Genomic DNA, 111,892 nt, shown 5'->3' with positions numbered 1-111,892 from the left:
TCATCATAAAAAAAGAACCGATGACCTTCAGGGTGTTCTTTGCCAAGTACCTGGATAAACAGTTTGGGTTCTTCGCATGCCTTATGTTGGCTCAGTTCCTGACTCATACGGTGCTCTCTGCCGTGTCGCTAACCGGATTATGATTTTCAGCTGGGAATAACGCTTGTTGTGCTATATCACTGTTCAAGAAACGTTGTCGTATTTCCATATCGTCCAACGACTCACCTGGGCTTCTATACTGTTTAAATGCTCTCGTTAATCGAATATACCGTTCAAGAGCTTGCTCTTGATGCTTGGTCAGTTTTAGCACATGGCCGGTGGTAGGCATTCTCTCATCCGTTTGATCACCTGCTTCCAGTGCTTGCCACAGAGGGGATGCCGTGTGTTTAACTCCCATCTCGTCGCCTTGCCATATCCACTGGTCTATTGGCCCAAACCACTGCCTACTAACCCCTTCAGGATAACTAAATATCGCAGCAGCAATATCGGGGTGGTAAAACCGCAACATCCCTTTTCGGTTGCCGTAAAATGTTACTTCCAGACAGCTTCGCAAGTGGGCTAATACTTCGTTTCTCGGGGCGTGACTAGCGATAACGACCCCAGGCGCAATTCCCCTTCTTGGATCGGCAGAAAATGTTTCTAGAATGCCTCTAGTAACTTGGTTCAAAGGCATCATGATAGGGCTACGCTTCAAAAAATCTTTATAACGGGTCTGAAGAAACAACCAATCAAAATCAACATTGGGCAATTGCCGATATAGCGACGATAACGTGTTGCCGCTTTCTTCCAGCACCAGCCAATACTGCAGCCCATTATTCTGATTTAGCAGTTGCGATAACGTGCTTGCTTGAATGACTTTCATCACGCGACATTGTTCCTGCAGGGGCAGTCAGCTAACGGGCAGCTTCCATCACGCTGCAATTGGCAAAGCTCAACCAAAGGAATGTCATCAGCCATTGCTTGCTCAAGCCGTTTACCAAAAACAGGCCCCATGGTGACATCCTCACTTACCTCCGCCACCGCATGCCCTGGCAGGAGGGGGCTTTCCACCGCTTGGCCGCTGCCGCTACCGGGGCTGCCGCCCGCGTTGACGCGCACTTTGGGGCCGACCATGGTGACGCCGCCACCGTCCAGTTTGAGAAAACTGCCGCCAGCGTTCAGGCTGAGTTCGTCACCGGCTTCCAGCACTACTTTGTGGCCTGCTTTGATGTGCAGTTCTCGGCCGCTTTCGCTGAGCCAGGCTTGGCCCGCGCTGATATGCAGCGTGCCCTGTACCGTTAGGTGCTGCTGGCCTTCGGTGTGCTGGAAGCGGTTGCCGTGCACCGTGTGGTGGTCGTCGTTATCGATCTCGCTGATGCGGTCATTATTGACCTTCAAGAAGCTGTCGTTACGGATCTCTTCAATGCGGTCGTTGAGGGTTAACAGCTCCAGGTCTTTCTGGGCATGGAGCCAAATCTGCTCTTCGCCCGCTTCATCCTCAAAGCGCAGCTCGTTAAAGCCTTCAGCCTTGTGGCTTTGGGTGCGCAGCACCGTGCGGGTTTTGTGTTCCGGCAGCGGGTAGGGCGCGGTGTTCACGGCGTGGTAGGTACGCCCGGTGATCAGTGGCTGATCCGGGTCGCCTTCTAAAAAAGAAATAATCACTTCATGGCCGATACGCGGGATGGCGATACTGCCGTAGCCACCGCCTGCCCAGCCTTGGGCGACCCGTACCCAGCAGCTCGCTGTCTCATTAGGTTCGGCGTAGCGGTCCCAGGGGAACTGTACTTTGACCCGGCCGTGTTCGTCGCAGTGAATCTCTTCGCCTTCGGGGCCGACCACGAAGGCGACCTGAGGGCCATCGACGCGGGGTTTGGGATTCGGCGTTGCTCGCCAGGGGGCATCACCGGGGATGAGGGTGACCTGGTTGTAATAAAGAGTCATACCATTTGCATCACCTTGAGTGATGCCATCTTCTTCCAGCGCCTGGGGTTGCTCGCCGTGGTGGGCCACTTCAATGGCTTGCCAGTCGCGGTTGAGGCTGTCGGTGTCGTGGTCGGTCAGGGTGAAGCGAAGGCCAGGGGCGAGTTCGGGCAGGTCACTTTCGGCGTTGGCGGTGAGCGCTTCACGACGTAGCTGTTCCAGACGAATGCGCGTAAAGGGCTTGCCGGAGGCGTCCTGCTTATAGCGGCCGGGGTAGTCGTAGTGTTCGTAGTCAGCATTCTGACCATGCGCTTCTACATCGCGGCCTAGATGTTCATGCAGCTGCGCATACGCTGGATTTTTAAAGCTGTAATCCTTCAGCGTGGCGGAAGCGGCGGCGACTCTAGCGGTGTGGCTGAGTTTGCGTACATGGCGCATGGGGGCGGTGCCTCCCGCCCGGCTGTGATAGGAGCGTTCGCCAACGCTTACGAGCACTTGGGGGTCGTCGGCGAAGATCAGCCGGTGGGCGCCGCCGTCACGCGCTTCAAATTCATGGAAGTAGAACAAGCCTTCTTCGGCGGCCAGGCGCTCGATAAAGGCGAGGTCGGTTTCGCGATACTGAACGCAATACTCCCGCTGCTCCGGCTCGCGGGTGACCGCAAAGGACACGTCGGTAATGCCGCGTTCATCGCAGAGGGTATTAATGATGGTGAGCGGGTCGGCTTTTTGGAAAATACGCGAGTTCTGGCGCAGCGAGAGCCGCCATAGCGCGGGGCGCAGCACCAGGGAGTAGAAGGTGCGGCGGTGTCCTCGGTCACCCCGGCCAAATTCGCTAACGATACCGTGTACTCGACGCAGCGGTTCGCCGTCCTGCCAGATGGTCAGGGTGGCTTCGCGATCCAGCAGTTCAGCAGCATCAAGACTGCCGTCCCGGCTCGCCAGGTTCAGCACCAGCTCAAAGGGCTGGGAGAGCGCCTCGCGGTGGGTAAAATCGATCACCGCTACGTCATCAACGCCGGGCAAGGCTAAGGTGAATCGCAAACCGCTGCTGAGTGCCATGCCCCCTCCTGGGATAATAGCTAAACGTAACCAAGATAAATGAGAAACGATCAGGATAACGACCTAGACCCAGACAACAACCCCCGTTGGGCAGCTAACGGCAATGTCTTACAAATGGTGTAGTCAATGTCTTACAAATTAGCGGTATTATGATTAAAAAATGAGCAGTGCCGCACTCCTTCACGCTGACTAGAGTGCTATCCTGCCTGCCTTCATAGATAGCGAGCAAAGGAGAAGGGCGTGTCGGGCGTGGTCTACTGGCTGGATATGGCGGGTGTCATCGTGTTTGCGCTCTCGGGGGTGATTTTGGCGTGCCGGTCGCGCATGGATCCGATAGGCATGCTGGTGCTGGCAGCGGTGACCGGCATTGGTGGGGGCACGCTGCGCGATTTAGTGCTCGGTGTAAGACCGGTGTTTTGGGTCACCGAGCCAACCTATCTGTGGGTAATTTTAGCCACGGTGGGTGTCTCGCTGATGGGCTTTCACTATATCCACCGCCTTTCGCGCGGTTTTTTACCGATCGCCGATGCGTTTGGGCTGGCACTTTTCACGGTTATTGGCGCTCATAAAGCGCTGCTGCTGGGTACCTCTGGCATGGTGGCAGTGTTGATGGGCATGATGACCGGCGTAGCAGGCGGCATGATCCGCGATGTGTTGGCCCAACGAGTGCCCATGGTATTGCGCGAAGAGGTCTATGCGACGGCAGCGATGGCTGGGGGAATTGTTTATGTGGCACTGCATGCGCTGGAGGCGCCGCTAACCATGGCGATTGCCGCCTCACTAAGCGTTACCCTGGGGCTGCGTTTGGCGGCGATCTATTGGCATTTGGCGTTGCCGTTATTTGCTTGGGTCACGGTGCCGCCGAAAACCCATGATGAGGCGGCGGCACCGCTCTCTACGCCGCAAAAGGCTAAAGAACGCGTCAGGATGATTCGTCGTGAGCGCAAAAAACGCTAGGCAACGGTTATTTGTATTACTTGCCATTGGCCTCCCGCCAGCGATCAAACCAGCGGCGCGGTTGAATAACTTTTAACGTTGGTTCGCTGTCCTCAAGTTCTACTCCCAATCCAAGTACGCCAAGGCGCGCGTAAAGCGCGCCATCCGCGCTGCGCTCTGCCAGAGTGACATCGGAAAGTAGCAGCAGCGGGCCACCGGTGAGCGTCAAGTCGCTAAGGCTGATCTGCTCGCCGCTGATCTCTAGCAGCGCCGTGCCCTCAATGTCGTGAACATTCAGCAGTCGCCCGAGCCAGTCGCTATCCCGTGCGCGGGCGAGAAATAGCCGGGCGAGCAATCCGGTATCACGCATCTCAAGGTGGAGCTGGCTGGCGAGACGAATAGGGTCTTCCCACGCTAACTGCGCATCCAGCATGGAAAGCGTTACCCACCAACCGGCATCGGCAGAGCCGTTTTCACTTTGTCGGCTAACATTCTCCAGGCGTAGGAATGAGTCATCGGCAATAAAGCGACGCGTTTCCAGGTCGCCGTCGGTGAGATTTAAGGCGAGATGCACGTCGCCGCGAAGCTGCTGATCCAGCAGTGCTAACTCTGCGCCAAAGGCGCGCAGGGTAATTTCACCCTGGGCGTTTAAGCCTTCCAGCAGCCACTCGCTTTCCAGGCTGGCTTGCCCATCCAGCAACGTAATACCTGCACCTTCGGGCAGGTAGCGGTTGTAACGGGTGAAGTCGGGCACCTCGGTAATCGGTAGCGCAATACGCGTGGTGAAGTACTCTGGCTGGGCAGATTCAAGCACATCGCTAAAGCGCTCGGTTTGCGTGGTGAGGGCAAAATGACGACCTTGTAGGTGGGGGCTGTCATCGTCTTGGCGCCTGAGGGTAAAGCGGGGGATGCCAAGCGAGAGCTGGGCCTGCTCGGTGCTGTCCAGTTGGGCGGTGAGTTCTCCACGCCCGGTGGCGAGATAGTCTAAAAACATGACCTCTAGCTGGTCAGCGTTGACCCGCAGCCGAGTAGGCGCCTGCAAGCGGTTATTGCGAAAGGCGCCTTGAGCAAAGAGCTGGCCTTCTCCCGCGATGGCCAAGCCGTGAGCGTCAGGCAAAAACGCATTTAAAAAGCCCAGCCGTTGCACGCTTCCTTCTAGTGAAAATTGCCCGCTTGGTACGTTATCTCGGCGTTGAAAACGACCATCATTTAACACTAATACGCTTGCTAAGCGCTCACTAGGTTGGTCGACATCGGCCACTTGCCAGCTCAACCGGGTGCCGCTGATATCCAGCGTTGAGCCATCCATTGCCGCCTGCTGAACAGGCAGGAAAAGCTGCATATCACTGGTTAACGTGCCGTCTTGTTCACCGTGTTGCCAACGAGTGGTAAGCCCGTTTCCGGCTAAATGCACCTCTCCGCTGAGCTGTTCTGATGCCATGGAGAGCTGGCCATGGCTAGTGGCTTCCCCGCTGAGCAACTGCAGTGGCGCTGGGTCAGGTAAAATGGCGCCTAAATAGGGTTGTAAAACGTCAATATTAGGCAGGCGTGCGGATTGCCAGCTTAACGTCGCGGATGCCTCTTCGCGGGCTTTTTCAGGATCCACTGGGCTCAATGCCACGACGTTGATAGCGGCATCGTCAAGCAGCAGGCGCTCTTGGTGGTGCAGCGTGGCGTCGGTAAAGTTAAACGTTGCTTCAATGTCCTCCTGCGGTGTCAGTTGGGCATTAAGCGAGCCGCCTCCCTGGGCGGTGAATCCCCGTATATCCGCTTTCAACTCGGGTGCTTGAATGCTCAACTGGGCATCAAAAGGGCGCGATTCGCGAATGTTGGCAGAGGCCTCAATTTGGCCATGGCCTGAAACGCGGATGTCTCCTGGTTCAGTGCTCGCTGCTTCTGCATCGGGCGAAAGATACCGGTTCAGCATATCCAGGCGGGTGATGTCACCTTGCAAGGCTAGGGTCGCCGCCGTGGGAAGGTCGAGTTGATCCAGGCGCTGATTGGGAACTTGGGTAGCAAGGCGTAGTTCGGCGTGCTGTGCGTAAGGGTGTGTGTCTGCTAGTTCAACATCGGTCAGTTGCGTTGAAAAATGCAGTTGATCGTTCTCAACCGTCAAGCGAACCTGGCCTTCACCCTTAGCCGTGTGGCGAGGCGGTGGGTTATCCGCCACTAGCCAGCGCGGCGCGTCACTAGGCCTGCGCAGACGATGCTCATCAACCGTTAAGCTCATCGATGGGGCGTCCAGCATCAGTTCGCTGCCAGGTTGTAACTTGCCAGCGGTTAGCTCCAGCTCACCCGTTAGAGTCCCGCCCCCCGCTAGGGTTAGCCAGGGCAGGGCATCTAGGTAGGGCATAAAGACATCCCAGGCATCTGCCTGGGCATCCAACTGTAGCTGTGCGGATAGCGCGGCAACTAAGTCAGGATTCAACTCGCCGCTGGTGGCGTTGACAGGGGTTATCGTTTTGAGCGTCGCCTCTGCGTTAAGATTGATAGCGCGGACTAAGTGCACTTGATCACTCAGGCGAACTAAACGACCATTACTAATAGCGAGGGAAACGTTAGGGATCGCTAAGGTGTCGCGACTCAGCGTGGTCTCCGTTACGTGTAGTTGGCCGTCCGCTTCAAGTGCGATGTCACCCACGGTCAAACGGCGAATCCCTTTGGCATCGAGTGCGTCGATATGCAGTTCACCGCGCAACAGGGCCAGTAGCGAGAGCGAAAGAGTGGCGCGTTCGGCCTCTATCGAGATGGGCAGTATTTCATCTTCACGGGCTAAGTAGAGCCCCTCGACTTCCCAGCGGCCAGGGTGCCGGCTGACGCCTTGCTCCCAGTGGATGTCGATGCCCTCAAATTGTGAAATACGCGCTGGCAGCCACTGGCTATTAAGCAGCCAATAACTGCCCACCACCCAGATAAGGATGAGAAACAGTAGGCTAATCAATACCCTCCGCAATAGGCGAGGCAGGCGATTTTTACGAGCGTTCGCGTCTGGCATAATGGTTTCCCTAGCAGATAACTCCTGTTTGGGCGTGTTTTATGGCATTATGCGCGGCGTTGGGCAGTGACGGGTTTTCGATTTCAACGCTAGGCAGGCAACAAACGCCATGTTCAAGGATTTTTACGCGCAGCGCGGGGAGTATGTAGTGATCTCCGCAGAGCAGGCCAGTCGCTTTGCAAAAGGCGTGGCTGGTGACTACAACCCTATTCATAACCCGGATGCACGCCGTTTTTGTGTGCCCGGTGATCTGCTGTTTGTGCTGATACTCACAAAGTTTGGGTTGTCGCGGCAAATGGAATTTCGCTTCACCAACATGGTAGGGGCTGACACGCCACTGAAGTTTAGCGAAGCAGACGATGGTGTCCTTCATGTCTGCGATGAGAGCGGCAAATGTTACCTACAGGTTGTGCGTAGCGGTGACATTACCCACGATCCCGCTGTGGTGGAAGCGTTTGCGCGTTGCTATGTCGCGTTTTCAGGCAAAAATTTTCCCCACTACCTCAAGCCGCTGATGGAAGAGCACGGGGTTATGTTTAACCCTAAACGCCCATTGGTGATCTACGATAGCATGGGCTTTTCACTGGAGCGCTTGGATGGCCTTTCGCCTGGTTTGACGCTGAACCACTCTTCGCTAGAGGTTCACGGTAAACGCGCCGATGCGTTGCTGGAGTTCTCAATTGAGTCCGCTGGTGAAGCCGTAGGGATGGGGTCTAAAAAGCTGGTAGTCAGCGGCCTTTGTGACTACGACGCCGATGAAATGGCCGCTATTGTAGAAGAGTTTTATCGCCTCAAGGCCGCCTACGAGTCGGCCTAGTCTTTAGTAGGCATCACATCGACTTCGACTTCCAGGCGATGCTCGCCGCCTCCGTTCATAACGCCTTTGAGCGGAGCGACATCGGCGTAATCTCGCCCCCAGGCCAACACCGGGTGTTGCTCGCCTGCCACGGTGCCGTTGGTGGGGTCGAGGGCCAGCCAGCCCCATTCGGGAATCCAGGTAGCCAGCCACGCATGGGAAGCATCTGCGCCTATTAGTCGTGGCTGACCTGGTGGCGGTTGGGTTTCTAAATAGCCGCTGACATAGCGTGAGGCGAGACCTACCGAGCGTAATGCACCAATCGCCAAGTGAGCAAAATCCTGGCATACGCCGCGTCGGCTGGCGAGTACCTCGCTTAGCGGTGTCGCTAGCGTGGTGAAGCTGGGGTCGTACTCAAACGTTTTGTAGATTAGCTCATTAAGTGCCAAAGCAGCCTCAACTATCGGCCTGCCTGGGGTAAAGCAGCTGTGGGCAAAGTTGGCTAGCTCGTCGTTACGGCGGATAAACGGTGAGTCGAGGCGGTAAAGTTGAATGTCAAAGTTGTTGTTCTGGCTAAGCTGCTGAGCAACCTGTTCCCACGTAGTTGAGGCGGTTGGTAGCGCCGCTAAGGGTTGCGTGCTTAGCGGCGTTACTGCCGTGACATCCAGCGTTTGATGGACGTCCTCCATAGCGAAATAGAGCACTCGATTGCCGAATACATCGCGGCGCTCCATCTGTACCTGCGGCGCGGGGCTGATTTGCAGTTCTGACGCGCCACACTGCTGGTGCGGCGTTTTGCGCGGTAGCACCCGCGCTTCGCTATGGCACAGTGTTACTGGCGCGCTGTAGTGATAGCGGGTGGTATGGCGCAGTGTGTAGTTCATGCATTGGGCCCCATGCTGATTAACTGGCGTGGCCTCTCTACATGGCTGAAATGACTCTGGCTAATGGCTTCAGAAAGCGCGCTTAAAGGTTCAATGAGCGCATCCAGCAGTTGCGCTAAGGCGTCTTGTGCCTCTGAGGTGTCGGCCAAGTGGCTTAAGCGATCAATGTCGGCCAGGTGAAGCACCGCATTGGCCTGAATTAACAGCCGTCGCTCCGCGTTGCGGTAGGGCGATGAGCTGCCCGGCAGGCGATCCATCTGACGCTCAATGCGCCTAAGCATATAGCCCACCGAGCGAGGATTGGTTTCATCGAACAGCAGTAGATCGAGAATCGCCGCAGGGTGAAGCTCGCTGCGGTAGCGGCGGCGGTAGGCGGTAAAGTTATCGGTGGTGGCGAGCACGACTTCCCATAGCGCCAGCCCCGGCGAGTGCGGTGCATTGAGGGTAAGCTTGAGCAGCGAGAGCAGGCCCAGCACGCGATCCAGGAAGCGACCAATATCCATAAACCGCCAGCCGTAGTGATGCGGCATGGTTTCGTTACACAGTCCGAAGAAGGCGGCAAGCTGTGCAGATAGCCCTTCGCAAGCGCGCCGCGCCGCGCTGGCCCCTAAGCTAGGGTTGAAGGTGGCCATGCGCTGGCGCAATTGGTGCACTACCCGCCAGGAGTCATCGCCTAAATGGTCGCGTACGCTGCGTGCGTTGCGCATTAACTGTGCAAAAAGTGGCTGCAATGCCTGAGGGTCTACGTCATCAAACTGGGCCAGCAGCGCGGCGCGCTTTAGGTCAAAGCCAATCAGCGGTGCCTTTAGTCGCTGTTCGTCCTCTTCGTTTAACGTGGTGATATCCAGTGCTAGCAGGAGTTCATCAAGCAGTTGATCGGCGATCTCATCCTGGTCGTACTCCATTAACCTCATCAGCGCTTCACGCAGCAGTCGCGCGCGGATGTCTAAGCGCTCACCATAGCGGCCTAACCAGAATAGGCTTTCGGCTACTCGGCTGGGTAGGTCGGTGCCGTCACGGGTAGCCACCACCGGGCCGCGGGCCTGTCGGAGCTGGCTGACATGGGGCTGGGGAGAGGCCGCCGTAACCCACACATCCTTAACGATGGTGCTGCTTAAGGACGGCGAGCCAGGCTCGCCGACCCAGGCTAACCCCCCGGGCATTACTTGGTACTCGCCAGCCGAGCTGCTTTTGGCAGTGGCATTGGGTGTGCGTGTTACAAAACAGCGCAAGTTGAGCGTGGTGGGCTCCAGGCGCTGTAAGTGGCTATCAAAAATTGGTGCAGTGGCGGGTCGAGTCGAGGCATCGGCGTTGGGCAGCAGCAGGGTTTCACCCAGCAGATGCTCGCACAGCATCGGTAAGTAGTCCGCTAACACCGGGGCTTCCAAAATGCCCACTCCTAAAGCGTTCGATAGTGCCACGCCGCCTGCGCGCATGGCCTGCAGTAACCCGGGTACGCCCAACTGCGAATCGCCGCGCAGCTCCAGCGGGTCGCAATAAGCGTCGTCGCAGTGTCGCAGTATTACATCGACTGGCTGCAAACCGCCCAGGGTGCGTAGCCACACCTGGGTATCACGAACGACCAAATCCTGGCCTTCTACCAGCGCAATATTAAGGTAGTTGGCTAGATAGGCGTGCTCAAAATAGCGTGGGCTCCCCGGCCCCGGCGTTAATAAGATAAGCGTAGGGTTATCGCGGTGCTGATAGGCCATGGCGATCAGCGTGCGGTGGTGTAGGTCAAGAAACCCCGCTAACCGCTTTAATGGTGCATTGCGATACATATCCGGGAGCGCGCGGGCCATCAGTATGCGGTTTTCAAGCGCAAGCCCAGTACCTGATGGCGCCTGTAGGCGGTCTGCCATCACTCGCCACTGGCCCTGCGCATCCTGAATCACATCCACTCCATGGAAAATAATCGGGGCGCGATCATTGGGCAGCGACTGGTGGCAGGGCAGTAATAAAAGCGCTGAAGCTAGCAGTTCCTGGGTGGGAAGTAGCCCCGCCTCAAAGAGCGTTTTGGGCCCATAGATATCGTCGTAGAGGGCGCTCAGCAGACGACTGCGTTGGATGAGCCCAGCTTCTAATGTATGCCACTGTGTTTCTTCAATCACCCAGGGTAGCGGGTCGAGCCGCCACGATCGTCCCTGGGTTTCATCATGCATATTGAAAATTACGCCGTTTTCAGCCAATAGGCGCTGAATCTCGTCATGCTGCTGGTGACGCCCCGTCGAACCTAGCGCCTCCAATGAGCTGAGTAAACTCTGCCAACCGGGGCGTAACTGCCCCTGACCATCGAGCATGGCGTCAAACGTGCCGGGCTGTCCCTTGCCTAGCTGATGTAAGTAGTCCTCAACGAGCCCGTTAGCGACGGGCGCGAGAAGTGAGGGAGAGACAGGGGCCGTCATTATCCTTGTAATCCTGATGGGTAAGGGGCGGATTATCCTGTACCGGGCGTTAAGAGAAAAGCCTTAGCTTTGTTAAAAAACTTTAACTAGGCGTCCAACGCAGGTCGAGGGTTTGCGGCAGTTCCAGGCTAGGCGTTTCCAGCTTGGGAACCTGATGGCCATGGCGATGGCCACTGTCACTAAAACGCCCCAGCCTTCGCGCTTCGGCTTCAAACGCATTGACCGGGAAGGTGTCAAAATTACGCCCTGTGGGGTGCACCACGTAGTAGGTACAGCCCGCTACTGAGCGCTGGTTCCAGGTGTCGATGACATCAAACACCAGCGGCGCGTGAATGGGAATTTGCGGATGCAGCGCCGAGGGTGGCTGCCAGGCGCGGTAACGCACCCCGGCCACCGCTTCGCCGTTTCTGCCGGTTGCTGAAAGGGGTATCCGGCGACCGTTGCAGGTGACCACGTAACGATCACCGCTCATGCCGCTGACTTTGACTTCCAGGCGCTCCACAGAGGAATCTACATAGCGGGCAGTGCCGCCAGCCGAGGCCTCTTCACCCAGTACATGCCAGGGTTCGATGGCTTGGCGCAGCTCGATATCCAGCATGGGGGTATGTAAGCGCCCGTGCAGCGGGAAGCGGAACTCCAGGAAGGGGGCGAACCACTCCAGATCAAAATCGAAGCCGTGGCGGCGCAAGTCACCCAGCACATCGTCAAGGTCGCTCCACAGGTAGTGGGGCAGCATCCAGCGATCCTGAAGCGCGCTGCCCCAACGCACCGGCTTGGCTCGGTAGGGCGTTTTCCAGCAGCGCGCGACTAATGCGCGGATCAGCAGCATCTGCATCAGCCCCATGCGGGCGTGGGGCGGCATCTCAAAGCCACGCAGTTCCAGTAAGCCAAGGCGTCCGCTGTCGCTATCCGGCGAATAGAGCTTGTCGATACAGAACTCGGCGCGGTGAGTATTGCCGGTTAAGTCGGTGAGCAGGTGGCGCAATAAGCGATCGACCAGCCAAGGCTGTACCACTTCGCCTTCGGGCATTTGCTGCAGGGCGATCTCCAACTCATAGAGCGCTTCATGGCGCGCTTCATCCACTCGCGGCGCCTGGCTGGTGGGGCCAATAAACAGACCTGAAAACAGATAAGAGAGACTCGGGTGGTGCTGCCAATAGGTCACTAAACTGGCCAGTAGATCCGGGCGACGCAAAAACGGTGAGTCGTCAGGTGTCAACCCGCCCAGGGTGACGTGGTTACCACCGCCAGTGCCGGTATGGCGCCCATCCAGCATAAATTTCTCTGTGCCCAGGCGGGTTTTTCGCGCTTCTTCATACAGCCGTTCTGTTTGTGCCACCAGGGTTTGCCAACTGGCCGCGGGCATAATGTTCACTTCGATCACGCCGGGGTCAGGGGTGATCATAAAGTTTTCCAGGCGCGGGTCTCTCGGTGGCGAGTAACCCTCTATCATGACCGGGCAAGCGAGCTCCTTGGCGCACTCCTCAACGGTGCTAATCAGGTCAAGGTAGTGCTCTAAACTGGTCAGTGGCGGCAGGAAAATATGCAGGCGGCCATCCCGTGGCTCCACACATAGGCTGGTATGAATGACGCTACTTTCCCGGTCGATGTTTGCCCGGGGCTGCTGTTGAACGGATTCGCCCTCGGGATGCGATGGGCTAGGGTGGCTTGAGCGACCCAAGCGTTCGGCATCGCTGATATGCAGTTGTTCGGCGTTGCGGCGGGCAACCTCACCGTGAATATCGCCCAATTCAGGCCGGGGCGCGAACAGTGATTCAGGCTGGGGCTGCTCCTCTGGGTCAGCCCAGGGCAGTGCCGAAAGCGGCAAGCGTAGCCCCATGGGTGAATCGCCGGGTACCAGAAATAAGTGGTCGCGTTTGAGTGGCCAGCGGCCGCTCTCCCAGCGGTGGGCTTGGCTGATCGAGTGGCGCAGTGGCAGGGCGTAGCCCACCACTTCGTCCAGGCCTTGCTCTAACAAACGGGCTAAGCGATGGCGTTCAGCGTCATCTTTGAGATTGGCTTCCCGTGGGTCAACATTGACTGGCAGCGACTGCTCTTTCCAAAGGTAGTAGTAGGCATCCTCAAACGCCGGAATCCAATAGCGTTCGGCAAGGCCCAGGCGTTCGCTAAGGGCCTTGGTGAAGCGTTGCACCATCGCATTATCAACGTCTACCTTGGGGGCGCCTTCCATACAGGCCAGCCACTGGGGATCTCGCCATAGCGGCACGCCATCTTTACGCCAGTAGCAGGCCAGCGCCCAGCGGGGCAGCGGTTCGCCGGGGTACCACTTACCCTGCTGTTGCTGAATGGCGCTGCCGGGCGCATAGGCGGCTTGCAGCCGGGATAGTAGTGCCTCGGCGCGTTCGCGCTTGTGCTCGCCTAACGCTTCGGTATTCCACTGCGGGCTCTCCATATCATCGACGGATACGAAGGTGGGTTCGCCTCCCATGGTGAGTCGTACATCCTGCTGCAAGAGTTCAGCGTCCACTTGGTCGCCCAGTGTGCAGATACGCTGCCACTGTTCATCGCTATAGGGCTTGGTGACACGTGGATCTTCATGGATGCGCTCGACTTCCATGGTGACATCAAAAGTGACTTCACACTTATCCGAAAACCCGGTGATGGCGGCGGCGCTACCGGTCGTTGGAGTGGCAGCGAGGGGAATGTGTCCTTCACCGGCAAACAGACCCGAGGTGGGGTCGAGACCCACCCAGCCTGCCCCTGGCAGGAAGACTTCGGTCCAGGCGTGCAGGTCGGTGAAGTCCACCTCGCTGCCGCTAGGGCCATCCAGCGCTTTAACATCGGGCTTGAGCTGAATGAGGTAGCCGGACACAAAGCGTGCGGCAAGGCCCAGATGGCGGAAAATCTGCACCAGCAACCAAGCGCTGTCGCGGCAGGAGCCGCTGGCGAGTGTCAGCGTCTCTTCGCAGCTCTGAACACCAGGCTCCAAGCGTACTAGGTAACCTATGTCATCCTGAAGTCGCTGATTAAGCGCCACTAAGAAATCGACGGTGGTCGTCGGTTCGCGTGGCACGGCTTTGAGCCACTCCATCAGCCGCGGCCCTGACTCGGTGATTTCAAGATAGGGGCTTAGTTCCTGGCGCAGCGCGTCCGGGTAAGCAAAAGGAATTGTTTGCGCAATATCGTCCAAGAAGAAATCGAACGGGTTGATCACCGTCATCGGCGCGATTAGCTCGACGGCAATGGTTAACTCTTTGCGGGGTTCAGGGAACACCACGCGGGCATTGAAGTTGCCAAACGGATCCTGTTGCCAGTTTAAAAAGTGGTCGTCGCCGGAGAGTTTGAGCGAGTACGCTTCGATATGAGTGCGGCAGTGGGGCGCCGGGCGCAGCCGAATAACATGGGGCGAAAGACGCACCGGACGGTCAAAGTGGTAAGTCGTACGATGATACAAGGCAACGCGAATGGTCATGGGCCACCCTCTAAAGAACCGTTATCAACCGGTTGGCTGGGCTAAGGAATAACCGAACGTTTCGCAAGTATCGTTCCACTTTTACTTTTTTGCAGCCGCTATCTTAACTAAGGCGTTTAACTAAAGTGGAAATCACGTTATGCACCAACTTGATGCCACTCTCCTGCACCAATATAGAGCATTAAAGCGTTTTAAGTTTCTTATGCTCCCTGTCAAGTAGCGCTTAAGTAAGCGAACGTTGAAATATCGCAAAAGATGGTACGCATTTTGCTCTCAATTGTTTGATTGTTTTGCGCGCGGCAAGCCTACACTTAGCAATGAGGAAGTTGCCGCTTCCACCCCAGTGCTAGGAGAGCGCCCATGAGCCAAGTGAATTGGAATAACTATGCGTGTCGTGATTACTACGATGAGCTGATGGCCGCACCCGGACAGCCACGCGAGTCAGCGGGTGAATTGTGCAACATGTTGGCAAGGTTTAGCGCCGATGAGCTAGCAGAGCGGAAAACCGCAGCAGAGATCGCTATTCGCACCATGGGGATTACCTTCACGGTCTATTCTGAAGGCGCGATGATTGATCGCGCCTGGCCCTTTGATATTGTGCCGCGGATTATTCCCGCCAGTGAGTGGCGTAAAACCGAGGCGGGCCTTAAACAGCGCGTGCAGGCGCTAAATCTCTTTATTGATGATCTTTACCATGATCAAAAAGTCATTAAGGACAAAGTGCTACCCGCCGAGGTGTTGGCACAGTCGGTTAATTTCCGCCCCCAGTGCGTCGGCATTAATCCCCCACACGGCGTATGGGCCCATGTGTGTGGCTCCGACCTCGTACGCGATGGCGACGGCACGCTCTACGTGCTGGAGGATAACTTACGCATTCCTTCCGGCGTCTCCTACATGCTGGAAAACCGCAACGTCACCAAGCGGGTGCTGCCGGAGCTCTTTGCCTCAGGCAAAATTTTGCCTGTTGATGATTATGTCGCTCAGCTATACGACATGCTGGCGGCGATGTCGCCAAGGCCCGGGGATGACCCCCAGGTAGTGGTACTAACCCCTGGGATCTACAACTCTGCCTACTTTGAACACGCCTATCTTGCCCAACAGATGGGCGTCGAGCTGGTGCAGGGGAGTGATCTACTCGTTGATGACGATGATGTGGTGTACATGCGCACCGTGGAAGGGCTACGCCGGGTCGATGTTATTTACCGCCGGGTAGACGATGAGTTTCTCGACCCGGAAGCGTTTAATCCTGAATCCATGCTGGGGGTGGCCGGCCTAATGCGCGCCTGGCGGGCGGGGAAAGTGGCGCTCGCCAATGCGCCGGGGGCTGGTGTGGCGGATGATAAGGTGGTTTACGCCTTTGTTCCCGCGTTGATTCGCTACTACCTCGATCAAGAGCCGCTGATCCCCAACGTGCCCAGCTACCTGTGTATGTTCGAGGACGACCGCCGCTACGTACTCGACCACCTGGATGAACTGGTGGTGAAACCGGCCAATGAGTCAGGGGGCTACGGCATGCTGATTGGCCCACGTTCAACCAAAGAGACCCGCGAAGAGTTTGCCCGCTTGATTACGGCGAATCCGCGCAACTATATGGCGCAGCCCACCCTGGCGCTGTCGACCACGCCGACGTTGGCAAATGGCTTGGCGCAGCCGCGCCATGTGGATTTACGCCCTTTCATCCTCTCGGGTCCTGAAATTCATGTCACCACCGGGGGCTTAACACGGGTGGCATTGATTGAAGGGTCGCTAGTGGTGAACTCTTCACAAGGTGGCGGCAGTAAAGATACCTGGATTGTAGAAACCGACGATAAGGCGGCAGCGGCCGCGGTGAAAGGAGCCTAACGTCATGCTGTCACGCGTTGCAGAGAACCTCTACTGGATGGCGCGCTATATCGAACGAGCGGAAGATACCGCGCGCTTATTGAGCGTCAATAGCCACCTTATGCTCGACTTGCCGGGACGCCTTCCGTTAGGTTGGGCTCCCCTTATCGAAATGACCGGCAGTCTGGAAGCCTTTACCGCACGCCATACAGATTTTGATGAGCGCAACGTGGTGCACTTTTTGTGCGCCGATACCGACAATGATATTTCGATTATTTCCGCGCTTGCCAGTGCCCGTGAGAACCTGAGAACCACTCGGGATGTGGTGCCCCGGGAGATTTGGGAAGAGGTTAATCAGCTCTATCTGAGCGTCGCCGATCATGCCGAAAACGGTGTTAGTCCACGCCGTCGCGATAGCTTTCTTAAAAGCGTTATTCGTGGCTGCCAGACGCTGACGGGGCTGATTGAAGGCACGTTAAGCCATGGCCCTGCCCGCACTTTTATTGAGCTGGGGCGCCAGTTAGAGCGGGCCGATATGACCACCCGTATTGTGGATGTTCGCTCTGCCAGCCTGCTACCGCAAAACCCTGAAGAATTGCTGCCGTTTGAGAACCTGCAGTGGATGAGCGTGCTCAAGTCGCTCACTGCTTACCAAATGTACCGCCAGCAGGTGCGCTTGCGCGTGCGCGGCCCCGATGTGTTGCGCTTTTTGCTGCAGGACCCTAACCTGCCGCGCTCGATTGCCTGCAGCCTCGAAACCCTGGGCCATGAGCTGTCCCTACTGCCACGCCAGGATCGTCCGGCGGCAACCGTTTCGCTGGTGCGCGCCGATGTGGTGGATGCCGATATCCAAGCGCTGGCCCATTCACCCAGCAAGCTGCACTTGTTTATCGACGAGTTGCAGATCGGCTTTGCCGCCATCCACGATACGCTGAGCGCCACCTACTTTGTGAATGACGATAGCGTGCCCCGCGTTACCCAAACCCAAACCCAGAGTCAGAGCCAGAGTCAAAGCCACGCGGGGGACAACGATAACGACTAGTCGGTGAGTGAGTCGCGCTCTAGCGGGCTGGCGGCCTGCACGATTTGATGCAGGTACGCCAGCTTCTCGCGCACCGCCGGGGCAAGCACTCCTGGGGCCAAATCGAGCAGGCCCATGTCCCGGTTGAGCTCATTCACTGCCATTCCCACCTGATGAAAGGCAATCAGCATGCTCTCCAGGCTACCGTCGTACTCAACGTGGGTAATGCCCATGTGCAGCGCTGTATCCAGTACGGCGACCATATCCAAGTAGTAGGCAAATGTTTCAGCAAAGTCTTCCCATGGGTGCATGGTGGCATAAGCGGAGATGAAGCGATTTGGCCAGTCGCTGGGCGCCCCTTGCTGGTAGTAGCGCTCTAACGCTTCGGCATAAGTTGGCCGGTGGTGGTTGCCAAATACCGCACGGCAATTCTCTTCATCGCGATCCTTAACCAATACATCCCAGTAGTAGTGGCCGATTTCGTGGCGGAAGTGGCCAATCAGCGTGCGGTGGGATTCATTCATATCGACCCGCAGGCGCTCGCGTTCAACGTCGTCGGCTTCTTTCACGTTGATGGTGATATGCCCTGATGCATGGCCGGTATACACCCTCTCTTGCTTGGCAGTGGAGCGCCATAATCCCTGGTCGGGCAGGGCATCGGCCATAAATGAGAAGCTTAAAGGCACACTAATGTCATCGTCTTTGGTGCCGTGGGGAAGTTTAAGTAAATCCAGAGTATGAAAAAGGCGCCTTTTCGCCGCCTCTAGTGCCGCCCAGCGCTCGCGATGGCCGGCAATATTGAGGTCGGGTATGACTTCGTTGTAGCGGCAGCAGTCGCAGAGTGTGTCCGCTTTGCCGTGCTCCATCACCACTAGACGATTGCACACATTTTCAACGGCGTAGTTGCGGCACTTCATTAGCGGCGTATCGCAGCCTGGGTGGGTACAGCGATAGCCGCCGTTATCCAAGGGCTCAATGGCCACGATATTGCTACAAGCAGGGCACCAGCCTACTTCTGACTGACAGGCAAGGCAGTGGGTGTTTTCGTAGAACAGCGGATTGCCACAGCGGCAGCTAAAGGTCTGCATAGATAATTCCCTGTGTGTAAACACGCTCGTTCGCCATGGGTGATCCGCAGGCTGCGGCACACCAATCATAGGTTGCCTAGCCGAAGCATAGCCAGCGCGGTGGCACAATGGAAAGGCTAATTGACGTCTGGGCGTAGATTTTGTTTACTCATGTGATACTTGGTTGACGTTAACGTCAACTTGCTGCTATACCCTGTGTACTTGCCTTACCGCGATGCACTTTAAAAACAGCTTTTTTCATCACTCGCACCCATAACAACCACAATCATAGATAGGAGCAGCGCTATGTCCGTTCGCGAAATCCCCATGTATATCGACGGTCAGCCCGTGCAGTCGCAAAGCCAGGAGTGGCGCGACGTCGTTAACCCGGCGACGCAAGAAGTGGTGGCTCGCGTACCATTCTGTACCGCTGAAGAAGTAGAGCGCGCCATCAGTAGCGCTAAAGAGGCGTTTAAGGAGTGGCGCAAAGTGCCGCTGGGTAAGCGCATGCGTATTATGCTCAAGCTGCAGGCGCTGATTCGCGACAATACCGCTGAACTGGCGGCACTGATTACTGAAGAGCACGGTAAAACCCTGCCCGATGCGGAAGGCGAAGTGGGTCGTGGTCTGGAAGTGGTAGAGCACGCCTGTTCAATTACCTCTCTGCAGTTGGGTGAATTAGCCGAAAATGCCGCCAACGAGGTAGACGTTTACACCATGCATCAACCGCTGGGGGTGGGGGCTGGGATTACCGCTTTTAACTTCCCGATTATGTTGCCCTGCTTTATGTTCCCGCTGGCGATTGCCACCGGTAATACCTTTGTTCTTAAGCCCTCCGAACAAGATCCCAGCTCTACCATGCGTTTAGTGGAGCTCGCCCACGAAGCGGGTGTCCCTGCGGGAGTGCTCAACGTAGTGCACGGCGGACCGGACGTGGCCAATCAAATCGCTGATCATCAGGATATTAAAGCGCTCTCGTTCATCGGCTCTACCCACGTGGGTTCTCTGCTGTATAACCGTGCAGCAGCAGCGGGCAAGCGCATGCAGGCGATGATGGGCGCCAAGAATCACTGTGTGGTCATGCCCGATGCTAACCGTAGCCAGGCGATCAACAACCTGCTGGGCTCAGCCTTTGGCGCTGCGGGCCAACGCTGCATGGCCAACTCGGTGGTGGTGCTCGTAGGAGACGCACGTGAGTGGTTGAGCGATATTGTCGATGCAGCCCGAGCAATGAAAGTAGGCCCAGGTACTCAGCTTGATGCGGACTTGGGTCCTTTGGTGTCACCAGCAGCCCGTGATCGTGTACTGCGTTTAATCGATGCGGGGGAGAAAGAGGGCGCCAAACTGATGGTCGATGGACGCAACGTTCAGGTAGAGGGTTACCCCAACGGTAACTTCGTGGGGCCTACCCTGTTTGCCGATGTAACCGCCGATATGACCATTTACCGGGAAGAGATTTTTGGCCCCGTGCTGTGTGTGGTTAGTGTTGAAACCCTGGATGAGGCGATTGCCTTTATCAATGCCAACCCCAACGGCAACGGTACCTCCATCTTTACCAACTCTGGTTGGGTGGCGCGCCGGTTTGAAACCGATATCGACGTTGGCCAAATTGGCATTAACGTGCCGATTCCGGTGCCCGTTGCTTACTTCAGTTTCACTGGTTCAAGGGCTTCAAAGCTGGGAGATTTGGGGCCTAATGGTAAGCAGGCGATTGCGTTCTGGACACAAACAAAAACGGTGACAGCTCGTTGGTTTGAGCCCGAGAATGTTTCCAGTGGCATCAATAGCACGATTTCGCTGGGCTAAAGAACGTTTCCTGCATTACTGAAAATTGGCCCTGCAGAAAGAAAAAGCAGGGTCAATTGACGGGAGTGTCCTGGCTGTTGTTGCTTAAAAATTATCGAATAAAGGTAGGCTTTCTTCGAGCAGTTGCTCGATGGGGCCGAGCTGGCTTTCATGCAGAACCAGTAGGCAGGGTTCGTTCATGAAGTGCTCGGCGGCTGGCACTAGTAGCGCGAATTCACCCTCTTCAAGGTGAAACTCATGTATTTCGCGCATACCCAGCGGCGTCATACATTGTGTGCAGCGGTAGGTGTCATCTTCGCCATAAATCAATCGGTGGTACATTTTAAACAGCGTATACAGGGCCAAGCCGCCCTCGAATGCTGGCCAGCGCGCTGGGGTATCGCGAATGTCGTTGCTGAGGTTCTGCCCCTCGGCTTCGGCACCGGCAATCGCATCGGCTAGTGGGGCGGCAAGAATGGCGCTTTTGTCGGCTGGGAGAGGAGTGTTGTGCTTGGAAGCGTGTTCAAAATCTTGTACCGCGCGCTTAAAGTCAGGCACTCCACCGAGGTTGCAGTCGACATGTTGTAGGTCTTCGGGCTCACATCCGCCGTTTTCCCAGCCATGAATGACCCGGAGTGTCATTTGACCCCGTTTCATGGGACGGGCAAGCAACATATGCAGCATGATACGAATATGTAGCTGACGCTCATCGGTATCATTTTCAAACGCTTGGTAAGGGTCAGAAAACAGCTCGTTTAAACGACCGGGGGTATGTTCCTTGGCTTCGTTATGGCTCATGACAGTGTCCCTTTGAACGAACTGTTTATTAAGAGTAGCGCGAGGCTTTTGTTACAGATCGAAATTACAGTATGGCGAGCAGAGTGGCTGATTAAAAGCGACTTAATTTAGCTTTTTGTTACCTGTCAGCTAAACCATTTTTACCAGATGGCTAAACTTAACAATAAAGAGGTGAGCATGTCTGCATCATTAAGTCGTTTTAATGTGCCTGAAACATTGGATGATCTGCCGGAAGATATTCGCAGTGCCATTGTGGCCGTTCAGGAGAAAGCGGGTTTTGTACCCAATGTTTTTTTGATGCTGGCCCACCGCCCCGCCGAGTTTCGGGCTTTCTTTGCCTATCACGATGCGTTGATGGAGCGCGAGTCGGATACCCTCACCAAAGCCGAAAAAGAGATGATTGTAGTGGCTACCAGCGCACGTAATCGCTGCCTATATTGTGTGGTTGCCCACGGGGCACTGGTGCGTATTTACAGTAAAGACCCGCTACTTGCTGACCAGGTGGCGATCAACCATCGCGTGGCGCCGATTAGCGAGCGCCACCGGGTGATGCTCGATTTTGCTATGCACTGTGCTATCGATGTCGGAGAAATGACCGACGAGTGGCTTTCCCGCTTGCTGGAAGTAGGCTTTAGTCAAGAGGATTGCTGGGATATAGGTGCCATCGCGGCATTTTTTGGCCTGTCGAATCGGTTAGTCACGCTGGCGGGCACACCGCCCAATGAAGAGTTTTACCTGATGGGACGTGTGCCTCGCTAAGATGCTGCCACCACGCCTTAAGCTTTACTAAGCTGTGATTATGATTGAGAATAGTTCTCGAAATAGCTTTTGAAATGGTTCTTGAGTGCTAAGAAAAGCACTTAAAACCACACCTACATTCACTGTCGCCAGGGGAGCCCTGCTTTAACGGGCTGAGATGCGTTCTGCGCAGACCCTGGAACCTGATCCGGTTAGTACCGGCGGAGGAAGTGCGACATGCTTTACCTGACGTCATCCGTGCTTGGCGCGGCGCTGTGCTGCTTTGCTTATTTAGGTCTGCGTGCTCGCTGGGTGGATGGCCCACTTGATGATTACGTTACCGCCCGCAACTCGCAAACGGCGTCTACCCTGGGGCTCTCCTTTCTTGCCTCTGGGATGGGCGCTTGGATTCTCTTTGCGCCCCCTGAAATTGGTGCCTTTGTGGGCCCGCTCGCCCTGGCAGGCTATGCATTAGGCTCTGCGTTGCCGTTTATCGTCTTAGGGCTGTATGGGCCGAAAATTCGTCGTGCGCTGCCCGAAGGGCGCAGCATCGCCGAGTTCGCTGAAGTGTGCTATGGCCCTGGAGTAAGGCATTGGGTGACGCTGGTATCAATCGCCTATATGGCTTGCTTTTTAGCCGCCGAGCTAACCGCCATTGGAGCAATCACCGCGTTACTTTCCGATGTGCCACCCACACTGGTGATTATTGGCGTAGCGCTTACCACGCTAATCTATACTGCGGCGGGTGGCCTGCGTGCCAGCCTTGCCACTGACCGATGGCAGGCGTGGCTGTTGCTGGTACTGCTGTGTGTGGTGGGCAGCATGGCTTTATGGCGGCTTCCCACTATTCCCAATGAGACTGCTCTTCCGTCTATACCCATCACCAGTGCGCTCAGTGTAGCGTTAACGCTGGTGATCGCGGTAACCGCTGCGAACCTTTTCCACCAAGGCTATTGGCAGCGCGTGTGGGCCGCTCAAGACGATCAAAGCCTGGGGCGCGGGGCCTGGTTAGGCGGGGCGATGACAGTCGTTGTCGTCATGGTGATTGGCGGTCTGGGCGTGTTGGCCGCGATGAGTGGCGTGGCTCTAGGTGACCCACCAATGCCGTTTTTTGCCTTACTTAGCGATGCACCCATTTGGCTAACGTTACCCGCCTTAGTGCTGGCGGTCACTTTGGTGGCCTCTAGCGTTGATACGCTGCAAAACGGCATTGCCTCGCTGGTGGTAGCGCGTAGCGGGCAGCGGGGCGTTTCCCTGGGTGCTGCCCGCTGGGTGACGATAGTGGTGATGGTTCCGGTGGTATTGATTGCTTTGCAGGGATTGTCGGTATTGCGGCTGTTTTTGATTGCCGACCTGCTGTGTGCTGCCATTGTGGTGCCTGTACTGCTCGGGCTTTGGCAACGAATGACGCCGGTCGCGGCGATTGCCGGGGGTGTCGCAGGTTTGCTGGGTGCCATTCTGCCTGGGTGGCTAAGCCAGGGAAGTCTGATAGATGGTGTGGTGGCTGCCAGTTTTCCGGGCAGTATCCCCACGCTGGGACCATTCGTTGGGGCCTTAATCGCTTCAACGCTAACCAGCGTCCTGCTCGCGGTTTTAGCTAAAAAAGTGAGTAGTAAGCAATAAAGGCCTAGTCGCGATATGCTGGCAGCACTATAGCTATCTCATGGGCAATACAATAATGAGCCACCCCATATCACCTGACGAAGAGATGCGACTAGCAGCTCTCCGTCAGATTGAGCTGCTAGACACCCCTGAAGAGCCTGCCTTTGACCGGGTCACCAGATTGGTGACCCGGCTGCTCAATGTGCCTATCTCAACGGTGACATTGATAGATGCGAACCGACAGTGGTTTAAGTCCCGAGTAGGCGTAGAGTTTCGTGAGACGCACCGCGACATAGCTTTCTGTGCCTACACAGTGGCTACCTCTGAGCCATTGATTGTTGAAGATGCCTGTCAAGATTCTCGCTTTGCCTGCAATCCTCTGGTGACTGGTCCCAGCGGCATCCGTTTTTATGTGGGTATTCCACTACGGTCTTTGCAAGGCTTGGTGCTAGGTTCACTCTGCGCTATTGACACGAAGCCGCGGGCCATTAGCAAGGATGAGCTAGCGGCCTTGCAAGATTTGGCAGCAATAGTCACGGATGAAATTCACCTGCGAGAGCGGCTGGTACTCGAGAAGAAAAATGCCCACGCCTCTCTGCAAGCGCTCAATGAGTTATACCGAAGCATGGAGAGCCAAATCGAGCGGCGTACTAACGAGCTCAAATTAGTTATTGAGTCTGCCTATGACGCTTATATCAGCATTGATGCCTACAACGTTATTTTGGATTGGAATCAAGCGGCTGAAATGATGTTTGGCTGGCCACGAAAAGCGGCTCTGGCTAAGCCAATCACACAGCTGATTTTCCCCGCTGGGTTGCCTGATGCTAAAGACCAGACGGCTCTTGAGTTTATGGCGCGCCGTTATGATGGCACTGAACTGGCCGTTGAGGTGCGCGTCAAAAAATTGATGATTGATCGGCGTGAGCGGCGAAGTCTCTTTATTCACGATATTACCGAGCGACAGCAGCTAGAACGTCTGCGTGATCAGCAGGCCCGTGAAGATGTATTAACCAAACTGCCTAACCGACGAGCCTTGGATGAGCGCTTGCCTGACGCAATGGCTCGTACTCGACGCACTCGGCAACCCTTAGCCATTTTGTTTATGGACCTAGATGGTTTTAAGATGATTAACGACGCCCATGGGCACGCCGTGGGCGATGAGTTGCTGCGTGTGATCGCTGACAGATTGGGCAAAACAATACGCGAAACCGATTATATAGCACGCTGGGCCGGGGACGAGTTCGTCTTATTCTTAGAAGGGAGTGAGCCCACGGCAATCGAGTCGCTGGCCAATAAATTAGTTAAGGTCGTTCAAGAGCCGCTGGCCGCTGGCAATGCAGCGTTGCAAGTGAGTGTCAGTATCGGCGTTGCAGTTTATTTACCCGCGAGCGGCGAGACAGCCAATGAGCTGCTTAAGCGCGCTGATGTAGCTATGTATGAAGCCAAACGCTCTGGAAAAGCCCAAGTCAGTGTTTCCCAACCTGCAGATAGGGCTTATTAAGACCGGAAATATTCAAGGACGACCATGATTCGAACTATTCTGACCACTCCTGAAGGCGAAACTCACGAGGGGGATGAACGCCTGTTAGCAGCGTGGCAATCTTCGCCTGGTAGCCATATCTGGATCGATATGCAGGGGGAGTCCCAGCAAAGCGAGCGGGCAATTTTAGAGACGTTTGAGTTTCACCCGATGGCGATTCAAGATGCCCATAAAGAGCGCCATCCGCCTAAAATTGAAGAGTTTGACAACCATACGCTGATTATTTATCGCGGCATCTCCTCCTTCGATGCTGAACTGAACTATCTACCTCAGCAGGTCTGTTTTTTTGTGGGTGAACGTTTCTTGGTCACGCTGCACCCCGGCCAAGCGCTCTCTATAGAACGGCTATTCAACGAGCAGGGTAAAGCGCTACTGGCCCACTCGCCGGAACACGTCGCGCTGCGTGTAATGTATATTTCGGCGGGCTTTTATATCGATAGCCTGCTCGAATTTGAAACGGCGTTAAGCGATCTGGAAGATGAGTTATTAGAGAACGGTAATGATACGCTAATGCGTAAGATCATTACTTACCGTTCTCGGCTGGTTAAAATGCGCCGCATCTTTAGCTATCACAAGGGTATTACCCAAGAACTGACGGCTTATGACTACGAGCATCTGCCGCGGGAGGAGAGTGAAACGCTGCACGCTATTAATGATGTCGCGGACCGCTTTGAACGTCTCTATACCTTGACCCAGATGTACTACGATATTTGCGGCGACTTAATCGATGGCTATATCTCTATTTCATCGCATCAGCTCAATATCACCATGCGTGTTCTTACCGTCATTACCGCCATCTTTGTACCATTAACGTTTATCGCCGGTATTTACGGCATGAACTTCGAAAATATGCCCGAGCTGCGGTATGAATATGGCTACTTCTTCGTATGGGGTGCCATGCTGGGCATTGGTGGGGTGTTGATTTGGCTGTTTAAGCGCAAGCACTGGTTTTAAGAGCTGGTTTTAAGAATTGGTTTTAAGAACTGGTATTAAGGGCTGGTTTTCGCTGCGACAGGGAATGACCCGCCAGAAACGAAAAGTTGACGCATGCGTAGGTGCTTGACGGCTTAGTGTGGCATCCTCTCCAGCGACCAAGACTATAAGGCATAAAGCCGTCGACTAGCGTTTTTACCGGGAGTTGTTTCATGACGATTATGATTATCGGGCTGCTGATTTTTTTAGGCAGCCACTCTGTACGTATCTTTGCTGAAAACTGGCGTCAGCGTCAGATTGCGAAACACGGCGAAACCACTTGGAAAGTCGCCTATTCAGCGGTATCCATCGTTGGCTTGGCTATAGCTATTTACGGTTTTGGCCAGATGCGTCTCGACCCCATCTATATCTGGTACCCGCCAATGGGAATGCGTCATGCGGTGGCGCTGCTGATGGTGCCCGCCTTTATTATGCTAGTGGCGGCCTACATTCCCCATAACGCGATTAAAGCCAAGCTTGGGCATCCAATGATGCTGGCGGTTAAAATCTGGGCGTTTGCTCACCTGCTGGCCAATGGTCGCTTGGGCGATATTATCTTTTTTGCTGCCTTTCTTATCTGGGCTATCCTGGCATTTAAAACTGCCAAAAAGCGCGACCGCCTTACACCGCCTGCGCCTGTCAGAACATCTAAAATGGCCACCATTGCTACCGTTCTTGTCGGCTTGATAGCGTATGTGGTGTTTGCTTTTTACTTACACACAGTGCTGATTGGCGTCCCTGTTTTTAGCTAATCGGGCGTTAGCCCAACATAGGAGTCACTCCATGGCCGAGACGACACCCACGGTGCCCATCACAATGGCTGCCATGCTTTTGACCGGACATGGTGGTATCGAGAAGCTGGAATATCATCAGGATGTCGCCACGCCGCGGCCAAAGGCGGGCGAAGTGCTGGTGCAGGTGACCGCAACGGCGAAGAACAACACTGACCGAAAAGCCCGGGAAGGGCTTTATCCCACCAAGGATAAGGGCGATGTTACCTCCTTTGCCATGGGCGGTACGCCAACCTTAACCTTCCCGCGTATTCAAGGTGCCGACGTAGCTGGCCGCATAGTGGCGGTCGGGGAGAGCGTTGACGCCGAGCGCATTGGTCAGCGAGGGCTGCTTGATTTTAATATTTACGCCGATGGGCGCCGCGATATCAATTTAACGCCCGATTATTACGGCCACGGGGCCGATGGCGGCTTTGCAGAGTATATCGCCGTGCCTGCGGATCAGTTTTATCACGTGCCTAACCCTGAACTGCATGATGCAGAACTGGCCTCAATGGGCATGTGCTCTTATCAGACCGCTTACCACATGATGACCGCAGCCAAGGTGAGTGCTGGCGAACGTGTACTGGTTAGTGGAGCCAGCGGCGGGGTAGGAACCGCGCTAATTCAGCTCTGCCGTATTGTGGGTGCTATTCCATATGCAGTCAGCCAGTTGGACAAAGCCGAGGCGCTCAAAGCCCTAGGTGCGGAAGCGGTGATTGATCGTGGCGACCTGCCGACGTTTGTTGACCGGGTGCTGGAAACCACTGGCGGCAAACCGATTGATGCGGTGATGGATTTGGTGGGTGGCGAGATGACCAACCTGTTTATCGACACCATGATTGTCGATATGCAGGGACGTAACAGTTACCCGCGCCTCTCCATTGCCGGTGCCAGTGGTGGCAATCTTAGCGAAATGATGTGGACCCGCGTATATCTTTATCAAGTACAGATATTTGGCGTTTCCCACGGCACCCGTGAAGAGGCTGAGCAGTTGGTGGCCTGGATCCGCAGCGGTGAACTGAAGCCGGTGCTGCATGCAGCGTTTAAGCTCTCCGAGCTACATGATGCCGAGCGCTACTTTGTCAATCGGGGCAGCAACTACCTGGGCAAAATTGTGCTTGTTCCCGATGCTCAATGGGCATCTCATGGTGCGCCGTTCGCGCTTGAAAACTCCTCTTCTACCACCGAGGAGCGCCGCTAGTGCATAACCTCCACACGATCCAGCTTATGGATACCCATGCCGGTGGTGATGTCAGCCGTATTGTTACAGGAGGTATTGACCTACTGCCGGGCGCCACCGTGCGCGAGCAGATGGAGTACCTACGTGACGATGCCGATGGTTTGCGCCGCCTGCTGCTGGAAGAGCCCTACGGCATTCCGGAAATGTCGGTGGATTTATTAGTGCCTCCCAGCCACCCTGAAGCGGTAGCGGGCTATATCATTATGGAAGTGATGGGGTACCCCATTTACTCCGGCTCCAACACGCTGTGTACCGCTACGGCGGTGTTGGAGAGCGGCATTGTGCCCAAGCAGGAGGGTATACAGCGCTTTAAGCTGGAAGCGCCCGCAGGCTTAGTGCAAATCGAAGCGAAGGTGCACAACGGCGTAGTGGAGTCGATTACTTGTGGCGGCCTGCCCAGCTATATCGATACCTATCGCGATACAATTCAAGTGCCTGGGATTGGCCAAGTCACCTACTCAATCGCCTATAGCGGTGGATTTTACGCCTTGGTCGATGCCACAGAGCTGGGTTTTAGGCTGGTGCGTGATGAGGAGCGCGCACTTTCGGAGTGTGCCTATAAAATTGTCGAAGCAATAAAAGCGCAAAGGGGCTTTTCCCACTACACCCTGGGCGATGTAGGGCCGCTACCATTTTTGCACTTTATGGGGCCTGAAGAGCAAGTAACGGAAGGTTATATACGCTCACGCTCGACCACCTATGTGCATCCAGGCGTTATTTGCCGCAGCACAACGGGAACCGGTACCTCGGCACGCTTGGCGTTGATGAACTACGAAGGGCGGCTCAACCTGGGCGATAAGCTAGAGACCGTTTCACTGCGGGAGACAGGGTTTATCGGTACCTTCGTCGGTACCCATCAGGAGGGCGCTTACCAAGTGGTGGAGAACACCATTACCGGCCGGAGCTACGTGTTGGCCCGCTCGGAGATTGTTATCAACTGTGACGATCCAATGGTAGCCTGCGGTGAACTACACCATATATTAAGCGACCGCCACCAGCCGAAAGCACTATCAGTTGAGACATAGTATCACTTGAGCCATAGTGACGCGGCAGAAACCTAGCTGACAGACACGTAACCTTCGCTTTCCAGACGTTCCCACACCGGGGCTTTTTCGGCCTCGGTCATGCTACCCCAGCCCGCAATTTCGTCCAGCGTTCGACCACAGCCGTGGCAGACTGACGTAATGGGCTCGATCTGGCAAATTTGTACGCAGGGCGAGAGTGGGCGAGCAGTGGGCAATGTAGAGAGTTTAGTCATTAAGATGGCGACACCTTACCGCGCAGTGATTTAATTTTACCCTTACGGGTTTTGTGATCGACGCGGCGGCGCTGTGAACCTTTGGTGGGCTTAGTGGCGCGACGTACTTTTTGCTGTTTGGTGGCACTCTGTATCAGCTCTTTTAAACGCGCCAGCGCATCCTCTTTATTCAGCTCGAGCTTTCGATGGCTCTGGGCTTTAATAATTACCACGCCCTCTTTGCTGATACGCTGATCCGATAGCGCCATTAAGCGCTCTTTGTAGAGCGGTGGCAGTGTTGAACTAAGAATATCGAAACGCAGGTGTACCGCAGAGGCGACTTTATTGACGTTCTGGCCGCCCGCGCCTTGGGCGCGAATCTGGCTAATATCAATCTCCCAATCAGCCAAGGAAACGTTGTTAGAAATGGTGAGCATTAATGGCCCCTGTGTTACTCGTGAACCCATAAGGCTAGCACAATTAGCAAAGAGGCGGTGTTCGCTGCACCATTTGGCGCGCTCTATTAATCCGCTAGATTGTTGACTGGCCGACCATTGATATAGGCCAATAGATTGCTAAACGCATCGCTAAAATAGAGCTCGTAGCTATCCTTTTCCACATAGCCAAGGTGCGGTGTGGCGACCAGATTGGGCAGTTTCAGCAGTGAGTGTTCGAATACAGGTTCTGCATCGAATACGTCTACCGCCGCTTGGCCAGGTCGCCCGGCTTTTAGTGCTTGTTCCAGCGCCCCAGGCGCCACTAACTGGGCACGGCTGGTATTTACCAACAGAGATGTGGGTTTCATGTGGGCGAGAGATTCGGCGCTGACAATACCGCGAGTATCGTCGTTCAGCCGCAAGTGCAGGCTGAGTACATCCGCACGCTGGAAAAAGTCTATTTGGCTTTTGGCCACTTCAAACCCAGCTTCGGTAGCGCGTTGGCGGGTGCCTTCACGCCCCCATACCAGCACGTTCATTTCAAACGCCTCACCATAGCGCGCCACTAGGCTGCCGATTTTTCCGTAGCCAAAAATGCCTAGGGTGCGACCTTTAAGACCCGTGCCTAAGGTACGCTGCCAACGACCCGCTTTCAGGTTCTCAACTTCTGCCGGTATATGGCGCATTGCCGCCAGCACTAAACACCAGGTCAATTCTGCCGCGGCGTAGGGTGAGCCAGTGCCCGCCATGACGGTGACGCCATGGCGGCGGCAAGCCTCCATATCCACATGTGCTGCACCGCCGCCGGTTTGGCTAATGACTTTCAGGTTGGGCAAGCGTTCAAGCAGGGCAGCCGTGATAGGCGTGCGTTCACGGATGAGTACCAACGCCTCGGCATCCTGAAAGCGCGCGCTCAATGCGTCCAGGTCGGTAAGCGTGTCGTGATAAACCGTTACCTCTTGGCCTTCTAGCTGCTTGAAAGCGTCTAAACTGCGCACACAGTCCTGATAATCATCGGCAATGACAATCTTCATCGAATCGGCTCCTTGCTGGGCATCGGTGCGCTTATTTTATCAGTACGGTTCAAACGATATTGCCATGCAAACAGCCCCGCGATAAGTGCAATGCCGACTACATCGGTTGTCACCATGCCGTTAATCAGCATCAGCGCTGCCGCAAGTAACAGTCCGCGTTCCAGCCAACTGCACGGACGTAAGAAGAAACCGATTGTCGATGCCGCTAGCGCCACTATGCCTACCACGCCAGAGGCTACGGCGAGAGCGATTTCAAGCGGAGTACCATTGCCTAGCAGCGGAGGGTGGTAGATAAACATAAAGGGAATCAAGAAACCCCCAAGGGAGATTTTCGTCGCCGTCAGGGCAGTTTTGAACCAGTGTGAACCAGCAATGGCACCACCGATATAAGCCGCTAACGCAACGGGTGGTGTGACCCCCGAAAGAATCGCAAAGTAGAGGATAAACAGGTGCGCTGAAAGACTGGGTAAGCCCGCTTCAATGAATGCTGCGGCCACCACAGACGCCGCCAGCATATAGGCCGCTACTGTCGGTAAGCCCATACCTAGAATAATCGCGACGACCATAGCCAGCAGTAGGGTGACCAATACATCGCCGCCACTGACGACAAGAATGACCGATGAGACTTTCAGGCCTAAACCGGTAAGGCTAATTACTGAGGCAATAATCGCAACGCTACCGATGATAACTGCGATCATGGCCGCGGTCATGGCGCCTGCTTCCAAGGCAGCAGGGATCGATTTTAAGCGATCCATAAAGCTGCCTGGGCTACGCCAGGAGAAGAGATAGATCAGCAGCGCGGTAAAATAAGCGGCCACGGCAGCCGTGGTTGGGGTATAACGCAGCACCAGCATGGTGATTAGTATGATAATCGGTAGCAACAGCGTTTCAATATTGAACAGGCCCTCGCGTAATGTCGGGCGCTGATCTTTAGGTATTGGGTTGAGCCCCAGGCGCTTCGCTTCAAAGTGAACGCTCATCCAAATGGCGAGATAGAAAAGCAGCGCTGGAATGAGGGCAGCACCAATGATTTCGAGATAGCTAACAGAAATGACGTCGGCCATGACAAATGCGGCCGCGCCCATAATGGGGGGCAAAATCTGTCCGCCTGTAGAGGCCGAAGCCTCAGTGGCTGCAGCAAAGCGTGGGCTATAGCCGCTTTTTTTCATCAAAGGAATGGTGAATACGCCTGTCGTGGCTACGTTGGCAGCGGTACTGCCGCTGATGCTACCAAACAGGGCGCTACATAAGGTGGCGGCTTTAGCAGGACCACCCGCCATACCGCCCGTCACAGAGTTAGACAACCGCATAAAGGTATCACCACCACCTGTCGTTACCAGTAGCGCGCCAAACATGATGAACACCACAATCACCGTCGAGGAGGTACGCATCAAACTGCCGTAGATGCCTGTCGGGCTCATATAGAAAGTGGCCACCAAGTCTGCCCAGCCAAATCCCCCATGACCCCAAACACCAGGTAAGTGGTTACCAAAATAGGCATAGGAGAGGGCAATAAGTACCAAGACAGGGAACGCTAGTCCAATGGCACGTCGGCAGGCTTCGAGGAGAAGCAGAATTGCCAATAAGCCAAACACCAAGTCATAGGTGGTCGGCATTAGATAGCCAAGCTCATAAATAATGCGATCAAACTGCATGATGTAATAGCCGCTCACTGCGACCGCAAGCACTACCGGAATGACATCAAACCAGGGGAGACGCTGGTTATCCTTTGCGCGACAGGAGTAGCCCAAGAAAATTAACGGTAGTGCGAATAGCAGGTGAATGGCGTTTTGGGTATTCACTGCCCCGGTTATTGCAGCGTAGAGGTGGAAAACCGCCATCGCCACCGCGATTAGACGCATCACTAAAAACCAGAAGCCCGTTAGCTGACGCTTACCCGAATCTTCCGAATATTTTTCAACAATTTTATTACTTTCAAGGGTATCCATCGGATGGCTCCCACGCCACTTTGCCGTAAGGCAATTACTATGGGCGTGTCAAAAATGAGGTGTTAACGAGGGGATGGCATTAAAGCACTCGCAGGCAAATGGATGCCTACGAGTTTAAGCAGCTATTAGCGTGCTTCGGGAGGAATAACGTCTTCAGGAATATCAAGACCCAGTTCCTGATAATAGCGCAACGCACCCGCGTGGATCGGGAAGGTGGCATTATCAATTACGTCTTGTGGGGTCATTCCTTTTGCAGGCGCAAAAGACGCCGAAACTTGATCATGATTTTCCCAATAGGCTTGGGTGATATCATAAACAATATCGTCATCTAGCGTGCTATTAGCTGACACGCCCATATAGATACCTAACGACGTTGCTTCATCCATGCCGCGGTAAGTGTCTGCAGGGATGATCGATGGTGATAAGAAGGGAAGCTCTGCGGTGACGGTCTCAAGCTGCTCTTCTGAAAGTGACAGAAGCTGCAGAGGGCGAGATGAGTGAACCTCAGTGAACGCAGGAATAGGCGGGATGCCATTATAGCTGAAACCGACTAAACGACCGTCGATCACACCTTCTGCCGCATCATCAATGCGCATGCGCTGAAAGTCGGGTTCAACCCCTAGAATATCAAACACTAATTCGGTGATGTACTCGCCGCCGCCGCCAATGCTGCTGGGATTAAAGCGCTCACCAGTAAGGTTTTCAAAAGTGTTGATGTCAGCATCTTGGCGCACTGCCCAGTGCATGGTGGAAGGCGCGATCCAGTAGACTAAGCGTACGTTTTCGTTAGGGGTGTCCTCAAAGCGGCCAATACCGTTGTACTGCTCATAGCCTACCAGAGCTTCAGTGAAAGCAAGATCCAGTTCATCGCGCCCTAAACGAATAGCATTTTCACGGGTGCCGCCAGTCTCGCGTACGGTAATTTCGTAAGGTGTATTGGCACTGATAACGCGCGCACCTTCTGAAATACCAAAGAACCAACCGGTGCCTGTGGGAACAGCACCAATATTCAAAGCATCTTCCTGGGCCTGTACAACGGCGCTGGTAAGCGTACCGAATGCCAGGATGGAGGCGGGAATAAGCAGACGTGATTTTTTAGCAAAGTATTTCATTATTATTACCTCAAGCATTGGAATGCTTTTATTGTCATGGACGGTTTGTTGTTGTGATCAAGTGGTGTATTACATAACCACCTCCAGACTATAAATACTCGTTGTCAACGCATTTGGGTATTAGTGATTGATGAGCCTGCTTTCGTGAATCGAGAAGACAGGCATAAAATTAACGCTAAATTAATGGAGCTTTTAAAGCCCTGTCACTCTTTTCTATTACTGGCTGTTGTTTAGAATTATTTGAAGATTCAATGAGATGATCCACAAAAAGCCTGGCTGCCATCGAAATTCGATCGATGTTGTTGACGTAAATGCACAGCGGTCGTTTTGCCCAGTCATCTCGAATAGGCAGTACACGTACTTGTAACCCACCCACGTATTGACGAATGGCCCCTCTCGGAACCACCCCGATCCCTAATCCTGCTTGAACCATCAAGCACAGCGCGTCGTAGCTAGTGACTTGAATGCGCAGTCTTAACGGTCTGTTGGCTAAGCTGGCGGCCTTTAAGAGCTGAAGATTGATAGCGCTTGAAGAGTGCAGCCCAACATAGGCATGTTCTAGGCTGTCGCGAAAATCGATGGCATCGCGGTTAGCAAGAGGATGATTTAACGGCGTGACAAGCACCAGCTCATCTGTGTGGTAAGGCAGCTCAGCTAAGTCATAGCCATGAGGGAGTTTGGCGCATATACCAATATCCGCACCGTTCGCCATAATTTCCCGGGTAATTACTGGGCTGACTTTTTCTTCGAGCTGCACTCCAATATCAGGATGCTTTTCGAAAAATGCCTGAGTCTCGCCGGGTAAGTACTGAGTGATGGCGGACATATTGGCAAAAATGCGAATAATGCCGCGCTCTCCGCTAGTGTAATCGCGCATCTGTAGATCTAAGTCTTCCAGGTTATGCAGCACCCCGCGAGACAAGTGCAGTAACGCGTTACCTGCTGGTGTTAACTCTACGCCTCGGTTATTGCGGTGTAACAGTGGTGTGCTGAAATGCGATTCAAGCTCACTTAAACGCTTGCTAACCGCAGAAGTTGCAATGAACTCAGCATCAGCTGCACCGGTTATGGTGCCCATCTCTGCTACCCGCACAAATAACCTTAAAGACGTGGGGTCGAGTTTCATTTTAAACTCCTATTTTATGGCAAGACTACCCACCTGGATGGGCAATATTCAAATTATTGTATGCAACCGGCTCGATTTTTGACAAATGTAGGCCTATATTGGCCATTTGTGCAACAAGTCGTACACAATTTGCTTGACGACCTTAGTCTTTAGTATCCATTTAAATACGCTTCATCAGTGATATAAACCAAGTCGCTGGAACGTTCTGGAGTGTCGTTATGACAGCAGCCGACCGTGTTTACCACATCATCAAGCAGCGCATCCTCAATGGCAGCTATGCTGCGGGCAGCTATGTACGCGAAGCGGCTATTGGAGAGGAACTTGATTACAGCCGCACGCCCATTCGCGAAGCATTGCGTCGTTTGGTATCCGATGGCTGGGTTGAAGCTATTCCCCACCATGGCGCTCGTGTGGTGAGTTGGACACAGCATGACGTGGAAGAAGTGTTTGAATTGAGAGTCTTGTTAGAACCACAAGTGGTTAGACGAGCCACTAAACGTATTAGCGAAGTCCAGATCTCCACATTGAGTCGTTTTGCCGATCAAATGGAAATACTGTGCCAGCAAGACGATGAGCGTGCAGTGGATGAAATCGCTGTGCTTAATAATCAGTTTCACGCTGAGCTGGTGACGGCGGCGGATAGCCCTCGCCTCCAACGATTATTAGAAACGATTGTGCAAGTGCCAGTCTCAAGGCGCAGTTTTCACCATTACACCCGTGAGGAGCTGCTGGGCAGTATGCAGCACCATCGAGAAATTATTCGTGCCTTGCAACATGGCGATGGTGAGTGGGCGGCTGCCATTATGCGTGCGCACATATTAGCGGCACGAATTGCACAAATGCGCCAAAAACAACCCGCCAATAAAGTTGAAGTAGATCATCGGTTTAGTAAGGGATTGTTAATTAGTTAGTAAGATTAATAATTAAAAAAATGGTTAGTCGCTTTTCTCTTTAATGATAATAAAAAACATTAGGACTACATCTATGACTTCTCAAGCCTCCCCTGTAGCACCTCTTAACTTAGCTCAAAAATTGATCAGTGATCATTTGGTCAGCGGTGAATTGCTTCCTGAGAGTGAAATTGCCCTGCGCATCGACCAAGCGTTGTTGCAGGACGTACTTGGTACTTTAGTGATGCTCGAGCTTGAAGCCATGGGCATTGATAGGGTGCACACTCAGCCGAGCGTTCAATATATCGATCATGGACTTGTCCAAGCCGATAACCTCAATGCCGAGACCTATCTATTTCTAAAAAGTGCCTGTGAACGCTTTGGCGTTTGGTATTCAGGCCCTGGCAATGGCATTAGCCACCCCGTGCATATGGAAAATTTTGGTGTGCCTGGCCAGTCGCTGGTAGGTTGCGACAGCCATACTACCTCGGCGGGTGCATTGGGAATGCTGGCCATTGGCGCAGGTGGTATTGAAGTCGCTATGGCAATGGCCGGTGAGCCGCTGTATATCACCATGCCCCGGATTTGGGGCGTTCGCCTAGAAGGGCGTTTACCGGACTGGGTGTCGGCTAAAGATGTGGTTCTGGAGCTGCTTCGTCGTCATGGGGTGTCGGGTGGCAAAAATAGCATTCTTGAATTTTACGGCCCAGGACTTGATGAGCTCTCGGCAATGGATCGACTAGTGATCGCCAATATGGGCACTGAAATGGGTGCCACGACCAGTGTGTTTCCTAGTGATGATAGTACGCGACGCTTTATGGCAGCCCGGGGACGCGAAGACGATTGGCAACCGTTAGCAGCAGACCCCGGTTGCCACTACGATGTTGAAGAAGTGATCGATTTATCAACACTGGTGCCGCTCATTGCACTGCCTTCAAGCCCGGATAAAGTGGTGCCTGTGAGTGAAGTGGTCGGGCAGCCATTGCACCAAGCTTATATTGGCTCGTCGGGTAATCCTGGTTATCGTGACTTTGCTATCGTGTCGAGCATGGTAAAAGGTCGCTCAGTAGCAGACGGCATATCGCTGGACATCAACCCCTCATCGCGACAAGTGCTTTCCACCTTGATTCAAGAAGGCTATTTAGGTGAGTTAGTTGCTAGTGGTGCACGCTTACACCAAGCTGGCTGCAATGGCTGTATTGGAATGGGGCAGGCGCCTGCTGTAGGGCGCAACAGTTTACGTACGGTGCCGCGTAACTTCCCTGGCCGTTCGGGTACCCGGGAAGACAGTGTGTTTCTATGCAGCCCAGAAACAGCCGCTGCCTCGGCTTTGGCTGGTGTGATCAGCGACCCTCGTAGCCTGCCAATGGACTATCCGCGTATTAATGAGCCTGATGCTATGGTGGTTAATCGCGATGTCTTTACGTCGCCGCTGCCGCTTGATCAAGCCCGCTTAACGCCGCTACAAAAAACCGATAACACGCCTGCACTACCGAAACTCCACCCGCTACCTGATCGTTTGGAGATTCCCGTGTTGCTCGTCACGGGCGATAACATCTCAACCGATGACATTATGCCTGCTGGTCAGCGCGTGATGCCGTACTGGAGCAGTATCTATGCTTCTGCACCTTTTACTTTTGAAGCCGTCGATGCTGAGTATGCACAGCGTGCGGAAGCAACGCGTAACTTAGGTGGTCATATCATTGTAGGTGGGCATAACTACGGTCAGGGCTCTAGCCGAGAGAATGCAGCTCTTGTGCCTCGTTACCTTGGATTGCAGGCTGTATTGGCAAAAAGTTTTGCACGAATCCACTGGCAAAACTTGATCTGTTTTGGCGCACTGCCACTGACATTTATTAATGAAAATGATGCTGAGCGGTTAGCTCTGGGCGATAGCGTTGTGATTGAGAATCTGCATACGCAGATAGCAGATGGCCCTACGCTAGAGGCAGAAATAGTCGGCAAAGGCATGATTCACTTCCATCATGGGCTGAGTGAGCGTCAGCGCGAGCTTTTGCGTGTAGGTGGTGTGATTAATCATCTCAAAGCACGCCAAGCCTAAGTCCGTCTATCATTTACAAGTGCGTCTATCATGAATGAACAGAGAAACCTATTGGACTGCAGCCATTTCACGACTGAAGAGCAAGCAAAAAATGAGCGATTACCTATTAAATGAATCCCCGCTAAGCCCTGGTGTTATTTATCGTTTGTTATCCGGTGCAGTGTGCCCACGGCCTATTGCCTGGGTGTCTACCCAAGATAAACACGGAAATGCTAATTTAGCGCCGTTCTCTTTCTTCAATGTAGCCAGTGTTAACCCACCCGTGCTGGCGTTTTCGCCATTGCTCAATGGCAGCGGTGAGCTTAAAGACACGGTGCATAATCTAAATGAAAACGCTGAATGCGTTGTTCATGTGGGAAGCGAAGCGTTAATCGAAGCGCTTAATACCACCAGTGCAAGCCTGCCACCAGGAGAGGATGAGTTTACTCTGGCCGGGCTTGAAAAAGCTGATATGCCGGGCGTAAGCGTACCGCGGATTGCCAATGCCCCAGTTGCGTTTGGTTGCAAACTGTTCGATATGATTCGTTTTGGTGACCAACCGTTGGCTGGCACCTTAGTGTTGGCCCAAGTCATTTCCATCCATATTGACGATGCGTTGTGGGATGGCCGCCATGTGGATATGGATAAGCTCAAACCTGTTGGGCGATTAGCGGGTAGTGATTACATTCGAATTAGTGATCGTTTCGCTATCGAACGCCCTGATTAGCAAGCATTTCAGTATTTTTAATATCATGATTTATGAGACTATTCCAGTTCCCTGCTGACTGGTGAAAGTTTGTTACAAACTAGGTAATAATTGTTACTCATTAATTAACGATAATTAATCTTTAGTCGTATATTCTCCTGCCGATAGTAACAAATATAGATTGGTAATGTGGCGAAGGTGTCGTGGGCTCACTGCACATCTTTGCCCATGCGATTTACGTGAGGAAATGATCTAGCCAGTAAGGAGCAGATCAATGCAACGATTGGGAACCTTGTTGTTGAGAAAATACTTATTGAAAATGGTTTTATTGGCTGGGATGTTTTCTCCGCTAGCAGCGCAGGCAGAACTGACCTTTGGCATTGTTGCTCCTTCCAGCGGTGGCGCTGCACCGCTAGGGCTGGGTATGCAGAAAGGTATCGAAACCTACTTTGCAGAAGTCAATGCGGCGGGCGGGGTTAATGGTGAAACGCTGGCGCTGATTGCGCGGGATGATCAGTACAAACCGCTGCAAGCTGCCAGCAATACCCGAGAGCTTATTCAAGACGATGAAGTGCTGGCTGCGATTGGCAACGTCGGCACCCCGACGGCTACCGTTACCATTCCCATTTATAACGAATATAAGACCCTTCTTTACGGGGCGTTTACTGGTGCAGGGGTGTTGCGCCGGTCACCGCCTGACCGCTATGTGATCAATTACCGAGCTAGCTACGTACAAGAAACCGCCGCCATGGTGGACGGGCTCTTGGAAGCAGGTATTTTACCCGAAGAAATTGCCTTCTTTACCCAAAACGATAGCTTTGGTGATGCAGGATACAACGGCGCCACAAAAGCATTAACCGATCATGGCGTGGATAATATTGCAGCGCTGGCCCATGGCCGCTTTACTCGTGGTACCCGTAATATTCACCAGGGTTTAGCGACCATTCTGGAAGCACCGGTGACACCCCGTGCCGTTATCATTGTCGGTACCTATGGCCCCGCTGCTGACTTCATTCGTGAAGCGAAAAATGACCTTCCTGACGCGGTGTTCCTAAACGTCTCCTTTGTGGGCAGCCAAGCGCTAATGGATGAACTTGGCGATCTGGCAGAAGGTGTCATTATTACTCAGGTAGTACCGCCGCTAAATGCCGACCTGCCTGCCGTTGAGTCCTATCGGCAAGCCCTGGCAATCCATGCGCGGGGTAGCGAACCTGACTTTATTTCCCTTGAAGGTTACCTCGCCGCGAAGCTTTTTGTTGAGGGTGTGAAGGCTGCAGGCACAAACCCGGACCGTGAGGCTATCGTGGATGGCTTGCTCGGCCTGGGAGATATCGACATAGGCTTAGAGGAGCCGCTCAGCTTAGGACGAAATGACCACCAAGCTAGCGACGCGGTATGGCCAACCATTATCACTAACGGCCGTTTCGAGTCGGTGGAGTGGGCGAGCCTGTTGCCTTAACGGTTACGTTACGAAAGCTGATGTTACCTGTAAGACCCTGACACAAGTGAAAACAGATAATGAAAAAAACGTTAAGTATTAGAGCCATGCTGATCAGCCTGTTTTTAGCGGCAGTGCTGGGTGCTGTGGTGCTAGCGGCAACAGGTTGGACCACTAACCAGCGGCTAATCGACTCGCAGCGCTATATAACCGGTGAAGTTTTACCTCTTCAGGGTGCCAGCCGAGACATGGTGCTGGCGATGGGTGCGTTTGGTCAACGTCATGCGGATTTACTGGCCGCAGAAAATGCCACCAACCTCGATGACGTCACCACACAAACCGCGTTAGATGAACGCTTTCGCGATGCACGAGAGGAGCTTAGTGGTGTTGATCAATCTGAAGGTTTGAATGAACTGGACAGTCATTATCAGGAATTGCTAGACGGTGATACTTCCCTGGAAGCGGTGCGGCGAGAAGAGCTGAGCTTACAAACTCAGATGGCCGAGCGCATTGGCGCTATGCAAATGCTGATTACGCAGGTGATGCTAAGTGCCGAAGATATTGCCGGGCGCACGGCACTGGCCCAAGTGCGTAGTGACCGACAGCAACGCGAGTTAATGGAAGCCTGGCGTGAAGATGGTATGACAACGCTGCCTACCCAGTTGCTTGACACTATGTTTACCGCACAAGCGGATATTGGACGCTTAAGCGGTAACGCGCGCATGGCATTAGCGCAGTTATCTGACCTTGGTCGCCAGATGATGCAAACGAATAGTGCCGATGCGCTGGTCAATTTACGTCACAACGAAATTGCCCAGCAGGTTGGGCTAGCTAGGCAGTCATTGGCAGCGATCGCAGATGCACCCAGCACCGAAGTAGAGCAGCGCGAGCTTATCAATGACTTAGATAATGTCATTGTGGAACTGGATGGGTTGATGGTATCCGATGACAACGCTGTGTATGAGCTTCGCTTGCAACAACTCGCGTTACACGCGCAAGTGCAAGCGGCGCTGGAGAACGTTGCCCAAGCCATGGATCAGATGCGTGGGGCGCTGACCGATGTTGAGGCCTACACCGTGGAGCAAGCGGACAGTGCTGCTGCTCAGGCAGAAGCGTTAGCCAATGCGGGCCGTTCGTTACTGATTATAGTTACCTTAGTCGTGATTGTATTACTGGCGATCTTTGGCTGGCGCACGCTGGTTCGCGTACTGGGACCACTTGTGGCAATGCGCCGACAAATGGAAGATATCAGCGGTGCGGCTGGAGAGGGTGCCGACCTTTCAATGCGACTTGAGCTAAAGCGTAATGATGAAGTGGGCCAGACAGCTCAAGCATTTAACAACATGATGGATACGTTTGAAGGCATGGTGGCGCAAATTCGTGAAAGCGCCGAAGCGATTGCAACCAGCAGTCGTCAAATTGCTGCCGGGAATGAAAACCTCTCCCAGCGCACCGACCAGCAAGCGGCCTCGTTAGCTGAAACGGCCTCAAGTCTTGAGGAAATCACCGCGACCGTGAAGCAAACCGCTGAGTACGCTGATCAGGCCAAAGACGCCAGCGGTAATGTTGACCAGCGCGCCCGCGCCGCTGGCGATGTATCAGCGCGCACGACGGCAGCAATGGGAGATATCCGCGAGGCGAGCGAAAAAATCACCTCCATCATTAAAGCGATCGACGATATTGCTTTTCAAACCAATTTGCTCGCGCTAAATGCCTCCGTTGAAGCCGCCAGGGCAGGCGAGCAGGGGCGTGGATTTGCAGTGGTGGCGCAAGAAGTACGCAAACTCGCCGGACGCAGTGCCGAAGAAGCGGCCCAAATTCGTCATTTGGTCGACGACAGTGTCGCCAAGGTGAGCGAGGGAGAGCAGCTTGTAAGCGCCTCAAGCAAACACCTGCAGGAAATCATTGATAGCCTGGGTGAGGTGACGCGCTATGTTACCGAGATTGCAGGGGCGACCCATGAGCAATCCGCCGGTATTGACCAAATCAACCAGGCGATTTCGCAGTTGGATCAAGTGACGCACCAGAATGCGCAGTTGGTGCAAGAAGCGACCACCGCCAGCCATACGCTGGATGATCGTGCCGGGGATATGCATTCACTGGTAGGGCGCTTCCGTGTCAGCGACACGGCAGGGCAGCGACATCTAGCGCTGCCACAGAAGGAGGAAGTTACTCAGTAGTAAGTAATTACTACCTGTAGCCGGAAAGCGCTTGCTAGTCTCAACTTACACGCCCCGCGTGTGCTCAAACACTCGACCAATAACCATAAGATAGATAAGAGGAGCACTGAGATGAGCAGCAAGCGCATTTTAATGATCACCGGCGATTTCACTGAAGACTATGAAACCATGGTGCCATTCCAGGCACTGATGGCAGTTGGCCACCGCGTGGATGCTATCTGCCCTGGGAAAGCCTCGGGTGACACCGTGGCGACCGCGATTCATGACTTCGAAGGAGATCAAACCTATTCCGAAAAGCCCGGCCACCGGTTTGCACTGAATGCCGATTTCGCCAGCACTAATCCCGCTGATTACGATGCCTTGGTAGTTCCTGGCGGCCGCGCACCTGAATATCTTCGCTTGAACAAAGAAGTGCTAACCATGGTTCAGCACTTCTTTGAGACCAACAAACCCGTGGCTGCGATTTGTCACGGTGCTCAACTACTCGCCGCTGCAAAAGTGCTGGAAGGAAAGCAGTGCTCCGCTTACCCGGCCTGTCAGCCGGAAGTGGAGCTTGCGGGTGGTCACTTTGCCGACCTGGAAGTGACCGATGCAGTCACCGATGGCAACTTGGTTACCGCTCCCGCGTGGCCTGCCCACCCTGCCTGGCTTGCGCAGTTTATGGCACTACTGAATAAGTGAGCTTGACCACGATAACCCAACTACATTTGCGCTCAGCTCCCGCTGGGCGCTCTTATTTGCTGTGCCAATAATTGCCGCTATGCTGATAATTCGAGTGGATACGAATACGCCGAGAGACAATACCCATGTGTAAACTCTTTATTCAAGCCGATCCCGAGCTGTGGCGCAGCGCGACACACTCGCTGCGCATTGATGGCATGGTCACCAGTGTGCGAATGGAAAATTACTTCTGGCACATTCTGGAAGAGATTGCCCGGCGTGACGGAATGAACACGGCCCAGATGATTACCCGGCTTTATCACGAATCCATCGACGCTGGGCACGATTTGGGTAACTTCACTTCTTTTTTGCGCGTTTGTGCCCTGCGTTATCAAGCGCTGCAATTGACCGGTGATATTCCTACCCAGCACCAGGTTCCCATCGCCACCTTGGACGCTGAGCAAATTTTAGCGCGTGAAGGCGGCAATCGACGCGACCCATTGCATTAATAAGAGTGAGTAGGGTGACCTTGATCACTCAAGCCGCTTTTCCAACGCCGTTAAAAATTGCTCGATACGCGCTGCATTGGTGCCAACGTCGCTTGCTCCCAAACGTGACGCTGATCGCATATCCACCTGCACACCGTTTTCAATCTCGGTTAAGCGAATGACCACATCATCCTCAAAGCCAAACCAGCGCGTGGTCGCGGTGGCTTCTATGCGATTGTCGGTAATTCGAGCAATGCGCCAGCCAGCCTCTTCGGCCTCTGCTTGTGCGGCGGCGAGTACCGTTTGTGGGGCTTCGTCCAAAACCAGCGGCTTGATATAAGGGTAGGCAGCTTGCTGTTGCTGAGCGGTGGCCTCACCCGGGTAGTCAACCGCATTAGGTGCAGCTTCCCGTGCGTGTGCTAACGCTTCAAAGGCAGGTGGGTTCTGCGTATCGGTAGTGATATCGTGAATGGCTGGCGCTTGTTGGGCTCGCTGCCAATGCTGCCACGGTATGTAAAGCAGTGCTGCAGCGGCGACGATGACCAGCGCAGCCATTAAGGCTGGCGTGGAACGGCGAGTCAGCATGCTAAAAAGCAGTGCGATAATACTCACTGCTATCGCCCCACCGGCGGCATAAACGCCGTTGCGCAATAAATTAAACGCCTCGCCTAGACTAATAAACTCGCCTCGATAAGCAGGTCCTGCGCCCGCCATCATCAGTGCCGCCGCCGCTATCAGCAGAATAGCTAAGCCGGCCAGCACGTTTGGCCAGCGGCCACCTCTAGGACGCGCCGTCGTTAGTCGCGTTACCATGTTCTCTCCTTATTGCAGCGTTTCGCTATTCTTAGCTTAAGTACTTGTTAGCACAAGCCATGCATCAATGAACAATGTGCACGTATTCAACTCTGACGATAGGATGTATATGACCGATAACGTATATATGAGCGATAATGTAGTCGCTCTTCGCCAGCTACTGCTCAGCGCACCTCTGGAAGCCGTGCCAATGACTTATCAGCAGGTGGCTAGCGAACTATCGCTTACTCCTCCCCGTACCATCGCCCAAGTCACCCAGGCGTTAGAGCAGTTAATGCGCGAAGACGCCGCACAGCAGAGGCCTTTTATCGCCGCACTGGTGGTCAGCCGCCGGGGCGATGGTTTACCCGCGGCTGGCTTTTTTGAACTAGCCGTCGCCTTAGGCCGCTTTCCTGCGGATACCGCGCAGCACGAGGCGGTATATCGCGCTGAGCTTCAGCGTGCGCTTGACGAGCGTGAGAGCGCTGATAAAAATGCTCAGCCTTAAGTTTCGCCACGCTGGCTAGGCGTTTTTCGCAGCGGGTCAAGCAGTGGGCCAAGCCCATTGTGATCAATTTCATGCATCAAATGCAGTAACTGGCCTATCTCGCTTGAAGGAAACCCTTCCCGGGCAAACCAGTTTAAATAGGGGCCTGGAAGATCCGCTATAAGGCGGCCTTCATACTTCCCAAAGGGCATGGTGCGCGTCACTAGTTTTTCCAGATCCTCTGGTTTCATGCATTGACTCCTTTTATCTTAAACCTTAAACCTTACACCTTAGGTGCCATTATCAGGGCGATGGGCGATTTCGCCAATCAACTGGGCAAGCGCTTTAGCGGGTTCGCTTAAATGGCCGCTAGTGGGATGAATCAGCCCGATGTCGCGGTGAAAGGTGCGCCCACCTAAATCAATCGCCCGTACTCCCGCTGGCCAGCGTTGCTGTGCAGTCGCCTGGGGTACCAGGGCAACGCCTACCCCTTTGGCGACCAGTTTGACGATGGCCTCCAGTTCATCGACTTCGCATACTTCACGCACGTTGCAGTGGTTGTCGCGTAGGAAACGATCGACTTGGCGTCCCCCAAAAGAGGCGCGGTCATAGCGAACAAACGGCTGGCGGGCAATCAGCTCCCGCCACTGGTCGCCCTCAATATGGCGCGGCACGATTAACCGAAATGGCTCGTGGGCAAGGGGCGCCCAGCGCAAATCGCTGTGTAGTGAAAAGGGCGGGCGAATAATCACCGCCATATCCAGTTCACCCGCGTCGACTTGATTCATCAGCTCCATGGAGAGCCCCGGTACCACGCGGGTGTGGCATTCGCTATAGGTGTGATGAAAGCGAGCCAGCGCATCGGGCAGTAGCGAGCGCTGTATAGAAGCGATGGCCCCAATGGTGACCCGTTGAGTGGCTGGTTGGCCCGCTGTCGCAGCACCCAGCGTGCTGTAGAGGGTTAGCAGGGCATGGGCTTGCTTTAATGTTTCCTGACCACGCAGGGTCAATATAGCGGCACGCCCTTTACGCTCAAACAGCTGGATACCCAACGCTTCCTCGAGACGTTTCATTTGTGCGCTGACCGCCGCTTGAGTCAGGCCGATTTTGCTGCCCGCTGCGGCAAAGGTGCCTTCCTGTGCGACCGCAATCAGCGTTTTTAGCTCGCGGATCATTGATCAATCCTTTTTGTGAATCAGCTAAATAGTTATTGATTTTATTTTCCCATGAGCGGCCCTAAGATGAATACAGTAGGGCTACATAAAGTGCCCGCTAACCTTTATAAAACCCAATAATGTGGAGAATGACCATGAGCCTTTCACCCTTCCATCTGGCGATTCCCGTATACGATGTAGCGCTGGCACGGGCGTTTTATAACGATGTGTTTGGCCTGGAAGAGGGGCGTTCCAGCGAGCAGTGGGTCGACTTTAATTTCTTTGGCCACCAACTGGTCATTCATGAGCAGCCCAAAACACAGGGGCAAGAGAGCGCCCACACTAATCCGGTAGATGGCCACAACGTCCCGGTGCCGCACTTTGGCGTAATATTGGCGTGGGACGAGTGGGAAGCCTTGGCCGAGCGCTTGAAAGCGCGGGATACGCAGTTTGTGATCGAGCCCTACGTTCGGTTTAAAGGCGAAGTAGGTGAGCAGGCCACCATGTTTCTGCTCGACCCCTGCGGAAATGCCCTGGAGTTTAAGGCGTTTAAAGATATGAGTCAGATTTTTGCCAAGTAAAGCCCTGCATTAAATCTCGTTTTAAGCGCTTAACGCCTGCTCTTGACGGCGATGCTGAAGCGGGGGCTCGCCAAAGTAGCGCTTATAGTCGCGGCTAAACTGAGGCACGCTGCGGTAACCCACCGCCGCAGCTGCCTGATTAACGTTGTGGTTATCCTGCAGTAGTAATTGCTGCGCTTTGATTAGGCGCAGCCGCTTTAAGTACTGGGCCGGTGATGAGCGGGTAATTTGCTTAAAGTGCTGGTGAAACGTCGAAGGGCTCATATGGGCCTGCGATGCCAACTGCTCCACGCTAAAGTCGTCGGCAAAATGGGTGTGGAGCTTAGAGAGCACCTGCACAATGCGTGAATAGTTGCCATGCCCCAGTACCAGCGCCCGTAAGGCGGGTCCCTGTTCCCCCTTTAGTGCTTCAAATACCACATCGCGAATGCGCGCCGTGCCCATGGTGCTGCGCTCTATCGCTATGTTTAGCGTGCGTGCTAAGCGCAGTACGGCCTCCTGCATGCCCTCTGTCATGGCCACCGAGGCCATGGGAAGGGGTGCCTGGACGTGCTGACCGATATCGCCCATGGCCGTCACCATCTCGCTTAACAGCGCCGGATCCAGGCGTACCGATATGCCCAGCAACGGGGCTTCTGGTGAGCCGTAGGTTTCACATTCAAAGGGCAGTGGTAGCGTTTGGACTAAATAGTGACCGGGGTCGTAATAAATTTCGCGATCACCCAGATAACCCATTTTGCGCCCCTGGGCAATGATGGTCAGGCTCGGCTCATAGAGTAGCGGTGTGCGTACCTGGTGGCGGCTTAAACAAAGTAACGACACGCCCGGCAGCGGGGTTTCACTGATACCGTCACGCTTAATGAGAGGGGCGATAACAGCAGTCAGCGCATTGCCAGCCTGAGCGGTTGAGGCCATGGTCGTTCCCTCTGGTTTCTGGTGGCTTTTGTATAATCATAACGATTTATAGCATATTTTTGTTATTTTATTACGTGGTATCGGAGTATTTGGCAAAAATGACGTAGCTTCGTTCATCGCTATCACCACTGATTAGGTAAATACTGTTGGCATACCTCGCCCGCGGGGAAATGTCTGCTGATTTATAGGGCAGTCTTTTGCTGATAAGGAGTTTCACCGATGAGCCAAGCATTATCTTACGCCGCATTTGCTAACGATAAGCCATTAGCCCCGTTTACTTTTGATCGTCGCCAGCCGCGCCCCGATGACGTCGCCATCGAAATTCTCTATTGCGGTGTCTGCCACAGCGATCTTCACTTTGCCCGCAATGACTGGGGCATGAGCCAGTACCCTCTCGTCCCCGGCCATGAGATTGTCGGCCGTGTGACCTCTGTGGGCGATAAAGTTTCGCGTTTTAAAGCAGGTGACCTGGTGGGGGTTGGCTGCATGGTGGATTCATGCCGTACCTGCGCCGCCTGTAAAGATGGCGTGGAGCAGTACTGCCTGGAAGGCTTTACCATGACTTACGGCGGCGAAGATCGCCAGGATGGCACCATGACCCAGGGTGGTTACTCTGACTCCATCGTGGTGAGCGAGCACTTCGTGCTGCAGATGCCCGATGGTATTGATTTAGCCTCTGCAGCGCCGATTCTCTGCGCCGGTGTGACGACTTATTCGCCGCTCAAGCATCACGGCGTTGGCAAAGGCCATAAAGTCGGTGTGATCGGTATGGGGGGCTTAGGCCACATGGGCGTTAAACTGGCCAAAGCGCTGGGCGCTGAAGTCACGGTGTTCACCCGTTCCGACGCCAAGGTTGAAGAAGCGAAACGTAACGGCGCTGACCACGTGGTGGTTTCGAGCGACCAGGCACAAATGGATGCGGTGGCTGAAACCTTCGACTTCATGCTCGACACCGTGCCCGTACAGCACGATCTAAACCCTTACCTAACGTCGCTGAAGTATGACGGTACTCACATCATCGTTGGCTTGCTGGAGCCCATTGAGCCAGCCATCGAAGCCTTTAACCTGGTCTTTAAGCGTCGCGTGGTGGCCGGTTCGTTAATTGGTGGTATTGCAGAGACCGAGGAGCTGCTCAAGCTGTGCGCTGATCAAGGCATTACCTGTGATATTGAGATGCTCGATATTAACAACATTAACGAAGGCTTTGAGCGCATGGAAAAAGGCGATGTTCGCTATCGTTTCGTGATTGATATGGCGACGCTAAAAAACAGCGCAGCCTAAATAACGGATTGACTAGCTGCGTACCTAGCCATTTAGGTAGGCAGCTATCTTGAGTAAAACAAAACGGCCCGAGTCCTCTCCAGGACTCGGGCCGTTTTACTAGCTAGCGGCTTTAGCGCCTATGGCATTTCAACTTCGCGCTTGGCGTGTGGCTCTTGCTGTCAGCACGCCGGGCAAGAGCATCAAGCCTGCTAGCAGCCAAGCTGGCCAGCTACCCAAACGGGTGAAAGGTGTTAAACCCTCCATGGCGTAAAACTCACCGGTGAGCGTGGTTGTCTCGAACTGCGGCGCGCGTTCAACAATGCGCCCATTGGAATCGATAATAGCGGTAATGCCATTGCTGGTGGCGCGAACCACATAGCGTCCATTCTCTAACGCGCGTAGGCGTGCCATTTGCAGGTGCTGGTGGGGGCCAATTGAGGCGCCAAACCAGGTGTCGTTAGATACCGTCATAATGACACCGCTGTCTTGGGCGCGGCGGGCGACTAGCTGCGGGTAAATAATCTCATAGCAGATTGCATTGCCAATATTAATCCCGGCGGCCTGCATCGGTGTTTGCTCATACTCACCTTTAGTAAAAGTCGACATGGGCAGATCAAAAAAATCAATCGCCCCGCGGAGTATACTCTCCAGCGGCAGGTACTCACCAAAAGGCACCAAGTGCTCTTTCTGGTAGCTGCCCTCTACGTCGCCGACGCCAATCACGCTATTGAAGTAGCGCTCCTGTTCGTCGCGCTGAACGATACCGGTAACCAAGGCAACGTCGGGGGGTAGGTTCGCTTGCACCCGCTCCAGTACCGGCCGTGCCTGGGTCTCCAACATCGGCAGGGCGGTTTCTGGCCAGATGATCAAGTCAACCTCATCGGCGACTTCGCGGGTGAGTTCGCTATAGGTATTTGCCGCCGTGCGCTGCCCTTCGGGCGTCCACTTCAACAGCTGTGGCAGATTGCCCTGTAGCAGGGCTACGCGCGTAGGCTCGTCGGCTGGGGTAGTCCACTGCTGGGGCAGCGCCAACGGAATTAACCAAATGGCCGCGAGTGGGGCAAGCGACCACCACTGACGGCGCAGCAGAAGTTCAGCGCCAAGCGCACCGCTAAGCGCGACTAGCAGCGAGAGCAGGTAGACGCCGCCAACGGGCGCCCAGGAAGCCAGCGGCGAGTCGACGTAGCCAGAGCCCAGCAGCAGCCAGGGAAAGCCGGTAAACAGGTAGGTGCGCAGTACCTCGCCCAGCACCCAGGCGCCTGCAAAGCTGATAAACGCGAGGCGGGCGGAGGTGAAGCGCCGGTAGAGCCAGAAGGTGCCGGCAAAAAACAGCGCCAGAATCGTCACGAACAGCGTGGTTAGGAAAACGGCTAGCGGTACACCAGTGTAGCCATAGTCGTGGATAGAGACATACACCCAGGAGGTGCCACTGGCGAACAGTGCCACACCGTACAACCAGCCTTTCAGAGCCGCCTGGGCGGGGGTTAGGGTGTGCAGGCCCACATAGAGCAAACCAATTGCCACCGGGCCCAGCCACCAAAGCTCAAAAGGGGAAGCCGTTAGGGTGGTGAAACCGCCCGCCACCAGTGCGGCAAGCAGCTGTAACAAAAACGCGGGGTGTAAACCCATAGCGATAACCTATCTACGGTAAAGTGCGAGGGAGTGGATAGCGAGCAGCGTGACAACAAGCGCTTAGTCTGGCTTGTTCTCCTGATCATCGTCCTCTTCGTCATCGCGACGCGTGTCGCGGTAGGCTTCGAGTAGACGAATGCGCCGCGTGTCGGCATTGAGAATCACAAACCGCCAGCCGCCCAGAATGGTGTGTTCACCACGCCGCGGTAGATGGCCAAACTGCTGCATCACCAGGCCGCCAACGGTATCGAACTCATCGTCAGAGAACTCGGTGTCAAAGCGTTCGTTGAAGTCTTCGATAGGCGTCAGTGCTCGAATGGCGTAGCGGCCATTCTCTATTTCGCGGATATCGTCCTCTTCATCGGTATCGTGCTCATCTTCGATATCGCCGACGATCTGCTCAAGAATATCTTCGATGGTGATGATGCCTGCGGTGCCGCCGTATTCATCCACCACCACCGCCATGTGATTGTGGGTATCCCGAAACTCTTTAAGCAGGCTGTTAAGGCGTTTTGATTCGGGGATAAACATCGCGGGGCGCAAAATGTCATCTAATTTGAACGCATCGCGCTGGGCCTGGGTCTGGGAGAGGAGGGGAAGTAAATCTTTTACCAGTAGAATGCCTTTTACGTCATCCAGGTTTTCGCCAATCACCGGGTATCGGGAGTGGCCGGTTTCCTGGATCAGCGGTAGGTAGCCGTCGCTGGTTTGATCCAGGGCGATGGCTGAGACCTGGGAGCGGGGTATCAGCACTTCACGAACCTGCTGATCGCTGATCTCAAGTGCGCCTTCAATGATCATAATAGCGTCTTGATCCAGCTTTAACTTCCCTGCGGTATGGCGTAAAAACGTCATCAGCTCATCGCGTGAGCTGGGTTCGTCATTGTCTCCGGAAAGGGCGCCAAAGATTTTCTCGAGCCAGGATTTTTGATTGGGGTTGCTCGATCGGTCTTCGCTCATGCGTCAATTCTCTCGTTTGCGGGCAGACAGTTGTTAGCTCGTTTACGACATCGTTATGTAAACTATATCGTCAGGTAGCTGTTTTATCACTGAAACGGGGGATAGTACCAGATTAGTTGTTACGTGATTTAACGCATCCGCTATCAAATAATAAATACGTAAACGCTTAGATGTGATCGCCATTGAGCGCGTGGGTGTTGTCAGCATAGGGGTCAGGGATATTCAGTTCGGCCAACAATTCACGCTCAAACTGCTCCATCTCCTCTGCCTCGTGATCATCAATATGATCGTAGCCCATTAAATGCAGGATGCCATGAATGACCATATGGGCGTAGTGGTGCTCAATCGACTTGCCTTGCTCGCTGGCTTCTTTGGCCACTACGGCATGGCAAATCACCAGGTCGCCGAGTAACGGCAAATCAACACCTGGTGGGCTCTCAAAAGGGAATGACAGCACGTTGGTGGTTTTGTCTTTGCTGCGGTAGTCACGGTTGAGCGTTTGGCTTTCGAGCTCATCCACAAAACGAATAGTCACTTCGAGGCGCTTATCGTCAGGGTGGTGGGCAAACACACAGCTCACCCAATGGGTGAGCTGTGTCAGGCTGGGTAGCAGTGGTTCGTCAATCGCCGCCTGACGATCGACGATGCATCCGCTCTCTGTCGCTTCATTCATCGCGAGCTATCCCAGGAACCTTCACGCGCCTGCATGCGTGCGTCGCGCTCTTGTTGGCGCACCTCGCGGCGAGCACGCTCTTCCACTTCCTGCTGGGATTCGAACATATCGTAGGCTTCGATAATGCGTTGTACCAGCGGGTGGCGTACCACATCCTTGGCAGCAAAGTGGGTGACGCCGATGCCTTGGGTGTCTTTCAATACGTCAAGCACCTGAATCAGCCCCGAACGCTGGCCTTTGGGGAGGTCGACCTGAGTCACGTCACCGGTAATCACTGCGGTGGAGCCAAAGCCAATCCGGGTCAGGAACATTTTCATCTGCTCCGGGGTGGTGTTCTGGCTCTCATCGAGAATGATATAGGAGTTATTGAGCGTACGGCCACGCATATAGGCCAACGGGGCAATCTCAATTACCTGACGCTCAATCAGCTTTGCCACCTGCTCAAAGCCGATCATCTCGTAAAGGGCATCGTATAATGGACGCAGGTAGGGATCGATTTTCTGGGCCAGGTCGCCGGGTAAGAAGCCAAGCTTTTCACCCGCCTCAACCGCTGGGCGTACGAGCAGAATGCGACGTACTTCCTGTTGGTTGAGTGCCTCGACCGCAGCAGCTACGGCAAGGTAGGTTTTACCGGTACCCGCAGGCCCAATGCCGAAGTTGATGTCGTGTTCGCGGATGCTTGAAACGTAGCGCTGCTGGTTAAGCCCGCGCGGTTTGATCATGGTGCGCGGGGTGCGCATGATCACTTCATCGCTGCTGCCGACGCCGTCCTCTTCCTCTTCCAGCGCTTCAAGCCCGGACTCTTGCAGGAACAAGTGCACAGTGTCGGCGTCAAGTTCGCTCGCCGCTGTCTCGCGATAGAGGTGCTCCAACACGTTCGCCGCTGCCTTAATGCGGTTGGCTGGGCCCGCCAGTTGGAACACATTGCCCCGGTTGCGCAGCGTCACATCTAGGCGGCTTTCAATCAGCTTCAAATGCTCGTCCTGCTGGCCGCAAAGGCTAGCAAGGCGCTGCGGATCATTGGGTTCAAGGCTTAAGGTGATGATGCGATTGGCCTGAGGTGTTGGCTGGCTCAAGAGTGGGGAACCCCTCGTTAGTGTGTGTATCGTTCAGCTTACTGCCCCACCAGAAGCGGGGCAATGATCTGTGATAAGTGAACGATCAATAGCGCTCAGGTGAGGCAAGCTCACCGCGTAGCGAATTGGGAAATGCCTCGGTGATCTCTACATCGACAAAGTAGCCGATCAGCTCGGTGGGGTTGGCAGCGCGGAAGTTAACCACGCGGTTATTCTCGGTGCGACCTGAGAGCTGGCCGGGGTCGCGGGGCGAAAAACCGTTAACCAGGACACGCTGTGTGCTACCGACCATACGGCGGCTAATTTGCGCGGTTTGCTGAATGATCCGCTCTTGCAGAATCGCCAGACGCTGCTTTTTGACGCTTTCAGGCGTTTCATCCGGCAGGCCCGAGGCAGGAGTGCCAGGGCGTGCGGAGTAAACGAAGCTAAACGAATGATCGAAGCCGATTTGATGAATTAAATTCATCGTCGCTTCAAAATCTTCTTCTGTTTCGCCGGGGAAGCCGATGATGAAATCAGACGAGAAGCTGATGTCCGGGCGATTGGCACGGATACGCTCCATCTTTTCGACGTACTCCGCCGCCGTATGCCCACGCTTCATGGCAGTAAGGATGCGGTCTGAACCCGACTGTACCGGTAGGTGAAGGTGGCTCACCAGCTCGGGGATATCGGCAAAGGCGTCGACCAGGCTGTCGGTAAACTCCACCGGGTGCGAGGTGGTAAAACGAATGCGGTCAATGCCCTCGACCGCCGCCACGCAGGCAATCAGTTCGGCCAAGTCGATTTCATCGCCAAGCTGGTTCTCACCGCGGTAAGCGTTGACGTTCTGGCCCAGCAGGTTGATTTCGCGCACGCCCTGGTCGGAAAGGTGAATGACTTCATCCATTACCGCCTCAAAGGGGCGTGAGACCTCTTCACCGCGGGTGTAGGGCACCACGCAGAAAGTGCAGTACTTTGAGCAACCTTCCATGATCGACACAAACGCCGTTGCGCCATCGGAAGACGGCTTGGGCAGGTGGTCGAACTTTTCGATCTCTGGAAAGGTGACATCTACCGCCGCGATCTGGTTATTGCCACGGGCATCCAGCATTGAGGGCACGCGGTGCAGGGTTTGCGGCCCGAACACCATGTCCACGTGGGGGGCGCGCTTGCGAATCGCTTCGCCTTCCTGGCTCGCCACGCAGCCACCTACGCCAATCACCAGGTTGGGATTGGCGTCTTTAAGTTTTTTCCAGCGTCCCAGCTGATGAAAAACTTTCTCCTGCGCTTTTTCGCGAATGGAGCAGGTGTTTAACAGAATGACATCGGCTTCACGCTCATTATCAGTGAGTTCGAGCTGGTGAGATTCGCCGAGCAGATCCGCCATTCGGGAGGAGTCGTACTCGTTCATTTGGCAGCCGTGCGTTTTGATGAAGAGCTTCTTCGCCATCGGTACCTGTCATCTATGAGTCGTCGGGGGACGAGGATGAATGGAGTATTGTCGTGCGGTCGACAGTTACTGTTGCCGAGCCGCTATCATAAGTAGGCCCATTATACGGATACAGGAATCCAGCGGCTAGCGTTCATCCATAATCGATACTTGACCCTAAAGTTTCTATGGGTATACTACGCACCGTGTTTGAGCAGTTCCTCGATAGCTCAGTTGGTAGAGCAAATGACTGTTAATCATTGGGTCGCAGGTTCGAGTCCTGCTCGAGGAGCCAATCACTTGCTGAAGGTTATTGGCAATTTGGTTTCGCTTAAAACACCACAACTTATAATGTTCCTCGATAGCTCAGTTGGTAGAGCAAATGACTGTTAATCATTGGGTCGCAGGTTCGAGTCCTGCTCGAGGAGCCAAGTTGTACTACTGCTAGTATCTATTTACCTACCTCTTAACGGTAAGCCGCCTTGCTCGGTACGTTATTTTAGGTAGCGCATTGTTCCTCGATAGCTCAGTTGGTAGAGCAAATGACTGTTAATCATTGGGTCGCAGGTTCGAGTCCTGCTCGAGGAGCCATTTAGTTTCCCGTCATTTTTCCAGCCTTGATTATTCTCTTGTCACCCACCGCCTAATGGCGCCCGGGTGTTTTGTCGTGTCTGGTTGTTGCGCATTCGAGCAGTGTATACCGTCAAAGACGGTTGTGACGTAAACTACACATAGTCAATCAGTCTGGGAAGTTTATGGTGGGCGAAGTGAATACACCGCAAGCCTTGCAGGTGTTTAAATGCTTAAGCGATGAAACGCGTTTGATGCTCGTGCTTCTGGTAGCGCAAGAGCAGGAGCTGTGTGTATGCGAGATGACTCATGCGCTGCAAGAGTCGCAGCCTAAAGTATCGCGCCATTTGGCTCAGCTGCGCCACTGTGGGTTGCTTAGTGATCAGCGCGAAGGGCAGTGGGTCTATTATCGGCTTGCCCCACAGCTACCTGTCTGGGCGCTGGAGATTATTCGTGCGGGGAGCCAGGGTAGTGCTGTTCAGCTTGCAGCGCTCACTCAGCGCTTAACCAAAATGGGTGATCGGCCGGCTCGTCTTGCCGCGCTGTGTTGAAAGACTATTTTTAAGGACCGTTTAGAAGGATTAGGTCGAAGCTAAAACTAAAACGCCGCCCCTTGTGAAAGAGGCGGCGTTTATTTGGACTCAACGTTTTTAGCGCTTAGCAGCTAGCCGCTGTGAGTCTTGCAGGTGGGCGTAGTCGAGTAGGACTTCAGCCGATTCGAGCACATAGGCACGATCAACGGCCAGTGCTTCATCCTCTTCACTTTCGCTATTTTGCGAGTCCTCAGTCTCTTCCGTTACCCCCTCCGCGTCTGTCCGAGCGTCCATCCACTCATCCAGCTCATCAAGGCCTAGGGCCCGGCGGCGTTGGTTTTCCAGCGAGAGCTGCTCGGCTTCCTGGGCTTCCATTTCGCGCTTACGCTGCTCGCGATTTAAGCTTACGCTGGTGTGCTGCTCGCGTAACTGGCGAGCCAGCGCCGACTGGCGCTCTAAATAGCGGAAGTTGGCATTGTCCTGGGCGCGTATATCGTGCTGAGCAATGAGTTTGTCCAGCATGGTTTCTGGTTCGCCATAGCGGCGATACTGCACGTTCTGAACGGTATCCCAGGCCAGTGCATTATCCAGGCTGCTTTCGCCGATACGTTCGGGGTCAATCAGGCTGGGGAAGTCGATATCCGGCTCTACACCGCGGTTCTGGGTGCTATCGCCGGAAATGCGATAGAACTTGGCGCGGGTTAGCTTAATCTGTCCGTGGCTTAGCTCGTTAAGCGTCTGCACGGTGCCTTTGCCGAACGTCGGCGTGCCGAGCACTAAGCCGCGACCATAATCCTGAATCGCGCCGGCAAAGATCTCTGAGGCCGAGGCGGAGAGGCGGTTTACCAGTACCCCTAGCGGGCCGTCATAGAGTGTGCCAGCTTCGCTGTCTCCATAGAGCTGAATACGGCCCTGGGCATCACGCACTTGGACGGTGGGGCCACGGTCAATAAACAGGCCGATGAGGGAATTGGCTTCCTGCAGGGCGCCGCCGCCGTTGTTGCGTAGATCAAGCACGATGCCTTCCACGCCCTCGTCTTTAAGGCGTTCAACTTCTTTGGCGACATCACGCGTAGTGCTGCGATACTCCTCTTCACCGGCTTGCCAGGCATCAAAATCGACGTAGAACGTCGGCACGTTGATAACCCCCAGTTGGTGAAGCTCACCATCGCGCTCAACCTCAATGATTTCACTGCTGGCAGCTTGATCTTCAAGGCTGACGGTATCACGGGTGATCTGAACCGTTTGTGAGCGGGTCATATCGACCGCTTGTGCAGGCACCACATCAAGGCGAACGACAGAGCCTTTGGGGCCACGAATCAGATCCACTACGTTATCCAAGCGCATGCCGACCACATTGACCATCTCGCCTTCTTCCTGGCCGACGGCGATGATCCGGTCCGCGGGCTCCAGTACGCCTGCGCGTTCTGCCGGGCCGCCGGGTACTAAGCTTGAGACTTTAACGTACTCACCGTCTGACTGGAGCAAGGCACCAATGCCCTCAAGAGAGAGGCTCATCTGGATATCGAAGGACTCGCCCTGGCGGGGGGAGAGATAGCCAGTGTGCGGGTCGATGCTGCCGGTGACTGCCGCCATCAATACCCCAAACACGTCTTCAGGTTCGGTTTGCTCCAATCGCGTCAGTTGGCCTTCATAGCGCTGGCGCAGATTGGTTTCGATCTGTTCATTATCCTGGTCGGTCAGGGCGAGTGTTAAAGCATCGTTTTTAAGCCGCTTGTGCCATAGCTCGTCGAGTTCACTTTGCCGGAATGCCCAAGGCGCCTCTTCGCGGTCAATTTCTAGGCGCTCGTTGCTCTCAAAATCGAAATCAAGGCCTTCGTCCAGCTTTGCCAGTAGCGACTCAAGGCGCGACCGCTGTCGATCACTAAAAGTGTTATAGAGATCAAACGCATCATCTAGCTCGCCATTGAAGAGAGCGTCTGCCATGCCCGTCTCTAAGTGACGATAGGGCTCGATGTCACTGCGCAACAGGTAGGCTCGCTGGCCGTCCAGAATATCCAAATAGCGTTGGAAAGCATCCTGCGACCACGCTTCGTCAAAAGTAATATCGGCATAATGGCCGTAGCGGAGCGAGTCCGCTATTTCCACTGCCGCCTGGCGTTGTTCGTCGGTCGGCTCAAGTTGCGCCAAGGCGGCTGGGCTGGTAACAACCAGCATGACAGCCAGGGCGACTGAACGCGAAAGCGTTGCAAACAAGCTCATCAGTCAAGCTCTCCCGGATTTGTGTACACTCATTCTTCCCTAGACTCGCATATGACCCATGAGTTGCGTAGGTCGAGGGAGTATTGTAGCAGGTCGCCTGCGCGATGAGACTCAATCATTACTGTTATGAGGATTTCCATGTCCGAGACTTTCAACGCTGATCGTTTAACGCGGTTATGCGATTTTCTGCGCCAATCACCGACCCCGTGGCATGCGGCAGGCAATATGGCTTCGCGGTTGGAGCAAGCCGGTTTTCAGCGGCTGGAAGAGAAGGCCAATTGGCAGCTTACACCAGGCAAGCGCTACTACGTTACCCGTAATGACTCCGCGATTATTGCTTTTCAGTTGCCAGAAACTCAATTAACTGCGCTGCGTATGATCGGTGCCCACACCGATAGCCCGGGTCTGCATCTAAAGCCTAACGCCACGCAGTGCTCCGCAGGCTGGCTACAGTTAGGTGTGCAGGTTTATGGTGGTGTGTTGTTAGCGCCTTGGTTTGACCGTGACCTGGGGCTGGCAGGGCGAGTGCATGTACGCCATGCCGATGGTCGTCTGGAAAGCGTATTGCTCAATATCGCCCGACCTATTGCCATGGTGCCGAGCCTGGCGATTCACCTTGATCGTGATGTAAACAGTGGCCGCCCGATTAATCCGCAGACGCAAATGGCGCCAGTTTTAATGCAGAGCGAGTCGGCGACGCTAGGCGAGCTGGTGGCGCAGTGGTTAGAAGAGCAGCACGGCATGCGTGCTGTGGAAGTGGTTGATTTTGAATTAGGCTTTTACGATGTTCAGCCACCTTCGCTAGTCGGTGTTAAGCAAGAGCTAGTGGCGAGTGCTCGGTTGGATAATCTACTCTCGTGCTTCATCGGGTTAGAGGCACTCTTGGCTTGCGATGGCAGCCAAGGCGCTTTGTTGGTGGCTAACGATCACGAAGAAGTCGGCAGTGCCAGTGCCTGTGGTGCTCAAGGCCCGTTCTTGGCGGATGTGCTAAGGCGCATTAATGCCCAGGTTGGGGGAAGGGGGCGTGAAGAGGGCAGTGAAGAGTCGTTGATTCAACTGATTCAATCATCGCTGATGATCTCTTGCGATAACGCCCACGCGCTGCATCCTAACTTTCGCGACAAGCATGATGAGCGCCACGGTCCGGCGATTAACGGTGGCCCGGTCATTAAGGTGAATTCCAGCCAGCGCTACGCTACCAATAGTGTTACTGGTGCGCTGTTTCGCGATGTATGTCGCGAGGTGGACGTACCCGTGCAGTCGTTTGTGACCCGGGCTGATATGGGTTGTGGAAGCACGATTGGGCCGATTACCGCCACTGAGTTGGGCGTGCCCACCATTGATGTGGGTGTTCCCCAGTGGGCAATGCATTCAATTCGGGAGACTGCGGGTAGTAAAGATGTGGAGTATCTAACCCGCGCGCTGGTGGGATTCTTAAACCGTGCAAAGCTAAGCTGATTGCTCAGTTGCAGACAAACAAAAAGCCCGCTGACAGAGAGCGGGCTTTTTGTATTAATTTGGTGGCTACGCCCTGATTTGAACAGGGGACCCCATCATTATGAGTGATGTGCTCTAACCAGCTGAGCTACGTAGCCTTTCAACGGGGGCGAATATTACTCAGCAAGGCGCCGTTCGTCAAGCATTTGTTGTGCAAGGATATATGGGCTGTCAGTCAGCCTCAAGTGGTAACCACACGATTGCAGCACTTATCACATCCTGGTAGTTACGGATTCGCTGGACATAGTGCACGGGTTCATAACCCCGCGCATAGCCATAGCGGGTCTGCGGGTAATAGCGCTTATCAGCCTTGAGCGGCAGCACCTCTTTCATGTCTTCCCAGGAGTCTGGATTCTTGCCTAGTTCGCGAGCTAGCTGGCGGGCGTCTAGCACGTGACCACGACCAATGTTGTAACTTGCCAGGGCGAGGTAGGTGCGATCCGGTTCGGGAAGGGTGTCTGGCAGACGCTGATGACGGTCGGCGAGATATCGGGCACCGCCGCTTATCGCCGCTGCCGGGTTTAAGCGGTTATCGACGCCGACGGATTCAGCGGTGTTTTGGGTTAACATCATGATGCCGCGCACGCCGGTAGGGGAAACGGCCTTGGGGTCCCAGTGCGACTCTTGGTAGGCCAGGGCGGCGAGTAGGTCGGCGGGCATGCCTGTTTCGTCCTCAGCTTCCAGAAAGAGATCGAGGAAATTAGGCAGGCGCTCGTCAATGCGCCGGTTGAGCGCGCGCAGGTCGACAAAATCGAACTCACTGATATAGGCATAGTAGTGCTGCCTTACTCTGGCGATGTTTTCTTGTCCATCGCTGCTCTCCATCCATTGATCGGCTAGCCCAGCAAGTGCCTGATGATCTGGGGTTAGATACCAACCCAATCGATCACCGCTGGTGAGGTTTATAGCGATCTCCAAGTGCGGGAAATGGCGCCGCACTACCCGAACGATATTGGAGTCGGCCACGGTGCAGTCGATACGCTTTTCGGCCACTTCGGTCAACAGTATCTCTGTAGTGCGAGGGTCCTCCTTGAAGGTGATGCCGGTGTGCTGGTTGACTAAGCTCTGGAGCTTGTCCGCGTAGCTGGAATCCGCTGTGACGCGGATATCGATCCCCGCCATTTCCTCTACCTGGCGTGGTAGTGGGCGCATATCTCGGTGGCAGACCAGTTGTTCAACGATATCGGTATGGGTAGGGCCTCGGACAAAGTGCTCATCACGCGAGGGGAGTTGGGTCAAACCAGCGGCGGCAAGCTGAATCTCACCGTCTTTCAGGGCTTGAAGCACCTCAGACGTAGATTTCAGCAGCGTCCACTCAACCTGCCAATCGTTGGCGGCGGCGAACGATTCGACCAGATCGTGCTCCGGCCCGGCGGGTATCCCATCACGATCAAGGTAGTAGGTGGTAGCGCTGTTTCGGGTGGCTACCTTAAGTATCCCGCCTGGCTCGGGCGGTTCGAGTTGTGTGATTGGCGACTCGCTTCCTTCGCAGCCCAGTAGTATGAGCAGCGGAAAGATCGCGATTAACAGGCTGGGGCGAAAGAAAGGCATGTCTTAAACGTAGCAGGCTTTTGCGCTGCCAGGAAGGCAGCGCTTAAACGCTTGGCACGCCAATTAGCTACCAAGCGCTGGTTAGCAAGGCGTATGACGTCTAAAACCTGGGGTTTGAAATGCGTATGGCTGCCCCTATAAAGAGGGCAGCCAGTTGGTAAGCGTCTAGTTACACATTAAAGCGGAAGTGCACCACATCGCCATCTTTGACAATGTACTCTTTACCTTCTAAGCGCCACTTACCGGCATCTTTAGCACCTTGCTCGCCGCCTAACGAGACAAAATCGTCATAAGCGACTACTTCGGCACGGATAAAGCCTTTTTGGAAATCGGTGTGAATCACGCCAGCGGCTTCTGGGGCTGTGGCCCCCTCTTTCACTGTCCAGGCGCGAACTTCTTTAACACCGGCAGTGAAGTAGGTTTGCAGTCCCAGCAGTGAGTAGCCTGCACGAATGACGCGATCAAGGCCTGGCTCATCCATGCCCATCTCGCTTAAGAACATCGAGCGCTCTTCGTCATCCAGCTCGGCAATTTCGGCTTCAAGCTGGTTGCACACGGGCACCACTAGCGCGCCTTCCTCCGCGGCTATTTCATTAACAATATCCAGATAGGGATTGTTCTCGAAACCGTCTTCATTGACGTTAGCGATGTACATGGTCGGCTTCAGGGTCAAAAAACCGAAGCTTTTTACCTGGCGCTGCTCTTCTTCGCTTAAGCCAAAGCTGCGAAGCGGCAAGCCTTCCGCAACGTGGGGTTGAATACGATCAAGAATCGCCTTGGTGGCAATGGCGTCTTTATCACCGCCTTTCACCGAGCGAACCAAGCGCTGGCTGGCTTTTTCGACAGTATCCAGGTCGGCCAGCGCTAACTCTAGGTTGATCGTTTCGATATCGGCGCGGGGATCGACCTGGTTGGCTACGTGGATAACGTTGTCGTTATCGAAGCAGCGCACCACATGGGCAATTGCCTGGGTTTCACGAATATTGGCCAGGAATTTATTGCCCAAGCCCTCGCCTTTGGAGGCCCCGGCGACCAGACCAGCAATGTCGACGAACTCCATGGTGGTCGGCAGTACTTTTTGCGGCTTGACGATCTCGGCGAGCTTATCAAGACGTGGGTCCGGCATCGGCACGATACCCACGTTCGGCTCAATGGTGCAGAAGGGGAAGTTTTCTGCATCGATGCCTGACTTGGTCAGTGCATTGAATAGTGTGGACTTGCCGACGTTAGGCAGGCCGACGATGCCGCAATTGAAACCCATAAAATGTTCCTGAGAATAAGGTGGTAGGGCGTAAAAGTAATCGCCATTCTACGAGATGCGCTAGCCGTCAGCCACAGGCGACACTAGCCAGTTTTCGACTAAGACTATTCTGACTTAAGGCTGTGTAACTGGTTCATGGCTTTGACCCAGTCACCTGCGAGCGCTAGCGGAAGTGTGGCGATGCACTCATTCAGGGCGCGAACAATGGCTTCGTGTTCGGCCTTGCCGGGGCGCCCTAGTACATAATTAGTAACCTGACGAGCCTCACCGGGGTGGCCAATGCCAATCCGTACTCGGTGAAACTGCTTCTGACCGCCTAATGCACTGATAATATCGCGCAGGCCGTTGTGACCACCGTGCCCACCGCCAGTTTTGTAGCGTGCCTGGCCCGGGGGAAGGTCGAGTTCGTCGTGGGCGACCAGTAGGTTTTCAGGGGCAAGTTTGAAGAACTGGCTTAGTGCTGCCACCGCGGCGCCACTTCGATTCATGAAGGTGGCGGGGTTGAGTAGGTGCAGCTCATGGTCGCCTAGGCGGACCTTGGCGTAGTGGCCGAAAAATTTCTTTTCTGGACGCAGCTCTGCATGGGCGCTCTGCGCAATAGCGTCTACCAGCCAGAAACCGGCATTATGGCGCGTGGCGTCATACTCCGCTCCGGGGTTTCCTAATCCAATAATGGCTGTAACCTGGCTCATCTTCCCACCTCACACAAAATATCCAGAAGACTAAAACTATCCAGAAGGCATGGTCGATACTGCGCCAGCGACGGCCCTAAAAAAAATCAAGCGCCGGGGCGCTTGATTCTAACATCATGTCAGCATCACAAGGGCCATGCAGGCATGGCCCCAAGAGGATGCTTAACGAGGGATACTTACTCGGCGCTGGTGTCTTCTTCGCCTTCGCTTTCACCTTCTTCATCATCTTCGTCAACACGCACTTTTACTTTAGTGACGCTAAGTACTGCATTGTCGTGCTCTTCGCCGTGGGACAGGTCAACAGAGGTGACGCCAGCCGGAAGGGTAAGGTCAGACAGGTGCAGCGTGGTGCCAAGTTCAACATCAGCGATGTCGACTTCAAGGTAGTCAGGCAGGTCTTTCGGCAAGCAGCTGATCGCAATTTCGTTGGCCAGTACGTGCAGTTCACCGCCTTGATCTTTGATACCGACACACTGTTCTTCGCCAGTCACGTGCAGCGGCACGTTCATGGTGATTTCGTGAGTCGCATCAACGCGCAGGAAGTCGGCGTGAGTCAGCAGCGGCTTAAAGGGGTGACGCTGCAGGTCACGAACAACCACTTGCTCTTCTTTGCCTTCGATCATCAGCTTGATGACCGAGGAGAAGAAGGACTCGTCTTCAATCGCTTTGTAGAAAGCGGTTTTTTCGACAGAGATAGACTGCGCGCCTTTCTCGCCACCGTATACAACGGCCGGCACTTGCTGGTTCGCACGACGCAGGCGGCGGCTCGCACCTTTCCCCAGGTCGTTACGAACGCTGGCTTTCAGGATAAAATCAGACATGGAATTGCCTCTTAGTTTAAGTAAGGAAGACGCCGACGACCGCGACCAGACGACGACGTTTCCGTGGCCCCAAAAGGGGGCTGTATCGTCAGCGGATTAGTGGAACATCGCGCTGACAGATTCTTCGTTGCTGACCCGGCGAATCGCTTCCGCGATCAGGCCAGCAACGCTCAACTGGCGAATTTTGCCGCTACGACGGGCAACGTCAGATAGCGGGATGGTGTCGGTCACCACCACTTCATCCAGTACGGAGTTGGTAATATTATCGACCGCTGGGCCGGACAAAATCGGGTGGGTCGCATAGGCCACCACGCGCTTGGCGCCGTGATCTTTTAGCGCTTCACCGGCTTTACACAGCGTGCCAGCGGTATCAATCATGTCGTCGACGACGACACAGGTACGGCCTTCAATCTCGCCGATGATGTGCATCACCTGGGCTTGGTTAGCCTGGGGGCGACGTTTATCGATAATGGCGAGATCGGCATTCAGCTGTTTGGCGATAGCGCGGGCGCGAACAACGCCGCCTACATCAGGAGAAACCACGACCAGGTCGCTGTAATTCTGGCGCTCGATATCATCCAGCAGAATGGGTGAGCCGTAGACGTTATCGACCGGAACATCAAAGAAGCCCTGGATCTGGTCAGCGTGTAGATCCATGGTCATCACGCGGTCAACGCCTGCTTTAACCATCATGTCCGCCACTACCTTGGCGGAAATCGGCACCCGGGCGGAGCGCACGCGGCGATCCTGGCGGGCATAGCCAAAGTAGGGCAGTACCGCGGTAATGCGAGTTGCCGAGGCGCGACGCAGTGCGTCGACCATCAGGATCAACTCCATCAAATTGTCATTCGTCGGTGCACAGGTGGATTGCAGGATGAAAACATCCTTACCTCGCACGTTCTCATTGATCTCGACTGCAATTTCACCGTCGCTGAATTGACCCACCGTAGCGTTGCCCATACGGCTGTCTAAGCTCTCGGCAATTTTTTGAGCGAGTGCGGGATTAGCATTCCCGGCGAAAACCATCAATTTTGACACGCGCAGCCACCTTTGCAGTGTTGGGAATCAGGGGTAAAAACGCAGGCCATTGTTGGGTTGGCTGGGGTACCAGGATTCGAACCTGGGAATGCCGCTACCAAAAAGCGGTGCCTTACCACTTGGCGATACCCCAGCAATAACCTAACGCGCTGACCGGGCGCTTTTAACTGCCCAGAGCGGGACTGTAAATAGCCCAGAGCGGGACTATAAACTGCCCAGAGCGGGATTATAAACAGCCCAGAGCATCATGTAGGGGAGAGGTGTTGAGCCCGCGTGCTACCCACGTCGACCAACGTTGCCCCGCTAATTGCGCGATGGCCTGTGCCGATTGCTGCGTGTCGAAAGCAGCAAACAGACAAGCCCCCGTGCCGGTCAACCGACTAGGTGCGTGCTGTGCAAGCCAGTGGAGGGCTTCCGCAATGGGCGGATAGCGTTCCTTTACTACGGCTTCACAGTCATTGCGCCACTCTGGCGCTCCCCCCTGCAGTGCGCGCGCCATAGTAATGGGGCGGCTGTCACGTGTCAATTGCGGGTCTTGGAAGACGCCCTGGGTAGACACGCTAATACCGGGGTGAATAATCACGAACCAAGGGGTGTCAAGCGTCACTGGGGTAAGCCGTTCGCCAACGCCTTCGCCCCAGGCGCTATGGCCATGTACGAACACCGGCACATCGGCCCCAAGCTGAAGCCCCAGGCGTGCTAGTTCGACTAGCGGTAGATTGAGCTGCCAGAGGTGGTTCAGGCCGACTAAAACGGTGGCCGCGTTGGAGCTACCACCCCCTAAACCGCCGCCCATCGGTAGTTGCTTGTCGATCGTAAGCGTGGCGCCAAGCGCAGAGCCGCTATGCCGTTGCAATAACCGTGCAGCGCGAACCACCAAGTTGTTATCGTGGCTAACGCCGCTAACCTCACTGGTTAAGTGAATCTCCCCGTCATCACGGGGGGTTAGCGTAAGGTGGTCGCACAAGTCGATAAACTGAAATAGCGTTTGCAGTGCGTGGTAGCCGTCTTCACGACGGCCCACTATATGCAGCATGCGGTTAAGCTTGGCCGGGGCGGGAAGAGTTAACGGCGCGTTCATTTAAACGTTTACCCTTACTCTTCGCTGGCTTGCCACTGGTTGACGACCAGCGTAATTCGTACATCGTCGTAGTTCATGATTAGCCTGCGCGGCAGCCACATACCTTCAAACTGCTCCCAGTCGCGGTAGTCGATTTCCCAGCCGTCTTGTGCCAAGTGGCTCGGGAAGCCGAGCTCATCGGTTTCCAACTGATAGCTGTCATTTCCGCCGGGTAGGCCACGCACCCAGTCTGGCATGGCGCTAACAGGCAGTGACCAGCCTAGCTGCTCTTCCATTAAGGCTTCCGGCGTTTCTGCTTCAAAGCGACCATCACTATTGGAGAGCGAAAAGCGGCCTTCACGGCCTTCAAGTACATTACGCCCGCCACCAAACGGTCCGCTGATCAGCATGCGGAAATAGTAGGGGGTTTGATTCCAGTCCAGGTTGGCGCTGACGTTCTCTTCTGGGGTGCGCAATCCCGCTTTGCCGACCAGTGTCCAGGAATCGAAAGCCTCTACATCGGCCTGCTGGCGTTCCCACTGCCCAGCCTGGCGGCCACTCTCGTCCATTGGAGCCTGGGAGGCACACCCGGCGAGCAAGAGTAGCGCGAGACCGGCAAGCCAGAGCCGCGAAGAGTGGCGTGTTAATGGCCAGCGGGGCGAGGGGGACGTCAGTGTCAACATAAACAGGCTCCATGTCAGATGATTGCGGCGCAAGGGTAACATGTTGAGTGCGCTTAAAAGGATAGTTCGCAGGGTTAGGGTGTCTCTGGTGGCGTTAGTTCATGACTTATTTAAGGGCTTAGCTCAGGATAACGCTCAAGCAGTCCGTCGATCAGTTGGTGTTGGTTCGTCCGCTGCATGATTTGCTGGATCAACTGGCGCGCTTCTTCATCACGCCCCAGTGCTTTTAGCACTTCGGCCAGGTGCGCAGCGACCTCCTGGTCAGGTAACTGCATATAGGCACTTTCAAGCCAAGGCAGCGCTTCTTCAGGTTTGCCAAGCCGGAAGTAGACCCAGCCCATGCTATCGAGCACGGCAGGATTGTCAGGGTCGGCCTCGTAGGCGCGCTCAATAAGCTCAAACGCCTCTTGCAAACGCCCTGGCAAGTTAAGGTCGGCTAGCGTGTAGCCGAGTGCATTGAGGGCTTCTGAATTGTCTGGGTCGGTGCGCAAAATCTGGCGTAAATCCTGCTCCATACCCGCAATGTTGCCCGCTTCCCAGCGGCGCATGGCACGCATATAAAGCAGCGATGCATCGTCGGGTGTACGGCTTATTTCGCGGTCTAGTAGCGCATTAGCATCCTCAGGCTGATTCATTTCGTCCAGCAATTGGACCTCGAGCATCACCAATTCGGTGAAATAATTGTCAAAGCGCATCCGCTCAATGCGTAGGAAGGCGCGAGCATCCAGCAGGCGATCCTCCTCAATCAGCATTTGCGCCGCCGCAGCGCGAGCGGGCAAAAATTCACTGCCTTCGCTGACTTGGCGATAATAAAGCAGCGCATTGTCAGTATCGCCTTGCGCTTGCGTGATGGCGCCAAGTAAGTAATAGGCTAAATTCGGCACGTTAGGTTGGCCAATCAGCGGCTGCAGCAAGCGTTGCGCGGGTTCGGGGTGGCCTTCTTCAAGATAGAGCTGGGCTAGCGATAAGCGTAGATCCTCATTGCCACCGTGGCTTTCCAGTAGGGCATTGGTTTGCACTTCTGCAGCGCTGATATTGTTAAGACGAATTTCCGCCTGGGCCAGCAACAGAATAAATCGCACATCGTCAGGCGCGAGCTCGAGACCCTGCTGGGCCGAGCGCTGGGCGGTTGGGTAATCCTCAATCTCCAGCGCCAAGCGCGCTTTCACCAGCCATAACGCAGCGGATTCGGGGTCGAGTAGCTCGACTTGATCAAGCCGCCGCTGGGCAAGAGCGGTGTCGCCAAGGGCAGCCTCGATTAAGGCCGTGCCCAGCAGTACATCGCTGTGATGGGGCAACTGGTCAGCGTTTGGGCGGGCTAAATGCTCACGCAACTGCTGGGCAATCAACGTCAGCGGCGCCTCTTCAGCCACCGCAACCTCTGCATAGGCGGTGACATCGCCGTGGCCGCCTGCCTCAACAATATCAAGACGCTGTTCGAGGCTGTCGAGCCAATCGCCGCGCTGCAGTGAAAAAGCCGCCAATAGGCGATTAGGTGCTTCTGCCTGGGGGGCAAGCTCTCGCCAGCGAAGCGCAGAAGCCTCTATTAGTGAGGCCTCATTGCCAAAGCGGGCCGCGAAGGTGGCACGCTCGGCAAGTGCTGGCTCCCGATAGCGCTTAGCCGCTTCCAGGTAGCCCTGGCTTGCGTAGCGATAGTCGCCACGCTGGCCAGCAAGCTCTGCGCCGAGCAGCGTGCTTAGCCCTGCGGCATCCAGCCCTCGAGTGATGGGCGGCGCATTGCGCATGGGATCTTCGGCCCAGGTGCCGAGGGGGCCATCTTGTGGGCCAGGCGTGGATTGGCAGCCGCTCAGCAGCAGAGCAGCAGAGGCGGCCACGGGTAGTAATATCGAATGCCGTAACATAAAGCTCACTAATGAGAAGCCTGAACAGGTAGGGCCCATTAATACAGTGCCCGATAATGAAAAGCGAGGTCGCATGCGTCTCTCGATCAAGTGGCCGAATGTCCAGCATAGCGGCTTGCCTGCCTGCGGCAAAGTGGTGTGGGCCAGATGATAGCCTGCTGTGATAGAATGTTCCTCCTTGAAAAAGTGGTCAGCAAACTTTATGCCTACTAATGACAGGTTTTTGTAGGCAGCGCTCGAACCACGCTAAAGACTTGTTTTAGCAAGCCCTAATTGACGGTGCGGCCGCTTATCATAACGGCGGTTGACAAAAAGTCCGACACACTAGCGAAGACGCATAACGCATGACGCTTCTTGCCCTGGGAATAAATCATCGTACCGCCAGCGTGGCCGTGCGTGAGCAGGTGGCTTTCACGCCGACGCAGCTTGATGCCGCGTTGGCTGAATTGCGTAACCTGCCACAAATCAGTGAAGCGGCGGTGCTCTCTACCTGCAACCGCACGGAGCTTTACTGTGTCACGGATGCGGCGGGCGAGCAGGCGGTACTCAATTGGCTCGGACGCTTTCATAACTTACGCGTCGACGAGCTGACGCGCTGTGCCTACCACTATTTAGACAACGATGCGGCGCGCCATTTAATGCGCGTAGCGGTTGGCCTGGACTCTATGGTGCTGGGTGAGCCGCAGATTCTGGGCCAACTGAAGGACGCCTATCAGCAGGCACGCCAATCCAAGGGCTTGGGTGGCGAGCTTGAACGCTTGTTCCAGCACACCTTCGCGGTGGCTAAGCAGGTGCGCACCGAAACCGGCATCGGCAAAAACCCCGTTTCAGTAGCCTACGCCGCCGTCAGCATGGCCAGCCGTATTTTTGATGATTTTAGCCGTTCACGCGCGCTGCTAATCGGCGCCGGTGAAACCATCGAATTAGTTGCGCGCCATTTGCACGAAGCGGGCGTTCGCCAGCTTACCGTCGCCAACCGCACCCGTGAACGTGCTGAACTGGTGGCAGGCCCCTTAGGGGGGACGGCGATTACCCTGCAAGAGATTCCTGACGCGCTTGAAAACGCTGATATTGTGATCTCTTCCACCGCTTCCCCGCTACCCATCCTTGGTAAAGGTATGGTCGAGCGTGCACTCAAAAAGCGCCGCCATCGGCCAGTCTTTATGGTCGATATTGCGGTGCCTCGAGATATTGAACCTGAAGTGGGCGAATTAGCGGATGTGTTCCTCTACACCGTGGACGATTTGGAAGAAGTTATCCAGGAAAATCGTCGTCACCGCCAGGTTGCCGCTGATCAAGCCGAGTCGTTGATTGAACACGGCGTGGGGAGTTGGCAGCACGAGCGGCGTATTCGTAACGGCGGTGAGTTGATACGCGACTACCGCCAACATGGCGAAGCGCTGCGCGATCTCTCACGCGACCAAGCGTTAGAGAGGCTGGCGCGGGGTGAAGACCCCGCTAAAGTCATTGAGCGTTTGGCCCATCAGTTGACCAACCGTTTGCTCCACCAGCCCACACAGGCCATACGCGATGCGGCTTCTGAAGAGCACCATGACTTGCTGAATGCCGCCCCGCGCCTGCTGCTGCCCGCAAAACCCGCATTTGAGACCACGCCTGCGCCCACGGTTAACCGCCAGAAGGATGATACGCCCGCATGAAAGAGACTCTGCGCCAACGCTTAGACAGCTTTACCGAACGCTTTGAAGAGCTGGCGATGCTGCTGTCGGATCCCGACGTGATCAATAACCAGCAGCGCTTTCGCGACTACTCACGTGAATATGCCGAGTTAGAAGAGCTAGTGGCGGCCTGGCAGCGCTATCGTGATATTGAAACCAATATGCACGAAGCCGAGCAGCTTAGCCGCGATAGCGACGCTGACATGCGCGAGCTGGCAGAGATGGAGTTAAGCGAAGGGCGGGAACGGTTAGCCGAGCTGGATCTCGAGCTGAAGCGCTTGCTGGTGCCTAAAGATCCCGATGACGGCCGTGGGGTGTTTCTGGAAGTGCGCGCCGGTACCGGCGGCGACGAAGCGGCCATTTTTGCCGGCGACCTGTTTCGCATGTACTCCCGCTATGCCGAAAAACGCGGTTGGCGGGTAGAGGTGGTGAGCGCCAGTCACGGCGAGCAGGGCGGCTACAAAGAGATCATTTCCCGTGTCAAAGGGGATGGTGTTTACGCCCAACTAAAATTTGAATCCGGCGCCCACCGTGTGCAGCGCGTCCCCGCAACCGAATCCCAGGGCCGCATTCACACCTCTGCTTGCACCGTCGCAGTGATGCCTGAAGTCGATGACGTTGGCGATATCGATATTAACCCTTCGGATCTGCGCGTGGACACTTACCGCTCCAGCGGTGCCGGCGGTCAGCACGTTAACACCACGGACTCTGCGATCCGCATTACGCACCTGCCCACCGGCGTGGTGGTGGAGTGTCAGGAAGAGCGCAGCCAGCATAAAAACCGTGCTAAAGCGATGTCGCTGCTGGCCGCGAAGTTGAAGCGTAACGCCGTCGATAGCCAGCGTCAGACTCAAGCGGATGCACGCCGTTCGCTAGTGGGCTCGGGGGACCGCAGTGAGCGTATCCGCACCTATAATTTCCCCCAGGGGCGGATTACCGACCATCGCATTAATTTGACGCTTTATAAACTCAATGAAGTGGTCAGCGGCGAGCAGTTGGATGACGTGATTAGCCCGCTGATTCACGAGTATCAAGCGGAACAGCTCTCAGCCCTTCAGGACGTCTAATGACCCTTGATGCGCTGTTGAAACAAGCTGCCCAGCGCTTGCAGGCGGTGGGTTCCAGCTCGCCGCGTATCGACGCTGAAGTGCTGTTATGCCACGTACTCGGGCGTGATCGCACCTGGCTCTACACCTGGGGCGATAAAATCTGCCCCTTATGGGAGCACGCCCGTTTCGATGCGCTTATCGCTGCACGTGTACAGGGCGCACCGGTCGCCTACCTTACCGGCGAACGCGAATTTTGGGGGCTGCGCTTAGCCACCTCACCCGATACGTTGATACCCCGGCCCGATACTGAAACCCTGGTTGAGCTTGCGCTTGGCCGAGCGACGCTGCCCTCAGGCCGCTTGCTCGATCTTGGCACAGGGACTGGCGCCATTGCCCTGGCATTTGCCAGCGAGCAACCCCTTTGGCAAGTACTGGGCGTGGATCTGCGCTTGGAGGCAGTGGCGTTGGCAACCCGTAACGCGCAAGCGTTAGGGATCGCTAACGCCGCGTTTTTACAGAGCGATTGGTTTGCCGCTTTGGAAAACTATGCGGAAGCGGGTATGCATTTCGATATTATTGTTAGTAACCCTCCTTATATCTCCGCCGATGATCCTCATTTGACCGAAGGTGATGTGCGTTTTGAGCCACGCTCAGCGCTTGTTGCTGACGCTTGCGGCATGGCCGATTTACTGCATTTGGTAAACTCTGCACAGCGTTATCTAGCGGCGTCTGGTTGGTTGCTGCTTGAGCACGGCTTTAAACAGGCCGAAATGGTGCGTGAGGCACTTAATTGCGCTGGTTATCAAAACGTTGAAAGTGTTCGTGACCTGGGGGGGCATGAAAGGGTTACCCTAGGGCACCTTTAATAACTGCCTGATTCATCAGTATTGGATCCTGCCATGAAACCAAAAAATAGAACGCTGGACCGTATCGACCTTAAAATCCTGTGCTGCTTGCAGGAAAATGCGCGTATTTCTTACGTCGATTTAGCCTCGGAAGTGGGCTTGTCCACAACCCCTTGCCTTGAACGCGTTAAGCGCTTAGAGAAAGCGGGTATTATTCGTGGTTACCAAGCCATCCTTGATCCGCGGGCTTTGAAAGCCAATTTATTAGTCTTTGTCGAGATCAGCTTAGAAACGCAGTCTCCAGCGGTCTTTGATGAGTTTCGCCGTGCCGTCGAGAAGCTACCGCAGATTCAGGAGTGCCACCTCGTCTCGGGACAGTTCGACTACATCCTGAAGTGCCGCATTCCTGAAATGGCGGCTTACCGTCAACTATTGGGCGATGTGGTGTTAACGCTACCGGGTGTGAAAGAATCGAAAAGTTACGTGGTGATGGAAGAGGTGAAAGAAAGCTTCAATTTACACGTCCCCGCCTTCGAGGAATTTGAGGATAAGTAAGCCGATGATGGATGACCAGTCGCTGCTGCGCTATAGCCGCCAGATTATGCTGCCCGAGGTGGATATCGAGGGCCAAGAGCGCCTCCAATCTGCCCATGCGGTGATTATTGGTGCTGGCGGCTTGGGCTCTCCGGTAGCGCTCTATTTAGCTGCCGCGGGGGTAGGGCGCATCACGATTGCCGATGCCGATCTCGTCGAGCTTTCCAATCTCCAACGTCAAATTGCCCACCAGCACGCCAGTATTGGTTTAAATAAGGCGCACTCTGCCCAGGCCAGCATGCAGGCACTCAACCCGCACTGCCACGTGATTGCATTAGATGAGCATTTGGCTGGGGAACCGCTCGAACGCTTAGTCGCTTCGGCGGATGTGGTGCTCGACTGTACCGATCGTTTTTCAAGCCGCTATGCGGTAAATGCCGCCTCACAAAATGCCGGGGTGCCGCTGGTGTCGGGAGCGGCCATTCGCTTTTCAGGTCAACTGGCGGTATTTGATCCCCGCGACGTAACTTGCCCCTGTTACGCCTGCCTCTATCCGCCCGATGACAGCGGCGACGAAGCACTAAGCTGCGCAGAAAGTGGCGTCATGGCGCCACTGGTGGGCTTAATCGGCTGCTTTCAGGCGGTAGAAGCCTTTAAGCTGCTTAGTGGCGCAGGTTCTGCCCATCAGGGGCTCTCCACCTTTGATGGCTTAAGCGGCCAATGGCGGCATTTTCAAGTACCTCGCGATCCCGCTTGCCCTGTATGTGCTCATAGCCGCTGATGCTATTGGCTGCGCCTTAATCGTTAGCTTTTGCTTCTGTGGTGTTGTGTTCTGAGGCGTTCGCACTCGTGGTTGAGCGCTTCTCGTCGGTTGCTTTTGGTGTGGTTTTAGTCATGCTGCCGCTGGCATCGGCAAAGGCGTTTTTTAGTACTTCGTTGTCAGGATCCATATCGATACTGCCATGGAATACGCTGCCATCTTCCAGTACCAGGCAGGGGGCGACAATAGTGCCTGAGACCTGGGCGCCCTTATGAATCGTTGCGCGGTGGTGTGCCACCAAGTTGCCGGTTACCTCGCCTGATATATGCAGTGTGTGAGCAAATACATCGCCGTTGATATAGCCATTGGCACCTAAGGTAACGGTGTGCTGTTTGCAGGTGATAATGCCGCTTACGCGTCCCTCTACCGTCAAATCCTCATCGCTATTAATGTCCCCCTCCACTTGTGTATGCCCTCCGATAACGGAGAGGCTTGGCCGCGCACTGGTGGTTGGCGTGCCTGTCTTGGTAGATGAACGTGTATCAGGGGGTATTAACGTCGCGGACTTATTGTCAGGTGGGGAATTCTTGGCTTTGTTAAACATAGGGTGACTCCTGGTGAATGAAGACAAAGCGCCTTTGAGGTGCATTAAAGAGCATCAAATACCTTAATCGGCTTGTTAGCGTCTTAAAGCCTGGAGTTAAGCCAAGTGAAGGGGCTTATTCACGCCGCCGTAATATAGCAGAACGAGTATAACGTTAGCTGGGGTAACCACATCTAAAGCGACAGGGCAGCAGCATGGGTATTCAAGTATGGTTTATTGTGCTGGGCGTTGGGGCAATGACGCTGATCGTATGGGACGGCAAGCGTCGTAGGTTAAAACAGCGCGCTTTAAGCGCGGCGGGTATATCGCACAACGCACATGCAGCGGGCTCCGCTCCCATCCCAGACTTACCCTTTGAAGCGATGTTGCCACCTGAAGCGGATACCCCCACCGCGACGCTTCCCGTCAATATTGAGTGCATATCTGGTGGCAGCCGGATTGGGTCAGCCACCCATATTTTAGGCAAAGTGATCGCCGATGAACCTGTGCTCATTAAGGGTCGCTTGGAGGGGACACTCATTGCGCCCAATCATCCTGTCTCTGTGACTGCTTCTGGCCACGTGGCGTCATACATTGAGGGGAGTTGTGTCGATATTGACGGGTACATGGTCGGTACGCTTAAAGCCAACACTAAGGCCACGCTGCTATCGCGGGCACGCTTACAGGGGGTAGTCGAGGCTCCTCGCTTAGAGTGTAAGGCGGGGGCTTGGCTCCAGATAGACGTTGCGCAGGCGGCCAGCCGGCAAAGCGTAGCCATGGTATCTTAACGACGGTGGATGATCGTTAATCACACTCCATGTTAGACCAGCGCTCAGATTCGTACTGTGGCGTTTCAGTTTTTTAGTTTGGCCGATATCTTATTGAATCAATTAAAATATTAAGGAATTAACAGAATGAAGCACCTCTCTATTAAATGGAGTCTGACTGCTGCGTTAGCCCTACTGGTGCTTATGATAGGCTTGATCAGTGGCCTCGGGTTTTATTCCAATCATAATAGCTCGCAGGCGCTTGAAGAACTGGCTGCCACCAACGTACGGCTCGTTAATTTAGCCAACCGTACACAGGTGCACGCACTTAGAGCGCAAACTTTTTTAGACCGTTCGGCAAGTTTCAGTACCCAGGGTAACCCAGAAAAAGGGCAGGAAAGCCTTGTTATGGCCACAGAGGCGGTAGCAGAGGCAGAGGAGCGTTTTAATGAGTTTCGTGCTGTGCCAATCAATCCTGACGGCTCGCTGGCTCCCCACCGTGATGCGATTATCAGCGCATACGATGCTTTTGTGACAGAAGGCATTTCTCCTCTACTCGAAGCCGCGCCTTTTCAAATTCAGCGCAGACAAGAAGAATTGGGGGCATTAAGCGCCGAATTGGACCTAGCTATGAGTGGTTTTATTGCTTATACCGAGGAGCGTGGCGCTAGCGTCCTTCAACAACTCAATCGCTTGGCGACTATTATTGGTGCCATTGCTATTACCCTTTTAGTGATTTCACTCGTGGCAGTGGTGGTGATTCGGTGGGCAATGATGCGTAGCGTTGTCAGGCCCCTTCGCCGCGCTAGTGAGCACTTTGCGCGCATAGCTGATGGCGATCTGACAGGCAAGATTGAGGATCGTGGCCGCAACGAAATTGGTCAGTTGTTCAGTGGCCTGTCAGCCATGCAGGAGAAGCTAAAACAACTGGTTATGGCGTTGAGAGGGAGTAGCGAGCGCGTTTTCAGCGGCGCGGGAGATATCTCTGCAGGAAGCCAGGATCTCTCTTCACGAACCGAGCAGCAGGCCTCTGCGCTTCAGCAAACCGCTTCCAGCATGGAAGAAATGTCGACCACGGTAAGTAAAAATGCTGAAACAGCCCAAGAGGCGGATCAGCTTTCGGTCGAGGCGTCGCAGTCGGCGGAGTCAGGTGGTAAAGAGGTTGAACGCACGGTGCAACTCATGCGAGAGATTGCGGCCAGTGCGAGCCAGATAAACGATATTATAGGTGTGATCGATTCCATTGCTTTCCAAACTAATATCTTAGCCCTCAATGCATCAGTGGAGGCCGCGCGTGCAGGCGAGCAAGGCCGTGGCTTTGCCGTTGTGGCCAGCGAGGTTCGGTCATTAGCGACGCGCAGTGCTGATTCTGCCAAAGAAATTCGTAGCCTAATTGAGCAGACCACCACGAAAATTAACGGTGGTGCTGAGCAAGCGGAGCGCAGTGGGCAGACAATTCACCAAACGGTGGATGCGATTCGTCAAGTCACTACCCTGATGGGTGAAATTTCGACCGCCACTCGGGAGCAAAACAGTGGCATTGAGCAGATTAATGCTGCGCTTACCGAAATGGATTCGGTCACTCAGCAGAATGCTGCACTAGTGCAACAAACCAGCTCGGCTGCTAGCTCGCTAGAGGAGCAGGCCCGGGAACTGGCCGACTTGATGGCTACCTTCCGTATTGATGAGAGCGCAGGCAATGCAGTTTCATTGACGCATAAGGGCGCTACCCGGCAGCAGCAAGATCAGCAACAAATCGGCAGCCGTATTGAGCCAGCGCCACGCCAGCAGGCAACGCCAAGCAAACAAGCGGTCGTCGATGAATGGGATGAGTTCTAGGCCTTGATTTGGCCAAAGCTGCGGATGATAAATGCATTTATCATCCGCGGCTTTTTTGTCACTAAAAAGCGGCTATCGCTATGCTCTGGCGGAAACGCGCAGACGCACGTAATCTGCCGTCCAGTTTCCTTGATTATCGCGTAGGCTGTGGCTCAGCAGCGTCAAGGTGTTCTCAAGCACCGCATCGTGCACATCCTCATCAAGCCCATGTAAGAAAGGGCTGGCAAACGTCTCAAGCCATCCAATCATTCCAGTGGGCAGTTGAGTAGGGCGTGGGATCAGCTCAATGGTTTCAACTTTGAAACCGACTGTTGTCAGCAAATGACCGTACTCATGAGTCGTTGGGAAGTACCAGGGGTGGCGGCCGCGGGCGCTAATCCCCCGGAACTGAAGGGCGGCAATCAGTGCCGTGCAAATAGCGGCAACATTGCCATGGCCACCGAACTCGACCACAAACCGTCCCCCCGGCTTCAATGCACGCTTAACGCCTGCGAGTACCGCCTGGGGGTCAAGCATCCAGTGCAGCGCCGCATTGCTAAATACCGCGTCAAACTCATGGTCGAAAGGCAGTTGGTGCCCATCAACGACGCGAGCAGTCACACCGCGTTGGCGGGCGGCGTTGACCATCTCTTCTGAAGCATCTACGCCGAGAACATTAGCGCCAAGTTGCATAAGGCGCTCTGTCAACGAGCCATCGCCGCAGCCAAGATCCAAAATACGTTCACCGGGTTGCGGTGCTAACAGCTTGACCACTTCACTGCCTAGTTTAGGTACAAAATTAGCATTTTGGGCATAGTTGCTGGCATTCCACTCTTGCCCGGGTGCATTTTGAGGGGTATTGGTCATATCGGCTTCCTGGCGTCGTTATTATTCCATCAAGTGTCAGTTATCAGCATATAGCTTTAACAGTATAGCTTGCCGGTGGCTAACTTATTACCTAGACAATAAAAATCTAATAAATGACGTGGCATCGCTATCTATTTGATAGTTTAGATATCGGCCGTGATGAGCAATATTTAATAGCGTTCTAACATAAAAAGCTAAAATGACATTATTTATTCGTGGGGAGAGGTTGTTAATGAGCCCATCTATACCGTGCTGCAGGGTTAATTCTCCCGTCGGTGTTATTGCCGATACCCATGGGTTGCTGCGTGACGAAGCACTTTGCCTGCTAGAGGGGTGCGAGCTTATCCTGCACCTGGGGGATGTGGGCAGTAAAGAAGCGGATAAAGCGATTTTAGAACGCTTGGAGACACTGGCGAAGGTGATTTGTGTAAAGGGCAATATCGATACGGCGGCCTGGGCAGCGCGTTTGCCAATACATCAGGACATCATCGTGAACGAAAAACATCTGCACCTTGTTCACCGATTAGAGGATTTCGACCCGAAAACTTCTTGTGATGTACTTCTGCATGGTCACTCCCATAAACCCCGCAATGAACACCAGGAGGGAAAGTTGCTTTTCAATCCAGGTGCGGCGGGAAAGCGTCGATTCAAACTGCCGATTACACTCGGTAAATTATGGGTAGATCAACGCGGTGTGCGCGGCGCGGTGATGCATTTGCTGTAGCCAGTTTTAAAGCCATCAACCAACCCTGTCATATTGTACAAATCTGTTACCCTGTTACTTAGTTGATTCAGATAAGCGTTATACAGATAAGCGAGGTTCCATGAACGACGTTATTAAGTTACTGAAATCCCACCGTTCGATTCGTAAATTTAGTGATCGACCGATTCCAAAGGAATTGCTGCTGGAGCTTATCCAGGCGGGGCAGGGGGCAGCGACATCCAGTCATGTTCAGGCGTATACCGTTATCCACGTGAAAAATCAGGCAAATCGTGAACAGATAGCAGAATTGGCTGGTGGGCAAGGCTATATTGCCTCAAGTGCCGACTTTTTAGTTTTCTGCGCGGATATGAAGCGCCCGACGGAGGCTTCAGAGCGCACCGGCGCGAACGTTGTGCGGGGAATGACCGAGCAACTGCTGGTGGCGACAGTGGATACGGCGCTGATGGCGCAAAACGTGGCGGTAGCGGCTGAGTCCGAAGGGTTGGGGATCTGCTATATCGGCGGTATTCGCAATAATCCCCAAGCGATTAGCGATCTACTGCGTTTACCCAAGCACGTTTACCCAGTGTTTGGTATGTGTCTCGGCTACCCAGACCAAGAGCCGGAAGTGAAGCCACGCTTACCCGTAGAGGCAGTTCTTAAAGAAGACTACTACACTGAAGACGTTGACCAGGTAGAGGCCTTTGACACGACCATGCAGGCTTACTATCAGGCTCGCAGCAGCAGTAATAAAGATACCGATTGGTCCCGCAACCTTAAGCCGTTGTTCGATAATAAGTTGCGCCCTCACATGCGTGACTTTTTGGTCCAGCGCGGTTTTGAAATGAAATAGTCTTGAAATGAGATAGTTTTGAAATGAAATCGTCTTGAGATGAAGTAAGGGGCGCTGCACACTTTTTAATAGGACTTTGGAAAAGAGGACGCTCTGGCGGGTATGGAGGTTCTCTTTTTCTCGCTTTCAGGAGCTTCACCGTATGCGCGTATTTTCAAATCCCGTAGGTTCGGGCTCTCTTTGGTTCGACAATCTCGCAACCGCAGACGGTACCCCGGTCGCTTATGACCCTCAGGCCCGGGCCTTTGTGCCAATGCCACCTTTCTGCATCAATCGTGACATTATCGGTTGTAACTGGATTGCCCCCGAAGAGGGCGCTTTTTGTCGCGCTTGTGCAATGACGGCGCTGGCGCCAGACCCCAACCTTCCCGATGCGATCCCAAATTGGGCAAAGACTGAAGCAGCCAAACGTTGGGTGCTGGACAACCTAGGCCGCTGGCACTGGTTCCGCCCGGAAGACCCAGGGGCACCGCCGGTTTTTCATCTGCTCGCCGAAGGCCGTACGCCGGTACCGATGGGACATATTGAGGGCGTAGTGACCATTAGCGTGGCCGAGGTAGATCCCGTGCTGGTTACGACGCGTCGTGAAGCGTTAGAGGAACCTTACCGCACGATGATTGGCCATATGCGCCACGAGATTTCTCACATGCTCTGGTGGCGGCTAAGCCTGCGTGAAGATTTTCTGAATGCCTTTCGCGAGATGTTTGGCGACGAGCGACAGGATTACCAGGCCGCGCTCCAGCACCACTACCAAAATGGGCCACCGCCCGATTGGAAAGAGCGCTATTTAACCACCTATGCCTCTGCACACCCCCACGAAGACTGGGCCGAAACTGCTGCGCATCTGCTGCATTTAACCGATATTGCCGATAGTTTTGCGGCATCAGACCTCTCTTCACCAGAGCTACCTAGCCATCAGTGGGAGCCGTATGCAGAGCCTGATGCCGAGCGCTTGATTTACGTGGCAGCTTCGCTCACCGTTGGGGTCAATCACGTCAACCGTTCGATGGGGTTGCCGGATCTTTACCCCTTTGTACTCTCGGAGACTGCCCGCCGTAAACTTGCGTTTGTCCACGACTGGCTGCGCCGGGGCGCACAGGGGCTGTAACCTGTAACACTGGTTAGCAAGGCAATAGTGAAGAATTGGCGTGATAATCTATACTGCTCTTCAAGGCTTTATCCGCATGCCTATAACAATAAAGCCGATGGTGACGAAGGCCATCGGTTAACCCGCATGGAGACTGCATATGACCCTTGATCGCGCTTACTACCTGTTAGCTGCTTTCTACAGTTTAATGGTAATGATTGGAGTGATTGCCCTATTGTCGGGAGGGGGTACGCTACTTGCTCCCGTGCATTTACTATTAGGAGCATTAGCGGTGGTTGGGCTTTGGGGATATATCTTGAAGCGCAGGTTTATGAATCCGCGTATGTGGAGGCCTTTAGCCGGTGTGCTGGCAGTAGGTATTTTGGTTCAGCTAATCATTATGCTGACAACCCCGCTTTCGAGCGTTTTATTAACCTGGATGCTGACCAGCAGTATCTTTTCGGTCATGCTGGTCATTATGCTCTACCGTTATGGTGATCGGGATCAACCCCTCTGGGCTTCTGATGAAGAACGCACTGCAGCACGACAACTAGACGTTTTATTGAACGATAACTCTCCCATCACTGCCATCAAGCGTGACGGAATGCGCGAAAATAGCGTAAAGGTATCTAAGTCGAATGAGGGATATAAAGCAAGCGTGACACGTCGCTCACAACAGGGTCAAGAGCGCTTCGAAGAGCGATTCCAATATCCCGAAACACTAGTGTTTTTCTTAGAGAAATTCACCAGCGTGACGGTTAATGATTTTAGATCCGCATCAATAGTGGAGAGTAACAGAACATCATAAGGAAGGATGATTAAGCTAATCAATAGAACTGCTATTTTTTGTTTCCAGCAGTTCTTTTAATTGTGGTTCCAAAGTTTCCCAGATGTGAAGATAAAACGGCATTAATTCTTCATTCATCTCTTTTTCTGCTTTATTGTGATCAATGTAAAAAGCATTTCGCTTACCATGCATTTCAATCGTTTCTCCAATTTTTGTAAATTTGAAGCCGGACATGGAGAGAAGTCTTGGAAGCCTTGGTTCCATCATGGCAAATACGTGACGTTTTTTCATTAACCCTACGAGTGCGTAAGTTGCGAGGAACAAGGCAATAACTATTAAAGGGAATGTCTTTCTTTCAGTGGCTGTGAATTGGTAATCAAAAGCGCTTGGAGTAAGCGTTTCATGATTTATCGCTTTATGGCGGAATGCTCTAGCGATAGCAAAACGTGATATTTCACAAATACTCTCATATGGCAGTTTAGCGGGATGCAAAACGTCGTGTGGAAGCGTCTGCTCACCAAAATCCTGAAGAGGCAGTCTCTTCATTTTTCCCTCATGAAGGGGTGCTGGTAATACCAATCTAAGGCAGCCAGCCGCCAGTCCAGAGCGTCGGTGTTCGATCAAGCAGTGAATGGAATGAGCGTCGTGAATATCCGATTCACTGTTTTGGTTAGCTATTTGTTCTGTATGGTAACCAATTTCCTGGCAATATACTTCGTGACGCAATTTGTATATCCGATGTTTTTCATTTTCAGTGATAGCAATGCTGAAAACAAAATCATCATTAAAAGAGGTGAAAGCATCTAATACTGCATTACTAGTTTTCTCCTTTTTTTGAGTTGCTTCCATCACTATTTTCCTTGCGTATCGATTAGTTTGATGATTAATTACTTTTAAGAATAATTCTTGTCACCGGTAGTTATTAAAAGCTGTAAGGATTGGAACTGGTCGCCCTAAATGAAATCCTTGACCATACGTTATCCCATAAGCTTTAAGTATTGGCAATAGCGCTTCCTGGTCAACGAACTCAGCAATGGTTTGCTTGCCAAAACCTTTAGCAATGTCAGCAATAGCGCGAACAATGACGCGACTGTCAGGGCTAATAAGCAAGCTGCGAATAAAAGAGCCATCAATTTTAATATAATCGACGGGCAGTTGCCCGAGGTAGTGGAAACTGCTGAAGCCCACCCCAAAGTCATCCAGTGCGGTGCGGCAACCCAGATCGCGCACTGCTTGTAATACGCCCCGTGCGGTAGAAAAGTCGGTAACCGCAGCTGTTTCTGTTACTTCCAATATTAAGTGGTGAGGATCAGCGCCGCTGGCGGCCAATTCCTCGGCGAGATACTGCTTTAGTCCTGCATCGTGGAGGGATTGGCCGGAGAGATTCACCGCTAGTGTGATACCCCGATCCTGTAATTGGCTAAGTGCCTTTAAGCTATGCCGCAATACCCAGCGGTCAATTAAGACGATTTGTCCACTCTGCTCGGCAATAGGAATAAAGTGCGCGGGAGCAATGAGGCTGCCATCCGCGTCACGCATTCGCAGCAGCACCTCATGGTGTTTTACGTCTTGGTCTTCCAAGCGCATGATGGGCTGGACCATTAGCTCAAAGCTATTTTCTTCAAGCGCATTGTGGATGCGTTCAACCCAGTAAACGCGTTCTTGTAGCTCGTCTTTGGCATTTTCCGACTTAGAAAGTAGGTGCCAATGCTGAATACCGCTCTCCTTAGCTTTGTACATGGCCACATCGGCGCTAGCCATCAGGTCTGCTGGCGTATCGCCATGGGTAGGATACAAGGCAATGCCAATACTGGCCGTTACTCGATGCCGCCGCTCGCCGATAACGAAGCCGATACCATCTAATAGCTGGACGATATATTGAGCGACACTTATCGCTTGTTCGGTGTTGGTATCTTCCAATAGCAGAGAAAATTCGTCACCGCCCAGACGGGCTATGACGCCACGACCGCCAAGATTATGGGAGAGGGTGCTGGCCACTTCACACAGTAATTTGTCGCCTACGTGGTGCCCGCTCAGCTCGTTGACCTCTTTGAACTGGTCTAAATCGAGCAGCAGTACTGCCCCTGTTGTTTTCGAGGGACGATCAAGGGCGATTTGTAGTGCATATTGAAAGTAGCGCCGGTTGTATAGCTCCGTCAGCGGATCGCGTTCAGCCAACCAAGTAAGTCGCGCTTCGGCAGCCTTGCGCTCGGTAATATCGAGTCCTACCGATATACGCGCTCCCTTCCCCTCACTACTTGTTTGTAATGGTGCATGGTACCAAGCAATAGTGTGAAGGCGATGGTCGGGCGTACGTAGCATTTTTTCCTCTTGTTGGGGCTGGGAAAAAGTATTCACTGTGGTCGGGACGCCCGCCTCGAAGACATCAGCAAAATGACGCCCAAGTAATGACGCCTCATTAAGCCCCAGCGTCAGCTGAGCATACTCATTCACTAGACTGATGCGTCCGGCGCAATCTTGGGCAATGATAAAGACCTGGGCAGTATCCAGCAGGCTATTAACGAAATCACGCTCTTTGGCTAGCTCTTCAATACGTTCAGCTAGTTGGTCGCCCCGTTCTTGCACTTCACCCTCTAACATTTCAAGCTGGCTTGAAAGCTCAAGCGTGGTGCTCTCAAGGACATCTATCTCATCGGAAATGCGACGACGGCGGCTGGGGATGGCGGAGTGTATGTCACTAAATTTTCCATTGGCCAAGGCTGGAAGCAATCCGGCTACTCTGCGTAATCGAGCCATTGGCCCAAGCAATATGACCAATAGCAGTAGTTCTGCAGCAATCCAGCCGAGCACGCCTACGAACAACAGCGTACGAGTATCCTGATTAATAGCCTTAATTTGCTCGGTAATATCTGATATCAGCAAAAAGTATCCGATATTGCTACGTTCGTTATCCTCTCCCATGCGCACTGCGCTGATTTCTAAATTCCTGCCGTCATGTTCAAGGCTTAATGGTGCTTCCATCAAACGACGAACAGGGGCAGCCTCTGCCGCCCTCTGTAAAGGTTCTAAGCTTTGTTCTTCGCTTGTGAGTGCCAGCAGTTGGCCATTCCACGCTTGCAGTTGTCGTGCTGCCGTCACCCGGCTTTCTTCAACGGGCCCGGTGACGAGTAGCGCGACTTCGCTGCCTGACACTTCTTTGGCTTGCCGCGTTACATCGGCTAACGAACGGGACAGCACGACCATGCCGACACTCTCTCCATCCACCAACACTGGTACGGCAGCAAATTGCTGACAGCTTCCTGAACAGCGGAGCGCGGCAAGTGGTCGTTCGGTGTTTATAACACGGCTTACCCAGCTCATTATGGGAAGCTGGGATAGCGAATTCCCGGTGCCCCAGCTGCCCAGTACCTCTCCATGAGTATTAATGATTAGAATCTCATCAATTCCCGCTTCGAGCTGTAGAGCAGGCCACTGGGAGTTCAGCGCTTGCTCTACTTCGGCTGTGCTACCCGCTTGCAAGGGCAGTCCAAGGCTTGCAGAGGCGGCAGTTAAACCAGCTAGCTGGCGCAAGTTTTCTGATGAGCGGAGTAGGGCTAAGTTGATTTCTCGCTGCTGGCGTTCATGGTGCTGAAGGCGACTTTCCTGGAATTGACGCGTTAAGTTGTCGTGGCCTAGCCAGGTGAAAAGTGTGACCAGCGCTAAAAGCAGGAGGCTGCTTAAAGCGATAACCCTCCAGGTCAGGCTAAGACGCTTAGGCGTTCGAAAAAGGGTAGGTGTTTTCATTACGGTTGCGTCCTAGCCAGGATCGAGCGGAGCCTCAAAATCGCAGCGATAGCTGCAACAACCACATGTTCCATCTTCGGCTGGTTGCTGATGAGTCTGGGTTATCCTGAATGGGCAGCCAACCAGTGCCATCAACATGGTGATATTCGCCTGCCAACATTACTTGAGGGTGTGGGACCCACTGCAGACCAAACGTTAAATCATCTGCAAATTGAGTGTGTGCTGGCACGCTCCCCCCGGTGCTTTCTTCGAAAGACTTGCCACTGCGATCGGCGCGATTACTTGTAAGACTGTCGTAACGCACTAGCCATTGCCATTCGTCTGCAAAACGACGCGCGTATTGGAGATACCAGCTTTCGCCCGTCACATCATTTACCCAGCGGTTCTCTACGCCACCCAGCTTAGTTGGCCTTAAAGCGAACTCGCCTGTCAGGCTCCAAAGCTCTTCGTTATATTGTAAGGACAAAACGACAGGTCGGAACCGGAATGACACATCCGTCTGTTCTGGAATATTGGAATCAAACCGTGCTTTTGCCTGAGCAGTGCTCAGAGCTGCAATAATGCGGCCCCCGTCGTGCTCATAACGAATCTGCCCTATCGCTGACTGTTTTGCACTGAGTGTGCCCGGTACATCTTCTAGCCGCAGAGCGCTTTGTAAATCTTCACCTGCTTGGGCTTGGCCGATACCTACTTGCGTTCGAAGAACACCGGAAGAAAGTCTTTCTTCGTGGTACAAGCTGATCCCATCTCCAGAAAGCCCGAGGGAACGTGTGCGATCAAAATAAATTGATTGAGGTAGCAAAATGCTTGGACGGGTAAACGCCACGTCGCGCGTTTGGTTATAAAAACCAAAGGGGTTTTTGAATCTTCCTAATTGAATGCCAAAGGTGCGCTGCTGATCTGAAATCATTTGGTAATCAATGAGACCGTAGTCGAGCTCAGGATGTGCATCGCTACTACTACCTCCTGCCCGACGGCTTAACATCTGTGCAGCAAGCAGCACATCTTGATGAGGGCGTAACGAGGCATTTAGGCCAATTTCAGTGAATTTGAAGCTGCCTTCATCTTGGCTACTGGGGCCAAAGAAATTGTTATGGTCAGTAACGATTAGCGCCTGACTCAGAAAACCATGCACCTGGAGGGTATCCATAGTGCTTTCATCGCTTTGGGCGTAAGCAGAAAAAAACATCACCACAGCGCCTACCAGCGCGGCAAAGGCTGGATATTTATTCCACCGAAATGACTTGGACACTATCATCCAGATACTCCCTTTCAAGGTAGCCAATGGCGCCGGGTGTGGTGGCAACGTGCTCGCGCATCGCTGCTTGGTCACTTACTCGGTCTGGGGCTTGCCCAGTCCCAGAGAAGACCATGCGGTCCCAGGCCAACTGAAGCTGGTGCGGGTAAACCGCTAATTGCTCTTTGGCAAAGCGAGCATGAACGGGATTGCTATTGTTTAATACGAAGACTCTGACAGCTTGGCCGTCCGGCCATGAGCGCTGACGCATGGCAAAAATCGCACGGGTGGTATCGCGATTTAACCAGCGGGTGGTGACATCAGGGTGAGCCACTAAACAAAGCGGTGCTTCCCGAGCAACGGCATTCGTTCCCGCGAGACTGAGCCCCACCAGTAAAAAGAGGGTGGACACTACAAGTAAGGCCAATCGTAATGAAGAACCATTCAAAACGAGTGATGACATTGGCGGTGGCTTGCTGCTTGATTGCTGAACGCCAGGATCATGCACGATGCAGATATGTTCTGCACTTTAGATGTGTATGAGTTAATGACGTGTTCTCCTTCATAGCCATAGCCCTAATGGCATTGTTCTTTTAAAGTCAGAGCTAGTTACAATGACTGAACGATAAGCACCAAAAAACAACTATGCCATATCGGTACGGCACATACACAAACACTACATTAATCCGAGAAAAATAACAGGAAGATGTGTCAACGAATAGCGATGGCCCGTTGCTGTTGTTATTCTACAAATCAAGACATTAGCGGAACCCAGCCATGTTCAGAACCAATCGAAAACGATACAGCGACCAGCAACCCTGCAATCTCCCAACTAAGTCCCTTAATGATCCCAATGCTTTTAATATGGTTATTTACCAAACGGTCAATGACGATGTACCTGCCGGGCGCGTCAGCCACCATTGCCGATCACCCGGATGCCCAAACGGCTAGTCTAAAACCGTCAATACCAGCAGCAGGCGAGGTGCATGATCAGGGTGTTCCATTCAACGTTAGAACTCACAATTTTTATTGTAAGATAAAAAATATAGCCCCGGCCAAAGGCGCCCTGCAATTACCAACGTGCGACCGTTAATCCAGGCAGTATCAGCCTACCCTCATACTAAAAAAAGAGCGCTAGCAAGGCGATGCCCAAGCCGCGCCAGGCCCCAATTGACTGCTTGGCGCCGCTTCGCTGAAGTCATTGAGCTGCTCATGCCAGACTCTCCTCTGATAATTCCTTCGGCTAGCTTATGCACCCCTTGCTGATGAATGCTTGTACATTATGCATAATCGCCTGTGCGACACTATTTGCAATTGGCATCTTAAAGGATCATTCATCATGTTTACCGGCCTAAGTGCATTTCCATTAACCCCTATGAACGAGCACAGCATCCAGGAACGTGAGTTTAGCTGCTTAGTGAAATACGTGGCCAAAGCTGGCGTGGACTCCATTGGCGTGTTGGGATCGACGGGCAGTTACGCCTATTTAAGCTGTGACGAGCGTGCTCGTATTGCCAAGCTTGGCGTGGAAAACGCAGGAGGTGTGCCGGTTATCATAGGGATTGGTGCGTTACGTACCCGCGATGTGTTGGCCAATGCCGAAAGCGCCCAGCAAGCCGGTGCCAGCGGGGTACTGTTGGCACCTGTTTCTTACCAAAAACTCACTGATGATGAAGTGTTCGACCTTTATGAAACCGTCTGCCGATCGCTGAGTGTGCCGCTATGTGTTTACGACAACCCCGGCACTACCCATTTTGAATTCAGCGATGAGTTGCATGGGCGAATCGCGCAACTGCCCCAGGTTCACTCCATCAAAATTCCGCCAGTGAGCAACGATATTGAATCCGCAAAGGAGCGGGTGGCAAGGTTGCGCAAGCTGATTCCCGCAGATGTCACCATCGGCATCAGCGGCGACGCAGCAGCCGCCACCGGATTAAACGCGGGTTGCGATGTCTGGTACTCGGTAATCGGCGGGCTATACCCGAAAGCAGCGCTGGCGATAACCCGGGCAGCCCAGGCGGGGGATGCTCAACGGGCCAGGGCTCTTTCAGACATCCTAGAGCCGCTCTGGGTCCTCTACAAGGAGTACGGCGGTAGCCTGCGACTGGCGGCGACTATTGCAGAAGTCACCGGCAGAGTAAGCCAGCCTTGTTTGCCCCAGCCGCTTAAAACACTGCAGGGTGATAAACGTAAAAGAGTAGCGGCGGTAATTGAAACGCTTGGTTTGGAGTAAAGCACCTGACTTTAACTTAAAGCTTTGCAACAAAAACGCCCAGCCAAGGCCGGGCGTTTTTGTTTATAAGGGGCTTACTCAACGAGCTTAAGCAAACGATCAGGGTAATTGGTGAACAGGCCGTTTGCGCCCATTTCCATCAAACGCTCCATCTCATCGGTCTCATTGATGGTATAGACGTGTACAGACAAGCCGTTTTCCTGCGCCTGATGGATAAAATCGGCATCAATGACTTCTTGGCCTTCGTAGATATAGTTAGTACCGATTCCCGCCGCGTATTCCGCTACCGTCTGGAAGTCTTCATCACTAATCTCTGCTGGGCCCGGTGTTACGCCGGTCCACTCCACTAAACGCGTTTCATCCTCTTCACTGGGGTAGTACCAAACCAGTTGGATGAGCGGAATGTCATCGTTAAGTTGCTGCACTTTTAACAGGCTGTCCTGCTCGAAGGACTGTACTAATACGCGGCCATTCTCGACCATTTCGTACTCTTCCAACGTTTCTACCAGGGCTTCTTCCAACCCTGGGTTTAGCTGCGGCGACTTGGTTTCAATGTAGTAGCGTGCATCGTCACCGAAACGCTCGAATAGCTCATTCAGCGTGAGGATTTGTGCCCCGGAAAAGTCAGCGTCTGCTTTATCAGCGTTGGCTTCATTGAACCAACTGCCGGTATCCAACGCTTTTAGCTCTTCCAAGGTGTAGTCATTAATCTTGCCTTCACCATCACTGGTGCGATCAATGGCATCGTCATGAAACACCACCACTTCTCCATCGGCGGTGAGCTGGGCATCCAGCTCTAAGTAATCGACCTTCCACTCATGGGCCAGCTCATAAGCCACCATGGTGCTTTCCGGCGCATGGCCGCTGGCGCCGCGATGGGCGATTACTTGAAATGACTCAAGATCTTTTAGCTGCTGTTCCAGTGGCGACATATCTGCTAGCGCCGTCGTGGCGGCAGCGCCAGCGAAAAGACCCAGTGACATGGCGGCGAGTAACGGGTGACGTTGCATGCAAGCTCCTTCATTGAATGTTCGTTCAATAAGCGTACATGGCCTGAAGCGTTAAAGCCAAAAGAGGAAAACTGTTCGGTGTTTTACTGAGACCCAACCACTAGAGCAATAAACCCATGATCCATTCAGAACCACATTGATCCGACCGTTCCGGTTGGCTGCGTGCCGCGGTACTGGGTGCCAACGATGGCATTGTTTCTACTAGCAGCTTGATATTGGGCGTTGCCGCAGCCAATACCACTCGCCCATAAAGGCGGTGATTCGCAGTGAAGAGCAGGCAGCATGATTTAACGAGCGCAACATAGACACCGTGATTGCTGGTTTAGAGGGTGAGTTTGAACACGCTTTTGACGGCTGCGATCAAGTGGTCTTTACGGCGGGATCAGGCCCCCACACCGGACCGGATAAAGCCCTGATGATTGACCTTTTTGGTGCCATTTGTACTGCCGATATTGCCAAGCAAAAAAGTCTCTCCCGCTACACCATGAATAGTGCCATGCGGGCAGAATAGCCTTTGGAAGCGCCCGAGAAAATGCGCCGGTGTTAATCAAATCTCGCGCGCTAATGCTAATGTAGCCCACGCCTGATTAGCAGCAGGTTGATAGAAACCCCGCTATGCTAGGCTAATCAAAAGCAGTCACGCTTTGGCTTTTTGATTATATTTTATTCCGTTGGGAAAGGTTATGACGGCGATTGAAACTCTCCCGCTTGCCCGTAAACTTGGGGCATATATGGCGTTGTCACAGGCCGAACGTACTCTTATCTCGGACTTGCATCAGTCTTGTAAACCAGTGGCGGCAGGAAGACGCTTAGTCGATCAGGGACAATCAAATCATTTAGCTTATATTCTATCGGCGGGGTGGGCCTGTTCGTATAAGATACTGCCCAATGGAGCTCGCCAAATCGTAGATTTTCATATTCCGGGCGATTTCCTGGGTCTGCGACATGTATTGCTGCACACGTCTGATCACACTATTGAATCGATCACCGATAGCGAAGTTGCTGACGTACCAGTGAAAGAGCTGCTTGAAATTCTATCTCGCAATCCGCGGCTTGTAACAGCTGTCCTGTGGGCAGCGTCGCGGGATGAAGCCATGGTGGTTGAGCATCTCGTTAATATTGGTCGACGCAGTGCTGTGGGGCGCATGGCGCATTTTCTTCTGGAACTTGGCTCAAGACTCAAACTTGTGGGGTTGGGGGATAAACAGGGGTATGTTTGCCCCCTCACCCAATACCATCTGGCCGATGCGTTAGGGTTAACGGCGGTCCACGTTAATCGTGTGCTCAGGCAATTGCGCGAAAACGGGTTACTGACCTTTCGCCATGGGGTGGTGACCTTCGACGATTATCATGCGCTGAGTACAATGGCCGATTTTGATCCCACGTATTTGGATCAAGCGGGCACCACTTCTATCGTGACAATGCGAAACCGGTGCCCAGCTCAATGAGCTCTGCGGTGATCGTCTCCTGCCTGACGCGACGCAAGGTGGCCTGAAACACCCCCAATTCTTGCTCAATCTGGCTTCCCGCCGCAGACATCGTGGCCATGCGTGCTTCGTTTTCTGCGCTAAAGGCATGCAGTGCCGCCTTGCACACTAAGGCATGAAAATAGTGTCCACTCAGGTCGCTGATCAACGTTTCCTGAGGGATTTGTGTTAAATAGCGTTTCCCTACGCTAGGTGGAAAAGTTGAATGGTCAATGGGAAAAATTCCCTGTCGAATGATCGTGGGATGGCCCGCATTCCAGGCAGTGAAGATGACATCCAGACGTTCGATCTCTCCTCGTTCGATATCGCGATAGATTGCTTTGGTGATCTCATCCGCAAGTTTGGATATACCCAGCGTTCGTGCTGGCATTGCCAGACTCCAGCGTGGTACTAAGCCGCGGGCTAAAGCAATGAGCTCCCCGCGCGTACCGACCATAAACAATGGCTGGGCTTCAGGGCTGGCGATACTATCTAGCACCCGCTCGCTAAATGCGCCAGCGAACCCCTGTTCGGCACAGAATACCAGCAACCCCCGTTTGTATTGTGGGGAGCTAGCCTGCGCTTCGGTAGGGTAAGGGGAGGGGGCGATAACGCTAGAGATTGCAGCGGAAATGGTCGCCGCATAGCTGTCGACAGCTATGATCTGTGTTCGCGCAGTATAGGCACGTGAGGCTGCGATGCTTTTCATGGCATTCACGACAGCGCCTAGCTGGCGGACGCTTTTGATTCGAGCACTGATATCCGCCAACCGTTCGGTCATGGGGCTGGTACCTCGTTAGAGGGCGCGGTGACCCTCGTATCCGCTTTGTCGTCTGATAAGGCGTTGGCAAAGCGTGTCATCACAGACATGAGTGTCTCGTGGATTTCGCTGTGCAGCGCTCCCGTTTCGGCAATCATTGCCACCGCTTCCGCAGCGTGGGTATCCAATATGGCCGGTAGACCCGAGCAGAATGTCGCTATCGCGTCCAGTGAGAGTGGGTCAAGCAGGCCTGCCTGAACGGCTAGCACTAGGCCGACTTCATCGGCTAGTCGTAAAGGCATATGCTGCTGCTGACGCAAAATGGCGCGGATGCGACCGCCGCGGATCAACTGCTGGCGCACACGACTATCGGGTATGCCACCAAACCGGGTAAATACCTCCATCTCCAGGAACTGAGCATAATCAAGCCGCAGAGTGCTGGCGGCCTCGCGTAACGCTATCGCCTGTGTCTTGCCGCCCACTCGGCTGACGCTTAGCCCCACATCGACCGCCGGTTTTTGTCCTTGATGGAACAGCCCCGCATCGAGCACTATCTGACCATCGGTAATGGAAATCAGGTTGGTGGGGATGAAGGCTGAAAGGTTGCCCGCATCGGTGTCGGCAATCGGTAGTGCGGTCAGCGAGCCGCCTCCGCGTGCCTTTGATAGCTTGGCGGCGCGTTCCAACAACCGGGCATGAATGTAAAAAACATCTCCAGGATATGCTTCGCGCCCCGGTGCCTGACGTGTCAGAAGCGCGATTTCGCGGTGGGTGGCCGCATGTTTGGAAAGGTCGTCAATCACGATCAGGGCATGCTGTCCCTTATCGCGAAAATATTCCGCCATTGTGATCCCTGCATAGGGCGCAATCCATTGAAGCCCAGGTGAACTTGCAGACCCCGCTACTAGCACGATGCAACGAGTGAAGTCTCCCTGGGTTTGCAGGGCATCAATGACGCGCCGAACGCTGGATGTCTTTTGCCCGACTGCCACGTAAACACAAATCATATCGCTCGACTTCTGGGCAATCAGCACGTCGGTTGCCAGCGTGGTTTTTCCCGTGGCGTGGTCGCCAACAATCAGTTCGCGTTGGCCGCGGCCTAAGGCGAATAGCGTGTCGACCACCAATATCCCGGTCTGAACCGGTTCGGTGACTAGGTCGCGTTCGATAATCGAAGGTGCTGGGCGTTCGATGGGTAAGTGAGTGGTGCCCTCTATCGGTGCCTTACCATCGAGTGGGCGGCCCAGGGGATCAAGCACCCGGCCGAGTAGTGCCTCGCCTACCGGAACGTTAACCACTTCACCAGTGCCGAATACGGCGTCGCCTGCTTTTACATCGGTCGCCGCATCAAAAAGAACGCAGCCAATCAGGTCGGCATCCAGAACGTGGGCAAAGCCAAGCTGCCCCCCTTCGAACCTCATTACCTCGTCAAGGCGGGCATTACGAAGTCCCGAGATCAGTGCCACGCCATCGCCAATTTCCTCAACCCGGCCTTTGTGTTCGGTGTGGCTGCCAATCGATAAACAAGAGACTTTGCGTTGTGCGGCCGCAAGCCAGTCGAGAGTTTTATACGGCATGGCTGAGTGCCTGAATGATCTTGGCGAGATCCGACTGCCAGCTATTATGAAGCGCAAAATGGGGAGTGTGTATCTCAACGCCCGCCACCAGTTCGGGATCCGTCTGAAAGGTTAGCGCTGGTGTTCGGCCGAGGGCCTGACCAACCGCTTGCGTTAGGGTTGCCTTGTCCTCCTCGTCAAGCTCTATTGCGCTGATCACTTCGATAGCGTGCTCTGCTTCCATGAGTGCCTGTCGGTCTTGTGCGGAAAGCTGGCCGATGGCCTCAACGAGGAGCCCCAGAAAGGCACTTTGGACCACGGGAGTGTTCAGTCGTGTGAGTAGCTTTTGGGCAATGTCCACGGCAAGCAGGGAGGCGTGAGACGTGAGTTCGACGCGCAGCGCATTGGTCTCTCGGGCGTTGCTAAGCTTGGCTTCCTCAATGAGTGCTTCTGCCTTTTTGTGGGCGTTTGCCAGCACACTGTTGGCGGCGCGTTCCGATGCCTTCTTGGTTTCGTCCAGCATAGTGTCACGCTCGGCTGCAATGCCTTCACGGGCAGCGGTCAACTCAGCAAGGGCGGTCTCGGCATTGGTTTTGGCTGTTTGTGCATCACTTAGTAGGGCGTTCGCTGTTTCCTGGCGGTTCTTAATCGCGGTGGCTACTGGCCGCCAGAATACGCGCGACAGCAACCAGACCAAGATAAGGACGTTAACCGCCTGCAGTCCGAGGCTCCAAAAGTCGATAGTCATGCCGTTACCCCAGTAACGGATTGGCGAACAACAGGAGAAGCGCGATGACCAGACAGTAGATGGCCGTTGTTTCTATCATGGCTAGGCCGACGAAGAGGGTGCGCGAGATAGTATTCGCTGCCTCGGGCTGACGCGCGATGGCATCCATTGCGGCCGCGACGGCACGCCCCTCTGCCAGTGCCGGGCCGATAGCGCCAAACGCCACCGCTAAGGCGGCACTGAAAATACTGACCAGGCTGAGATAGTCCATCACAACTCCTTCTCTATAGGTGGTGGTGCGGTTGCTGGTTATCCGGTGCTCGTTGACCTTCTTCGATTGTCGCTGCGATAAATACCATCGCCAGGACGGCGAAGATGTAGGCTTGTACCAGCCCCGTCAGCAGGTCGAGCGCCATCAAGGGAATGGGAACCAGAAGGCTCGCCAGAGAGGCGATAATGCCAATGACAAAAACGCCGCTCATCACGTTGCCAAACAAACGGACAAACATTGAAAAAATCCGGGTGATGCTTTCCAGAATATTAAGTGGAATCATCACCAAATTGGGGACGGCGAAGGATTTAAGATACCCCCTCAGCCCCCCTTGACGGACGCCGAACCAGATAATCGATAGAAAGACCAGCGCCGCCAACGCCGCGTCGGTTTCGAACTGCGCCGTCGGAGGTGTCACTCCGGGGACAAGGGAGGACCAATTCGCGACCAGGATGAAAAGAAAGAGTGTGCCGATGAAGCTACGATATGGTGCCGGTTCAGCACTGGACGTCTCGCGGATTTGAGTATCCAGTGTAGTGACAATAAGTTCGAGCGCTGCCTGGCGCTTATTGGGTCGTGCATCAAGGCGCCGGGTGAGTAAACACGCACCAAGGACGAGGACCACGATTATGGCCCAGGTGGTGACAATAGCCTGTGTGATCGGAATCGGTCCGAGTTGAAAAAGTGGGGTCGTCTCAAGAGGGGAGTTCATGGGGTGGTATGCCCTAGTTTGCGGAGCATGAGCGTTTTGGCGGATACAATACCTGTCAGCATGGCCAAAAGCGTTAAGGCGCCCATCAGTACGGCGACGTAAAGCCCCAGGACAAGTAGTGTAAGCCGCCCCAGTGTAAGGGCCATTGCCATCAAAGGGCGTCCGTGACTAACGTTCACAAACAGATTGATCGTTTTCTGGAGGACGTAAAAGTAGATATAACCGAGCGCCAGGCCACCCAGAAAGCACAACGGTATCTTGAGCAGCAAGGGCCACGTTAATAGCAGGGGTAACGAGCCTTGTGGGAATGATAAGAGCGGTAAAGAGAGAGTGTTCATCATCGTGCGTTCATCCACTTCCAGGCGATCCATCCGCCCAGGCATAGGCCAATCACCAACAGTGGCATGGTCCATAATGTGCCGGTCCCCAGCTGGCTATCCAGCCAACGTCCGAAAAACAGGCCTGCCAGGGTCGGTACGATAAATATCCAGCCGAGTACCCCAATTTGGGCGAGACGTCGCCCAACGGACATATCACCTTCACGCAGCCAGCGTTCATGCCGATCGTGCCGCCGCCGTGCCTCACTGACCAGAGGGTCATCCTCGGGGGGTAAATCTTTAGAGCCCCGAGGGCGATCGGCGCTCACTGGAACTCGCCTTTATTAGAGCTACGATGAAGGCGGCTGATCATCTGGCGGATAACGTTGAGCTGAAGGCGAACACTTTCGATATGCTCCGCCCGTTCCTCTTCCGCCTCCGTCTCGAAGCGCGCTAAAACGTCGGCATCCAGTGTGGCAAGGTCATCGCCCATGACCGCCTCCCGAGTCGCGATCTCAATATCGCCACTGTTATCCACGGTGAGTACACCCCCTCTAATCGCACAGAAGTGCTCAGCGCTAGCCACCCGCCAACTGATGATTGAGAGCGTCAGAGAGGTCAGAAAAGGCGCATGATGCCCCAGAATGCCGAAGCTACCGCTTGTGTCCTCAGCACGCAGGCTATCAATCTCCTCTTCAACAACGATAGCCAGCGGGGTAACGATGGAGAGATTCATGCCGCGCCCTCATTGAGCGGAGTGGCTGTGTCATTTGCTTTCGTTGCCACTTCTTTAGCACGCGCCTGCTCTAGTGTGCCCACCATATAGAGCGAGCTTTCCGACCAATTGTCGGTAGCGCCATCTAAAATAGCTCGGCACCCCGCTAGTGTGTCTGCCAGGGCAACGCTAGCACCAGGGGTGCCGGTAAAGGCTTCAGTAACCATGAACGGTTGGGTGAGAAAGCGTTGCAGTCGGCGTGCGCGATTGACGATCAGTCGATCCTCGGTGCCTAACTCCTCGACGCCCAACAACGAGATGATATCGCTCAACTCCTTGAACCTTGCCAGCGCCTGTCTGACATCTTCAGCAGTTTGGTAGTGTTCGTCACCTACCACCGATGGATCAAGCAGCATGGACGATGAGGCAAGCGGGTCAATAGCGGGATAGAAGCCCTCAGACGCTTGGGCGCGGGATAGCATAATGACGCAATCCATGTGGCTGGAAATGGTGGTGACGGCAGGGTCGGTGAAATCATCAGCAGGCACGTAGACGGCCTGAATAGCCGTTACAGCAGCCCCGGCCACAGAGGCAATGCGTTCCTGAAGTCGCGCGACCTCGGTAGCCAAGGTGGGTTGATAGCCAACGCGTGATGGCAGCCTTCCCAGCAGGTTGGATACTTCGGCACCTGCTTGGACAAAACGAAACACATTGTCCATTAACAGCAGTACATTTTTGTGCTTCTGATCACGGAAATACTCCGAGATCGTCAGCGCTGTCAATGGTGCCCGCCAACGCGCCCCAGGTGGCTCGTTCATTTGGCCATACACCAACACGGTGCGGGTTAATACACCGGATGCCTGCATTTCGGTCAGGAGCTCGTGCCCCTCACGCGAGCGCTCCCCAATCCCGGCGAACACCGAAATGCCTTGATATTTCTCGACCATAGCTCGAATGAGCTCCATCACCAGTACCGTTTTGCCGACGCCCGCACCGCCAAACATGGCGGCCTTGCCGCCCTGTGCCATTGGGGTCAATAGGTCAATCACCTTGATGCCTGTCTCAAACACCTGGGTGCTGGTGGCTTGTGTTCTCAGCAAGGGGGGAAGCGCATGAATCGAGCGGCGGGGTATGTCGTCTGGTAACGAAGTGCCGTCATCTTGGGGGTGGCCGATAGCATCCAGTACCCGTCCCAGTACCGCCTCTCCCACAGGCACGGTGACAGGGCTTCCCGTTGCACGCACCACCACTCCACGTGATAGTCCAGCGGTTGATCGAAACGCTACCGCGCGGAGCGTCGTCATATCAAGGTGGCTATGTACCTCAAGAAGAAGCACTGTGGGCTGATCCCACTCCACGTTTAACGCGGCATTAATGGGCGGCATCGCGCCATCTTTAAACACCACATCAACCACAGCACCTCTCACTGCATGTACCACGCCGCAAGCGGTGATACCTTCTGACTCAGCGCTATCGAGTGTCATAGTGAGCTTCCTTGTGTGGACCCACTTAACCCTTGGGGGCAGCAATCTATTTAGACATGTTAGAGGTGTTTAAAAACCGTCGCGCTGATCTGTGTCAGTATTAAAGGGTACCTGCCACTCTCCTCTTAACAGAAAAAAGAGGAGGACTATCATGAGGTGATGCCATGCAACATACTGAACCCCATCGATCTCACCGTTCCGGTTGGCTGCGTGCTGCGGTACTGGGTGCCAACGATGGCATTGTTTCTACTAGCAGCTTGATATTGGGCGTTGCCGCAGCCAATACCACTCAAAGCGATATTATGCTGGCGGGGATTGCGGGCCTGGTGGCTGGCGCTATGTCGATGGCAGCGGGGGAGTATGTCTCGGTGAGTTCCCAATCGGATACTGAAAACGCCGATCTCGACATCGAACGCAAAGCCTTGGCCGAGCATTACGAACTAGAGCAGGAAGAACTCGCCGCCATCTATGAAACACGCGGCTTGGCACCTGAACTGGCACGACAAGTCGCCGAGCAACTGATGACCAACGACGCCCTGGGGGCGCACGCGCGCGATGAGATCGGCATCACCGACACCAGCCAAGCGCGCCCACTCCAGGCAGCACTCTCATCGGCTGCGACGTTCACCATCGGCGCATTTTTACCGCTACTGGTCACTTGGTGGGCGCCATCTTCACATCTGATACTACTGGTAGCGTTGTTCTCTCTGCTTTTTTTAGCCTTGTTGGGCGCGATAGCTGCTCGAGTGGGGGGAGCGCCAATACTAAAAGCGGCGACAAGAGTGATGTTCTGGGGCGCGCTCGCGATGGCCTTAACATTCGCCATCGGTCACGTGTTTGGGGTGATAGCTTAAATGCCTCAACTGCTGCGGTGTGCCACGCTTCAGGGTTGAATTCCGCCTAAGTGCCTGCATCCATATGAGGAGTAAGCAATCCACAAGGAGGCGTTATGAAGACGTTAGTGATTGGTGCGAACGGACAGATTGGCAAACAATTTTGTGAACTTGCGCAGAAAGCCGGTACGCCTATCAAGGCGATGATCCGCAGTGAAGAGCAGGCAGCGTGGTTTAACGAGCGCAACATAGACACCGTGATTGCTGATTTAGAGGGTGAGTTTGAACACGCCTTTGAAGGCTGCGATCAAGTGGTCTTTACGGCAGGATCAGGACCCCATACCGGGCCGGATAAAACCCTGATGATTGACCTTTTTGGTGCCATTCGTGCTGCCGATATCGCCAAGCAAAAAGGCTTCTCCCGCTACATCATGATTAGCGCCATGCGGGCAGAACAGCCTTTGGATGCACCCGAGAAAATGCGTCCTTATATGGCCGCAAAATTTGCCGCCGATGCACACCTTCGCAACAGCGGCGTTCCCTACGTTATTCTCAAGCCTGGACGTTTGACCGACGAAGCTGCTAGTCAGCAGTTTGCCAGCTCACTGGATGAGGCAGGCGACAACCAAATCTCACGTGCCAACGTGGCCCATGCGCTACTTCACACTGTGCAAAAGCCCGAAGTGGTCAATCAGGAGTATCTGCTGCTGGATGGCAAACGCTCGATTGGCGAGATAATTCAGTAGCCAAGCCGCAACCACTCCTCATGCATTCACCCCTTTCATGCCTTCCGGCGCATAGCGCTCGCCTATGACCGGAAGGCGGGCAGTGGCTGCCTCAAGTTGTTGCTGCTCATCGGTGGTTAGAGTGATGGACGCCGCTGCGGCATTCTCTTCAAGGTAGCGCAGCTGCTTGGTGCCGGGAATTGGCACAATGTTATCGCCTTTGGACAGCAGCCAAGCCAATGATAGCTGCGCCGGAGTGCAGCCTTTGAGCGCTGCCACTTCACCGACCACGTCAGCGATACGGCGGTTGGCACTCATGGCCTGCTCAGAAAAGCGTGGCAGGTTAGGGCGAAAATCGTCTTCGCCGAAATCATTGGTATTCTGAAATCTTCCTGTCAAAAAGCCCCTGCCGAGAGGTGAGTAGGGCACAAAGCCGATGCCGAGTTCTTCGCAGGTAGGCAATACGGTTTGCTCCACGTCCCGCGTCCACAGCGAATACTCGGTTTGCACGGCGGTAACCGGGTGCGTGGCGTGCGCGCGGCGTAAGGTCTCATCGCTAACCTCGCAGAGGCCAATGTGGGCAATTTTTCCCTCTTTGACCAGTTGTCCCAAGCCCTCCATAGTCTCTTCGATAGGGGTTTCCGGGTTGACGCGGTGAACGTAGTAGAGATCGATCTGTTCAATGCCCAGCCGTTTTAGTGATGCCTCGCAAGCTTGGCGGGCATAATCGGCGCTGCTATCCAGGCTACGCTGATACTCACCAGGGTTGCGAACAATGCCAAACTTGCTGGCGATCCGTACGTTGGGCTTATGGCTGGCAAGAAAACGGCCAATCAGCTCCTCGTTATGGTGTGGCCCGTACGTATCCGCCGTGTCAAAGAAGTTGATTCCCAGCTCTACCGCCCGGGCCAACACCCTCAGTGACTCGCTATCGTCTCGGGGCCCGTAGAACTCGCTCATTCCCATGCAGCCTAAGCCTATGGCAGAGAGGGTCAGGTCGGTGCCGAGTGTACGTTGTTGCATGCTATGCCTCCTGTAATGACTGATGAAACCATTGCCCATCAAGAGTGCGTGAGCCGTTATCAAGCTGTTGTTGAAACGCGCAGTAACAGCGTGGCACTATCCAATAATGAAAAAAATAAACGAATTTGGTAAACCATTTTCCAGTTTCGAAAACCAGATGCCCCGAGGGTGGGTCTGGGATGACACACGCACCTTTCTGGCGGTGGCCCGCCATGGCACGTTGAGCGGCGCGGCAGCGGAACTCCACCTGGGCATCGCGACGCTCTCCCGGCGTATCGAGCGGCTGGAAAAAGCCTTAAAGCTGCCACTGTTTGTTCGTCAGCAGTCGGGCTATCAGCTTACCGTGGAGGGGGCGGGGCTAATCGAAAAAGCCGAAGCCCTGGAAGCCGCTGCGGCGGCGTTTACCAGCGGGGTTTCCCGCGCCACGCAGCTAAGCGGTCGGGTGCGTTTGGCTACGGCTGAAAACCTGGCCACGGCGTTGATTCTGCCTGCATTGCCACAATTTTATGCTCAGTACCCTGGTATCAGGCTTGAGCTAGTGACTGATATCACTACAGTCAACCTGCACCGCCGTGACGCCGACTTGGCGCTTAGAATGGTCAAGCCAGAGCGGGGTAATGTCACCCTTCGGCGCCTCGGCTCGCTGGGTTTTGGGCTTTATGCTAGCCCCGGTTATGTGGCCCAGCGTGAGGCTCATCCTGACGCCGGCGATTACGACAGGGACGCATTTATTACCTGGGGTGAAGTGCAAGCGCATCTGCCTGCCGCCCAATGGATTGAGCGGATTCTGCAAGGGCGTGAATCGGCGTTAACCACCACCTCGCTGGCAACCCAGCTAGCGGCGGCAAAAGCGGGTCTGGGGATAGCGGTATTGCCGCATTTTCTGGCGTTGGAGGCTGGACTAGTCTGTGTCACTGCGGATATTGGCGTGGATCAGCCCATCTATCTCGTTATCCAGACGGATCTTGTCCAATCAAGCCGTATCCGGGCTATGGCGGACTTTCTGGCTGAACTGGTGGCCAGTAACCGCGAGCGCTTGAGTGGGTGATATTGTCACTAAGTCTTCATTTTTTATCCTATAGGCCATCCATGACACCCACTGATATTGGCAGCGCCTACGATCAAATCACCCACCTCTGGCAAAGCGAGAAGTTCAATCTCGCTAACGGCATGGAGGCGCATAAAAGAGCGCTGTTGTTTGTTAAAAATCGAGGCTGGGCGCTGGATGTTGGCTGCGGATGTACAGGTCGCTTTATGAACCTGCTTCAACAGGAGGGCTTTACGCCAGAGGGCGTGGATATTTCCGATGAAATGCTGCGCCTCGCTAAGCAGAAGCATCCAGACATGACCTTTCACCACCAGGATATTTGCCAATGGCAGCCGCCTGGCAAATACGACTTTATTACCGCCTGGGACAGCATTTGGCATATTCCCCTGGAGCAGCAGGAAAGTGTCATCACGAAGATTATCGACAGCCTGAATGAGGGGGGTGTGTTTATCTTCTCCTTCGGTGGCACGCAAGAGCCCGGAGAGCACATTGATAACTTTATGGGGCCAGAGGTCTACTACTCCACGCTTGGCACCAACGGATTTTTGTCCCTGTTGATTAAGTTAGGTGCAGTGTGCAGACACTTGGAGTACGACCAACACCCGGAGTTGCATACTTATTTGATAGTGCAGAAGTGCCAATCTTGAAAGGTATCAGCAGTGCTTGTCTCCCAGTTCCCGCTTAAGCCACGCTGCCAGGGGCTCGCTGCGGCGGGGTTGCGTTAGAACGTTGGTTTGGCTGGGCAGCCAGAGGCAGAGACGGCCAGGGGTTTCTATACTTCCCCAGGGCGCGATAAGCCGACCACTCTTTAGGTCGTCATCTACCAATAGCTTGGGTGCGATCGCCACGCCCAAACCCGCCACCGCTGCTTCGATTAGGTAGTAAAGGTGATCAAACCCTTGGCCTTTGCTTAGCGCCTCTTCAAGTTGAGCTAGCTCAAGCCCTTGTGCGTTGGCCCACTGTGGCCACGCCTGAGGGCGCGAGGCAGTGTACAGCAGCTTGTTAGCCAATAGCGTTGCCGGTTTAGCGGGATCGATATGTGCTACTAGCTGCGGGCTTGCCACCGCACATATCTGCTCTGCCATCAGCTCGAATACCTCGACACCTGCGGGCCAGGGCGGTTCGGAAAATGCCAGGGTGGCGCTGACATCCGTTTGCGCGCCCGGTTGTTCGCTTTCACTCACCACTACCTGCAATTTCAGCTGGGGCAGCTCGCGGTGCAGGCGATCCAGTCGGGGAATCAGCCAGCGGGCCAAAAGGCTGCCAGGGCAGGCCAGGGTGAAGGGCGCTTCTTTTACATCATGCTTGAGACTGTCGCAACTATCTTTCAAAAGAGAGAAGGCTTCGCCAACACCGCTTTGTAACCGCTCACCGTGCGGTGTGAGCGCAATTCCTCGGCCCACTTTGGCGAAAAGCGCCACGCCAAAATGTTCATCCAGGCTCTTTAGCTGGCGGCTGACAGCGCCGTGGGTCACGCTTAGCTCATCGGCAGCGGCGGTCACGCTGCCCAACCGGGCGGTCGCTTCGAAGGCGCGTAAGGCGCTAAGCGGTGGCATGCTATGTTGCATGGTATGTCCTGCTGACAGTTGACTTGAGCTCACGTATTGATGACATCTTATCGATTTTTATACACCCCCGCTTGCGTTACTTTCATTCCACTGTTTTCACCGAACGGTTTTCACTGACTGTTCGATAACGCATTCAGAGGTCGTGATGAATCAACCGATAGACTTATCCAAGAGCCTACCCGATGCCAATGGGCTATTTGGCAGCTTCGGTGGACGCTTTGTCGCTGAAACGCTTATGCCGCTGATTTTAGAGCTACAAGACGAATATACCACCGCTAAAAATGATCCCGAATTCCAGCGCCAGCTAGCTTACTTTCAGGGCGATTATGTGGGTCGCCCCAGCCCGCTCTACTTTGCCGAGCGGCTGACCGAGCACTTCGGCGGGGCAAGTATTTACCTAAAGCGCGAAGAGCTAAACCACACCGGCGCGCACAAAATTAATAACTGCATTGGCCAAGTGCTGCTGGCCAAGCAGATGGGTAAAAAGCGCATCATCGCCGAAACTGGCGCTGGCATGCACGGCGTGGCCACGGCCACGGTGGCGGCGCGTTTTGGCTTGCCCTGCGTGATCTACATGGGCACCACGGACATCGAACGCCAGCAGACCAACGTGTTCCGCATGAAGCTACTGGGCGCAGAAATCGTCCCAGTCACTTCCGGCACTGGCACGCTTAAAGACGCCATGAACGAAGCGTTGCGCGACTGGGTCACCAACGTTGATGACACCTTCTATATTATTGGCACCGTGGCTGGTCCGCACCCATACCCCGCCATGGTGCGAGACTTCCAAGCGGTGATCGGCCATGAAACCCGCGCCCAGATGCATGAAAAGCACGGTCGTTTGCCGGATTCGCTGGTGGCCTGCGTTGGCGGTGGCTCAAACGCTATTGGGCTTTTTCACCCGTTCCTCGATGACCCAGGGGTCAAGATGGTTGGCGTAGAAGCGGGTGGCAAAGGCGTCAAAAGCGGTCTACACGCCGCCAGCCTTAACGGTGGAACGCCAGGCGTGCTGCACGGTAATCGCACCTACCTGCTGCAAAATGAAGATGGCCAGATTATCGACGCTCACTCGATTTCCGCAGGGCTCGATTACCCCGGCATTGGCCCAGAGCACGCATGGTTGCACGAACAGGGGCGGGTTGAGTACGTCTCCGCCACTGACGACGAAGCGCTGGAAGCTTTCCAGATCTGCTGCTGTCAGGAAGGCATTATTCCCGCACTGGAAACTGCTCATGCTTTGGCGGAAGTCGCCAAGCGCGCGCCTACGCTGCCCCGTGAGCACTTAATGGTGGTCAACCTTAGCGGCCGTGGCGACAAAGACATGATGAGCGTGGCCCATCATCTTGGTGACAAGTTCGGAGTGAAAAGCTTATGAGCGCAATCCAGGAAAACGCTATCAACGATGTTGTGAGCGATGCCATGAATAGTCCCTCGCGTCTTGAAAGCTGCTTTGCTGCACTCAAGCAGCAAAACCGCCCGGCGCTGGTCAGCTACCTAACCGCTGGCGACCCTGACGCCGAGACCTCCCGACGTCTGCTGCACGGGCTGCCTGCGGCAGGGGTGGATATTATTGAGCTTGGCATGCCGTTCAGCGACCCGATGGCCGATGGACCCGCCATCCAGAAAGCCGCGCTGCGCGCCCTGAAAAACGGCCAAACCCAAGCCAAAACGCTGGAAATGGTGCGGAGCTTTCGAGAAGAAAATAGCACTACGCCGATTGTGCTGATGGGCTACTACAACCCGATTTTCTGCTACGGCGTTCAACGCTTTCTAGCGGATGCCGCCAGCGCTGGGGTAGATGGCCTGATCGTGGTGGATCTACCGCCCGAACACGACGAAGAGCTCTGCCAGCCAGCGGCGCAGCACGGCATTGATTTTATTCGCCTGGCCACACCGACCACTGATGCCAAGCGGCTGCCTAAAGTGCTGGCTAATGCCTCTGGGTTTATCTACTACGTCTCCGTAGCCGGTGTCACTGGTGGAAGTGCACCCACGCCGGAAAGGCTGGAAAACTCGGTTGCCCAATTACGTGAACACACCGAGCTACCCATTGCGGTTGGTTTCGGCATTCGCTCTGCAGAACAAGCCGCCACCATTGGCCGCTATAGTGATGCGGTCGTCGTCGGCTCCGCACTAGTCGATTGTATTGAGCGTGCCAACACGCCTGATGACGCCGTTGAGCGAGTACATGGTTTGGTCAGCGAATTGGCTGAAAGCGTCAGGGGGTGTAGAGAAGTGAGTGAAGACCACCAGTTTTAACCCGGATGATGATAATCTCCCAGAGTCGCTGATGGGCGATGCTCGCACCGCGAGGCGCCGCCGGTTTCAGCCCAGCAATCCGCTGTCACCCTTCAAGATTCTATAAAACAGAGAGAAACAATGGGAAAGCTGTTTTCACTAATCGTAATCGTAGCGCTTGGCTACGCGGGCATTTACTTCTATTACGGCGTTGTCGTTGAACAGGAAATACAAGAACAGCTTGATGACCGCGGGCTTTCCGCTGTTAGCATCGATAACGTTGAGTATGATTTGCTGGCGCCTGTTAGCACCTCGGCGGAAATCGCCGTCACCGTCACCTATCGCGGCTCTCAAGCAACGCTGGATTTGGCAGTGCAGGGCCACCCTCTGTTTTCTGATGAAGTAACGGTCGAATTTGATGGCCTACAAGCACTACGGCTGGGTATCAGCTTCGGGCAGTAAGCGGTAGCCACACATGCTCCACGCCTATCGAAAGTGCCACAGCCACCAGTAACCCAGCCATTAACCAATTAAAGCCCTTAACGATTGCAGGGCTTTTAATACGACTGCCCACCACGCTGCCAATCACGATATAGCTGCCGGGGGCGCCCGCAGCCAACATCGACAGCCCAAATGCCCAAAGTACTAAGCTAAGCCCATGAATGTCAGCGGCAGGAAACTGCAGTGTGGCAATGGGCAGGGTGGCCACCATGGCTTTGGGATTAAGCAACTGCATGAAAAGCCCATCACGATAACTTAACAGCCGTGGGGCGTTATCCGGCTCGCTTAAATCAACGCTAGAACGGGCAATTTTGCTCGCCAGATAAAAGATATAACTGCAACCCAGCGCGCTGACTACCACCAGTGCGCCATCGTCGATCCATGCAGCGCCCGCCCAACCTAATACTAATAAGTACGCCAGCATCGCGGTACCCACGCCAAGGCAAAATCCCACTGACTGCCTGGCTTGGCCATTGATGCCAACGTTCAAGCCGAGCAGGTTCACAGGCCCAGGGGTGTACATGACGCCCAGGGCATAGGCGACGATTGCTAACATGGTGAAACCTCTATTTGCGTATTTAGGTGTAAGGGTCTGTACGAAAAGTCGACGAGCGAAGGCTAGACAAGGCAAAAATCAACGAAAAAGCGGAGTTTACGGGGAGTAAATGAGCATTTTGATCGGACTCGCGCACGAGATGATTTTTAACGCAGTATTGGCGAGCGCAGCCAGTTTTCGTTCAGAGCCTAGCTTGCGATATCACGCTGGTACTTATGGGGCGTCATGCCATAAATGCGCTTAAAGCGTCGATTGAAATGGCTAAGATCGGCAAAGCCATATCGCAAAGCGACTTCCGTTAAGGAAGCGCCTTGGTCTAGCGCAGAACGGGCCGCATTGATTCGGCAATTGATCACATATTGATGTGGCGTGATGCCGTAATGCTGCCGAAACAGCCGCAAAAAATGGTACTTGGATAAGTGCGCCGCTTGGCTGATGTCATCAAGGGAGACATCGCTATCCAGGTGGGCGTGGATATACTCTTTCGCCAAGCCCAGCAGCGCATCGGGCCTAGTGGGCGCCTGGCTGGGCTGAGAAATTCCACCCAGTTGCACAGTGCGCTCGATCATCTGATAAAGCGCGTTCTCCTGATCGATACAGCTACCGGTGTGAGAAGTAACCAAGCGCGCCAGTTCCAAAATGGCGTTGCGCAATTGGGCATCCTGAATCAGCGTGCTATGTGAACGAAAGCTAGCCGATTTTTCGTGCCCCAGTACTTCTGCAAACTGCGCGTTAACCTGTTCAGGATGCACATACACCATCAGGTAATCCAGCGCGTGTTCGCCGCCGGGTTCGCCATCGTGAACTTGTTCGGGATTAAACAAAATAACGTTGCCAGGAGGGCTGCGGTGAAAACGCCCGCCGCTGAAGAAATCCTGACGACCCGCCAGGGTGACACCGAAGGCATACTCCTCGTGGGCATGGCGGTCGTAGCTGAAATCCTCAATGGCCGCATGAAGCACCGTCAGTGTTGGCACATGCTGACTTTTGATAAATTGAAACCGGCTTGCGTTGCCCATGCCGCCTCCTCCTGATTAGTCACACCACCTAGCTTATGCCATCGCAACCTCTCAATGCTTGTACATAATTGCTCATCGACTGTGCAATGATGGCCTATCGATAGTGAACACCACCAAGGGGCTGTCATGAAAAAGCTCTTTTCACTGATGATTGTGCTGGCGTTGGCCGGCTGCGCCGCCATAGAGCCGCATCAGGCGCGTGACGTCCAGCACGACGTCGGTTTGGCCATCCAGGAGGTCTACGAGCGGGCGCTGCCGACGCTGTCCGAGAACAAGCAGCGCCACTTTGCCCAGCGGCTCTACCGCCTGACTGGTGAACAGCACTGGTGGGCCCTCAATCATGCCTATGGCGAGCGTCTAATTACGCGACTTGAGGATGACATCGTCGGTCTGGCCAAGCCCGGGTACGCGGCTGCCCGCAGCCGGACGATCGTTGCCGACTACTCGCAACGCACTGCCAAGCAGCGCGCCCGGCGCGACATGCTGGGTGAGTGGGGGGAGATCGCCTTCGCTCGTGGGCTGCTGTTCCGGTTGGTCCAGGCCGAGTACTACGGCCTGCTGCCGACCATTGAAAACCACGAGCGGGCGCTGGGCTATCAGGCAGAGGTTGACTGGGCGGCCTTTCTGACCGACCCCGCGGTGATCGGGATCTATGCCGCTCAGGTGGCCAACCAGACGTACTTCCTGCACCAACTCGGCGTGATGGACCTGCGCCGGGAAGTGGAGGCGGCCTTCCGACGCCACTACCCGCCTGATCGAGTCGCCGGGCTCGACGACGCCGAGTACCGTAACTGGCTATATGGCCTGACCCACTTCGTCATCGCTGACAGCCGCTACTACCAGAGGAAGGTGGACCCGGAAGTGCACGCCTGGGTGCTGGAAGCGCTAGAGCGGGAGACGGCTGGCATCATGGCCCGGGCCACCGCCGACATCCAAGCCGAGGTGGCATTGGCCTTCCTGCTTGCCAATCGCGAGGATCATCCGCTGGTGGGCCGGGTGCGTGAGGCGCTGGTGGCGGCGGTGGATCCGGCCAGCGGCATCATCCCCTCGCCCACTGGGGAAAAGGGACTGACGGGTGGTGAACACCGCAACGTTCTGGCAATAATGGTGTTGCGCTGGCCGGGCCGCCTGCATCCCGGCCCCGACCTCTCGGACGGGCTTGGCAGGCGCTCAGCGGAATTTACAGGCAGCCATCATCCACAAAACAAAGGGGCAGGGCATGAACCAACATGAAAAGCTCAACTACGTCGAGCTCGCCGCCAAGGACTTGAACGCCACCAAAACCTTTTTCTCAGCGGTGTTTGGCTGGGAATTCACCGACTACGGCCCGGAATACAGTGCGTTTTCCAACCAGGGCTTGGATGGCGGCTTCTACCAGGCGGACGCCTGCAGCCGTACCGACAACGGCGCCGCCCTGCTGGTGTTCTACAGCGATCACCTGGAAGCTACTTACAAAAAGGTGGTGGATCACTGCGGTCAGATTATAAAACCAATTTTCGAGTTCCCAGGTGGCTTCCGTTTTCACTTCATCGAGCCCAGCGGCAACGAGTTTGCCGTGTGGTCAGAGGGACGGGCATAGTCCCGCGAGCAATGTAATCAGCGCTGGCCGGGCCTTGGTGAGGCGGACGTGTTAGATGGCGCATCAGCCGGTGGGAGGAGTTGTTGATGGCATAGGCCGCTGCCACGCCAATTGGTGTGGCGATCAAGGCCGTGGAGAACGCCACGATCAAACTCGTTTTCGCGGCAGACATCCACTCCGGGTTATTGAAGAAAGTGTCATACCAGCGGAATGAGAAACTGCTGGGTGGAAAGGACAGAAAACGACTGTCTGAGAATGACATGGGAACGACTACCAGTAGTGGCAAAATCAAGAAAATCAGTACCACTATCACATAGCCAATGAAGCTGATTCTGCTCAAGGATAGTTTATTCATTTTGCACCCAGTATCTTCTCGAGAGGGACGAGTCGGCTCACTACATAGAAAATTGCCAGCACGCAGATGAGCAGCACGACACTTCCACTTCGCCATCGTAGAGTAGCTGTGCCGACTGCCCACCGGAGGTCCACCATGTGGTGATATACGGTTTGATCTCCTCGAAATTGGCGAAGGCTCGGTCAACGTCCAACGGATAGAGGTCTTCTCGTGCCACACCATCTCATCGGCCAGGCGTCTGGGGCGCTCTCCTGGATAATGGTGATGCCCAACGCCTCCGACGCCCCATCAGCGCCCGATTGCATCAAGGAACTGGTAGTAACCTGCTACCAGTCGAATACCGACTTCACGTAAAGGGTAAAACGGGACGGATTGGAGCCGCTCCGCTGCCAGCAGTGCCACATCAGGGCTTTCGCCCATGGCATAGTCCGCCGCCAAACGCCCGAGTAAAGTAGACATAGCTACTCCAGCGCCGTTGTAACCGGCGGCGTAGCAAACCCTGTCATCAAACCTGCCGACATGGGGCAAGGCATCCAGTGTCATGCCCACATGCCCTGAACAACGGTAGGCGATGCCTATATCGGCAAGCTCTGGAAAGAGTGACACCATGGCTTTGCGTAGAGAGTCGAATGCTGCCTGTGAATCATTTTTACCGAATGCCCCCGGCCGCCGAATTCGACCCGGCCATCCACCTTATCCACCGCCTCATGACAGAGCCGGTGCATGGTAGTGGCGACTGGCATACCGTGGGTCTGAGCGATACTGGGGAACGAGAGCCGGAACTTGGCGGATACCACGCCGCCATTGCGACCGCTTGCCCCCAGCCGATAGGGTTGGCGTCCACCACGATGGCCTGGCCCCCCCTTTCTGCCAGCCGATGGGCCGCGGTCAATCCCGTGTATCCTCCTCCGGTGATGGCGATATCGACGTTCTTATCTCTGGTAAGAGGCACGAAATTTAGCCGAGTCACGCCAAAGCGAAGCAATTTGGGATTCAAGCTGCGGCCCACTCATATCACACCTTCTCCACGGCGTCGGCCAACGCCTTCAGCGTGGGGAAATGGAAGTCAGGTGTTGTCACCTGTGCGGGTTCCGGTGTGCCGCCAAACCCCGCCTGACCTTGACGACGCTCTATCCAGCAAGTGGTGTAACCTAGCTCCTTGGCAATGCCGATGTCATGGTATTGGCTTTGTGCGACATGCAGTATTTCCGAGAACTTATAGCCGTGGGCCGCCTGACGGCCACGGTTGTAAGCGAAGAATTGCGGGTTGGGCTTGGCCACGCCTGTCTCGTCGCAGGTCACGCTATCGTCGAACGGGTCGTCGAGGATATGCGAATAGCAAGAGAACGCGGTACGGTCGGCATTGGTCATCGCTACCAGACGGTAGTGCTTGCGTAGGCGCTTTAGCGCCGCCACTGAATCCTCGAAGGCGGGCCAATGAAGCACTGCCAGTTGGAAAGAATCGGCTGAAATCGAATCCGCAGGCAGCTTCAACTCCTCCGCCAGTGAGCGATAGACATCTGCCATGGCACTGCTCGAACGGCCAGGGTAGCGATCCCGCCCACGTTTGTAGGCCTCGAAAATGGTGTCGTCGCTAAATTCCTGAGCAGTATTACCACCAATTCGACGGATAGAGTCCAGTACACCGGTTTCGAAATCGATCAGCGTGCCCAAGACATCGAAGGTAAGAACTTTAAAATTGGAAAGTTCCATGATCGTGAATGACTCCTTTCTGAGGTGCTTTGAAGTTATGTCAGGCGACGTTTGCCGCCGGAGTGGCGCATCCCGCACGAGGCACGATAACGGTGTCCTCTGGATGCAGTACCACGCTCAGACGCTCGCCGAGCGGTGGAATCTTTTGCAGTGCCGTATGGTGACTGGGCTGACGCATGCTGATTGAGGTTCCATCTTCCAACTCAAGGAAGAGTCTCAGGCTATCGCCTTGATAGATGGCCTCAGTGACCCGGCATGAGAGGCGATTGATGCCCGGTTCATGGAGGCCGTCATCGATCAGCAGTTTTTCGGTTTGAATCGCCAGCAGTAGATCGTCATGGGTAGTAATAGTCTTGGCCGAACGCAGTGTGTGATCGCCTAGCCGGACAGTGTGCTCATCAATGCGGGTTACCGGGAGCAGAATGGTCAGCGCCTGTTTAACTCGCTTCGGCCACGTTGACTTAGGCAGGCGACGAGCCCGCAAGGGAAAAGCGACGTTTTCACCGACACTCATATGAGGAAAGAGCGCGTAGCTCTGAAAAACGATGCCGATATTGCGCTTGTGAGGAGGCATATACGTCATGTCCTGATCCCCTACCCATACTGACCCCGAAGAATGCATGATGAACCCGCCCAAGGCACCAAGCAAGGTCGTTTTTCCAGAGCCCGAAGGGCCCAGCAACGATATTGCCACCACCTTAATAAGCCTGAGTGACAGCCGTATAGACTGGTTCGAGCTCCTGCCTAATTTCCATCTGCAAGATTATGGGACGACTCACTCACTGGTATTTTCGGACTATGCCGTTGTGCTCCAGGAGGCCCTGCTGGGCCAGGGGATCGCCATCGGTTGGCTGAATATCGCCTCCCACTGGCTGGAAACGGGCTCGCTGGTGCCCGCCACGCCAACCGCGATTGCCACCGAGCGGCTATGCCACTTGGTTCACTCACGCAAAAAGCCGCTAAGCGAGGCAGCCAAGCAGGTGAGGGTGTGGATCATCGCAGAAACCCGCAATGACGTTGCGAATGTGTCGAAGCAGTATCCAGAGTTGAAGCTGGAGCCCCTGCTTAAGAGTCGCTAACACTTCATTACGACGAAATGACTGACGATACTCTACCACCCGACGATTCATAACCATGGGAAGAAGGGATTTAGCAGTTGAACCTTCAGCCATCGGTCGAGCGCGTGAGTGTCTCTCATTCACTGATTTCGTCGGCAAGCGCCGACAACTTGCTGCTCACCAGCGCTAGTGCATCGCTTCCCAGCAGCAGATGCTCCGGCGGCGTGTCGCTGGCTATTGCGTTCAGCATGGCGCGAGCTGCCTTTGCCGGATCTCCAAGTTGCTGACCGCTTTTCTCGATGCGGGCATTACGAATCGGATCAAACAGCGCATCGTATTCGGGGATCGAGCGCGGCGAGCGGGACATCGAACGACCAGCCCAATCGGTGCGAAACGAGCCGACCACCTTTCAGCTCGCCGCGGAGCTGATGATCCAGATCGACCGCCATCAATCTCCTGCCCAGGAAAACGTGGCCCAAAGCCTAATGTCCAGTCCCATGGATGATGCTTTGCGGGTGTCCGTGACACGTTTCCTCGAAACGATGAGTCAGCCGCTTGAGGCGGAGATTCTCGGCCCCGCGCTGGTGAGAGAACTGTATTTTCGCGTGCTCACCGGTGCGCAGGGCAATGCCATGCGTGCGGCGCTGGCAATGCAGTGGCAGTTCGGGAAAATCGGCAAGGCGTTACGCCACATTCACGCGACCTACGCTCAGCCGCTTAACCTGTCGCAACTGGCTAGCGAGGCCGGTATGAGCGTTCCGACGTTTCTTAATCACTTCAAAGCCATTACGCACACTTCACCCATGCAGTACGTTAAATCCACGCGACTGCATCAAGCACGACTGCTGATGGTTCGTCAGAGCATGACGGCAGAGGACGCTTGCCACGCCGTCGGCTACCTGAGTGCTTCGCAATTCAATCGGGAGTTCAAACGGCTTTTCGGATTGACGCCAACTGCCGAAACGAAACGGATGCGGGAGAACTTCGCGCTCCCGCCTGCTTTCACCAAGCCGGATAGCACCGTCTTGATAAATTGAAACCGGCCTGCGTTAGTCATGCCGCCACTTCTGATTGGTCACAACCCGAATGCTTGTACATAATTGATAATCGGCTGTGGGAATAAGCGCTCAGTGTCAGGTTAGTGACCAGGTAGACTATGATGGCGGCTAGCTAACCTCGCTAGCCTTTGCGGTGGTTCAAAACTGGCGTGATAATCTTGGGGCTATATGTGAAAAGAAGGGCGGACGTGCATCAATTAGCAACCCAATGGATAGTAGGGTTATTGAGAGACAGAAATATTCCTTTTCAAATCTGCGGCGGC

The 111,892-nt window shown here is 54.4% G+C and carries 110 protein-coding genes, 5 tRNA genes, 1 pseudogene and 1 riboswitch (2 of these 117 cut by a window edge); of the genes and pseudogenes, 54 read left to right on the top strand and 62 right to left on the bottom strand.

Features of this window, described 5'->3' with window-relative positions; genetic code table 11:
• The 3 genes in view from QEN58_RS13670 to QEN58_RS13660 are tightly spaced (each overlapping or abutting the next) and all read right to left on the bottom strand, a layout consistent with a single transcriptional unit that may run on beyond the window.
• Positions 1-107 carry the start of a hypothetical protein gene (locus QEN58_RS13670; RefSeq protein WP_280104174.1) on the bottom strand. It extends 3,442 nt beyond the left edge of the window, so 107 of the gene's 3,549 nt are visible here — the first part of the coding sequence; it begins with the start codon at positions 105-107; the stop codon falls past the left edge of the window.
• Positions 104-862, bottom strand: coding sequence for a DUF4123 domain-containing protein (locus QEN58_RS13665; protein WP_280106943.1), 759 nt, complete (start codon positions 860-862; stop codon positions 104-106). Before QEN58_RS13665 ends, QEN58_RS13670 begins: the two co-directional genes overlap by 4 nt.
• Positions 862-2,958, bottom strand: a complete 2,097-nt coding sequence (locus tag QEN58_RS13660; RefSeq protein ID WP_280104173.1) for a type VI secretion system Vgr family protein — start codon at positions 2,956-2,958, stop codon at positions 862-864. Before QEN58_RS13660 ends, QEN58_RS13665 begins: the two co-directional genes overlap by 1 nt.
• A 240-nt stretch (positions 2,959-3,198) precedes the next feature.
• Here QEN58_RS13660 and QEN58_RS13655 point away from each other — a divergent pair, with 240 nt between their 5' ends.
• Entirely contained in the window at positions 3,199-3,915 is a 717-nt protein-coding gene (locus QEN58_RS13655) for a trimeric intracellular cation channel family protein (protein ID WP_280104172.1), read from the top strand.
• A 16-nt stretch (positions 3,916-3,931) separates the two neighbouring features.
• Here the strand turns inward: QEN58_RS13655 and QEN58_RS13650 are convergent, their stop codons facing one another.
• The gene (locus QEN58_RS13650; RefSeq protein WP_280104171.1) at positions 3,932-6,889 is read right to left on the bottom strand and encodes a translocation/assembly module TamB domain-containing protein; all 2,958 of its coding nucleotides are present in this window, start codon (positions 6,887-6,889) and stop codon (positions 3,932-3,934) included.
• Between the two features lie 109 nt (positions 6,890-6,998).
• Here QEN58_RS13650 and QEN58_RS13645 point away from each other — a divergent pair, with 109 nt between their 5' ends.
• Positions 6,999-7,706, top strand: coding sequence for a DUF3581 family protein (locus QEN58_RS13645; protein ID WP_280104170.1), 708 nt, complete (start codon positions 6,999-7,001; stop codon positions 7,704-7,706).
• On the opposite strand, the gene QEN58_RS13640 is transcribed toward QEN58_RS13645, so the two are convergent.
• The 3 genes from QEN58_RS13640 to QEN58_RS13630 all read right to left on the bottom strand — a co-directional run bounded on the left by QEN58_RS13640 (position 7,703) and on the right by QEN58_RS13630 (position 14,407).
• The gene (locus QEN58_RS13640; protein WP_280104169.1) at positions 7,703-8,569 is read right to left on the bottom strand and encodes a transglutaminase family protein; all 867 of its coding nucleotides are present in this window, start codon (positions 8,567-8,569) and stop codon (positions 7,703-7,705) included. The two genes, QEN58_RS13645 and QEN58_RS13640, sit on opposite strands and share 4 nt — an antisense overlap.
• Complete coding sequence (locus QEN58_RS13635; protein WP_280104168.1) at positions 8,566-10,974, bottom strand: circularly permuted type 2 ATP-grasp protein; 2,409 nt, start codon at positions 10,972-10,974, stop codon at positions 8,566-8,568. Before QEN58_RS13635 ends, QEN58_RS13640 begins: the two co-directional genes overlap by 4 nt.
• A gap of 82 nt (positions 10,975-11,056) precedes the next feature.
• On the bottom strand, positions 11,057-14,407 hold the full coding sequence (locus QEN58_RS13630; protein ID WP_280104167.1) for a transglutaminase family protein: 3,351 nt from the start codon (positions 14,405-14,407) through the stop codon (positions 11,057-11,059).
• 360 nt (positions 14,408-14,767) lie between these two features.
• Between QEN58_RS13630 and QEN58_RS13625 the strand changes: the two genes are divergently transcribed.
• Positions 14,768-16,249: a circularly permuted type 2 ATP-grasp protein gene (locus QEN58_RS13625; protein WP_280104166.1), complete on the top strand. Its 1,482-nt coding sequence runs from the start codon at positions 14,768-14,770 to the stop codon at positions 16,247-16,249.
• 4 nt (positions 16,250-16,253) lie between these two features.
• The gene (locus QEN58_RS13620) at positions 16,254-17,270 is read left to right on the top strand and encodes an alpha-E domain-containing protein (RefSeq protein ID WP_280104165.1); all 1,017 of its coding nucleotides are present in this window, start codon (positions 16,254-16,256) and stop codon (positions 17,268-17,270) included.
• Here QEN58_RS13620 and QEN58_RS13615 read toward each other — a convergent pair.
• Positions 17,267-18,337, bottom strand: coding sequence for a zinc-binding metallopeptidase family protein (locus QEN58_RS13615; RefSeq protein ID WP_280104164.1), 1,071 nt, complete (start codon positions 18,335-18,337; stop codon positions 17,267-17,269). The two genes, QEN58_RS13620 and QEN58_RS13615, sit on opposite strands and share 4 nt — an antisense overlap.
• A 285-nt stretch (positions 18,338-18,622) precedes the next feature.
• Between QEN58_RS13615 and QEN58_RS13610 the strand changes: the two genes are divergently transcribed.
• Entirely contained in the window at positions 18,623-20,122 is a 1,500-nt protein-coding gene (locus QEN58_RS13610; RefSeq protein WP_280104163.1) for a CoA-acylating methylmalonate-semialdehyde dehydrogenase, read from the top strand.
• An 84-nt stretch (positions 20,123-20,206) separates the two neighbouring features.
• On the opposite strand, the gene QEN58_RS13605 is transcribed toward QEN58_RS13610, so the two are convergent.
• Positions 20,207-20,899 (bottom strand): hypothetical protein, encoded by a 693-nt coding sequence (locus QEN58_RS13605; protein ID WP_280104162.1) that lies wholly within the window; start codon positions 20,897-20,899, stop codon positions 20,207-20,209.
• A gap of 177 nt (positions 20,900-21,076) precedes the next feature.
• Here QEN58_RS13605 and QEN58_RS13600 point away from each other — a divergent pair, with 177 nt between their 5' ends.
• The 7 genes from QEN58_RS13600 (at position 21,077) to QEN58_RS13570 (ending at position 28,789) form a co-directional block, all read left to right on the top strand.
• Complete coding sequence (locus QEN58_RS13600) at positions 21,077-21,658, top strand: peroxidase-related enzyme (protein WP_280104161.1); 582 nt, start codon at positions 21,077-21,079, stop codon at positions 21,656-21,658.
• A 120-nt stretch (positions 21,659-21,778) separates the two neighbouring features.
• Positions 21,779-21,885, top strand: a riboswitch (TPP riboswitch).
• Positions 21,875-23,260, top strand: a complete 1,386-nt coding sequence (locus QEN58_RS13595) for an SLC5/6 family protein (RefSeq protein ID WP_280104160.1) — start codon at positions 21,875-21,877, stop codon at positions 23,258-23,260. Its footprint overlaps the riboswitch before it by 11 nt.
• Positions 23,261-23,315: 55 nt before the next feature.
• Complete coding sequence (locus QEN58_RS13590) at positions 23,316-24,740, top strand: sensor domain-containing diguanylate cyclase (RefSeq protein WP_280104159.1); 1,425 nt, start codon at positions 23,316-23,318, stop codon at positions 24,738-24,740.
• Positions 24,741-24,764: 24 nt separating this feature from the next.
• Positions 24,765-25,733 carry a magnesium transporter CorA family protein gene (locus tag QEN58_RS13585; RefSeq protein WP_280104158.1) on the top strand — a complete coding sequence of 323 codons (969 nt, stop codon included), beginning with the start codon at positions 24,765-24,767 and terminating at the stop codon, positions 25,731-25,733.
• A 191-nt stretch (positions 25,734-25,924) separates the two neighbouring features.
• Positions 25,925-26,503, top strand: coding sequence for an NnrU family protein (locus tag QEN58_RS13580; RefSeq protein WP_280104157.1), 579 nt, complete (start codon positions 25,925-25,927; stop codon positions 26,501-26,503).
• Between the two features lie 31 nt (positions 26,504-26,534).
• Positions 26,535-27,725 carry an alcohol dehydrogenase catalytic domain-containing protein gene (locus tag QEN58_RS13575; RefSeq protein WP_280104156.1) on the top strand — a complete coding sequence of 397 codons (1,191 nt, stop codon included), beginning with the start codon at positions 26,535-26,537 and terminating at the stop codon, positions 27,723-27,725.
• Positions 27,725-28,789 (top strand): proline racemase family protein, encoded by a 1,065-nt coding sequence (locus QEN58_RS13570; protein ID WP_280104155.1) that lies wholly within the window; start codon positions 27,725-27,727, stop codon positions 28,787-28,789. Before QEN58_RS13575 ends, QEN58_RS13570 begins: the two co-directional genes overlap by 1 nt.
• A 32-nt stretch (positions 28,790-28,821) precedes the next feature.
• Here QEN58_RS13570 and QEN58_RS13565 read toward each other — a convergent pair whose 3' ends face one another.
• From QEN58_RS13565 to QEN58_RS13540, 6 genes are all read right to left on the bottom strand, one after another.
• Complete coding sequence (locus tag QEN58_RS13565; protein ID WP_280104154.1) at positions 28,822-29,022, bottom strand: DUF1289 domain-containing protein; 201 nt, start codon at positions 29,020-29,022, stop codon at positions 28,822-28,824.
• Complete coding sequence (gene arfB, locus QEN58_RS13560; protein WP_280104153.1) at positions 29,022-29,438, bottom strand: alternative ribosome rescue aminoacyl-tRNA hydrolase ArfB; 417 nt, start codon at positions 29,436-29,438, stop codon at positions 29,022-29,024. Before arfB ends, QEN58_RS13565 begins: the two co-directional genes overlap by 1 nt.
• An 86-nt stretch (positions 29,439-29,524) precedes the next feature.
• Positions 29,525-30,472 (bottom strand): D-2-hydroxyacid dehydrogenase family protein, encoded by a 948-nt coding sequence (locus tag QEN58_RS13555; protein ID WP_280104152.1) that lies wholly within the window; start codon positions 30,470-30,472, stop codon positions 29,525-29,527.
• Entirely contained in the window at positions 30,469-32,421 is a 1,953-nt protein-coding gene (locus QEN58_RS13550; protein WP_280104151.1) for a TRAP transporter permease, read from the bottom strand. The genes QEN58_RS13555 and QEN58_RS13550 overlap by 4 nt, the downstream gene beginning before the upstream one ends.
• A gap of 125 nt (positions 32,422-32,546) precedes the next feature.
• Positions 32,547-33,533, bottom strand: a complete 987-nt coding sequence (locus tag QEN58_RS13545; protein WP_280104150.1) for a TAXI family TRAP transporter solute-binding subunit — start codon at positions 33,531-33,533, stop codon at positions 32,547-32,549.
• Between the two features lie 175 nt (positions 33,534-33,708).
• Positions 33,709-34,659 (bottom strand): LysR family transcriptional regulator, encoded by a 951-nt coding sequence (locus QEN58_RS13540; protein ID WP_280104149.1) that lies wholly within the window; start codon positions 34,657-34,659, stop codon positions 33,709-33,711.
• 218 nt (positions 34,660-34,877) lie between these two features.
• Between QEN58_RS13540 and QEN58_RS13535 the strand changes: the two genes are divergently transcribed.
• The 7 genes from QEN58_RS13535 (at position 34,878) to QEN58_RS13505 (ending at position 43,083) form a co-directional block, all read left to right on the top strand.
• Positions 34,878-35,570 carry a GntR family transcriptional regulator gene (locus QEN58_RS13535; RefSeq protein ID WP_280104148.1) on the top strand — a complete coding sequence of 231 codons (693 nt, stop codon included), beginning with the start codon at positions 34,878-34,880 and terminating at the stop codon, positions 35,568-35,570.
• 73 nt (positions 35,571-35,643) lie between these two features.
• Positions 35,644-37,611: an aconitate hydratase gene (locus QEN58_RS13530; RefSeq protein ID WP_280104147.1), complete on the top strand. Its 1,968-nt coding sequence runs from the start codon at positions 35,644-35,646 to the stop codon at positions 37,609-37,611.
• A 91-nt stretch (positions 37,612-37,702) separates the two neighbouring features.
• The gene (locus tag QEN58_RS13525) at positions 37,703-38,317 is read left to right on the top strand and encodes a flavin reductase family protein (protein WP_280104146.1); all 615 of its coding nucleotides are present in this window, start codon (positions 37,703-37,705) and stop codon (positions 38,315-38,317) included.
• Between the two features lie 253 nt (positions 38,318-38,570).
• Positions 38,571-39,755 carry an ABC transporter substrate-binding protein gene (locus QEN58_RS13520; protein ID WP_280104145.1) on the top strand — a complete coding sequence of 395 codons (1,185 nt, stop codon included), beginning with the start codon at positions 38,571-38,573 and terminating at the stop codon, positions 39,753-39,755.
• Between the two features lie 59 nt (positions 39,756-39,814).
• Positions 39,815-41,914, top strand: a complete 2,100-nt coding sequence (locus tag QEN58_RS13515; RefSeq protein ID WP_280104144.1) for a methyl-accepting chemotaxis protein — start codon at positions 39,815-39,817, stop codon at positions 41,912-41,914.
• 111 nt (positions 41,915-42,025) lie between these two features.
• Positions 42,026-42,595 (top strand): DJ-1/PfpI family protein, encoded by a 570-nt coding sequence (locus tag QEN58_RS13510; RefSeq protein ID WP_035560063.1) that lies wholly within the window; start codon positions 42,026-42,028, stop codon positions 42,593-42,595.
• A 125-nt stretch (positions 42,596-42,720) separates the two neighbouring features.
• Positions 42,721-43,083 (top strand): ribbon-helix-helix domain-containing protein, encoded by a 363-nt coding sequence (locus QEN58_RS13505; protein ID WP_280104143.1) that lies wholly within the window; start codon positions 42,721-42,723, stop codon positions 43,081-43,083.
• Between the two features lie 24 nt (positions 43,084-43,107).
• Here the strand turns inward: QEN58_RS13505 and QEN58_RS13500 are convergent, their stop codons facing one another.
• Entirely contained in the window at positions 43,108-43,875 is a 768-nt protein-coding gene (locus QEN58_RS13500; protein ID WP_280104142.1) for a DUF1499 domain-containing protein, read from the bottom strand.
• A gap of 109 nt (positions 43,876-43,984) precedes the next feature.
• Between QEN58_RS13500 and QEN58_RS13495 the strand changes: the two genes are divergently transcribed.
• The gene (locus tag QEN58_RS13495; protein WP_425270286.1) at positions 43,985-44,362 is read left to right on the top strand and encodes a hypothetical protein; all 378 of its coding nucleotides are present in this window, start codon (positions 43,985-43,987) and stop codon (positions 44,360-44,362) included.
• On the opposite strand, the gene QEN58_RS13490 is transcribed toward QEN58_RS13495, so the two are convergent.
• The gene (locus QEN58_RS13490) at positions 44,359-44,592 is read right to left on the bottom strand and encodes a DUF3820 family protein (protein WP_071693885.1); all 234 of its coding nucleotides are present in this window, start codon (positions 44,590-44,592) and stop codon (positions 44,359-44,361) included. The genes QEN58_RS13495 and QEN58_RS13490 overlap by 4 nt on opposite strands.
• Positions 44,593-44,631: 39 nt before the next feature.
• A complete protein-coding gene (locus tag QEN58_RS13485; protein ID WP_280104141.1) occupies positions 44,632-45,516 on the bottom strand; it encodes a LysR family transcriptional regulator in 885 nt (294 codons plus the stop codon).
• Between the two features lie 134 nt (positions 45,517-45,650).
• Between QEN58_RS13485 and QEN58_RS13480 the strand changes: the two genes are divergently transcribed.
• The gene (locus QEN58_RS13480; RefSeq protein ID WP_280104140.1) at positions 45,651-46,076 is read left to right on the top strand and encodes a VOC family protein; all 426 of its coding nucleotides are present in this window, start codon (positions 45,651-45,653) and stop codon (positions 46,074-46,076) included.
• 21 nt (positions 46,077-46,097) lie between these two features.
• Here QEN58_RS13480 and QEN58_RS13475 read toward each other — a convergent pair whose 3' ends face one another.
• Entirely contained in the window at positions 46,098-46,991 is an 894-nt protein-coding gene (locus QEN58_RS13475; RefSeq protein WP_280104139.1) for an AraC family transcriptional regulator, read from the bottom strand.
• A gap of 219 nt (positions 46,992-47,210) precedes the next feature.
• On the opposite strand from QEN58_RS13475, the gene QEN58_RS13470 reads away from it, so the two are divergent.
• The gene (locus QEN58_RS13470) at positions 47,211-48,272 is read left to right on the top strand and encodes an NAD(P)-dependent alcohol dehydrogenase (protein ID WP_280104138.1); all 1,062 of its coding nucleotides are present in this window, start codon (positions 47,211-47,213) and stop codon (positions 48,270-48,272) included.
• 129 nt (positions 48,273-48,401) lie between these two features.
• On the opposite strand, the gene lnt is transcribed toward QEN58_RS13470, so the two are convergent.
• The 5 genes from lnt to miaB form a co-directional block, all read right to left on the bottom strand.
• On the bottom strand, positions 48,402-49,883 hold the full coding sequence (lnt, locus tag QEN58_RS13465; protein WP_280104137.1) for an apolipoprotein N-acyltransferase: 1,482 nt from the start codon (positions 49,881-49,883) through the stop codon (positions 48,402-48,404).
• A gap of 63 nt (positions 49,884-49,946) precedes the next feature.
• Positions 49,947-50,846: an HlyC/CorC family transporter gene (locus QEN58_RS13460; RefSeq protein WP_071693879.1), complete on the bottom strand. Its 900-nt coding sequence runs from the start codon at positions 50,844-50,846 to the stop codon at positions 49,947-49,949.
• Between the two features lie 166 nt (positions 50,847-51,012).
• Positions 51,013-51,519 carry an rRNA maturation RNase YbeY gene (gene ybeY, locus QEN58_RS13455; RefSeq protein WP_280104135.1) on the bottom strand — a complete coding sequence of 169 codons (507 nt, stop codon included), beginning with the start codon at positions 51,517-51,519 and terminating at the stop codon, positions 51,013-51,015.
• Entirely contained in the window at positions 51,516-52,595 is a 1,080-nt protein-coding gene (locus tag QEN58_RS13450; protein WP_280104134.1) for a PhoH family protein, read from the bottom strand. Before QEN58_RS13450 ends, ybeY begins: the two co-directional genes overlap by 4 nt.
• A gap of 85 nt (positions 52,596-52,680) precedes the next feature.
• Positions 52,681-54,024 (bottom strand): tRNA (N6-isopentenyl adenosine(37)-C2)-methylthiotransferase MiaB, encoded by a 1,344-nt coding sequence (gene miaB / locus QEN58_RS13445; RefSeq protein ID WP_280104133.1) that lies wholly within the window; start codon positions 54,022-54,024, stop codon positions 52,681-52,683.
• A 198-nt stretch (positions 54,025-54,222) separates the two neighbouring features.
• Here miaB and QEN58_RS13440 point away from each other — a divergent pair.
• The 4 genes from QEN58_RS13440 to QEN58_RS13425 all read left to right on the top strand — a co-directional run bounded on the left by QEN58_RS13440 (position 54,223) and on the right by QEN58_RS13425 (position 55,124).
• A tRNA-Asn gene (locus QEN58_RS13440) sits at positions 54,223-54,298 on the top strand.
• A gap of 60 nt (positions 54,299-54,358) precedes the next feature.
• Positions 54,359-54,434 (top strand) — tRNA-Asn (locus QEN58_RS13435).
• Between the two features lie 84 nt (positions 54,435-54,518).
• A tRNA-Asn gene (locus QEN58_RS13430) sits at positions 54,519-54,594 on the top strand.
• 164 nt (positions 54,595-54,758) lie between these two features.
• Entirely contained in the window at positions 54,759-55,124 is a 366-nt protein-coding gene (locus tag QEN58_RS13425) for a metalloregulator ArsR/SmtB family transcription factor (protein ID WP_280104132.1), read from the top strand.
• Positions 55,125-55,223: 99 nt separating this feature from the next.
• On the opposite strand, the gene QEN58_RS13420 is transcribed toward QEN58_RS13425, so the two are convergent.
• On the bottom strand, positions 55,224-57,329 hold the full coding sequence (locus QEN58_RS13420) for a carboxy terminal-processing peptidase (protein WP_280104131.1): 2,106 nt from the start codon (positions 57,327-57,329) through the stop codon (positions 55,224-55,226).
• A gap of 138 nt (positions 57,330-57,467) precedes the next feature.
• On the opposite strand from QEN58_RS13420, the gene QEN58_RS13415 reads away from it, so the two are divergent.
• The gene (locus QEN58_RS13415) at positions 57,468-58,787 is read left to right on the top strand and encodes a M18 family aminopeptidase (protein ID WP_280104130.1); all 1,320 of its coding nucleotides are present in this window, start codon (positions 57,468-57,470) and stop codon (positions 58,785-58,787) included.
• A 60-nt stretch (positions 58,788-58,847) separates the two neighbouring features.
• Here the strand turns inward: QEN58_RS13415 and QEN58_RS13410 are convergent.
• The 10 genes from QEN58_RS13410 to QEN58_RS13365 all read right to left on the bottom strand — a co-directional run bounded on the left by QEN58_RS13410 (position 58,848) and on the right by QEN58_RS13365 (position 67,794).
• Positions 58,848-58,924 (bottom strand) — tRNA-Met (locus QEN58_RS13410).
• A 73-nt stretch (positions 58,925-58,997) separates the two neighbouring features.
• Positions 58,998-60,377, bottom strand: a complete 1,380-nt coding sequence (gene mltF / locus QEN58_RS13405) for a membrane-bound lytic murein transglycosylase MltF (protein ID WP_280104129.1) — start codon at positions 60,375-60,377, stop codon at positions 58,998-59,000.
• Between the two features lie 169 nt (positions 60,378-60,546).
• On the bottom strand, positions 60,547-61,638 hold the full coding sequence (ychF, locus tag QEN58_RS13400) for a redox-regulated ATPase YchF (RefSeq protein WP_007113453.1): 1,092 nt from the start codon (positions 61,636-61,638) through the stop codon (positions 60,547-60,549).
• A gap of 104 nt (positions 61,639-61,742) precedes the next feature.
• A complete protein-coding gene (gene pth / locus QEN58_RS13395; protein ID WP_280104128.1) occupies positions 61,743-62,330 on the bottom strand; it encodes an aminoacyl-tRNA hydrolase in 588 nt (195 codons plus the stop codon).
• 176 nt (positions 62,331-62,506) lie between these two features.
• A complete protein-coding gene (locus tag QEN58_RS13390) occupies positions 62,507-63,151 on the bottom strand; it encodes a 50S ribosomal protein L25/general stress protein Ctc (RefSeq protein WP_280104127.1) in 645 nt (214 codons plus the stop codon).
• Positions 63,152-63,247: 96 nt separating this feature from the next.
• On the bottom strand, positions 63,248-64,189 hold the full coding sequence (locus QEN58_RS13385; RefSeq protein WP_009287569.1) for a ribose-phosphate pyrophosphokinase: 942 nt from the start codon (positions 64,187-64,189) through the stop codon (positions 63,248-63,250).
• A gap of 58 nt (positions 64,190-64,247) precedes the next feature.
• Positions 64,248-64,322: transfer RNA gene (locus tag QEN58_RS13380), tRNA-Gln, on the bottom strand.
• 93 nt (positions 64,323-64,415) lie between these two features.
• A complete protein-coding gene (gene ispE, locus QEN58_RS13375; protein WP_280104126.1) occupies positions 64,416-65,270 on the bottom strand; it encodes a 4-(cytidine 5'-diphospho)-2-C-methyl-D-erythritol kinase in 855 nt (284 codons plus the stop codon).
• A gap of 14 nt (positions 65,271-65,284) precedes the next feature.
• Positions 65,285-65,932 carry a lipoprotein insertase outer membrane protein LolB gene (gene lolB / locus QEN58_RS13370; RefSeq protein ID WP_280104125.1) on the bottom strand — a complete coding sequence of 216 codons (648 nt, stop codon included), beginning with the start codon at positions 65,930-65,932 and terminating at the stop codon, positions 65,285-65,287.
• Positions 65,933-66,042: 110 nt separating this feature from the next.
• The gene (locus tag QEN58_RS13365) at positions 66,043-67,794 is read right to left on the bottom strand and encodes a tetratricopeptide repeat protein (RefSeq protein ID WP_280104124.1); all 1,752 of its coding nucleotides are present in this window, start codon (positions 67,792-67,794) and stop codon (positions 66,043-66,045) included.
• A gap of 344 nt (positions 67,795-68,138) precedes the next feature.
• Between QEN58_RS13365 and hemA the strand changes: the two genes are divergently transcribed.
• From hemA to QEN58_RS13340, 5 genes are read left to right on the top strand one after another with little or no spacing between them, the layout of a single operon-like run.
• Entirely contained in the window at positions 68,139-69,452 is a 1,314-nt protein-coding gene (hemA, locus tag QEN58_RS13360) for a glutamyl-tRNA reductase (RefSeq protein WP_280104123.1), read from the top strand.
• Complete coding sequence (gene prfA, locus QEN58_RS13355; protein ID WP_133730092.1) at positions 69,449-70,537, top strand: peptide chain release factor 1; 1,089 nt, start codon at positions 69,449-69,451, stop codon at positions 70,535-70,537. Before hemA ends, prfA begins: the two co-directional genes overlap by 4 nt.
• Complete coding sequence (gene prmC / locus QEN58_RS13350) at positions 70,537-71,385, top strand: peptide chain release factor N(5)-glutamine methyltransferase (RefSeq protein WP_280104122.1); 849 nt, start codon at positions 70,537-70,539, stop codon at positions 71,383-71,385. The genes prfA and prmC overlap by 1 nt, the downstream gene beginning before the upstream one ends.
• Before the next feature lie 33 nt (positions 71,386-71,418).
• Positions 71,419-71,919, top strand: coding sequence for an Lrp/AsnC ligand binding domain-containing protein (locus QEN58_RS13345; protein ID WP_280104121.1), 501 nt, complete (start codon positions 71,419-71,421; stop codon positions 71,917-71,919).
• Between the two features lie 4 nt (positions 71,920-71,923).
• Complete coding sequence (locus tag QEN58_RS13340; protein ID WP_280104120.1) at positions 71,924-72,679, top strand: HesA/MoeB/ThiF family protein; 756 nt, start codon at positions 71,924-71,926, stop codon at positions 72,677-72,679.
• A 16-nt stretch (positions 72,680-72,695) separates the two neighbouring features.
• Here QEN58_RS13340 and QEN58_RS13335 read toward each other — a convergent pair whose 3' ends face one another.
• Positions 72,696-73,262: a bactofilin family protein gene (locus QEN58_RS13335; protein WP_280104119.1), complete on the bottom strand. Its 567-nt coding sequence runs from the start codon at positions 73,260-73,262 to the stop codon at positions 72,696-72,698.
• Between the two features lie 194 nt (positions 73,263-73,456).
• Here QEN58_RS13335 and QEN58_RS13330 point away from each other — a divergent pair, with 194 nt between their 5' ends.
• A complete protein-coding gene (locus QEN58_RS13330; RefSeq protein WP_280104118.1) occupies positions 73,457-74,029 on the top strand; it encodes a bactofilin family protein in 573 nt (190 codons plus the stop codon).
• 126 nt (positions 74,030-74,155) lie between these two features.
• Positions 74,156-75,847 (top strand): methyl-accepting chemotaxis protein, encoded by a 1,692-nt coding sequence (locus QEN58_RS13325; RefSeq protein ID WP_280104117.1) that lies wholly within the window; start codon positions 74,156-74,158, stop codon positions 75,845-75,847.
• Positions 75,848-75,925: 78 nt separating this feature from the next.
• Here the strand turns inward: QEN58_RS13325 and QEN58_RS13320 are convergent, their stop codons facing one another.
• On the bottom strand, positions 75,926-76,693 hold the full coding sequence (locus tag QEN58_RS13320) for a class I SAM-dependent methyltransferase (protein ID WP_280104116.1): 768 nt from the start codon (positions 76,691-76,693) through the stop codon (positions 75,926-75,928).
• A 232-nt stretch (positions 76,694-76,925) separates the two neighbouring features.
• Between QEN58_RS13320 and QEN58_RS13315 the strand changes: the two genes are divergently transcribed.
• From QEN58_RS13315 to QEN58_RS13300, 4 genes are all read left to right on the top strand, one after another.
• Positions 76,926-77,417, top strand: a complete 492-nt coding sequence (locus QEN58_RS13315; protein ID WP_280104115.1) for a metallophosphoesterase family protein — start codon at positions 76,926-76,928, stop codon at positions 77,415-77,417.
• Between the two features lie 100 nt (positions 77,418-77,517).
• Positions 77,518-78,249: an oxygen-insensitive NADPH nitroreductase gene (nfsA, locus tag QEN58_RS13310; RefSeq protein WP_280104114.1), complete on the top strand. Its 732-nt coding sequence runs from the start codon at positions 77,518-77,520 to the stop codon at positions 78,247-78,249.
• Positions 78,250-78,391: 142 nt separating this feature from the next.
• On the top strand, positions 78,392-79,357 hold the full coding sequence (locus QEN58_RS13305; RefSeq protein WP_280104113.1) for a zinc-binding metallopeptidase family protein: 966 nt from the start codon (positions 78,392-78,394) through the stop codon (positions 79,355-79,357).
• 139 nt (positions 79,358-79,496) lie between these two features.
• Positions 79,497-80,144, top strand: a complete 648-nt coding sequence (locus QEN58_RS13300; RefSeq protein WP_280104112.1) for a hypothetical protein — start codon at positions 79,497-79,499, stop codon at positions 80,142-80,144.
• Between the two features lie 15 nt (positions 80,145-80,159).
• Here QEN58_RS13300 and QEN58_RS13295 read toward each other — a convergent pair whose 3' ends face one another.
• The 4 genes from QEN58_RS13295 to QEN58_RS13280 are packed head-to-tail and all read right to left on the bottom strand — an operon-like array spanning position 80,160 to position 85,567.
• Positions 80,160-80,972 (bottom strand): PEP-CTERM/exosortase system-associated acyltransferase, encoded by an 813-nt coding sequence (locus tag QEN58_RS13295; protein ID WP_280104111.1) that lies wholly within the window; start codon positions 80,970-80,972, stop codon positions 80,160-80,162.
• 60 nt (positions 80,973-81,032) lie between these two features.
• The gene (locus tag QEN58_RS13290; protein ID WP_280104110.1) at positions 81,033-83,867 is read right to left on the bottom strand and encodes a bifunctional diguanylate cyclase/phosphodiesterase; all 2,835 of its coding nucleotides are present in this window, start codon (positions 83,865-83,867) and stop codon (positions 81,033-81,035) included.
• Between the two features lie 34 nt (positions 83,868-83,901).
• The gene (locus tag QEN58_RS13285; protein ID WP_280104109.1) at positions 83,902-85,125 is read right to left on the bottom strand and encodes a hypothetical protein; all 1,224 of its coding nucleotides are present in this window, start codon (positions 85,123-85,125) and stop codon (positions 83,902-83,904) included.
• The gene (locus QEN58_RS13280) at positions 85,094-85,567 is read right to left on the bottom strand and encodes a hypothetical protein (RefSeq protein ID WP_280104108.1); all 474 of its coding nucleotides are present in this window, start codon (positions 85,565-85,567) and stop codon (positions 85,094-85,096) included. The genes QEN58_RS13285 and QEN58_RS13280 overlap by 32 nt, the downstream gene beginning before the upstream one ends.
• Before the next feature lie 876 nt (positions 85,568-86,443).
• Between QEN58_RS13280 and QEN58_RS13275 the strand changes: the two genes are divergently transcribed.
• Complete coding sequence (locus tag QEN58_RS13275) at positions 86,444-87,337, top strand: dihydrodipicolinate synthase family protein (RefSeq protein WP_280104107.1); 894 nt, start codon at positions 86,444-86,446, stop codon at positions 87,335-87,337.
• Positions 87,338-87,411: 74 nt separating this feature from the next.
• Here the strand turns inward: QEN58_RS13275 and QEN58_RS13270 are convergent, their stop codons facing one another.
• The gene (locus QEN58_RS13270; RefSeq protein ID WP_280104106.1) at positions 87,412-88,347 is read right to left on the bottom strand and encodes a glycerophosphodiester phosphodiesterase; all 936 of its coding nucleotides are present in this window, start codon (positions 88,345-88,347) and stop codon (positions 87,412-87,414) included.
• Between the two features lie 158 nt (positions 88,348-88,505).
• Here QEN58_RS13270 and QEN58_RS13265 point away from each other — a divergent pair, with 158 nt between their 5' ends.
• From QEN58_RS13265 to QEN58_RS13255, 3 genes and pseudogenes are all read left to right on the top strand, one after another.
• Entirely contained in the window at positions 88,506-88,598 is a 93-nt protein-coding gene (locus QEN58_RS13265) for a VIT1/CCC1 transporter family protein (protein WP_425270332.1), read from the top strand.
• Positions 88,589-88,855 (top strand): annotated as a pseudogene (locus QEN58_RS13260) (NAD(P)H-binding protein); the annotation flags it as partial. The gene QEN58_RS13265 and the pseudogene QEN58_RS13260, both read left to right, overlap by 10 nt.
• A 175-nt stretch (positions 88,856-89,030) precedes the next feature.
• Positions 89,031-89,795, top strand: coding sequence for a Crp/Fnr family transcriptional regulator (locus QEN58_RS13255; RefSeq protein ID WP_280104105.1), 765 nt, complete (start codon positions 89,031-89,033; stop codon positions 89,793-89,795).
• On the opposite strand, the gene QEN58_RS13250 is transcribed toward QEN58_RS13255, so the two are convergent.
• The 9 genes from QEN58_RS13250 to atpD are packed head-to-tail and all read right to left on the bottom strand — an operon-like array spanning position 89,758 to position 96,355.
• Positions 89,758-90,594 carry a F0F1 ATP synthase subunit gamma gene (locus QEN58_RS13250; protein WP_280104104.1) on the bottom strand — a complete coding sequence of 279 codons (837 nt, stop codon included), beginning with the start codon at positions 90,592-90,594 and terminating at the stop codon, positions 89,758-89,760. The two genes, QEN58_RS13255 and QEN58_RS13250, sit on opposite strands and share 38 nt — an antisense overlap.
• On the bottom strand, positions 90,591-92,150 hold the full coding sequence (locus tag QEN58_RS13245; RefSeq protein ID WP_280104103.1) for a F0F1 ATP synthase subunit alpha: 1,560 nt from the start codon (positions 92,148-92,150) through the stop codon (positions 90,591-90,593). Before QEN58_RS13245 ends, QEN58_RS13250 begins: the two co-directional genes overlap by 4 nt.
• Complete coding sequence (locus QEN58_RS13240; protein ID WP_280104102.1) at positions 92,140-92,877, bottom strand: F0F1 ATP synthase subunit delta; 738 nt, start codon at positions 92,875-92,877, stop codon at positions 92,140-92,142. The genes QEN58_RS13245 and QEN58_RS13240 overlap by 11 nt, the downstream gene beginning before the upstream one ends.
• 4 nt (positions 92,878-92,881) lie before the next feature.
• Complete coding sequence (locus QEN58_RS13235) at positions 92,882-93,127, bottom strand: F0F1 ATP synthase subunit C (RefSeq protein ID WP_280104101.1); 246 nt, start codon at positions 93,125-93,127, stop codon at positions 92,882-92,884.
• A 13-nt stretch (positions 93,128-93,140) separates the two neighbouring features.
• Positions 93,141-93,839 (bottom strand): F0F1 ATP synthase subunit A, encoded by a 699-nt coding sequence (locus tag QEN58_RS13230; RefSeq protein WP_280104100.1) that lies wholly within the window; start codon positions 93,837-93,839, stop codon positions 93,141-93,143.
• Entirely contained in the window at positions 93,836-94,252 is a 417-nt protein-coding gene (locus tag QEN58_RS13225; protein ID WP_280104099.1) for an N-ATPase subunit AtpR, read from the bottom strand. Before QEN58_RS13225 ends, QEN58_RS13230 begins: the two co-directional genes overlap by 4 nt.
• On the bottom strand, positions 94,177-94,485 hold the full coding sequence (locus QEN58_RS13220; protein ID WP_280104098.1) for an AtpZ/AtpI family protein: 309 nt from the start codon (positions 94,483-94,485) through the stop codon (positions 94,177-94,179). The genes QEN58_RS13225 and QEN58_RS13220 overlap by 76 nt, the downstream gene beginning before the upstream one ends.
• Positions 94,482-94,892, bottom strand: a complete 411-nt coding sequence (locus QEN58_RS13215) for a F0F1 ATP synthase subunit epsilon (RefSeq protein WP_280104097.1) — start codon at positions 94,890-94,892, stop codon at positions 94,482-94,484. The genes QEN58_RS13220 and QEN58_RS13215 overlap by 4 nt, the downstream gene beginning before the upstream one ends.
• On the bottom strand, positions 94,889-96,355 hold the full coding sequence (gene atpD, locus QEN58_RS13210) for a F0F1 ATP synthase subunit beta (RefSeq protein ID WP_280104096.1): 1,467 nt from the start codon (positions 96,353-96,355) through the stop codon (positions 94,889-94,891). Before atpD ends, QEN58_RS13215 begins: the two co-directional genes overlap by 4 nt.
• Before the next feature lie 164 nt (positions 96,356-96,519).
• Between atpD and QEN58_RS13205 the strand changes: the two genes are divergently transcribed.
• Positions 96,520-97,209 (top strand): VIT1/CCC1 transporter family protein, encoded by a 690-nt coding sequence (locus tag QEN58_RS13205; RefSeq protein ID WP_280104095.1) that lies wholly within the window; start codon positions 96,520-96,522, stop codon positions 97,207-97,209.
• A gap of 95 nt (positions 97,210-97,304) precedes the next feature.
• The gene (locus tag QEN58_RS13200) at positions 97,305-97,934 is read left to right on the top strand and encodes an SDR family oxidoreductase (protein ID WP_280104094.1); all 630 of its coding nucleotides are present in this window, start codon (positions 97,305-97,307) and stop codon (positions 97,932-97,934) included.
• 18 nt (positions 97,935-97,952) lie between these two features.
• Here the strand turns inward: QEN58_RS13200 and QEN58_RS13195 are convergent, their stop codons facing one another.
• Entirely contained in the window at positions 97,953-98,936 is a 984-nt protein-coding gene (locus tag QEN58_RS13195; protein WP_280104093.1) for an aldo/keto reductase, read from the bottom strand.
• Positions 98,937-99,042: 106 nt separating this feature from the next.
• Between QEN58_RS13195 and QEN58_RS13190 the strand changes: the two genes are divergently transcribed.
• Positions 99,043-99,984, top strand: a complete 942-nt coding sequence (locus QEN58_RS13190; RefSeq protein WP_280104092.1) for a LysR family transcriptional regulator — start codon at positions 99,043-99,045, stop codon at positions 99,982-99,984.
• A 41-nt stretch (positions 99,985-100,025) separates the two neighbouring features.
• Positions 100,026-100,631 (top strand): class I SAM-dependent methyltransferase, encoded by a 606-nt coding sequence (locus QEN58_RS13185; RefSeq protein ID WP_280104091.1) that lies wholly within the window; start codon positions 100,026-100,028, stop codon positions 100,629-100,631.
• Positions 100,632-100,637: 6 nt separating this feature from the next.
• Here the strand turns inward: QEN58_RS13185 and QEN58_RS13180 are convergent, their stop codons facing one another.
• Entirely contained in the window at positions 100,638-101,552 is a 915-nt protein-coding gene (locus QEN58_RS13180; protein WP_280104090.1) for a LysR family transcriptional regulator, read from the bottom strand.
• 145 nt (positions 101,553-101,697) lie between these two features.
• Here QEN58_RS13180 and trpB point away from each other — a divergent pair, with 145 nt between their 5' ends.
• The 3 genes from trpB to QEN58_RS13165 all read left to right on the top strand — a co-directional run bounded on the left by trpB (position 101,698) and on the right by QEN58_RS13165 (position 104,252).
• Positions 101,698-102,927, top strand: a complete 1,230-nt coding sequence (gene trpB / locus QEN58_RS13175; RefSeq protein ID WP_280104089.1) for a tryptophan synthase subunit beta — start codon at positions 101,698-101,700, stop codon at positions 102,925-102,927.
• 44 nt (positions 102,928-102,971) lie between these two features.
• Positions 102,972-103,811: a tryptophan synthase subunit alpha gene (gene trpA, locus QEN58_RS13170; RefSeq protein WP_280106941.1), complete on the top strand. Its 840-nt coding sequence runs from the start codon at positions 102,972-102,974 to the stop codon at positions 103,809-103,811.
• A 120-nt stretch (positions 103,812-103,931) separates the two neighbouring features.
• Positions 103,932-104,252: a hypothetical protein gene (locus QEN58_RS13165; protein WP_280104088.1), complete on the top strand. Its 321-nt coding sequence runs from the start codon at positions 103,932-103,934 to the stop codon at positions 104,250-104,252.
• Here QEN58_RS13165 and QEN58_RS13160 read toward each other — a convergent pair.
• Positions 104,236-104,847 (bottom strand): LysE family translocator, encoded by a 612-nt coding sequence (locus QEN58_RS13160; protein WP_280104087.1) that lies wholly within the window; start codon positions 104,845-104,847, stop codon positions 104,236-104,238. The genes QEN58_RS13165 and QEN58_RS13160 overlap by 17 nt on opposite strands.
• Before the next feature lie 188 nt (positions 104,848-105,035).
• Positions 105,036-105,866 carry an AraC family transcriptional regulator gene (locus QEN58_RS13155; RefSeq protein ID WP_280104086.1) on the bottom strand — a complete coding sequence of 277 codons (831 nt, stop codon included), beginning with the start codon at positions 105,864-105,866 and terminating at the stop codon, positions 105,036-105,038.
• Between the two features lie 126 nt (positions 105,867-105,992).
• Between QEN58_RS13155 and QEN58_RS13150 the strand changes: the two genes are divergently transcribed.
• Both QEN58_RS13150 and QEN58_RS13145 read left to right on the top strand, forming a co-directional pair.
• Positions 105,993-107,099 (top strand): DUF3541 domain-containing protein, encoded by a 1,107-nt coding sequence (locus tag QEN58_RS13150; protein ID WP_280104085.1) that lies wholly within the window; start codon positions 105,993-105,995, stop codon positions 107,097-107,099.
• Complete coding sequence (locus QEN58_RS13145) at positions 107,086-107,445, top strand: VOC family protein (protein WP_280104084.1); 360 nt, start codon at positions 107,086-107,088, stop codon at positions 107,443-107,445. The genes QEN58_RS13150 and QEN58_RS13145 overlap by 14 nt, the downstream gene beginning before the upstream one ends.
• On the opposite strand, the gene QEN58_RS13140 is transcribed toward QEN58_RS13145, so the two are convergent.
• From QEN58_RS13140 to QEN58_RS13115, 6 genes are all read right to left on the bottom strand, one after another.
• Positions 107,393-107,800, bottom strand: coding sequence for an ABC transporter permease (locus tag QEN58_RS13140; protein ID WP_280104083.1), 408 nt, complete (start codon positions 107,798-107,800; stop codon positions 107,393-107,395). The genes QEN58_RS13145 and QEN58_RS13140 overlap by 53 nt on opposite strands.
• Before the next feature lie 40 nt (positions 107,801-107,840).
• Positions 107,841-108,017 (bottom strand): hypothetical protein, encoded by a 177-nt coding sequence (locus QEN58_RS13135; RefSeq protein ID WP_280104082.1) that lies wholly within the window; start codon positions 108,015-108,017, stop codon positions 107,841-107,843.
• Between the two features lie 71 nt (positions 108,018-108,088).
• Entirely contained in the window at positions 108,089-108,409 is a 321-nt protein-coding gene (locus QEN58_RS13130) for an FAD-dependent oxidoreductase (RefSeq protein ID WP_280104081.1), read from the bottom strand.
• Between the two features lie 40 nt (positions 108,410-108,449).
• The gene (locus QEN58_RS13125) at positions 108,450-108,752 is read right to left on the bottom strand and encodes an FAD-dependent oxidoreductase (protein ID WP_280106940.1); all 303 of its coding nucleotides are present in this window, start codon (positions 108,750-108,752) and stop codon (positions 108,450-108,452) included.
• A 62-nt stretch (positions 108,753-108,814) separates the two neighbouring features.
• Positions 108,815-109,513 (bottom strand): HAD-IA family hydrolase, encoded by a 699-nt coding sequence (locus QEN58_RS13120; RefSeq protein ID WP_280104080.1) that lies wholly within the window; start codon positions 109,511-109,513, stop codon positions 108,815-108,817.
• A gap of 40 nt (positions 109,514-109,553) precedes the next feature.
• Entirely contained in the window at positions 109,554-110,207 is a 654-nt protein-coding gene (locus QEN58_RS13115; protein WP_280106939.1) for an ATP-binding cassette domain-containing protein, read from the bottom strand.
• On the opposite strand from QEN58_RS13115, the gene QEN58_RS13110 reads away from it, so the two are divergent.
• Positions 110,137-110,592 (top strand): type 2 periplasmic-binding domain-containing protein, encoded by a 456-nt coding sequence (locus QEN58_RS13110; RefSeq protein ID WP_280106967.1) that lies wholly within the window; start codon positions 110,137-110,139, stop codon positions 110,590-110,592. The two genes, QEN58_RS13115 and QEN58_RS13110, sit on opposite strands and share 71 nt — an antisense overlap.
• Positions 110,593-110,707: 115 nt before the next feature.
• Here QEN58_RS13110 and QEN58_RS13105 read toward each other — a convergent pair whose 3' ends face one another.
• Positions 110,708-110,938 (bottom strand): Rossmann-fold NAD(P)-binding domain-containing protein, encoded by a 231-nt coding sequence (locus QEN58_RS13105; protein WP_280104079.1) that lies wholly within the window; start codon positions 110,936-110,938, stop codon positions 110,708-110,710.
• A gap of 19 nt (positions 110,939-110,957) precedes the next feature.
• On the opposite strand from QEN58_RS13105, the gene QEN58_RS13100 reads away from it, so the two are divergent.
• Together QEN58_RS13100 and QEN58_RS13095 are read left to right on the top strand one after the other, a co-directional pair.
• Positions 110,958-111,608, top strand: a complete 651-nt coding sequence (locus QEN58_RS13100; RefSeq protein ID WP_280104078.1) for an AraC family transcriptional regulator — start codon at positions 110,958-110,960, stop codon at positions 111,606-111,608.
• Positions 111,609-111,817: 209 nt separating this feature from the next.
• Positions 111,818-111,892: the 5' end (the start) of a hypothetical protein gene (locus QEN58_RS13095; RefSeq protein ID WP_280104077.1), read on the top strand. Its footprint extends 402 nt past the window's final position; the window shows 75 of its 477 coding nt (coding positions 1-75); its start codon is at positions 111,818-111,820; its stop codon lies off the right edge, out of view.

Origin of the sequence: Halomonas alkaliantarctica (genome assembly GCF_029854215.1) — a bacterium.
In the GTDB taxonomy this organism is placed as follows: domain Bacteria; phylum Pseudomonadota; class Gammaproteobacteria; order Pseudomonadales; family Halomonadaceae; genus Vreelandella; species Vreelandella alkaliantarctica_A.
This window is presented reverse-complemented; position numbering and strand designations above follow the sequence as displayed.

What these genes read in the sequence shown, in the direction of transcription:
- QEN58_RS13585 (WP_280104158.1), top strand. Translation starts at nt 24,765, where the DNA reads ATGATTCGAACTATTCTGACCACTCCTGAAGGCGAAACTCACGAGGGG.
- QEN58_RS13195 (WP_280104093.1), bottom strand. Translation starts at nt 98,936, where the DNA reads ATGCAACAACGTACACTCGGCACCGACCTGACCCTCTCTGCCATAGGC.
- QEN58_RS13530 (WP_280104147.1), top strand. Translation starts at nt 35,644, where the DNA reads ATGACTTCTCAAGCCTCCCCTGTAGCACCTCTTAACTTAGCTCAAAAA.
- QEN58_RS13605 (WP_280104162.1), bottom strand. Translation starts at nt 20,899, where the DNA reads ATGAGCCATAACGAAGCCAAGGAACATACCCCCGGTCGTTTAAACGAG.
- QEN58_RS13610 (WP_280104163.1), top strand. Translation starts at nt 18,623, where the DNA reads ATGTCCGTTCGCGAAATCCCCATGTATATCGACGGTCAGCCCGTGCAG.
- atpD (WP_280104096.1), bottom strand. Translation starts at nt 96,355, where the DNA reads ATGACACTCGATAGCGCTGAGTCAGAAGGTATCACCGCTTGCGGCGTG.
- QEN58_RS13255 (WP_280104105.1), top strand. Translation starts at nt 89,031, where the DNA reads ATGACGGCGATTGAAACTCTCCCGCTTGCCCGTAAACTTGGGGCATAT.
- hemA (WP_280104123.1), top strand. Translation starts at nt 68,139, where the DNA reads ATGACGCTTCTTGCCCTGGGAATAAATCATCGTACCGCCAGCGTGGCC.
- QEN58_RS13230 (WP_280104100.1), bottom strand. Translation starts at nt 93,839, where the DNA reads ATGAACTCCCCTCTTGAGACGACCCCACTTTTTCAACTCGGACCGATT.
- QEN58_RS13640 (WP_280104169.1), bottom strand. Translation starts at nt 8,569, where the DNA reads ATGAACTACACACTGCGCCATACCACCCGCTATCACTACAGCGCGCCA.
- QEN58_RS13345 (WP_280104121.1), top strand. Translation starts at nt 71,419, where the DNA reads ATGAAACCAAAAAATAGAACGCTGGACCGTATCGACCTTAAAATCCTG.
- QEN58_RS13615 (WP_280104164.1), bottom strand. Translation starts at nt 18,337, where the DNA reads ATGCAGACCTTTAGCTGCCGCTGTGGCAATCCGCTGTTCTACGAAAAC.
- nfsA (WP_280104114.1), top strand. Translation starts at nt 77,518, where the DNA reads ATGAACGACGTTATTAAGTTACTGAAATCCCACCGTTCGATTCGTAAA.
- arfB (WP_280104153.1), bottom strand. Translation starts at nt 29,438, where the DNA reads ATGCTCACCATTTCTAACAACGTTTCCTTGGCTGATTGGGAGATTGAT.
- pth (WP_280104128.1), bottom strand. Translation starts at nt 62,330, where the DNA reads ATGAGCCAGGTTACAGCCATTATTGGATTAGGAAACCCCGGAGCGGAG.
- prmC (WP_280104122.1), top strand. Translation starts at nt 70,537, where the DNA reads ATGACCCTTGATGCGCTGTTGAAACAAGCTGCCCAGCGCTTGCAGGCG.
- QEN58_RS13565 (WP_280104154.1), bottom strand. Translation starts at nt 29,022, where the DNA reads ATGACTAAACTCTCTACATTGCCCACTGCTCGCCCACTCTCGCCCTGC.
- trpB (WP_280104089.1), top strand. Translation starts at nt 101,698, where the DNA reads ATGAATCAACCGATAGACTTATCCAAGAGCCTACCCGATGCCAATGGG.
- QEN58_RS13580 (WP_280104157.1), top strand. Translation starts at nt 25,925, where the DNA reads ATGACGATTATGATTATCGGGCTGCTGATTTTTTTAGGCAGCCACTCT.
- QEN58_RS13425 (WP_280104132.1), top strand. Translation starts at nt 54,759, where the DNA reads ATGGTGGGCGAAGTGAATACACCGCAAGCCTTGCAGGTGTTTAAATGC.
- QEN58_RS13285 (WP_280104109.1), bottom strand. Translation starts at nt 85,125, where the DNA reads ATGATAGTGTCCAAGTCATTTCGGTGGAATAAATATCCAGCCTTTGCC.
- QEN58_RS13660 (WP_280104173.1), bottom strand. Translation starts at nt 2,958, where the DNA reads ATGGCACTCAGCAGCGGTTTGCGATTCACCTTAGCCTTGCCCGGCGTT.
- QEN58_RS13505 (WP_280104143.1), top strand. Translation starts at nt 42,721, where the DNA reads ATGTGTAAACTCTTTATTCAAGCCGATCCCGAGCTGTGGCGCAGCGCG.
- QEN58_RS13270 (WP_280104106.1), bottom strand. Translation starts at nt 88,347, where the DNA reads ATGCAACGTCACCCGTTACTCGCCGCCATGTCACTGGGTCTTTTCGCT.
- QEN58_RS13235 (WP_280104101.1), bottom strand. Translation starts at nt 93,127, where the DNA reads ATGGACTATCTCAGCCTGGTCAGTATTTTCAGTGCCGCCTTAGCGGTG.
- QEN58_RS13295 (WP_280104111.1), bottom strand. Translation starts at nt 80,972, where the DNA reads ATGGAAGCAACTCAAAAAAAGGAGAAAACTAGTAATGCAGTATTAGAT.
- QEN58_RS13515 (WP_280104144.1), top strand. Translation starts at nt 39,815, where the DNA reads ATGAAAAAAACGTTAAGTATTAGAGCCATGCTGATCAGCCTGTTTTTA.
- QEN58_RS13330 (WP_280104118.1), top strand. Translation starts at nt 73,457, where the DNA reads ATGGGTATTCAAGTATGGTTTATTGTGCTGGGCGTTGGGGCAATGACG.
- QEN58_RS13645 (WP_280104170.1), top strand. Translation starts at nt 6,999, where the DNA reads ATGTTCAAGGATTTTTACGCGCAGCGCGGGGAGTATGTAGTGATCTCC.
- QEN58_RS13520 (WP_280104145.1), top strand. Translation starts at nt 38,571, where the DNA reads ATGCAACGATTGGGAACCTTGTTGTTGAGAAAATACTTATTGAAAATG.
- QEN58_RS13590 (WP_280104159.1), top strand. Translation starts at nt 23,316, where the DNA reads ATGAGCCACCCCATATCACCTGACGAAGAGATGCGACTAGCAGCTCTC.
- QEN58_RS13460 (WP_071693879.1), bottom strand. Translation starts at nt 50,846, where the DNA reads ATGAGCGAAGACCGATCGAGCAACCCCAATCAAAAATCCTGGCTCGAG.
- QEN58_RS13495 (WP_425270286.1), top strand. Translation starts at nt 43,985, where the DNA reads ATGACCGATAACGTATATATGAGCGATAATGTAGTCGCTCTTCGCCAG.
- QEN58_RS13635 (WP_280104168.1), bottom strand. Translation starts at nt 10,974, where the DNA reads ATGACGGCCCCTGTCTCTCCCTCACTTCTCGCGCCCGTCGCTAACGGG.
- QEN58_RS13420 (WP_280104131.1), bottom strand. Translation starts at nt 57,329, where the DNA reads ATGAGCTTGTTTGCAACGCTTTCGCGTTCAGTCGCCCTGGCTGTCATG.
- QEN58_RS13250 (WP_280104104.1), bottom strand. Translation starts at nt 90,594, where the DNA reads ATGACCGAACGGTTGGCGGATATCAGTGCTCGAATCAAAAGCGTCCGC.
- QEN58_RS13150 (WP_280104085.1), top strand. Translation starts at nt 105,993, where the DNA reads ATGAAAAAGCTCTTTTCACTGATGATTGTGCTGGCGTTGGCCGGCTGC.
- QEN58_RS13620 (WP_280104165.1), top strand. Translation starts at nt 16,254, where the DNA reads ATGCTGTCACGCGTTGCAGAGAACCTCTACTGGATGGCGCGCTATATC.
- QEN58_RS13540 (WP_280104149.1), bottom strand. Translation starts at nt 34,659, where the DNA reads ATGAAACTCGACCCCACGTCTTTAAGGTTATTTGTGCGGGTAGCAGAG.
- QEN58_RS13325 (WP_280104117.1), top strand. Translation starts at nt 74,156, where the DNA reads ATGAAGCACCTCTCTATTAAATGGAGTCTGACTGCTGCGTTAGCCCTA.
- QEN58_RS13650 (WP_280104171.1), bottom strand. Translation starts at nt 6,889, where the DNA reads ATGCCAGACGCGAACGCTCGTAAAAATCGCCTGCCTCGCCTATTGCGG.
- QEN58_RS13145 (WP_280104084.1), top strand. Translation starts at nt 107,086, where the DNA reads ATGAACCAACATGAAAAGCTCAACTACGTCGAGCTCGCCGCCAAGGAC.
- QEN58_RS13140 (WP_280104083.1), bottom strand. Translation starts at nt 107,800, where the DNA reads ATGAATAAACTATCCTTGAGCAGAATCAGCTTCATTGGCTATGTGATA.
- prfA (WP_133730092.1), top strand. Translation starts at nt 69,449, where the DNA reads ATGAAAGAGACTCTGCGCCAACGCTTAGACAGCTTTACCGAACGCTTT.
- QEN58_RS13225 (WP_280104099.1), bottom strand. Translation starts at nt 94,252, where the DNA reads ATGGACCATGCCACTGTTGGTGATTGGCCTATGCCTGGGCGGATGGAT.
- QEN58_RS13365 (WP_280104124.1), bottom strand. Translation starts at nt 67,794, where the DNA reads ATGTTACGGCATTCGATATTACTACCCGTGGCCGCCTCTGCTGCTCTG.
- QEN58_RS13335 (WP_280104119.1), bottom strand. Translation starts at nt 73,262, where the DNA reads ATGTTTAACAAAGCCAAGAATTCCCCACCTGACAATAAGTCCGCGACG.
- QEN58_RS13275 (WP_280104107.1), top strand. Translation starts at nt 86,444, where the DNA reads ATGTTTACCGGCCTAAGTGCATTTCCATTAACCCCTATGAACGAGCAC.
- QEN58_RS13545 (WP_280104150.1), bottom strand. Translation starts at nt 33,533, where the DNA reads ATGAAATACTTTGCTAAAAAATCACGTCTGCTTATTCCCGCCTCCATC.
- QEN58_RS13160 (WP_280104087.1), bottom strand. Translation starts at nt 104,847, where the DNA reads ATGTTAGCAATCGTCGCCTATGCCCTGGGCGTCATGTACACCCCTGGG.
- QEN58_RS13490 (WP_071693885.1), bottom strand. Translation starts at nt 44,592, where the DNA reads ATGAAACCAGAGGATCTGGAAAAACTAGTGACGCGCACCATGCCCTTT.
- QEN58_RS13555 (WP_280104152.1), bottom strand. Translation starts at nt 30,472, where the DNA reads ATGAAGATTGTCATTGCCGATGATTATCAGGACTGTGTGCGCAGTTTA.
- QEN58_RS13500 (WP_280104142.1), bottom strand. Translation starts at nt 43,875, where the DNA reads ATGGTAACGCGACTAACGACGGCGCGTCCTAGAGGTGGCCGCTGGCCA.
- QEN58_RS13240 (WP_280104102.1), bottom strand. Translation starts at nt 92,877, where the DNA reads ATGACTATCGACTTTTGGAGCCTCGGACTGCAGGCGGTTAACGTCCTT.
- mltF (WP_280104129.1), bottom strand. Translation starts at nt 60,377, where the DNA reads ATGCCTTTCTTTCGCCCCAGCCTGTTAATCGCGATCTTTCCGCTGCTC.
- QEN58_RS13300 (WP_280104112.1), top strand. Translation starts at nt 79,497, where the DNA reads ATGACCCTTGATCGCGCTTACTACCTGTTAGCTGCTTTCTACAGTTTA.
- QEN58_RS13110 (WP_280106967.1), top strand. Translation starts at nt 110,137, where the DNA reads ATGAACCCGCCCAAGGCACCAAGCAAGGTCGTTTTTCCAGAGCCCGAA.
- trpA (WP_280106941.1), top strand. Translation starts at nt 102,972, where the DNA reads ATGAATAGTCCCTCGCGTCTTGAAAGCTGCTTTGCTGCACTCAAGCAG.
- lolB (WP_280104125.1), bottom strand. Translation starts at nt 65,932, where the DNA reads ATGTTGACACTGACGTCCCCCTCGCCCCGCTGGCCATTAACACGCCAC.
- ybeY (WP_280104135.1), bottom strand. Translation starts at nt 51,519, where the DNA reads ATGAATGAAGCGACAGAGAGCGGATGCATCGTCGATCGTCAGGCGGCG.
- QEN58_RS13305 (WP_280104113.1), top strand. Translation starts at nt 78,392, where the DNA reads ATGCGCGTATTTTCAAATCCCGTAGGTTCGGGCTCTCTTTGGTTCGAC.
- miaB (WP_280104133.1), bottom strand. Translation starts at nt 54,024, where the DNA reads ATGGCGAAGAAGCTCTTCATCAAAACGCACGGCTGCCAAATGAACGAG.
- QEN58_RS13280 (WP_280104108.1), bottom strand. Translation starts at nt 85,567, where the DNA reads ATGTCATCACTCGTTTTGAATGGTTCTTCATTACGATTGGCCTTACTT.
- QEN58_RS13535 (WP_280104148.1), top strand. Translation starts at nt 34,878, where the DNA reads ATGACAGCAGCCGACCGTGTTTACCACATCATCAAGCAGCGCATCCTC.
- QEN58_RS13415 (WP_280104130.1), top strand. Translation starts at nt 57,468, where the DNA reads ATGTCCGAGACTTTCAACGCTGATCGTTTAACGCGGTTATGCGATTTT.
- QEN58_RS13245 (WP_280104103.1), bottom strand. Translation starts at nt 92,150, where the DNA reads ATGCCGTATAAAACTCTCGACTGGCTTGCGGCCGCACAACGCAAAGTC.
- QEN58_RS13470 (WP_280104138.1), top strand. Translation starts at nt 47,211, where the DNA reads ATGAGCCAAGCATTATCTTACGCCGCATTTGCTAACGATAAGCCATTA.
- QEN58_RS13485 (WP_280104141.1), bottom strand. Translation starts at nt 45,516, where the DNA reads ATGATCCGCGAGCTAAAAACGCTGATTGCGGTCGCACAGGAAGGCACC.
- ychF (WP_007113453.1), bottom strand. Translation starts at nt 61,638, where the DNA reads ATGGGTTTCAATTGCGGCATCGTCGGCCTGCCTAACGTCGGCAAGTCC.
- QEN58_RS13510 (WP_035560063.1), top strand. Translation starts at nt 42,026, where the DNA reads ATGAGCAGCAAGCGCATTTTAATGATCACCGGCGATTTCACTGAAGAC.
- QEN58_RS13215 (WP_280104097.1), bottom strand. Translation starts at nt 94,892, where the DNA reads ATGAATCTCTCCATCGTTACCCCGCTGGCTATCGTTGTTGAAGAGGAG.
- QEN58_RS13290 (WP_280104110.1), bottom strand. Translation starts at nt 83,867, where the DNA reads ATGAAAACACCTACCCTTTTTCGAACGCCTAAGCGTCTTAGCCTGACC.
- QEN58_RS13625 (WP_280104166.1), top strand. Translation starts at nt 14,768, where the DNA reads ATGAGCCAAGTGAATTGGAATAACTATGCGTGTCGTGATTACTACGAT.
- QEN58_RS13180 (WP_280104090.1), bottom strand. Translation starts at nt 101,552, where the DNA reads ATGCAACATAGCATGCCACCGCTTAGCGCCTTACGCGCCTTCGAAGCG.
- QEN58_RS13595 (WP_280104160.1), top strand. Translation starts at nt 21,875, where the DNA reads ATGCTTTACCTGACGTCATCCGTGCTTGGCGCGGCGCTGTGCTGCTTT.
- QEN58_RS13320 (WP_280104116.1), bottom strand. Translation starts at nt 76,693, where the DNA reads ATGACCAATACCCCTCAAAATGCACCCGGGCAAGAGTGGAATGCCAGC.
- QEN58_RS13155 (WP_280104086.1), bottom strand. Translation starts at nt 105,866, where the DNA reads ATGGGCAACGCAAGCCGGTTTCAATTTATCAAAAGTCAGCATGTGCCA.
- QEN58_RS13205 (WP_280104095.1), top strand. Translation starts at nt 96,520, where the DNA reads ATGCAACATACTGAACCCCATCGATCTCACCGTTCCGGTTGGCTGCGT.
- QEN58_RS13550 (WP_280104151.1), bottom strand. Translation starts at nt 32,421, where the DNA reads ATGGATACCCTTGAAAGTAATAAAATTGTTGAAAAATATTCGGAAGAT.
- QEN58_RS13600 (WP_280104161.1), top strand. Translation starts at nt 21,077, where the DNA reads ATGTCTGCATCATTAAGTCGTTTTAATGTGCCTGAAACATTGGATGAT.
- QEN58_RS13630 (WP_280104167.1), bottom strand. Translation starts at nt 14,407, where the DNA reads ATGACCATTCGCGTTGCCTTGTATCATCGTACGACTTACCACTTTGAC.
- QEN58_RS13575 (WP_280104156.1), top strand. Translation starts at nt 26,535, where the DNA reads ATGGCCGAGACGACACCCACGGTGCCCATCACAATGGCTGCCATGCTT.
- QEN58_RS13185 (WP_280104091.1), top strand. Translation starts at nt 100,026, where the DNA reads ATGACACCCACTGATATTGGCAGCGCCTACGATCAAATCACCCACCTC.
- QEN58_RS13315 (WP_280104115.1), top strand. Translation starts at nt 76,926, where the DNA reads ATGAGCCCATCTATACCGTGCTGCAGGGTTAATTCTCCCGTCGGTGTT.
- QEN58_RS13165 (WP_280104088.1), top strand. Translation starts at nt 103,932, where the DNA reads ATGGGAAAGCTGTTTTCACTAATCGTAATCGTAGCGCTTGGCTACGCG.
- QEN58_RS13105 (WP_280104079.1), bottom strand. Translation starts at nt 110,938, where the DNA reads ATGTCCCGCTCGCCGCGCTCGATCCCCGAATACGATGCGCTGTTTGAT.
- QEN58_RS13525 (WP_280104146.1), top strand. Translation starts at nt 37,703, where the DNA reads ATGAGCGATTACCTATTAAATGAATCCCCGCTAAGCCCTGGTGTTATT.
- lnt (WP_280104137.1), bottom strand. Translation starts at nt 49,883, where the DNA reads ATGGGTTTACACCCCGCGTTTTTGTTACAGCTGCTTGCCGCACTGGTG.
- QEN58_RS13480 (WP_280104140.1), top strand. Translation starts at nt 45,651, where the DNA reads ATGAGCCTTTCACCCTTCCATCTGGCGATTCCCGTATACGATGTAGCG.
- QEN58_RS13120 (WP_280104080.1), bottom strand. Translation starts at nt 109,513, where the DNA reads ATGGAACTTTCCAATTTTAAAGTTCTTACCTTCGATGTCTTGGGCACG.
- QEN58_RS13200 (WP_280104094.1), top strand. Translation starts at nt 97,305, where the DNA reads ATGAAGACGTTAGTGATTGGTGCGAACGGACAGATTGGCAAACAATTT.
- QEN58_RS13340 (WP_280104120.1), top strand. Translation starts at nt 71,924, where the DNA reads ATGATGGATGACCAGTCGCTGCTGCGCTATAGCCGCCAGATTATGCTG.
- QEN58_RS13390 (WP_280104127.1), bottom strand. Translation starts at nt 63,151, where the DNA reads ATGTCTGATTTTATCCTGAAAGCCAGCGTTCGTAACGACCTGGGGAAA.
- QEN58_RS13130 (WP_280104081.1), bottom strand. Translation starts at nt 108,409, where the DNA reads ATGGTGTCACTCTTTCCAGAGCTTGCCGATATAGGCATCGCCTACCGT.
- QEN58_RS13190 (WP_280104092.1), top strand. Translation starts at nt 99,043, where the DNA reads ATGAAAAAAATAAACGAATTTGGTAAACCATTTTCCAGTTTCGAAAAC.
- QEN58_RS13665 (WP_280106943.1), bottom strand. Translation starts at nt 862, where the DNA reads ATGAAAGTCATTCAAGCAAGCACGTTATCGCAACTGCTAAATCAGAAT.
- ispE (WP_280104126.1), bottom strand. Translation starts at nt 65,270, where the DNA reads ATGAACGCGCCGTTAACTCTTCCCGCCCCGGCCAAGCTTAACCGCATG.
- QEN58_RS13475 (WP_280104139.1), bottom strand. Translation starts at nt 46,991, where the DNA reads ATGGCCTCAACCGCTCAGGCTGGCAATGCGCTGACTGCTGTTATCGCC.